Raw genomic sequence first — 115,343 nt, 5'->3', positions numbered from 1 at the left:
AGAAAATCAGCTATCAAAACTTTAGTAAATTGTTCACTTTCATAATGCCCAATATCAGCAATTATAAATTGCTCATTGGCTTCAAAAAACTCATGATATTTAATGTCCCCACTGATATATATATCGGCATGTGAAGCCTTTGCCGCACCAATTAAAAAGCTCCCTGAACCACCACATAGCGCCACTTTCTTAATTGGTTTTTGCCTTAAAGAAGTATGCCTAACACAACCAACATCCATTTTTTCTTTTAATAAAGATAAAAATACCCCCTCTTCCATTTCTTCTGGTAATTCACCAATAATCCCTGCACCTATACTATCATTTTTATTTTCTAATTGATAAATATCATAAGCTACTTCTTCGTATGGATGGCTTTTCAATAGTGCCGAAATCACTTCCCCTTGTATATGTGCCGGAAAAATGGTTTCAAATTTCACCTCTGCTTCATCATGTAACTGACCTACTTTTCCAACAAAAGGATTACTGTTTTTATTTCCTTTGAAAGTTCCTGTTCCTTCTGTACCAAAACTACAATTCTCATAATTACCAATATGGCCAGCTCCAGCTTGAAAAATAGCTTGTCTTACCTCTTCTAAATGTAACTTAGGAATATACACAGCTAGCTTTTTCAGTGATCCTTTTTGAGAAAGTAATATCTTGAAATTCTGAATCCCTAATTTTTCGGCAATCTTTGCATTTACTCCATGCATAACATTATCAAGATTGGTATGAATCGCCATAATAGCAATATCGTGTTTAATAGCCTTCATCACCACTCGTTCTTCTGGAGTTTTACCTGTCAAACTTTTTAAACCCTTAAATATTACAGGGTGATGACTAATAATTAAGTCAAAATCTCCTTGAATAGCCTCCTCAATGATTTCTTCTGTTATATCTAAACTTATCAAGATCTTTTCAATTTCTTGGCTTGGATCTCCAACTAACAAGCCGGAATTATCATAGGATTCTTGCAATGTAAAAGGGGCCCACCTATTGAGAGCTCCAAGTAACTGGTTTAATTTCATCATATTTATCTATAAAAAACGCGAAGACTTTAACATCACAAAGGTATGGTTTTGAATCTTTTTTATGTCTTAATTTTTATAAAAAATATAAGAAGAACTTTTCTTATAAAATCACGTATAAAAAACTTGAGATCCGTAATACTTAAACTTAAATTTGTGATGTGTTTATCTTAAGAATCTTGCTTTTACCACTATCCCTAATTTATGGGACAATCACCTTCATTCGAAATTTACTTTTCGATTGGGGTGTATTTCGTGTGACAAAACATCAGGTTCCTATTATCTCGGTTGGAAATTTAAGTATGGGAGGAACTGGAAAAACTCCACATGTTGAGTTTCTCATTTCTCAACTTAATGACAAATATCAATTAGCAACACTTTCAAGAGGCTATGGCAGAAAAACAAAAGGTTATGTCATTGCCAATTCCGAATCAGATGCCAATACCATAGGGGACGAACCTTTGCAATATTATCATAAATTTGAAAATATCAAAGTGGCAGTAGATGGGAATAGAAACAGAGGAGCTAAAAAACTTTTGCAAACCCATCCGGAAACAGAACTTTTGATTTTGGATGATGCTTATCAGCACAGATTTATCCACCGCGATCTCAATATCATGCTCTCTGATTTTCATAATGTTTATAAGATAGACCATGTAGTTCCTAGCGGTCAATTGAGAGAATTTAGAAGAGGTGCAAAAAGAGCAGATATTATTGTAATCACTAAAACCCCTGTTGTTTTATCACCAATTACCCGCAGAAGATTCGAAGATGAACTCAAACTTAAAGACCATCAAAAACTCCTATTCTCCAAAATAGAATATGATGGTTTCATAAGTTTTAATCAAGGTAATAAACTCAAGAAGGAGCCAACAGTATCTACTATTCTATTATTTGAAGGAATTGCAAACTCCTACCCGCTTCAAGATTACTTAAAAAGGTTTTGTAACGAACTCATTGTTTTAAGTTTTGCCGATCATCATAATTATACTAAAAAAGATATTGAACTCATTCACAAAACATACACCGATGTTTTTAGTAAAAACAAACTCATTGTAACAACCGAAAAAGATGCTCAAAGACTATCCACTTCGGAACATAAAGATGTACTAAAATCATGTCCCCTTTTCTATATCCCTATCCATGTGGTCTTCCATAATGGGGATGAAAAAGTGCTAATGGATAGCATACAGAATATTTTTTAATCTTTTTACTACTCCTTTAATTTTTGTTTTTCAATACCTTACACAACATCTAGTGCGTCATATCCAAATATTTTAGTACTTTGTATTGCATAGTACTGTGTTTTTATACTATCTTTGCATCGCATAGTATTATAATTTTACCCATGAAAACAAAAGTATAATGAACATTGAGAAAACAAAAGCACAGATGCGAAAAGGTGTTTTAGAGCTATGCACACTTGCTATTATAGCCGAAAAAGACGCCTATGCATCTGACATTATTGACAAACTAAAAAGCTCTGACCTGATTGTGGTAGAGGGAACGCTCTACCCATTACTTACTCGCTTAAAAAACGACGGACTCCTCCAATATAGATGGGAAGAGTCTACCTCGGGCCCACCACGAAAATATTATCAGCTAACTGAATTGGGCGAATCCTCGCTCATCATGCTGAAAAGCAGTTGGGATGAACTCACCACTGCAGTCGACAAAATCATATCTGTAAAACATTAAACGATATCAAGATGGAAAAGACATTAACAATAAATATAAGCGGGTGGGTTTTTAATATTAATGAAAACGCTTACGAAAAATTAACCCAGTATTTTAAGAAACTAAATGCTCACTTTAAAAAAGAGGATGGTGGCGATGAAATTGTGGCCGACATAGAAGCCAGAATCGCGGAGCTATTTAAGGAAAGAACCCCAGAGCAGATTTCAGTGATCACCATGGAAGACGTGGATGATATCATGAAAATCATGGGACAGCCCTACGAAATGGAAGAAGATAGTTCTGATGAGCCTTTTGAGCCAAACAGTCATTTCAACAAATTCAAGAAACATTTATTTCGCGATCCCATTAATGCACATGTAGCTGGAGTTGCATCGGGTTTAGGAAAATATTTCAATCTAGATCCTGTTATTATCAGAATTATCTTTGTGATTTTAGTAACCACTGGTGGTATAGGCATTTTAATTTATTTAGGCCTTTGGCTACTTATGCCTGAAGCTGCGAGTACAAGTGACCGCATCCGCATGGAAGGCAAAAAAGTGAATGTGAAAAACATTGAAAGCAAAGTAAAAGAAGAAACAGAATATTTAAAAGATCGTCTTTCTGATTTTTCAGAAGAAGCCATGGGAGTCTATCATAAAACAGGCCCGGCTCGCAAAATTGGACTTCAAAAAATAGAAACCTTTGTTAAAGCCTTCGGACGAATCATTCTCAGAATATTAAAATTCATTTTGGGACTAATTCTATTCATTTATGGTGCTGGATTATTAGTTGGTTTTGGAATTCTATATCTTAATCTAGTTCCTGAACTAGAATTCGAGGGTTTCTTTATCCAAGGAATGTCTTTCCCTGCTTTTATGAGCAAATTCATTATTGCTAATGAATATGCTTCCATCACTCTAACAGCACTAACAGTTTTAGTCCTCATTCCAATTATTATGATGGTATTTCATGGAATTAGATTCCTATTTAACTTAAAAAGAAACAAAATGGTTGGAACCATAGCATGGCAGGCCTGGGTTGTGGCACTCATTGTTTCTTTAGGGATGAGTTATACTACCATTAGAGCTTATCATAAAGATGCTATAAAAATCACAAAATACGATTTTGAAGAAGTACAATCCGACACACTAAATATCAGATTAAATACCAATTCTTACTATCAAAATATACTATCTAGTGATAACAAAACTGTGGTTTCACAAGATAATAACCATCCCATCCTTCATGATGATGAAATTTATGGAGAACCCAGATTAGAAATTATTGAAAATGATAAAAATAGTTTCGCCCTGAAGCTATACAAAAGCTCAAATGGGAAAAATGAAGAACAGGCTAATATCAATATAGAAAATACTTACTATCATTTTACTATTGATTCAACAGGTTTATTACTGGACCCGTATTTCAAATTAGGCGAAAGTTCTAAATGGAGAAGCCAAGAAATCACATTAAAACTATATGTGCCTGAAGGGAAATCTATTATGATAGATAATAATATCAGAAGGCATTTTAAAATGGATTACCAATGGCAAAGAAACCTCTATAATCATAGAACTAAAGATTCCTATTGGATATTAAATTCTGGGAATTTTGAGGAGGCTAAAGTAGAAGAAGAATCCATTGAAAAGGAAGTCGAGCCAGCACTACCGGTGGCCAATAAAAAAGAAGCACAAGAAGAAATAGAGTAAGAAGCTAGGAGAAAATAAAACAATATAAAGATCATCAATTTACTATAAAAAGCCGACTTTCATACCGAGTCGGTTTTTTCATTTTCAGCCGCAAACAACAACTCTATTTAGAACCATAAGATATTTTCATCAAAATCTGATACTTCCATACTCAATTCAGGAATATTTGTACTTTTGGCGATTGAATCAGCTTTAAAAAGATGTACGAATATATACAAGGTAAATTAGTTGAGAAGAATCCCGCCTATGCCGTCATAGATTGCTCAGGTGTAGGATATTACGTAAACATTTCTTTAAACACATTTTCCCGTATAGGAAAAGAGGAAAGCGTAAAGCTTTTTATTCACTTTATAGTTAGAGAGGATGCCCAAACCTTATTTGGCTTTTTTGATACTTACGAAAGAGAAGTTTTTAGGAAATTAATTAGCGTTTCTGGTGTTGGTCCGAGCACAGGAAGAATGATTTTGTCTTCGATGACTTCTGATGAAGTTTATGAAGCTATAGATACCGGAAACGTGGCCGCATTAAAAGCCGTAAAGGGAATTGGAGCGAAAGGTGCACAAAGAATCATTGTCGATTTAAAAGACAAACTAGATAAATTGGTAACCGATGGCGATAATTTACCATTCCAACACAATACCTTTAAAGAAGAAGCGTTATCTGCATTGATAGCCCTAGGTTTCTCTAAGCAAATGGCTGAAAAAGGTTTAAAGAAAGTCTTTACTTCAAATCCTGAGATTGATAAGGTGGAAGATTTGATTAAGGCGAGCCTTAAGGTTTTATAGAAAATAAAGTGTTAATGATGAACTAAAGGTAGCAATACCATTTAGCAAAAGATATAATATTTAATGAGGTTTTTTACAAGGGTACTGCTTTTACTATTGTTTACTCTGATGTTGCTCATCCCCAATTTTTTAATCCAAAAAATATGGGCTGCACCCATCGGGTCTACCTTATTTTTAAATCCACCAGATAGTACCACTACCGATACTACAAAAAAGGTTGATTTAAAATTTCCTTTTCAAGGAGATGATAACTTGTTTTACACCGGAGGAACCCAACACTCTAATCTTTTCCTTCAAGACCCCAAAAACATACAACAAAATGTAGTTTTCGATCCTAAAACCAACCAATATGTGGTAACCAATAAAATGGGTGAACTGGATTATCGCCCACCCCAAAGGATGGACATGCAGGAGTACAGACAGTTTGAAGAAGAACAGTCTCTAGAAAATTACTGGGCAGAACGTTCTAATGCCAATAATGCAGGAGCCAATGGAGGTATCATTCCATCTATTCATATTGGGGGTAAAGTTTTTGACAGAATATTTGGTGGAAACACCATCGACATTCGTCCTCAGGGTTCGGCAGAATTAATGTTTGGCGTGGTTAATAACAAACGAGAAGACCCTGCTCTAAACGTTCGACAGCAAAGTGTAACCAACTTTGACTTTCAACAGAAAATCCAGTTGAATGTATTGGCAAAAATTGGAGATAAAATTGAGTTTAAAGTCAACTATAATACCGAAGCCACTTTCGATTTCGAAAACAAGCTGAAATTAAAATACGAAGGCGACGAAGATGAAATCATCAAATTAATTGAAGCAGGGGATGTAACTCTTCCTTTAACCTCTACATTAATTCAAGGTAGCCAAAGTCTCTTTGGTATTAAAACCAAATTACAATTTGGGAAATTAACCGTAACTTCTGTCTTTTCGCAACAAAAGAGTGAGTCTTCATCTCTAACAGTACAAGGAGGAGCACAAACCAATGAGTTCGAGCTTAGAGTTGACCAGTATGAAGAGAACAAACACTTCTTATTGGCTGAATATTTCAAGGAAAACTATGAGCCTTCTTTAAAAGAATTGCCTATTGTTAATTCTAATATCAATATTACCAAAACTGAAGTTTGGGTGACAAACATTGGTTCGCCAACTACTGACAATAGAAACATTGTAGCCTTTCAAGATTTAGGGGAATATAACCCTTATTTCCAAGATTTGTATCCTGTAGCTGGCAACTCTTATCCTGATGACAACTCCAATACCTTAAGAACTTTTGTTGACACCAATGTGGTCAGAAATATCAGCAGTGTCACTAACCACTTACAAGGAAAAGGAATGACATCGGGTATTGATTATGAGAAAGTAGAATTGGCTCGTAAATTAAAAACCTCAGAATACTCGGTAAATACCAAATTAGGTTTTATCTCCTTAAATACCAGACTAAACCCCGACCAAGTTTTAGCTATCGCCTACCAATATACGATTATTGGGGACCCAGAACAAAAGGTATATCAAGTGGGAGAATTCTCCGATGAGGGAATTATTGCTCCAAATACGCTTATTGTAAAACTTTTAAAGAGCACCTCTGTTAATACCTCCATCCCACTTTGGGATTTAATGATGAAGAACATTTATAATATTGGAGCTTACCAAGTTAATAGTGAAGACTTCATTATGAACATCCTCTACACAGGTGGCGAGGATGGTGTTTCAAAAGGATATTTACCACAAGGAGGAGAAGATATTAAAGGAGTGCCTTTGATTGAGGTGATGAATTTTGATAATTTGGACCAACAAAGCAACCCTTATCCTGATGGAGTTTTTGACTTCATCAATAATGCTGCTACTAATGGAGGAACAATTCAGGCTTCTAATGGGCGGATATTCTTTACCATGCTCGAACCATTCGGAGACTATTTAAGAACCAAATTGAATGATGATGCCTTGGCAGATCTATATTGCTACGATAGTTTATATAGTTTAACCAAAAGTGAAGCCCAACAATATCCTGCAAAAAATAAATATCTATTAGAAGGATATTATAAATCTTCCTCTGGGTCAGAAATTTCATTAAATGCACTTAATGTTCCTGCAGGTTCAGTACGCGTGACAGCAGGTGGAATTCCTTTAACAGAAAATGTAGATTATACCGTAGATTATACTTTGGGTAGAGTAAGAATTATTAATGAAGGTATTCTGAATTCAGGAACACCTATTAATATCTCTATGGAAAGCAATTCTGCTTTTGCCATTCAACAAAAGAGAATGATGGGAGCCCATTTCGATTATGAAATGAACCCCAATTTACATTTAGGTGGTACTATTTTAAACCTAAGTGAAAAGCCAATCACTCAAAAAACCAATATTGGTGACGACCCTATTAATAATACCATTTGGGGACTAGATATGAGTTACCAAAAAGAATCGCGGTGGATTACAAAAATGGTGGATAAATTACCATTAATTGAAACCGATGCCCGTTCATTAGTAACCTTAAACGGAGAATTTGCTCACTTTTTACCTGGTCATAGCCGTGCCATAGGAAACAGTGGTACATCATATATTGATGATTTTGAAGGAACAAAATCTACTATAGATTTAAAAATGGTTTCCCGATGGGTATTAGCCAGTACTCCTCAAGGCCAAATAGATCAGTTCCCTGAAGCAGCACTTAATACTGGACTGAATTACGGTAAAAACAGAGCAAAACTAGCTTGGTATATCATCGACCCATTATTCTACGATCAAGGAAATCTGCGTCCACCAAACATCACTGCCGATGAGCTATCAAAAGACGAAGTTAGACAAGTATTAGAAAAAGAGGTTTTCCCCAATAAGGAAACCCCCAATGGATATCCAACCAACATTCCGGTATTTAACTTGGCCTATTATCCTACTGCAAAAGGACCATATAACTACGATGTAGAACCCGTTGCTGGAGGTACTGCTGGTATAGATGAGTTTGGAAACCTATTAGATCCTGAAAGCAGATGGGGAGGTATCATGCGCGAAATTGAAACCTCAGATTTTGAGTCTACCAATGTTGAATATCTCGAATTTTGGATTATGGATCCATTTGCTAACAATCCAAATAGTACTGGTGGAGAATTATATATTAACCTTGGAGATGTTTCGGAAGATGTTTTAAGAGACAGCAGAAAAGGATTTGAAAATGGTTTACCTGTTGATGAAATAAAAGTAGACGTGGACACTACCATTTGGGGCTTGGTTCCATCTTTACAATCTTTAGTTGATGCCTTTGATAACAGACCTGAAGCCAGACCTTTTCAAGATGTCGGATTCGACGGTTTAAGAGATGACGATGAGCGAGGATTCTTCGAAACACAATATTTAGATATAATTGCTAATAAATATGGTGCTGCATCTGCGGCCTATGCCAATGCTAATGCCGACCCATCTGGTGATAACTTCCACTATTTTAGAGGCTCGGATTATGATAACGATGTGACATATGAGAGTATCCTCGAAAGATACAAAAAGTATAATGGACCTGATGGCAACTCCCCTGCTTCAGAATTCTCCAACGAAAATTATTCTACTACTGGAACTACACGACCTGACGTAGAAGACATCAATAGAGACAATACCTTAAGTGAATCTGAAAGATATTTCCAATACGAAATCAGTTTAAATCCTGATGACATGGAAGTGGGACGAGGATACATCACCGATATGCGTGTTGCAGATAATGTGAAATACGAAAATGGTGATGAGATCACCACCAAATGGTATCAGTTTAAAATTCCGATTAAAAGACCCAATAAGGTGGTTGGCCAAATCAGTGATTTCAATTCCATCCGTTTTATGAGGATGTTCATGAAAGGATTTAAAGAGCAAACTATATTACGTTTTGCTACTTTAGAATTGGTAAGAAGCGATTGGAGAAAATATGAGTATAGTCTGCTCTCCCCTGGCGAATATATCCCGAATGACCAGCAGAGCGGTACTGTTTTTGAAACAGCTGCTATCAATATTGAAGAGAACGGACAAAGAACACCTATCCCTTATGTATTACCTCCGGGTATTGATAGAGAAGTAAATATTGGAACTACAAATTTACAGAGACAGAATGAGCAATCCATGCAAATTCTCACTTGCGGATTGGTAGATGGAGATGCACGAGCCGTTTTCAAAACCACGGACTTCGACTTCAGAAGATATAAACGCTTAAAGATGTTTGTACATGCTGAACGATCCAATATAGATGATAATTTAGAGGATGGTGAATTAACCTTATTCCTTAGAATGGGTTCTGACTTCACTGATAACTACTATGAATATGAAGTTCCATTAAACTTAACAGATTGGGGAACTTCTGATCCAAATGCCATTTGGCCTGATGCTAATAGCCTTGATATTGAGCTGGAAAAACTAGTCGATACCAAATTAAACAGAAATATAGCAGAAAGAGCCGATGCGGAGAATATCAGCCTGATATTACCCTATTCAGAAATGGATGGAAACAATATTATTACCGTCTTAGGTGCACCAAGCCTTAGCGATGTTAGAGCCATTATGATTGGTATTAGAAACCCTAAAAAACAAGGGGTAAATGATACTGAAGATGATGGACTACCAAAGTGTGCTGAAGTTTGGGTAAATGAATTACGAGTAACTGATTTCGATAATAAATCGGCTTGGGCGGCCACTGCAAGAGCTAAGGTTGACTTAGCTGACTTTGGTAATGTGATAGTTTCAGGAACCCACAGTACTGCTGGATTTGGTGGATTAGAAAGTAAAATTAATGATCGCCAACAAGAAGACAATACCAATTTTGATATCGCCACTAACCTATCTCTTGGTAAACTTTTCCCAGAAGAATGGGGAGTAAAAGTACCTATGCACTTTGATTATTCTGAATCTCGTTTAACTCCAGAATACAATCCCCTAGATCCTGATATCAAGTTTGATAAAGATCTAGATTCATATGCCAGCAAAACACAAAAAGATTCTGTAAAAGCACTGTCTCAAGACGTGACTATTCGTAAGAATATCAACTTCATCAATGTAAGAAAAGACAGAACAGGTCAGAGAATGACCAAACAGAAACCATGGGACATTGAGAACTTTGATGTTAGTTATAGTTACTCTGAGATATTCCATAGAAGTATTGATGTGGAATACCATCTTCAGAAAACATACAGAGGAGGTTTAGGATATAATCTAGCTCTTAATCCAAAACCTGTAGAGCCTTTTAAAAAGATGAAAATCTTTAGAGGAAAATCTCTAAAAATTATTCGTGATTTCAATTTCTACTACATACCCAAGCTCTTCTCTTTCCGTATGGATGTGAACAGAGAATATGCTGACAAGCGAATGAGGAATAAGAGTAAAGGCGATGTACCCATGCGCTGGACATGGACCAAACGCTTTGATTGGAATAGAAATTACAATCTAAAATTTGACTTGACCAGAGGTTTAAAATTGGAATACTCTGCCCAAGCCAAAGCTAGTATAGATGAGCCCGCTGGTAGAATTGACCGTGGAGACGCCAATTATATGGACTTCTATCGAGATAGTGTCTGGTCGAGTATCGTAAGTGGAGGAAGAATGAATCAATTTGACCAATCTATATCCTTGAATTACTCTATTCCAATCAATAAGATTCCTATTTTCGATTGGATAACGGCAAATGCCCGATATCAAGGGGATTATCATTGGACTGCAAGTCCACAAAGTCTTCAAGTGAGGCTAGGAAATACTATTGAGAATTCTAACACCCTCTCCTTAAATGGTAATATCAGAATGGAGAAGCTTTATAACAAAGTCCCATACCTGAAAAAGTTAAACCAAAAAAGTAGAGGAAGGAATAAGAAACAAAGCTCAGCCAGACGGGGTGCTACAGGAAGAGGAGGCAATGAGCAAGCTCAGGATACCACCAAGAAGAAATCTGAAGTATTTAAAGTCATTGCTGACAACTCATTAAAATTCCTTATGATGTGGAAAGATGCTTCTGTAACTTGGTCGCAAAGTAAAGGTAATCTTATGCCAGGCTTCTATCCAGAGCCAGGAGCCATAGGTAATAATTGGTCACAAATGGCACCAGGCATAGGATATGTATTCGGTTGGGAGAACGACATTACCAAGTATTCCGATCACATCTATTGGCTATCTCAAGACAGCAGTTTAAACACCCTGAACTTCGATAAATACAGTACGAATTTAAATGCTCGAGCTACCTTTGAACCTATTAGAGATTTGAGGATAGAATTAACGGCTACCAGAACTTATAGCTATACCAGACAGAGTTATTATAAATACGATAGTGACTTTGAGATATTCCAAGAATATACTCCAATGGAAAGAGGAAGCTTTAGTATGTCTTTCTTAACCATTGGTACTTCTTTTGATAAAGTAGCCGATGATAATAGCACTAAATCTTATTCTAAAATGAAGGAATATCGCCTTCAAATGGCCAAAAGATTAGCTGGCGAAAACCCATATTATAATGGAGGAACCATCGATTCTACGGGATTCCCTTCAGGATATAGTGCTTCTTCACAGGATGTGCTTCATGGTGCTTTTGTAGCTGCATATACCAACCGCTCTCCCGATGCTATTCCTATGAATTATTTCCCTAAAATCCCATTCCCTAACTGGAGAGTGACCTATAAGGGATTAAGTAAGATTCCAGCATTGAGAAAACTATTCAAAAACGTAACCGTTACTCATAGTTATAGATCAGCTTATAGTATTGGTTCATATGTTAGTAATGTAAATTACGACGACGTGAACGATATTGGTCATCCAAGCGCCTTAAATACCAATGGTGATTTCATAAATCAGTACGACATGACCTTATTGAGTATCTCTGAGCAGTTTAGTCCATTGATTAAGCTGGATATGACCTGGAATAATAGCTTATTAACCAATTTAGAATTTAAGAAATCGAGGAATCTATCATTGAGTTTTGTAGGTAATCAGTTGACAGAGGTTACGAGCAATGAATACATTATTGGACTAGGATATAGAATTAAGAATGTGAAATTTGCCATTAAAACCCTTGGAAGTAAAGGAAGTAAAAAGCAGCTTAATTCTGACTTGAACTTAAAAATTGACTTCTCTGTTCGTGATAATATGACCATCCTCAGGAGGCTAGATCAAGATATTGACCAGATTAGTTCCGGACAAAGAATCACTTCTCTGAACTTCTCGGCCGACTATATGGTAAGTCAGAAGTTTACGGTAAGATTATACTTCGATAGGATTATGAATAAGCCTCATGTAGCCAATCAGTATCCTAATTCCACTACTAGTGGTGGGCTGAGCTTGCGCTTTACTTTGACGCAATAAAATATTCTCCGATACTATTAAATATGGACTCCTCCGAAAAGGCTAAATTGGGAACCTGCTATTTTCATCCGCCTTCAAAAGCATTAAACGAGGTTATTTATCATGGCTATTATACCGATGCTCCTCATGTTAAATCCTATAGAGGAATTATTGGTCTATCAGTAGCTAATTTCGACCTGATAGAAGAAGAAATATTTATTCCTAGAGGACTTTTGTCTACTATCATCCATATTTCTACCTCAGTGCTTAAAGTTGCTGTATTCCTTCTGATTCTGATGAAAGTAGATTTACATTTGTTCTGGGCTTCAGTAATAGCTTTTAGCATTAGCATGATTTCCTCACAAATTATTCACCTGATATTTAGAGTGAAGCCAAGAAACTTATACTTATTCAACCTTTCCTCTCTGGCCGACTTCGCCATTTTCCTGATCCCACCCACACTTGTCCAGCTTTTATTACCCGAATACTTAGTTTGGTCTATTGCCTTCTCATTCTTTATTCTTTTTTTTGTAAATAATTTTACTTGGAAGCTTAAAAAGTATAGCTACTACACTTACCCTGAAAACCTATTTAACCTGTACAAAGAAGGCTTTAAACATGGCTACCATCCTCAGTTTGATAATTACCTAGGCTATTTAATTAAGCCTTTACGTTGGTTTTATTAATCCGTCATACTCACGCTATAAAAATAAAAACCCCATAGCTGAAGCTATGAGGCTCTTATCATCAACTATAAAAAATTCCTAATTATTGATCATGATCTTTTTTGTGAACTTCTCTCCCTCTAGTATAAATTCTATGGTATACATTCCAAAATCTAAACCTGAAACATTTATTCTATCGAAATCACCATTTATTCTTTGACTTAATACTTGTTGTCCTTGTAGGTTATAAATGTTGATATCCGCATCACCACAATTGCTGATACTGATAAAATCAGAAGCAGGATTGGGATATATAGCGACCCATTTGCTCACTTCATTTATAGAAACAGCCATCAGATCTATTTTATTACCATTATAAATTTCTCTGCTCTCCAAGTTTTGTACGAATACTACCAATTCACTATTATCAACCACCCAGCTTGGGTCTAGATTAATATTGATTTGCTTTTCTTCCACTTGATCGGATAAATCTAATTGCACGCCCATAGCACCATTATAAATACTTCTTTCCACAAAATCTAACTCGTCAAAGCCCTGCCAACTTTCTGGAATGTGTGACTCAGCCAAAACCGCTATTAATGCTATCTGATCTCCTTCAAGTGGAGAACCTGATTCCATAGAGATATTAGCAATTAAAACATCCCCTGAAAAAATAATATCTTCGATTTCCACCGAAACTGCTGCAGGGATAGATAGTCTATCTTGAACTATAGGAAGATAATTATCGTACATACTTTGCGAAGCACTACCTCCCACAAATTGTTCAACACCATCAAATACAACAGTTGGATATCCACTTACTTCATAATAATCTAATCGCTCCCTTCCTTGAGTAGTTTCGTATTCATCACCACTATGGTAAGCTATCACAGCTACTGGCCATGCATTCTCCACTAACTCATCTAAACCCATGGCTGCTCCAGGACAATATCCACACCAAGTTCCTGTGGCTTCCTCGCAAACTACTAGTGTTCGTTCTGCATTGAGGTAGACCACATCGAAGGATTGAGTGATGGTATTATCATCTGGATTTTCATCTCCTTCTGCGGTAATAATAAGCTCTGCTAGATAAGCACCTTCTTGTGCTGTCCAGTCCTCAAAATTTAATTCCTGATTTGCACCTCCCTCAATATTTGAATTAATCTCTGAAACATAAGCCGCATCAGACCCTTGATAGAAAGTAAGAACAGCAGTAAAATCAGTACTTAAATACCCCCAATTTTCCATATAGGCAAGCGGTGAAACAATATCGTTAGGCTGAATGATAGCAGGAAGCTGCAATTCACTTGCTACTAAATTAATTTCGTTAGATGGATAAAGTCGCACTTCATCAAAAGCAAAAAACTCTAAACTGCTTGAGTTGCCTTCAAATACAAAAGAGAATTGGAAACTTGAAGAACCCACATGATCATTATCAATAACTATTAACTCAGTTTCTCCAGATTGTGAACCTGTAATCTCCTTTACCCAAGCATCTTCCCAATCGGTTCCATTTATCGAGGTCTGAACCTTGAAGTCATAGGAACCAGAAGTCCAGTTATGAAAGTGTTTAAATTTCAGCGTTAATGAAGCTTGGTCTTCACTATTTATTACTGGAGAAACGGCTCTAGCGACACCAGTAAAAGGGTTGGAAGTATTAGGATAGAAAATAGATTCCCAAAAATCCCCTCCAGTATAATCTGTTGGCCAATGGTACCAATCATCTAATCCTTCACCATCTAAAACCCATTCTAAGGCGGGAACCGACACCCAGAAATCTTCTGCTAAAAGGTATCCATCAAAATAATAGGCTGCAGCATTTGATACTGCGGCTATGCCTTCACCAGATGTATTAATACCCCTCACAAAATAAACATAAGTTCCAGGGATTTCTACTTCTTCAGTAAAAGTGAACTCTGTTCCTTCTACAGTATGTTCCCAACCGTCTACTCTTATTATTTTATAGGCACCAACTTCACCATCAAAATACGCTCCATGAGCCCCAACAGAAGGCGCAGACCAAGTAAGGGTAGTGGTATTATTATTGGTTACAGTTAAAACAACATTTTCAGCCTCACCAGGAGTATCTAAACCAACCCAAATTGGAGGATCGTTATAAATAGAAACACTTGACCCCTCACTATTATGAGCCGTTAATGAATAAACATACAAGCCTGGTTCTGGTATATCAATTTGAGCAGATGCTACTTCTCCTATAACTGGGTCAATAATAGTATATGCCCACATATCGTTCATAAATACTGAAATAGAATCTAATTCGGTAAGTGGATCACCATCTGCTTGCTCACTAGGATTCGTCCAAGAAACAATAGCATGATTAGCCCCCATTTCCCCTGGAGTTATTTCTAAATTTGTGATATATGCTGGCCAGTCTGATTGAACATCATCGGCAACAATCACAACATCATCAATCCCGAGCATGGTATATGCAGGACAAGAAGCAGGAGCATTAAAAGCAATATGCATGTTGCCTTCTACTCCACCTAAAGCGGTTAAGGTACCTTCGGTAGTCCATTCTCCTGAGTTGATATCTACAATATTTAACAATGTGAATGTGGCAGGATCAGTAGGGTCAGTCATGGTTCCTACTTCTATTTTCATTCCTTCAACACTAGAAATCATCTTATGACTAAATGTTAGGCTCGATGCTGTTGTTAAATCTATTTCTGGAGTGATCAGAAGCATATAATCAGAGGGGTCTTGTTTAAAATAAGTAATCGCATCCGCTTCAGGATAAATATAATTCCAATCAGTTCCACTAAAAGTAAACCAGCCTTCTGCTTCAATATCTGTCCAACCATTAAAGTCTTCCTCAAATACGACTTCCTGAACGCTTTTTTGGTTACTTTGAGCAAATACCCCCAGTTGAATAATAAATCCTATTAAAATTAAAAGTGTAAATTTTCTCATCATTTATTGTTTTTTATTTCTGAGAAACCCAATTCTGGCTTCTCCATTAATTTCTTTAATACATCGTTCTGGATTTTTTTCTTCTTAAGAAATTGTCTGATTTCATCTAAGTCATCATCCAACTCCTTATCCGGATTTTTTACCTCTGGCTTTTTAATTGACATCATTTTTAGTTTTAAAGCACAAACATATGATCTCAAATACTCACTATCAAAAAAACTGCCCCTACAAAAATGCATGAGAATGTATTATCTACCCCTACATTAACTGTACAAGATTTATACACCACTGATTATGTATACCTTGTATATTTTTCGGGAAACTGTAATTTAGTGGATTCCACTTGATATCACAACAAGTCTACCCCAAATATTGAATGAATGCATACTGGATTTTAACTTAAATCTGGCTAAGGAAAGTAATTAGATTCACTTGAGAATTAACTAAATCTAATTTTTTGCGAAGGCGGTACCTAGCCGTTTCTAGGGTATTTATACTTTGCCCGGTGAGCTCAGATATATCCTTGGTGGTCATGTTTAGTCTCAGGAAAGCACATAATTTCTGTTCACTTGGCGATAGGTTTGGGTATTTTTCGAGCAGACGAGCATAAAAACCACTATGAACTTGGGAGAATCGTAATTCAAATTCATCCCAAATTTCATCATCAGTACTGTTTTGAAGTTCCTCCACTATTTTTTTTATGGCATACTTCGTTTCTTCCTTAACTGCTTCTTCAGCCACATGAAGAAGTTTATCTGTCATATTGCTAAGAATCTCGTTTTTCTTCATAAGCGACATCACATGAAGGGTGAACTCTTTATTCTTATGTTCTAACTTTTCTTCCAATGCAGACTTCTCTAACTCGGTATTCTTAGCTTTAACTCGTTGACGAGCCCATAATAAAACAATAATAACCAGAGCAAATACTAGACTTAATATAATAATGATTTTAATAAAATCGCTTTTTTGCTGCTTAATGCGGTCCTCTTGTTCTTTCTTCTCGAAATTATATTGCATTTCTAATTTTGAAAGAAGGGCTTTATTTTTCTCCACATTTAAGCTATCTCTGGCCTCTATAATCTTAAGTGTATATCCATAAGCAGATACGGTATCCCCTTTTGCTAAATATATATCACGATATAATTCATAGGCATCAAAAGCAATCTTTTTCATTTGATGCGAATCGGCTTTTTGAAGAGCTAGTTTAGCATAATCAAAAGCCAAATCAAATCTTTGCTCATGTATATAAAAAGCTCCAATATTCAAATGACATTTCGCTTGCCAAATGGTATTGTCTAGTTCTTGAAAGATGATAAGTGCTTTATTGAAATACATTAAAGCTTCCTCAGATTGATTAAACTCCTGACTTGTCAAACCCAAATTCATATAATTAATACCTACCCATTGTTTATTTCCTAAATCCAGGTTTATTTCAATGGCCTGTTTAATATAAGATTGAGCTTTTTCAAATTCTCCTTTATTACCATAAACAGCTGCAATATTATTTAGCCCTCTGGAAATGCCAACCTTATCGTTTATTTCTTTGGCCAGATTTAATGAATTAAAATAATACTCCAATGCTTTATCATAGTTTTCTTGATCAAAATACACATAACCAATACTGCTGGTAGCCATGGCCATTCCTTCTTTATCTTGTATGTTTTCGAATGTTTTAAGTGAATTAAAAAAATGCTCAGAAGCTTTTTTATAATCTCCTAAATCAACATAATTCAAACCCAATAAGCGATATGACATAGCCAACTCAGCATGCATTCCATTTTTCTCTGCCCATAACTTTGCCTCAGTAGCCAATTCCAAAGCAGATTTAAAATCTGTCATACCCCAATAAATCTCAGACATAATAATCAAAGCCTGCACCTCAGCGCTTTTGTCATTTCTATTTTGAGAAATAGACAGCGCATCATCTACATACTTTAAAGATTGCTCCGGATTATTATTCATAAGTTCTTCAGCTAATTCCAATAGAAGGATGAGTTTTTCAGGCTCCGATTTACTATAGTTTAATGATAAACTTAAACTATCTACTCTATTTGAGTTTTGGGCAATAACAGGAGGGATAGCCATAATCATGGCTATAAGAACAAGAACAAATTGAAGGTGAATAACATTCCTTTTCATATCCAAAATAATTTGAAGAACTCAAACAATCATCAAATTTAATAAGTATTTAGAAATATTGAACTTCAATATGAATTTAGTTTAATAAACTTCCTTTTCTAATCTAGAGTTTCTGTACCAATGATAGATACGAGAAGAAACCAACACATCCATAAGAAAATAGATAAGTATATTTGTCAGTATTAAAGTATTTGAGAAAATCCAAAAAAGACAGATTAAGGAAATTGAAATATACTTTTCATTTAATTATTAATTGAAAAGATAGATACAGAATGTCAATAAAGAAAAGAAATACAATTTATAAGACAGGGCAAACTCACACTTTATCTTTACGATCAAGAATCGATATCTATTTTAATAAAGAGAAAATCTATCCGCTAATTCCGCTAATTTTCACAGATTTAATTTTTAAACAATGTTCAGCAAAGCTGATCTTTGTTTATAATCCGTGTTAATTTGCGATAATCCGCGGACAAAATAAAAGTAAGCCCTGATTTATAAGACTACTACAGCATTCTCTTCGGCCCCTAATCCACTATTGACATACTTATCAGCACTATCATCAGCTATCCATTTTTCACCATCTAGCAAATATTTGTATTGAAATTCAGAACCAGTTGGCAAATCAACAGTCACTTTAAAGGTCCCATTTTTTAATTTTTTCATGCTGATAGCATCAGCCATATTCCAACTATTAAACTCTCCTAATAAATCAACTTGGCTAGCACCCGCAACAGCTTCTTTATCCATAGAGAAAGTTACTTTACATATAGGCTTACTTTTTAAATATTGCTTTTTTAAACTCATAATATTAGTATTTAAATTTACATCACAAAGTTAATCATCATTGATTCAACAACATACAACTCTATTTACTTATTTATATACTATATTAACTGCAAGGTAAATTAAATTGTCACCGAAATACTTTATAAAGAATCCATAAAACATAGTCTCAAAAAGCCTAAGTGCAGCCATATTTATTGAATATATTTTTAATCAGGAACAAAAGAGCTTATAGCAAAACTCACAAGTAGAAAATAGGTAGTATAAGCAAAATACAAAATAGGCATTATAAAAATCAGCCTATTATTTCCTCAAAAAAACAAATTGGATACACCTAAGCAACTCTAAAACAACAGATTTGATATTGCCTTAACACTAAGTCCACTTATCTGAAACAAATCATATTTCAAACCTTATTATCATATAGCTTTTTTAACTATATTTGGATTTGAATTAATCCTGTGCATTAAACAAATCAATTATGAAAAATTTATTATTCCTTATCATTTTGCTATTCTCATTAAACAGCTATTCACAATCACCTGTTTTGTACTTCGATGGGAATGATAATTATGTGGACATTGGTCCCTTAGCTGCTACTAATGCAAGAACCATTGAATTTTGGTTCAATCTTGAATATAGTGTGGATGAATACCTCCAAAATGAAATTATATTAATTGGCACAGAAATACCCGATCCAAATGTTATGGAATGGCATTTATCTTTAACACAAGCCGGAACCACTAATCCACCGGGAACACTGAGATTTGTATATGTAGAGGCGGTTGGCCAAGTTGCTCAAGTATATAGCGATAAAAATGAATGGAATGCCAACCAGTGGTATCACGTGGCCATTGTGATCGATCAAGATCTTGGCATGTGCCTCTTTGTAGATGGAGAACTACAATATGAGAAAGTAGCCGCATTTAATAATCCAATAAATTTTAATGGTGCCAATATAGAAATAGGAAGGCAATTTGGATTTAACCGCTATTTTAATGGAAGGATAGATGACCTCCGCATCTCTAATGAGGCCATCTATTTAGAGAACTTCACTCCTCCTTGTCCAGATTTAATGGCTGATAACAGTACCATAGGATTATGGAATTTCAATAAAAATGATGGATATATTGCAAATGACTCTGGACCAAATAACTTTGATGGGATAATACATGGAGCCACTTGGGATACAGCTATGATATGTCTTAGCACAAACGATAACGAAAATCAGAATATAAAAAAGACTTTGAAGGTTTATCCAAATCCATCTGACCAAATATTTAATCTGACAGATTTTAACTTTGAATTAGAGGATTTAAAAATTTCGATATATAACTCTTATGGTCAACTTATTTTGAAAGATGATATTGAAACAGAGTTGTATCAACTTGATTTAAAAAACAGAGCCCCTGGTATCTATTATTATAGAATACTTAATAATGATAGTATTATTCTATACTCAGGTAAATTAGTCAAGCAATAGAGTAATAATCTATCCCCTTACTCCACAGCCCAAATCCTCAAGTTCAAGTTCATTTCTGTAATAATAGTTTGTATGAGTTCCAGAAGGTTATAGAAATATTCCACATCTGAAAGCTTTAAACCCTTGCCCCAAATGACGGGCTCAAATAGATTTTTATTAAACTTAATAGCACAGTTTACTCTTTGATCTACAAAACTGAAATGAAAATCTAGAGGATGTTTTTCACGAATATTCACCATGGCTTCCATCATTTTGGGAGTTAAAATATAACGAGCCTCCGTTTGGTCGGAGGAATGAACCACGTACATCTTTTCGAAATCGGAGTTTTCGAGCTTTATGAGTTCACCCTTGGAGCTTATCGTCTGCAATTTCTGACCCATCTTACCAAATAACTTCTCGGCCTTATCGGGACCTACAAAAGTCTCCCCAGTTAATTTCTTATTGAAATCTGCATAAAAAAACAATCCTCTAAAGAAATAGCTTTGCTTACTCTGCTGTGCATTCTGAGTCCCCTGTCCGACTTTTATTTCGCTAAATTCAAATCTGGTTTTATCTATATTCCCTTTTACTAAATCGTCTCCTATTGCTCGTTCTCCTTTAGCAAACATTTTGGCTTTATTAAACTCTAACACATTGATATGATCATAGGGATCGTAGTTAAAATCAGGATTGATTAATTTCACCAATTCCTTAACCACAATTTCCTTAAACTGGTGTCTATATTTAAAATACAGAGTCAAGGCCCAAGCCAAAATAATCATAATCACCAGAAAACTAGATACCATTAATGCCCAAACACCAATCTGGTTTCTAACAAAAAAAGGTATCATAAAAAACGGAATGGCTAATACTGTAGCAATGACTAGCTTCTTTTGAATGGCATGTCGGTCCTTTTCCAATTTGGCAAGCTTTGGCTTAAGCTGCTCATTATATAGGGTTTCTATTTTTTGATTTGATGACATAGGCTATTATCTTCAAGTAGATATTATAATTTGAATCAAATTAACAACAAATGACTATCCCAGCATAATCCTGGATAGTCATTGTTCTCTTATTGAATAAACATGTAAATTACATCATTAATTAATCTTTAGTCCAAATACGGGTATTTAAATCCATTTCCTCAATAATGGTTTTGTTGAGATTTAATAGTTGATAGAGTTTATTGAGTTCTTTCATATTCAGTCCCGATTTCCAAATGGAAGGTTCAAAAAGCTCTTTCGAAAACATAATGGCTAAATAGACTTTCTCTCCTATGAAACTTAAATGCATTGGTAATTTGAATACCTCATTAACATGGAGCAAGGATTCCATCAATTTGGGAGTAAGAATATAGCGGGCTTCAATTTGGCTAGTGGAATGCACCAAAAAAGTTTTAGCGAACTCTTTGTTTTCCAATGCTACCATACTACCTTTCCTCCTAGCCTTTTTATTGGAGGAAGTTGGTCTCAAGGTATCAGCCACAGCTTCTAAATCACCTTTTATCACATAGGTTTCTCCTTGGAGCTGTTTATTGAAATCCGCGTGAAAGAAATAGCCTTGAAAAACCCCATTCCATTCGCTTTTGGAGTTTCCATCACCATCGGTATAATTATAAAGGCTTCCGGTCTTTAATTCGGAACTCTCGAACTCAACCTTGCCAACCTTCCCACTAACTTTATCATCTCCATAAAACTCTTCGTAGCTTCTATTAAATAACCCACTATCAATATAAACCTCCTCTGCAACATGTGCTTGGGAATCATATACCCATTTGGAATTAATGGAATGAGCAATTTTCTCGACGATGTCTTTTTTGTACACTACTTTGTAAGTTGGAATCTTCTTATTACCAAAACCAATAATATAAATCCCTAAAAAAACTAGTCCTACAAAAGATAAGATGAGCTTTCCTCCATGTTCTTTGGCTTCTGCTCCTTGGTAGTTTGCGAAGAAATAAACAACCATGATAATAGCACTAAGGAAAAGAAGAATAGCAATGACATAGAAAATCAAAATCGACTTCCTATTAGTTTCGAGATGCTGAAGTTGTTCTCTTAAACCATTTTTCAATAATGCCTCTATACTCATGATTTTAGTCTTTGGTCCAAATACGAGTATTCAGATTCATTTCATGAATAAGAGTTTGAATGAGGTTGAATTGTTCGTTCATTTGTTCCATATCTTCAAAACGTACACCCGATTTGATAATACGAGGCTCAAACAAGTCTTTATTAAAACTCATGGCCACAAAAACTCTGGAACCAATAAAGGAAAAATGAACTCTTTTCTTATACTTATTGTAGATATTCACCATGGCTTCCATCATGGTTGGGGTAAGTACATATCGGGATTCAATTTGGTCAGTACCAAATACTTTAAATATTTTTTCAAACACAGGATTTTCGAGTTTCACCAATTTTGTTTCTCCGCCATCTTTTTCACTAAGGTTATATTTAGTAAAATCTTTTTTGGCATGTTCTGGTAATACAAAAGTTCGTCCTTTTATTTCTTTATTAAAATCGGCGTGGGCAAATAATCCTTTGAATATAGTATGCCATTCTTCTTCGGTTTTTCCATCTTTGGTAGTATAGGTCTTGTATTGGGTATGCAATTCTGAAAATTGAAAATCAGTTTTCTCAATAACTCCAGTCACCAAATCATCACCTTCGTATTTATCGCATGTTGTATTAAATAATTGACTTTTTCTATAATCAGTTTCACTAATTCTACCTTCCGATTCGTATCGCCAATCTGGATTTATCAGTTCTACGATCGCTTTTACAACATCTTGTTTATAAATGATACGATATGCTTTCTTTTGTTTTCCAACAACAAAGAACATATAAAATCCCAAGCCCAATATGGCAGCAATAGCTAAATAAAATACAATAATATAGGTTTCGGCTAATAAGAATGCGGCAGCAAATGAACCAAGCGCTCCAACAATACAGATGATATATTTATATAAAATACTTTTCCGCTGTCCTTCAATAGATTCTAAAGCAGGTTTCAGCTTAGTTTCGTAAAGATTTTGTAATTCTTCAGTAGTTTTCATAATATTGATTTTCTTTAAATGTGTTATTTTTTTGTCTAAATACGGCTCTTATTTTTTAACTATTCTTGTCAAACTTTTTTAACTCGTCCAACAATTTTTCGATTTGTTCCTTATCTTTTCCTTGATAATCTTCGGGTACTTTTTGGTCAAAGGTATCCTCTATTCTGTCTTTCGCATTTTTTATCTGATAAGATAAATCACCAATCCCATCCTTTATCCTTTTGAACACGACGAAATAAAAAAGCAGCGCAAAGCCAATAATAATCCCTCCAACTAGGATATATCCTACCATTGGAGGAAGATTAACGGATTTATTGGAGGAGCTTCCTTCAAGAGAATGGCCTCTTAAGGCATCGAGATCTTCAGTAGTAAGCTGATCTTTATCTGGTGATTTTTGTTTCTTGAGACTGGACGAGTCAGACAAGGTTTGCAAATGCTGAACCAGATCGTCATCAGGTGCCAAAGGAGAGCTTTGACATCCAAAACCAAGAAATAGTATTATCATGGCAAAGCTCAAGCAAAAGACTCTGAGATACTTTATCGATTTCATATTTATATGCATTTAGAAACAAAGCATGGAATTCAGTTTCTGAAATCCATGCTTTACCCTTCATTTCTTAGCTAGCAAATAAATCCTTAGCATTTACGTTTTCACGTTCTACTTCTGGTATTTCGAATACCTTTTTGGTTTGTAATTTCATCATTCCCGCAATGATACTACTTGGGAACATTTGAACACCATTATTGAAATCTGTTACAGATGCATTATAAGCTCTACGTGCTGCAGAAATCTGAGATTCTACTTCATTAAAAGTACGTTGAAGATTGAGGAAATTCTCATTAGATTTCAAATCAGGATAACTTTCAACAGCTACCATAATACCCTTCATGGCTCCAGTAATTTGATTGTCAAAATCTACTTTTTGCTCCGTACTCACATCAGACTTCATAGCTTGGGCACGAAGTTCAGTCACTTTGGTTAATAGTTCCTTTTCATGATTCATAAACTGCTTGACAGTAGCCACCAAGTTCGGAATAAGATCGTATCGCTTTTTCAATTGAACATCCATACCACCAAAAGCATTTTCTACTTCGTTTTTCTTCCTGATTAATCCATTATACATGGACATGACAATCAGTCCTAATAAAACGACAACAACGATAATCACAATAGTCATAGTACTCATAATTCTATATTTTAAAAGATTATATTAAAAATCAAGTTCATCGGCCATATCTAATAAAGCTTCTTTACTTTTACCTGGTGCAGATAAAAGAAGGATATACATATCGTGCTCTTCATAAGGGATAATTAAAGCCTTACCAACGGTTCCATCTGTAGTTAAATCACCAAAGCGCATGGTTTTGCCATCATGTCTAAAGCTCTCAAATTGGGCAAAATCTTCTTGCTCGTCTACCAAATTTTCATCAGAAGTTGCCATCACAGATATGATATTTCCAAAGCCTTGCATATATATGGCTACATGTTGGCCATCTTGTTGCATAACCATCGCCCTAACATAACCCTCTGGATTAAAACCATTTATCACTTTCTGAAATTTATCAAAAGGATAAGTAACAGCAACTATATCATCGTCTTCATACTCTTCCTCTTCCATGCTCATTGACATATCCATACCGCCAAATGCAGCTTGTTGTAACTCATCTAGGTTCTCAAATTCCTTACCTTCTGGAGCTTCAAAAATCTCATCAGAAAGACTTGGGTTCTTTTCAAATTCGATAGCCACTTCATTGGAAATAATTCCCATTATATTAGCTTCAGACTTTAGAGTAATTCCCTTATAAACCCAAATTTCAGAACCCATTACACTCATTTTCTCACAATCATATCCTAAAACCTCCTCAGTTCCTAATTTTTGTCCACCCATGGCTTTCAATAAATCATCAGCCATTTTCTTTTGCTCAGCTTCCGACATGTTTTCTACCATTTGATGACTCGATTTATAATATGGTAAGTTTCCTTCCATATTATCACCCTCAATGTTATCGATAGTCCAAAATCTCTCACCATTCATAATGGTAATTTTATCCACATTGGTTCGGTCTGTTATTCCAAACATTTTCACCTCTGTAACTGATTTCTCATGCTCGTGATATTTATCACCATAATTATCAAAAAATATGGTCTTCGTACCAGTAGTACTACCAGATAACTCAAGAATAATTCTTCCCGATTTAATAGCGAACCTTTTTGCCTGATTCTGAGCTTTTACTTGAAAAGCAAAACATAGAATGATACTTAGTAGAATAAATTTTCTCATTTTTATTTGTTTAAATTTTGTCAAGATATTTGATTAGATCTAATATAATGTTTTGGTGTTTTGTGTTCATGCTTTCCTTCAATAAGGAAAAAATCTTTTGCTCTCTAATGGCCAAGTAGATTCCATCTTTATGAAACGATAATTCTAAGGCATTTAGAGGTTTATCAAATTTTGGCTTAAAAATACGGTTTTTATTTTTTGAACTTTGCTTTTCAACAATTTGTTTCAAATTATTGTAAAAACTTAATATATCCTTCATCTTACCTTCTGATAGGAACGAAGTTGTTTCTTTTGCATTTAAAGTGTAGATATCGAATAATTGATCGAAATCAGAATATCCTGTTACTATTTGATCTGCATTTGGGTTGAAATATGGATTCATCAAATGATTCAGAACCTTTGGAATAGTAACATCAGGGCCAATAATTTTTGGCTTTATGATAATAGGTTCTTGGATAGCTAAAGATTTTTTAAAACTAAAAAAACACCCTTTGAAAACTTTATTTTCTTTATTGGTATTTCTTGTTCTACATTTCACTTTCAAGTTAGAAACTTCCCAGTTTTCTGATTTGAGTAAATCGCTACCCTTATAAAAAAAATCTACCTCATCATATAATAAACTATCAGAGAAAGCATAAACTGAAACATACTGATTCCCAATATACTTTAATAGAGGTTGATTTTTTAGAATCAAATCAAAGTAATACTTCTTCTGATGAAGTTGATTTAAGTCAATAGACAAATACACGAGGAGGCTAATAGAGATACTCAGCGACAATGAAAGCAGAACTACTGCAATTAATAATTGCTTGCTATTGTCTAGTGCCACAACTAAAGCAATGAGTAGAAAGAAAACAAGAATAACCAAACCCAGTATTCCTTTCAGAATACGGGCTTGGTCTGAAGCCAATGTGTTAGTCACATTCGACTCAATATGTGTATTTAAGGGGGATTTCAATTATTATATGATTATATGCGTTAAAACGAATAATTGATTATTTCTTAAGGATTGGTTTTTCCAACTACAACTGTTCCTGAAATTGTATAACTAGAACCAGTACCAGTATATTCAGCTACTACAACATCTATTTCATATTCATTTGTAGAGTTTCTCTTAATAGTTCCACTTTGAGCGTAATAACCTGCTCCATCCATAAAACTACCTGTAATCAATAAGGCAAGGCCATCTTCAGCTTCATAATCTATTGTTCCGGTAACACCTACCGCAGGAACTTCTCCAAAAGTTATGATAAAACTGTCTTCCGAATCATTATCATATGCCCAAAAAACAACCATTTTGTCAGATTCTGAATAGGTAACACTAGAAAAAAGTCTATCAAAAGTAGTTCCATCTACATCTAGATTAATACTGCCATGAATGTCTAAAATTTGGTCGATGATTTCTTCTGCTGTCTCTTCTTCTGTTTTTTTACAAGAAGTACTAATAATGCTTAATCCAATAAATAGGATAAATAAGAGTTTAATGTTTTTCATGATTTTTAATTTTTGATAAAATATTTAAAATTGATATCGACTTTAATTTCATTGTTTCGAATTGTTGATGCAAATGAAAGGGAGAAATTTGAGAAATCACTCATCACAAAGTATGAAACTGAATAAAATCCTTCTTTTTTTTTATTCATACTTTAGTATTAGACAAATCATTTAGTATTGGTTTTCTGATACTTGCGATATTTTCAGATTTGAATTTATTTATTCTCCCAGAAACAGAATGGAGTATCCTTTAAAAACCAAAACATAACCTCATTTGTATGACCTCCAATTTAAATGGCTCACAATCATCATTGGCTGTATCAATATATACCCATATTCCAGTTATAAAAATTATTCAGAACTTAGACTTGGCGTGAGTCGAAATAAATAAAATTATTTCCAGAAAAGAACAAACATGTATCCTTCCAATATTATTTCTTAAAAGCAGACAAATCCAACTTAAGAAACATCAGGACATAAGACACCAGCATATATTATTATAAATTAAGCTAAAAGCCGTGTAAAAAAGGGCAGGATAAAGAATGTATTAAATTATTACTTACTTTTGAGGGAACAAACCCAAACCAATAAAAATCAGCCTAATGAAAGTATTAAGACTAATTAATATTGCTGTACTTCTATTTTTGGGAATTCATTTTTTGGCCGCCCAAAATTTAAAAACCCAAAGAGATGTGGTTTATGGTTTATCCCCTATTTTGTTTAATGGTAAAGTGTATTCCGATTTCTATAACAACCAAGTAAATAATCATCAGTTTCTAGTCGGCAAAACCATGACTACAGGAGACATAAGGATTCAAAATCAATTATTTAGAAACCATAAATTAAACTTAGACATTTACAAACAAAAGGTATTATTAGAGTTTCAAGACCAAAACAAAGCTATCAAACTCATTGAGGTTCCCCTGGAACACCTTAGTGAATTCAGTCTTGAACATAAGCATTTTATAATCAGTAAAATCGATAGTGCAAGCTATAAGATCTATCAAATTATCGGAAACGGAAATCATCAATTCCAGATTTATTGGTTTAAAAAATTAGAAACCACCTCCACAGCCAGTGTATATGACTACCAATTTACCGATGCAAAAAAAGAAATAGTTCTCATTTGTCAAGGAGATATTTCACAAATTGTGAAGAATAAATCACTTATAAAAAATATTAAAGACATCCATCAAAAGAAATTTAAACGATGGTTAAAGGCCAATAGAATTAAAATCCATAAAGCCACAGATTCTGAATTGTATTTAGTCACTCAATATTTGGACCAATTATGAAAAAGCTCATTATACTCATCGGACTGTGGGCTTATTTTCTCCCAATCATCGCCCAAAATAATGAAAAAGTACTGCTGAATATCAAATTGACAGACTCCTCATTCCCTAATTTTATTGAAGAAGTAGAGCAACAAAGCCATTATAAGGTTTTATATCAAGAAGAATGGACTAAAAATATCAAAGTAAACATCACAAATTCTCAGATATCTGTTTTAGATGCTTTCGAAAGTATTTTAAATTCTACCGAATATAAAGCATCTATTTATGAGTCATTTATAGTTATACTTCCTCAACAAGAATTGCTAAGCCAACTTCCTGATTATAATCCTCCTCCCAAGGAAAACATAAGCGAGGAGGTTCAAAAACCAACATCCGCCTTTATGAAAGGTAGAAAAGCTGATAATATTAAAATCACAGTTGGCACATCAAAATATCCTATAGTGGGTAGAAAAGTAAAAATGAGTGGACGAGTAAGGGATGCCCAAACCGATAAAGGAGTAGAAGGAGCAACCATTTATTTTGAAGAACTAAAAAAAGGTGGGATTACAGATGCTCTAGGTTTTTTTGAGATGCAATTACCATCTGGTAAGTATAATGCTAGAATAGAGTGCTTAGGAATGGAGAAAATCAATTGCCAGATACAAGTCATATCCGATGGAAGCTTTCAACTACCTATGCAAAAAGCTAATTACGACATGAAAGAGGTGGTGATTTATGGAGATAGGCAAATGAGTATTCGTGATAAGGACCCTGGATTGGAAAAAGTAAGCGTTAAAAACATCAAAGAACTTCCCATGATGATGGGTGAAAGCGATATCATAAAGGTATCAGAAATGTTACCCGGAATTGTAAGTGTAGGAGAAGGTGCAGCAGGACTGAATGTAAGAGGAGGAAGTTTCGATCAAAATGCCTTTTATTATAATAATATCCCTGTTTATAATACATCTCACATGTTTGGATTCTTCCCAGCATTTAATGCCGATGTGATTAAAGATTTCAGCATTTACAAGGGTTATATTCCCGCTCAATATGGAGGAAAAATCTCTTCCATATTTGATATCAATGCGCGATCCGGAAATAAAAAAAGGTATACTGCTCATGGCGGTATCAGTCCTATCGCAGGTAATTTAACCATAGAAGGCCCTATCAAGAAAGATACGGCCTCATTCCTCATTAGTGGCCGTTCTTCATATTCCGATTGGATTTTGAAACAGGTAAAGGACTATACCATCAGAAATAGCAAAGCTTCATTTTATGATATAACCGCTTCCTTTAACTACGATTTACCCAAAACACAAATCAATGTATTTGGCTATATCAGTCAAGACTATTTTAAGCTTCACGATATCAACACTTATTGGTATTCCAACAAAGGATTATCGGCCAATTTTGGTCATCAGTTTAATTCTAGTCTTAGAGGAGACTTCTCTCTTAGTGGAGCTGAATATCAATTTAAAACCATCGACAATCAGCTAGAAAGCGCTGCTTATGAGCATGAATTCAAAGTGGGGCAATATGATATAAAAGCCGATTTCCATCAAATATTTACCGAGAAAAACAGTCTTGATTTTGGAATAAATGGAGTTTGGTATGGGTTGGAAAGAGGTGATGTATTACCATCAGGTAATCAATCATTACAATCACCTATCCATTTGGGTAATGAGCAAGGCCTTGAAACTGCTTTATATTTATCAGATAAATACCAAATCACTCCTTTATTGGAACTCAATGCTGGATTCAGGTTTTCCGCATACAGTGCTTTTGGTCCTAAAAAAGTATATACCTATTTTGAAAATGGACCAAGAGATGAGAGAAATATTTCGGATTCATTAACTTTCGATAGTGGTAAGGCCATCAAATGGTATTATTTCCCAGAATTCAGAGCTTCTTTAAACTATCAAACCGATGAGTTTGGAAGCATCAAGCTAGGCTTCAACCAAATGCATCAGAATATTTTTATGCTAAATAATACCATTACGGTAGCTCCAAATTCTCAGTGGAAGTTGGCTGATTATCATTTACAACCCAGTCGCTCCTATCAAGTTTCCCTTGGCGTTTTTAGAAACTTTCCTAAAGGAGGATGGGAAGCCAGTGCCGAAGTGTATTATAAAAGCACTAAAAACTATACCGAATTTAAAGATGGAGCCGATTTCCTAAGTAGCCCTTTGGTTGAAACTACTGTTTTACAAGGTGACCAAACCAGTTATGGAATCGAGTTATTAGTGAAAAGAACAGGCAAGAAACTTGGAGGATGGTTGGCATATACCTATTCGCGTTCCATGATACAAGTAGATGGCGGGGAAAAGTGGAACCAAATTAATCAAGGCGACCCTTACCCTAGTAATTTTGATATTCCTCATGTTTTTAATGCCATTATCAATTACCGAATTAGTAAACGAGTAATATTTAGTACTTCCTTAACCTATCAAACTGGTAAGCCTGCTACTTTCCCAACTAGTTATTATTATATAGAAGGCCAACCCTATCTCGACTATTCCAAACGAAACGAATATAGAATTCCAGATTACTTTCGGACCGACATCTCTTTAACTGTAGAAGGAAACTTAAGAAAGAAAAAGCTACTTCACAGCTCATTTATCTTCAGTGTTTATAATCTTACCTCCAGAGAAAATCCCTATTCTGTATATTTCACCAAAGAACAGGGCAGAATCTCAAGCTATCAATATGCTGTGATTGGCGTACCTATCTTTACTGCAACTTGGATATTTAAATTGGGGAACTTCGATGCGGATTAATCAACTTATATATCTAATCTTGTTCATAATTTTGACCTCATGTATCAAAAAATACGATCCCAATTTCAAGGATAATGCCTTACAAAAATATGTGGTACAAGGTACGGTGAACAACCAAGAAGGGTGGCAAGAAATAGATATCTCCATTTCATCAGCATTAACACAACCCGCTTATATTCCTGTTGGAGGTTGCCAAGTAGAAATTATTGATGATGAAAACCAAAAATTTGACATGGAAGAATATGAAAAGGGCAAATATAGAGTTTGGATGAGTCAAGAATACTTGGTTGTGGGTAGAGCTTATAAAACTAGAATTGTTTTACCCAATGAGGATATTTTGGAATCATCATTTGACCAGATGCCTTCTGGACCAGAAATAGAGGGTGTGTTTTTCCAATTAAAAGACTTGCCCACTAGCGAACCCGATGAATGGATAAAAGGAATTCAATATTATACCCATTTAAAAGCAAGCAGCCAACAAAGCCGATTTTATAGATGGCAAATCACCGAGACTTGGGAGTTTCACTCTGCTTACCCCAAAGAGTTTTACTATGATGGGGTGGTCAACCATATCTTTCCACCAGATTATTCCGAATTTTATTGCTGGACCACTAGAGTTGTTGATGAAATATTTACACTTTCTACCCAAAGTTTAAGCGAGAATGAATATTCCAACCTCCCATTACACTATGTAAGTAATACCTCAGAACGATTATCGGTTCTTTATAGTTTTATGCTTAAACAAATTGCGTTGAGTGAGGCTGCCTATCAATACTGGGACCAATTGAGAATCAACAATACCATTGGAGAAGGTCTCTATGCTTCTCAACCCCTAGCTATTAAAGGGAATATCGTAAATACAACAAATCCTCACTTGGAAGTATTAGGATTTTTCCAAGCTAGTTCCGAAACCAGTAAAAGAATATTTACTGAACCTTTAAACGATTTAGAACTGGATTATTCTAATAAATGCTCTCCTGCCTTGATGAGAAAAGGATTGATCGAAATAACACCTAATATGTATCCTGCTTGGCTAATGGAAGATAGAGGGGTTTGGATTCCAGTATTAATGAATGATGAATGCGTAGATTGCACTCTACGAGGTGGTAAAACTGAAAAACCAATTTTCTGGCCATGAAATTGAAATTAATGAAACATATTACTCTTTTATTTTCATCCCGAAAAATGATGAACATTATCCTTTCATTAATTATTCTATTGGGTTTATGGACCTGCATAAAGCCTTATAATCCAGCATTAAAAGCGTCCTCAATAGAAAAATATGTAGTCCAAGGGATGGTGAGTAACCAGGAAGGTTGGCAAGAGGTAAATGTTAGTATCACCTCTTCAGTTAAGGAGCCTCATTTTATTCCTGTCGATTTTTGTGAAGTAAAAATCATTGACGATGAAAACAATATTTTCGATTTAATTAACACTGGGGATGGGACTTACAAAGTCTGGATGACAAGCGATGAATTGGTCATTGGAAGGGGTTATAAAATAAAAGTAACTATCGTAGGTGGTATAGTCTTGGAGTCCGACTACGACTATATTCCAAAAGGTCCAGCTATTGGGGAAGTATATTATGAAGTGGAACAACACCATATTGATTACCCAGAAGGCTGGTTAATGGGAGTCCAGTTTTACACCAATATGACAGGCGAAAATTCTGATAGCAGATACTACCGCTGGAAACTCACAGAAACCTATGAATATCACTCTGTTTATCCTCTTGAGTTTTATTATAATGGAGAAATTCAGCAAGTAAGCCCTCCAGATTCTTCGGAAATGATTTGTTATAGAACAGATTTGGTAGATGAGATTTTCACCTTAAGCACCGAAAGCTTTAGTTCTAACAGTATCAATAAATTCCCTCTTCATTATATTGAAAATACAAGACCCAAATTAGGAATTCTATATAGCCTTCTTATAGAACAAATGGCACTAAGCAGAGCAGCCTACTTTTACTGGGATCAACTCAGGCAAAACAACGAAGAACAAGGTGGCCTTTACGCTACACAACCACTTGCTGTAAAAGGAAATATAAGAAATACAAGTTCACCTGACTTTGAGGTTTTAGGATTTTTTCAAGCCAGTAATATTAGCAAAAAAAGGATATTTGTAGAACCGAAACCTGAATTCGAATTAAACTACTCAGATCGCTGTTATCCAGAGCCATTAAGATTCGGATTTATTGAAATTTCACCCCGCGATTATCCCGCATATTTGCTATCTGAGGATGGATTTCCTTCCACTACTATATTAAATGACGAATGTATTTTTTGCACCATGCGTGGTGGTGTCACACAAAAACCCGAATTTTGGCCAAACTAATGATGATGAAAAACAAAATAACATATCTCCTTGTCGTGATTTCAGGACTACTACTCGCTAATGTGAATGCACAAGGTTTATTGCCAGCCGAAAAAGCAGAAACCTGGACTGATAGAGCTATATATATATCTGGAGAAGAAATCTGTTTCTCTGGTATCCTCAGTATTTCAGATGAAGATGAGTTATTAAGCACAGTTGTTTATGTGGAATTAATCAGCCCAGAAAATCAGAAGATAAACCAAACAAAACTCCCAGTTATCGATCAATCTTATTCCGGAAAATTAATTATTCCTGAGGATGTGTTAAGCGGTTATTATTTCCTAAGAACTTATACAAAATGGATGCGGAATGGAAGTCCTTATGATTACCATTACAATCTTTTAAAGGTAATTAACCCTTTCCAAAAGGAGGTTTTGGACATTAAAGACTCGCTGATAGTTCATGAAACCATATCAAAATTAAAACCCAATGCAGACCTTTTGGTTAGTAAATCTAAATATACAGTCGGTGATCCATTAGTCATTCATTTAGATAAATCGGTGGCTGAATTTAAAAACCCAAGTGTGAGCATGATTCCTGCAGGAAGTCAAGCCTTCAAACTTAACAAAACAAAACCAAAAGTTGAGTATTATTATCAAATGAAATACGAAGCTGAAACAAGAGGATTAAGCTTAAGTGGAAAAATACTCGTGAATGGCCATGTTTCGCCATTTCATCAATTAAATGTTCATATTCTTGGTGAAAAAGATTTTATCTCGGTTTTATGTGATGCCGATGGGCATTTTAACGTAGCATTGGTAGAAGATTTTAATGAAAAGGAGCTTTTTCTTATTGCGGGTTCTAGCGAAGAAGGAAAAGTAGAAATTCAAATCGATCAAGATTTCTGCACTAAAAAAATAAACTTGAATACCCCAAAATTCACAGTTGAAAAAGCAGAAAAGGAAATCCTACTAAAAATGGCTAAACGACAACAAATAGCAAGTATCTATGAAAGCAAACCCATTGTAAAAAATAAAACCAGAAAGAAAAAAGCCTTTTATGGCTCTGTTTTTAAAACCATCGATTTTGATTTTTATGTGCCATTGGATAGCATGTCACAATATTTTACAGACTTGCCAAGTTGGGTGACTATTAAAAAGAAAAAAGGTAAGAGGAGCTTACATTTAATTGGAACTCAAGCAGAATTAAACATTTATCCTTCACTAGTGATGGTGGATTGGGTGCCAGTGGACGAGGCAGATAGAGTCCTAGCCATGAATCCTAAGTTGGTGAAAGAAATTGAAGTTATCAATCAGGCATATGTTCATGGTAACCAAATATATGGTGGGGTAATTCATATTAAAACACGAAAAGGAGATTTTGGCAATATGAGATTTCCTGAGTCGGGTCAATACTTAAACTACTTATTTTACTCCTTTAACATGTCCAACTTACAAACACAACAATCCTTCTCCAATACCATTTATTGGAAAACAGATCTGAAAGATTTCTCGGATATTCATTTGCAGACTCCTTTATTTTCAGGGAAATATCTGATTATGATTCAGGGAATAGATGAAAACGGAGAATACGCTTGGCAAGCACAAGAAATTCAAGTAGGAAATTAAACACAATTAAGGTCTAGATCAAAAAACACCTTGTTTGAACCTAAATAAAACTTAATTCTTTATCACTTTCACTCTAAATATGAACCCATTTGGAGAAATTAACCTTATTATGTAAGCTCCAGTTTGAAAACCTTCCATATCAATAGTTAGATTTTTATTCTGAGTTCTTAGGGCATTAGATATCAATACTTGTCCCGACAATGATACCACTTCGTATTCATTGATTTGCATATTGGGCAGATTAATATTCACCAAATTAGTTATGGGTATTGGGAAGGCTTTTAAATCATTAATAGATTCCATATTTGATATTCCTAATAATTCAGTACAGCCTACCAATGAAAACTCAGCAGCCGAAGCCCACTCATTTCCATTAACTTCAGAATGTGCTACGAGTTTAAAAAACCTTCCATTAATAGATTCCTCAAAGACTACTGTTTGAGGAGCCGCAGAATTTTCAAAACTAGAATTACTCATTTCATGCCATTCATAACCATTATCGCTGATATATAGGGTGTAATCTTTAATTCTACCATTTTCCCCATCCTGTCTCGGTAAATAAGTGAAATTAAAGAGTTGATATGCACTACCAAAATCCACTATCATTTCATGAGGATAAGGGTCCGATCCGCTGCTCCACTCGGTATGCCAAATAGTAGATGGATCGCCATCAATGGACATAGATGCCAACCCAGGATAGTTCTCTTCCTCACTATCCACATAAAAAACCTCCCAATCACCTTTTGGTAATTCTGCTGGATTATCGCAATTTTCAATGGATGAACAAGCCCCAGCCCAAACCATATCAGTTATTGTTTTATTATATTCTTGTCCATCTTTTATTACACTAAGGCTTACGGAATAATATCCTGTATCCCCTAATATCACTTTTGGATTTCTTAAATTTGCATCCTCAATAAATAAAGGTTCTGGTGATATTTCCCAATGCCAGGATGCTCCATCATGATTCATGATACTATGATCATTAAAAAACAGGGTATCCAACATACAATTATAGAATTTCTTTTCTATCCAAGGATTTACCAAAATGGCCATTTCTTCCTGCTCCATTGGAGATTCCCAAACACCTCCACTACCACCAACTCTTAGTTTTGCATCTCTATAAAATGGCATGGCATAATTCACATTCATTCCTGAAGGATATCCAGTGTCGAATTCTGTCCATGTATCTTCATCTTCTCCTCGTTTGAAAACTCTAGCAGCTTGCCCGTTTTCAGCATTGGTAAACAAATAAACAATATCCTGTAGGTTCTCATCCGGCTGAATCACCAAACACTTGGTATAAGTATCCAAATCTCCTGTCCAATCCATCCAAGTATCTCCACCATCTGTTGATCGAAAAACTTGCCCAATATCTTCTGTCCATGTCCCATTACTCAAACATGCATATATCGTGTTTTCATTCATTGGAGAAATGGCAAAATGCGTTTTCCCTCTCCAATAAGAATTACCATAATCGCCACTTGTTAAACTGGGTTTTGATTCCCAAGAATATCCATCATCTGAACTTCTATATAAACCTTGCCCTACAACATCAGCATATATCACATGAGCATTTGAATAACTAATGTCTAAAAACTTTACTCTGCCCCCAAAATCATGAAGCATATCGAAAGTTATACCGCCATCAATGCTTTTCCAAAAAGCATTTCCTTCTCCTAAAAATACCGTTCCATAGTAATTGGGATGGAATACGATATTGCCTCTTCTGCCACCATATTCATCCATATTAGGATACTTACTGAAAATAAAACGCCCTTCAGGTTTTCCTTCAGCAGTTTCCGGAAGAATCCAGCCATTACCCAAATCATTAAAGGCTGCATGTCGGCTTTTACCAGGCATTATCCATCCAGTAGGAGATTCAGCACCTCCCATTCTCAATGACTTATCATTATAAAAATCGGCCATGGCTGTATTTCCATTATGGTACCTTCCTCCAACAATAAGATCCTCATTCCATCCTTGATGAAAGCCCCACATATCTGACCCTATGATTCCATTTGTTCTTGAAAAATAATTATTGGTACTGGTGAAGTTATCGGTTGTAAAAGTCATTCCTCCATCAGTAGCTAGCCATGTGTTACCATCTGACAGCAACTTCATATCCTGAATATCTGGATGTATTTGAAAAGAGCCTGTATATCCACCTATGGCATGAAACTGACCTCCAGAATTTGAAGATTTATATAAAGTTGTTGTTCCCACAAAAATCAAGGATTCATCAATTGGAGATATCTCTAATACTAAATCGAAAAAACCTTGCCCATTATTCATTGGTAATTGGCTGGTATTTCCTTCTGCTAATAAGCTCCAATCTCCAATACTCATGTCAGATTGATATAAATAAGGTGTATTATCAGTGCTTAGCAATATAGCTAATAATAAGTCTGGATTCGCTGGTGATGAAGCTAACAGTCCTCCACTAGCATCATTTATTCCACTTGGAAATTGAGAATCGTAATCAAAGCTCCCACCTGCATCAGTTGATTTTAGAATAGCAAAATTCCAATTATTCCATGATATGGCATAAATGACGTTTGAATCATCAGTCTTAATTTGTACATCATAAACATTAGGACCATAAAACACATTCTCAAAGCTTTCACCTCCATCATTGGAGATAACAATACCATTAGAAGTTCCAAGTATCAGTTTTTCAGGATTATTCGGGTCAATCTCCATATTATTAGTGTGAAAATACTCGTCTTGACCTAATAAAGGAATCCAAGTCAATCCACCATCCACTGTTTTGTGTACTTGGCTTTCAGCACATACATAAACTATCTCTTCATTTTCGGGATCTATACTTAAGGCAGATATCCCACTGCCAAAAACATAATTCAAGCCAATCTGTTCCCATGTTAATCCATTGTCTATGGACTTATTTACAAAACCGGTCTCAGTTCCACAATATAATATTTCGGGATTAGATGCCGAAACATCAAAGCAATACACATTCACTTGCCAAGGACAAGAGGAGGGTGCTGTTGAAGATCCATTCTCGTTTAACCAAAAGGTCTCCTTCGGACCTAAAAAGCTCCAGTTTGAGTTGGTTTTATATGCATGAGTAATTGATGCCACCTGAGTTTCCAAAAGATTCTCTTGATATTTCTTCAAATCAGGAATTTGAATATATCCATCCTCCAAAACAAAAGCCTCTATATTTCTTTTCCAAATTTTAAAATAGCGTAAAATGGGTGATTTCGCTACTTCATTATTTTGCAAATAGTCTGAATATGCTTTTAATACCTCATTATAATTAACAGGCTCCTGATATAACATCTTAGCCCATTCTGGATACTCATCCTGATAAGCAGGCTTATAGGTTTTTATCATTCCTGGATAATCATCATAAATGGTATAATGATCTTGGGCCTTAAGATTAAAACTAATAAGAATAATTAGAACAGCTAAAGAATAATGGATTTGTTTTTTCATATTGCAAACATAACAAAGAAGTTTTATTAGTCTTCACGCTAGATCTAATTTAATTTAAGCCCTTGTGATTTTCAATCACCTTGTTTTCTTAAGAAATCCTAATTAGCATATTATTAACTACCTATGACTAAGTGTTTATAATGTCATTCCCTACTTTTGCTTCACTAAACACATACGCATGAATTCCTATATAAAAGTACAAATTTCAATATATATAAGTATAGTCCTTTTTAGTTTCATTCTAATTACAACAAACGCTATGGCTCAGCCAACAGGGTTTCTTTATTCTAATGAAATCAGTAAAGGCTCTACCATCTATATCATTTCTAATCATGATACTACAATGATTAATAATGAGGTTTATTCCAACTATGAATTAAGTAAGGACAGCATCCCCTATTTCTTCAAGGGAGAGTTTATCACTGCCGATTCTATTCATTATACCTTAATGGATTCTAGCCAATTTATCAACGAGATATCGGCTATAGAAGATGATTGGTTGCTTTTTATTCATGGCGCTGGAAAGACCTTTAATAATGCAGTACATAGAGGTTATGATGTTCAACATTATCAAAAAGTGAATGTAATAGTATTCAGTTGGCCCAGCAGAAATCCTAATATCAGTCCAGGGGAAAACTTAAAAACTATGAGACCCAATGTTTCAAAATCTATGGTTCATTATAAATATATTTTGAGCCTGATGCGAACTTTTAGAAAAGAGAACAAAGGTTTCGAAACGCACTCTTTATCTGCAATTTATCATAGCATTGGCAATCAATACCCTAAGAATTTGGCACTAGAGGATTCTGCATTTGCAAATCAGGAGCCCATTTTTAAGTATAGTATCATCAATGCTGCTGCGGTGGAAGAAAAAAACCATACTCAATGGGTAGAAAATTTCAATCTTCAAGAAAGAATCATCATCAACTCAAATATCAATGATGTAAACCTGAATGGCATTCGTATCTTCACCAAAGAATCTTATCAACTTGGAGAAACAGCATTCTATCCATTGGCAAAAAATGCCACTTATATTAATTTTTCAGATATCGTGAAATTCACACTTCCTCCTGGCGCTGCTCATACTTATTTTATTGGCAAATCTCCAGCTAAATACCCAAGTGTTTATGATTTCTATTATGATATATTCCATGGAATCTCCTCCAATTTTACTCAAATACCTTATATTAAGAAGAGAGCGGATGGTGATGTTTATGATTTTTTAAAAGACCAGTAGCGTAGCTCTCTGAGCTGCGTTAATTAAAGCTTCAAACGAAAGAATACCTGAACTACGATTAAAGATTATAAAGCAACAATTCAGGAGAATAGTGCTCCCCTTTTCCAATAAACCATCCCCAATTCGTTAAATCATATCCAATTTTAACAATTTAGATTCCCATTGTATTTTTCCCATTATCTTTGCAAACTATGTATCAAGAACCTAAGATTACAGATTGGTTACCCATCACCAAAAAAGAAATGTTGCAGCGCGGCTGGGAAGAATTAGATGTTATCCTCATCACCGGAGATGCCTATGTGGATCATCCCAGTTTTGGAGCAGCTGTTATTGGACGACTTATTGAAGCCGAGGGATTTCGTATAGGAATCGTTCCTCAACCCAATTGGCAAGACGATTTACGCGACTTTCAAAAGTTTGGAGCACCTAGACTTTTCTTTGGCGTAACTGATGGCAATATGGATTCTATGGTAAATCATTACACCGCAAACAAAAGACTCAGAAGTAATGATGCTTTTACACCAGGTGGTGCCCATAGCTTTCGTCCGGATTATGCCTCGGTAACCTATACCAAAGCTTTGAAAAAATTGTATCCTGATGTTCCTGTAGTTCTTGGAGGAGTAGGTTCTTCTCTTCGCCGTGTTACCCATTACGATTATTGGAGTGATAAGCTTCAACCATCTATATTGGTTGAAACAGGTGCCGATTTATTGGTTTATGGTATGGGCGAAATGCCACTCATGGAGTTAATCAGACTTTTAGATAGAGGGGTTCCATTTTCATCCATTAAAACCATTCCTCAGACTTCAGTTTTGATTGCTGAGAACGAGAAGATTCCGGTGAATAAAAAGTGGGAAGATTTTGAGCTCACCTCGCATGAAGAGTGTTTGAAAGACAAGTTGAAATTTGCTGCCAATTTTAAACATATTGAGCAGGAATCCAATAAAATGAAGGCCAAAAGATTGCTACAAAAAGTAGGTAATCAAATGGTTTTAGTGAATCCTCCTTTTCCTACCATGAGCGAAAAGGAAATAGATCGTTCTTTCGACCTTCCTTATACTCGACTGCCTCATCCTAAATATAAAAAGCGTGGTGATATTCCTGCTTTTGAAATGATTAAATTCTCTATTAATATGCATAGAGGATGTTTTGGAGGATGTAGTTTTTGTACCATTTCTGCACATCAAGGAAAGTTTATTGCCAGCCGTTCTAAAAAATCCATTTTAGAGGAGGTTGAACAGGTAACTCAGATGCCAGATTTTAAAGGTTATTTGAGTGATTTGGGTGGACCAAGTGCCAATATGTATCGTATGAAAGGTATTGACCAAAGCATTTGTGGAAAATGCGTTCGCCCGAGCTGTATCCATCCAAATGTTTGTAAAAACTTAGATACATCACATCAACCCCTATTGGATATTTATCGTTCTGTAGATGCCAATCCTAATATTAAGAAAGCATTTATTGGCAGTGGAATTCGTTACGATTTATTGGTAAAAGATCGCAATAAGCAAGGCGATGAAGGAGAGTTAAATGAGTATCTAGAACAAGTTTTAACCAGACACGTCAGTGGCCGTTTAAAAGTAGCACCAGAGCATACTAGCGATGATACTTTGCATATTATGAGAAAGCCTCCTTTTGAGAATTTCAAGAAGTTCACCAGTAACTTCAATAAGATAAATGAGAAGTTAAAACTCAACTTGCAGCTTATCCCCTACTTTATTTCCTCTCACCCAGGATCTAAGCATAAGGACATGGCGAATTTAGCAGCTGAAACCAAAGATATGGGATTCCGGTTGGAGCAGGTTCAGGACTTTACTCCAACCCCTATGACCGTAGCAACAGTAATCTACTATTCTGGCTACCATCCTTATACTCTGGAGAAAACTTTTACTGCCAAATCAAAAAACGAGAAACAAGAACAACATCGTTTCTTCTTTTGGTATAAGTCGGAAAACTTTGCTTGGATGAAAAAGGTATTGAAGGATCAGCCTGCTATATTGAAGAAGTTGATGACTAAGAAATCTAAATAGTTATTATAACAACACCTCGTTATCTTCGATTAAAACCTCAATCATCTTATGTGATTTTTTGTTTGCCTCTTACTTGAAGGGAGCAAAAAATCTAATCTCCTAAATATGGTTCAGTAAGTTCTTTTGAAGACATGAATATTTCATTTTAAAGCCCTAGGAATCAGACTCTGTTTAAAGCCAGAGTAAAACGGATATGTAAACATCATTACTCTGTAAAATCAACGGTCTTTTCTGAAATAATCAAGGAACCATAAGTACTACTATAAGCAGCAAAATACCCAAACCCACTACCGCTGATATTGCCCACAACATTGGCTGGAGGTCCTCCAAATAGAGGATTTTGAAAGGAAGTGGCTTCCGACATATTAGCTAAAAAAGTATAGTGAGGCTTTGTAATTCCACCCATTTGCAGCACCACTGTATCGCCCATTTCAAAGCTTTGGTTGTCATAAGAATTGTTGAAATAGGAAATACCGATTCCATAGGTATAGTTTCCATCGAAGAGCTTATCGTCGGTAAAAGAAACTTTATTTAGCGTATCGGTCATTAACTCGTTATTCTTGTAGACATTGAAAATATAGAAGTTTTCGATTCCTCCAGGATCCAAAGCATAAAGTTTGACTATCCAAAAACCATCATTACCAAATCGACTATTAAACTCCATACGGATAGAATCCATGGCCCCTACATCTACTAACTTGGAGCTGGCTTCATATATTTTCGATCCTCCGATTTCATCTTCCAAATCAATTCTGAGTTCATAGGTTCTTCCAATCACTCCATAATAATCATCAGGTGTTTGATAGGTTCCAGCTTCTGTTTCACTCAACTCTACTGCATTTCCCAAATCATCAATAAACCTGACTTGTGCACCACTTACTTTTGGCGCTGGCTGATTATAATAATAAGAAGAAGTTTCTGATAAATAAACGGAATGAGCCATAGTATCATTAGTCAAATTTGCTTCCACTATCAATCGAGCAAAAGTTTCATCTAACTCAATATCGATACGTTCTGTACAGCTAATCATACCAAGAGCTAGCGCAACGAATAATAGGTATATATATATTGTTTTCATGGTCTTAAAATTTGAAATTAAAGGTCAATGCTGGAATAATACTAAAGAGATAAGTCTGTTCTGCATAGGTCACATTGGGATCATTTTCATCTTGAATAAAGTTGATTGACCAAGTATTATGTCGAGCATAGGCATTATAAACAGAAAGGTTAATATCCCAATCAAACTTGGAACCTTCCTTTTGCTTCTTCCTCCATGTGGCAGAAACATCTAGACGGTGATAATCTCGCATTCTATAGGCATTTCTATCAGAATAAATAGGGACTATTGTATTTCCATAATGGGCTCTTCCGGTTGGAAATGTTGCTGGTTGTCCGGTGGCATAAACCCAATTGGCTGATAAATCCAATCTCTCGTTAAGCCCATAACTCATTACAATAGAAACATCATGGGGTTTATCATAAGGAGCGGGATATACATTTCCTCTATTAATATCTTCAAATCTACGCTCAGTCTTGCTATAGGTATAACTTATCCAACCCGTTAACTTACCTACATTTTTTCTGATGAGAAATTCAATTCCATAACTCCAGGCTTTCCCAAATCTCAGTTCACCTTCCAGTTGCTCGTTTAATAAGACTTCAGCAAAGTCTTTAAAATCGATGGCATTTTTCATGTTTTTATAATAAACCTCCACGCTGGTTTCAACTGCATTTTCATTGAAATTTCTAAAATACCCCAATGCCACTTGATCAGCAATTTGAGGTTTCACATTAGGTGAAGCAGGAAACCAAATATCCAAAGGAGTTCCGGCTGTGGAATTTTGTGCCAATTGCATAGATTGACGAGTACGGGAATAATTGACTTTTATACTGGAATAATCGTTGAGCAAATAAGAAATTCCGAAGCGTGGTTCTAAACCCATATAGGTATTAAATATTTCTCCTTTAGGATAAACTGTAGAATCGATTTTATCATAATTATCATCAAAATTATAAATAGTTCCAGGACCAATATTCTGAAAAACAGAGAGTCTCAATCCATATTTCAACTGTATTCTCTCGCCAATCTTCTGTTCATTAGAGATATAGAATGCATAATCCAGCGCATAATTCTTGGGTTGAACAAATTCAGTAAACAAAGCCTCCTCACCCAATCCTTTAGCACTACCAGGTTCAAAAATATGATAGGTGCCTTCTAAGCCAAATTTTACAGTATTTTGAGGATTCAAGAAATAGGTAAAATCTCCTCTTACCCCATAATCTGTCATTCTACTTTTCCAATCGAAAGCATTGGGGTTGCCTTCTGGAGTTCCCAAATTATAATTATACACACTATTGGTGAAAGTGAAATTAAAGAAGAGTTTATCACTAAATAAATGATTCCAACGTATGGTGGAAGTTCTATTTCCGAAATATAATTTTGCAAAATCGTTGGCGAATTTATCCTGACCCATATAGAAAGAAAGATATAACCGATTCTTCTTATTGAAGGTATGATTCACCTTAGCATTTAAATCATAAAAGTTAAGGATATTGTTTTTAAGGTCTTCATTAGAGCTGAGTCTAAGAAAAAGGTCGGCATAGGTTCTTCGTCCAGAAACTAGGAAAGTAGTCTTGTCTTTCACTATAGGCCCTTCTATAGTCAATCGACTCGAAACACTACCAATTCCACCAGTGACAGATATTTTCTTACTATTACCATCTCGCATTCTCACATCTAAAAGGGATGATAGTCTCCCACCATGTGCAGCTGGAATATCGCCTTTATAGATTTTCACATCTTTAATAGCATCATTATTAAACACCGAGAAAAAGCCCATTAAGTGAGAGGCATTATAAACGGTAGCTTCATCCAATAGAATAAGGTTTTGATCAGGAGAACCTCCTCTCACACTAAATCCTGAGGATCCTTCGGATGTGCTTTGAACACCAGGAAGCAATTGTATCACTTTCACCAAATCCACTTCTCCCATAAAGGCAGGGATTTTTTTAATGGTTTTGGATTGGAGCTTCACATTGCTCATTTCGTTGCTTTTGACATTGCGATCTATTCTTTCACCTGTTACTTCCACTTCTTGCAAATCGGAAGAGGATTCTGCTAATTCAAAAGTAAAGTAATGGTCTTTATCTAAAACTACTTTCTGAAGAATGGCTTCAAAACCCAGATAATTGATTTCTATCTCGTAATCGTCTTTATCAAGACTCAAAGAAAAATAACCATATTCATTGGTCACCGTTCCTGTTTTTAGGCCTTTAATAAATATAGTGGCTCCTATTAGTTCTTCACCATTGGCAGCATCTTTCACTTTACCACTGATGGTAAATTTTTGAGCAGAAAGCTGAAATGCCATTAATAGAATACCAAGGAGGATCAAATACTTTCTCATGCGTTATTTTTTTATAAGCTTTTTATTTCCATATCCCTATGACGCGCAAAGTTATCATTTGAGACAAAAACAAATTTAAAATGTTTGTTAATTACAGGATTAATAACAGAAGAAAAACACAAGTGTTGCATTTAGGAGCAGTTTTTTGAAAAAAAATAACACTCAAGGTTGATATGATACGGAAACAAAAGAGAATCTAAGTGATTTTTCGTAGTATGGGGTTGAAAGCTTTTGAGGCTACAATTACCTTATCGCCAACTTTCATGGTAGAAATCTCATTTTCTTCGGCAACGATTTTTACGAAATTGGCACCTATAAGAACCGTGACAATATAAATGATTTCTTCTTTGGCTATTTGAACAATCTCACCAGAAAATTGGAACTTCCCGCTGATTTGTTTACTAGAGAATACATCGATAGGTTTTCCCTGTTTTGCAATTTTACCTTGCTCAAGGATAAAAATCTTATCTGCCATTTTTATCACCTCTCCCACTTCATGACTAATGAGGAGGGTTGTTAAATGATACTTTCGATGAACTTTAAGGATATAATCTTGCAATTTAGTTCGCATTTTAGCGTCGAGAGCTGAGAGGGGTTCATCGAGAAGGAGTATTTCGGGTTTTCTGACCAAAGCTCTGGCTAAGGCTACTCTTTGCTTCTGACCTCCAGAAAGCTTATCAGGATGACGAAGTTGTAAATCACCCAACTCCATAAAATCAATAAGCTCCTCAACAATATTCTTATCCTGACCTTTTTCCAATGCAAAGCTTAAGTTATCTTTAACTGTCATATTAGGAAACAGGGCATAGTCTTGAAAAACAAAACCAATTCTTCTTTGTTGTGGCTTCAAACAAAGTCCCTTATCTTCATTTAACCAAATAGCATCATTAACTTTGATCAAACCACTATCAGCTTCCATCAACCCCGCCAACATCCTAAGAATAGATGTTTTTCCAGCTCCAGATTCCCCATATATGGTTACTAGTTGACCTTTCTCTATTTCCATATCCACATTTATTTGGAGAAAGCCATTAGCTGCATTGAGCTGTTTTTGCAGGTTTATTTTTATCATTTCTCTTTCTTTGCAACTATTATTGGATAAATCTCTTTAGGTAACCGCCATTCACCAAATAAACCATCAGGAGAATACAAAAAGTGATAGCAAATAATATCAAGGAATAGGAATTGGCCGCGACATAATTTAAGGCTTCTACCTCATCGTAAATGGCAATAGACGCTACTTTAGTCTTCCCTGGGATATTTCCTCCAATCATTAACACTACACCAAATTCTCCAATAGTATGGGCAAATGCCAAAACAATTCCTGTTAGTAATGAGGTTTTAATATTAGGTAATAATACTTTAAAAAGGGTTGTCATTTTCGATTTCCCAAGCACATAACTAGCCTCTGAAATTGAGGAGGGTAAACTTGAAAATCCTGCCTGAATAGGATGAATCATAAACGGCAAACTATAGATAATGGAAGCAATTACCAAGCCTTGGAATGAGAAAATCAATCGCAAACCTAAATATTCATCTAGCCAAGAACCAAAAGAATTTGAAGGGCTAAAAGCCACTAACAAATAAAAACCCAAAACCGTAGGGGGTAATACCAATGGCATACTAACAAGTGTTTCAATAACCGGCTTGATACGCGACTTGGTATAAGCCAACCAATAGGACAGCGGTATGGATATCACCAATAGTAATAATGTGGTGACCAAGGCCAGTTCAAATGTCAATATTAAAGGTTGCCAATCTATCATTCTGATAACATGATTTCGGTGGTTTGTATCATGGCACAAATGGAAGTACCTTTTACTAATTGGAGTTTCTCAGCGGAGTCAGTGGTTAAAAATGAAGAGATATTTCCTATAGCGGTTTTAATAACGACCTTAGATAAAATCACACCTTTCTCAAAATCCAAAACTACTCCATCCACTTTGTTTTGAATGCTATTATCCTCCTGATTCCCTTTGCCAATAATAACTTCAGTTTCTTTAAAAACCACTTGAATGGGATTTCCTATCTTTAAGTAAGAAGCTGTTTCTGGAGTTTCAATAATCACCGTACAAAAGCAAACCTCTCCTAAATCAACTTTGACCTGAGAGATATTTCCATGGGTTTTTATTTTTGATATTTTTCCTCTTAAATTATTCATTTTCAATGAGGGAATGATTTAATACGTGAATGATTTAATAGTTTGAATCTCATTTATCATAAGTTAATCCTTTGCTTTCAACACTATTTTTGTTAATTCTGTAGCCTCCTCTAATAATACAGCGAGCTTGTCTTTCTCACTTGACAATTTTGATTCTTGAATTATTCCTAACCAATCCTGAGCTACACTCACCTGATAACCAAACCCTTCCAATATCAAAGCTGCTCTATCTGAGAAAAGAAATTCATAAAATTCCTTAGCCTCTGCATGCATTTCATTTTGCTTAATGATAACCGCTCCTTGTGTAATAGGTGAATATAGTGAGTCCTCCACATCTATCCATTGACCTTGATCCTTACCATGCATTGACAACACCACAGATTTTGCAGTGAAACCCATTTCTGCAGATTTAGACAGAATAAACTGATTGCATTGGGCAACACTTTCTCCATAAACTAGCTTAGATTCTAAATCTTTGTATAAATTCAAATTCATTAAAACCTCTTTGGCAGCCGTTCCATATGGTGCCGTTTTGGGATTTGCTATTGCAATATGATTTATTTGCACCTTTTGTAACAACTCAATTGAGGGTAAAACACCTTCTTTCATCGACCATAATACTAATTTGCCATATGCATAAATCTCGGGGTTAGAGGTGGTGAATCCTGCATCAAATAAATCTTGAGGATATTTCATATTGGCCGAGACAAATATATGATAGGGAGCTCCCTCTTTTATCTGTGCGTTGAGTTTTCCGGAAGAACTGGTCATCATTTGACATTCTATACCCGTCTGCTCTTTAAACTCCTTGATGATCTCTTTCATGGCAAACTGCATATTGGCAGCAACCGCAATATTTAATTTCGACTCCTCCGATTTTTGACAGGAAGTAAAAAACAAAATACTAATGAATAATAGGAGTCTGAATTTCTTCATTAGATATTAAATTCTTGAGTTTGTGTAGCGATAAAAGCTTCAATCTTCTTTTGCAGCTCGTAATACTTTCTGATGGCTTCTTTTCCGGTTTCTGTAACAACTGCTCCTCCACCTTTTTTTCCTCCTAACCGCTTTTCCACTAAAGGATGTTCCGATAGTTTATTCATATCTTCTACCAATTGCCAAGCCTTACGATAGGACATTTCTATGGCTGCTGCACCTTTGGTGATAGAACCATGCTCTAAAATATTTTCTAATAATAGGACACGGCCTAAACCCAAATATGGCTTTTCCCCTTTATCAATCCAATATCTAAAACGTGTATTTATCATTTTGCTCACATCACTATGTTTTTGAATGCATAGTGCAAATATAGCTTTTTTTGGAAATGATAAATAATAATATTTTTCTATGAAGCTTATTATACAAACTGATAAAATGATCTTAGCGTTAAAATCAATAAAAATGCACATTTCCTATTGGCATTAATCATTGCATCATGAAGGAACATATGGAATATTGAAATAAAAAGTAGATCCTTTGTTTTTCTCACTCTCTAACCAAATTTCACCACCTAATAATTCTACATAGGCTTTTGTAATGGCTAAACCTAAGCCAGCACCTTGCTGATTATTAGTATCAGATAGATCGGCTTGGATAAATCTTTCAAAAACAGCTTTAATCCGATCCTGAGGAATTCCAATACCTGTATCTTTAACATAGAACTCAATAAATGCACCTTTTTTCTGACAACCAAATTCAATCTTCCCTGAATCGGTATATTTTACAGCATTCTTAACAAGGTTTGTTAAAATGGCAAACACTTTTTCCCTATCTGTTATTATTATGGTTTCTTCTGTTGCAAGGCTCAGGGAATAGGACAGTTTTATATTTTTTTTACTGGCCTCTGGAGTAAAGAATGTATATATGTACTCCATTTGTTTTTTAATACTTGAAGGAGCCAAATTTAACTCCATTAGACCAGATTCTAATTTTGAAATATCAACAATATCATTGATGATATTCAACATCCTGGCTCCACTTCTCTCTATAACCCGAATATACTCTTGTTGTTCTTCCCCTGTGAGATCTGGCTCTTTCAGCAAACCTGCGAACCCAAGGATACCATTCATAGGCGTTCTAATTTCATGACTCATATTGGCCAAAAATGCTGATTTCAGATGGTCGCTCTTCTCGGCATCTTCTTTTGCAATTCGCAATTGATTTTCTATATTTTTCTGCTCCGTGATATCTCTAAACTCAACAACACGAACAGTTCTACCCTTATAAGGAATCATCCTAGCCTCTAGGCGCAGGGGATAAATATCTCCATTTTTTCTTAAACCATTAACTTCATATGATGTTTCAATCTCAGCCAGAATATTCGACATGACCTTTCCCCTATCCTCCTCTGCAATCAAGAGAAGTCCATCCATCCCTATTAATTCTTCTATGGGGAAACCTGAGATAGTAGAAAGTCCATTATTACATTCCAATATGACTCCCTTATCATGAATAGTAATACCTCCAAAAGATGCATTATGTAGAGCTTTAAAACGTATTTCACTTTCCTCTAGATTATTAAAAGCTTGAAGGAGACTTTTATTTTGAGCTCTATATTCTTTATTTAATGATGCATATTCCTCATATTGTTTTTTCAATCGCCTTTCATCCTCTACTTTATCTGAAATATCTTCAACGGTGGACCATATATATTTTCGCCCTTCTTTCTCAATAATCCTTCCACTCAAGCGGACAGGAATGAGAGCGCCTGATTTATGAATATACTCTTTCTCGTATGGCCCATAAACTCCTTTCTTATCTAAACGCTCTAATTGTTCTTGTTCATTTGCTTCATATTTCTTAGGAGTGATATCCCAGTAGGACAGCTTTAAAGTCTCCTCAATTGAATATCCAATAATTTGAGCATAAGCAGCGTTAATTTCTTTTAACGAACCATCTAGAGAGGTAAGAGCTAGGCCTACAGGGACGGAACTAAATAACATATTGATATAGGCTCTATCTTCCTCCGCTTTCTGCTTAGCATTTCTTAAATTCTCATTTTGAGATTTATTTTTTTCATATAAAGTAGCGTATTCTTGGTTTTGATTCTTTAGGTATATCTCATTCTTTTCAAGAATTTTCTGAGCTTGATTTCGTAATTTATTCTCCCTAGAAACCTTGTATAAACTATGAGTAAGGCCTATGGCCATAATAATGATTAAAGCAAACAAGAGTATCATCAACCAACTATATTCTGAAGGATTAATCATTTCAATTCTTAAACTCATTCCATTTGGAATAGATTTCAATCTAATATCATGAGAGTCGCCTAATCCTTCGAAATCTGCATCTTGAACAAATGCTAGGATATGATCATTCTCATCTAAAATACTTACACGTATTTTTTTTGATAGATTTTCTGGAATACTATTTTCTAATATTTTATCACAAGAATAAACCCCCGCTAATAAACCGAGAAACCGATCATTACTAAAAACAGGAGTCCAAACCTGAATAGTACGAGGAGATAAAATAGACTCAAAAGGTAAAGTATAAACTGCTCGCCTTTCTTCCTTGGCTAATCGAGAGGCTCTCATTGGTTCAGAAATATTAACCGGCATTCCAATAATATGGTCTTTTCCTTCTAATGGTGCTATGTCCTCGATAACAAAATTACTATCTGCTTTAACGATAATTATAAACTCAGGATGCACCTTAATATACTCTACAATACTTTGATGGAATTCGTCTTTCGAAAGTTCATGGCTAGCACTTCTCTCAGCCAAAAGATTGATATAATCTAGATTTCCTTTGAGCATGATATCTACAGATTGAGCTATCATCTCAGCAATCTCAATAGTATTTTGCTTTTGTTTTTGCTCTTCATTTTCAAAGGCAACATAAAGAATCAGGCTGAATACAATAGAAAAAGCCAATACAAATAGTAATGGTGTATATATATGATTTGAAAATCGGTTCTTCAAATTTGTGCCCTTCATCAACTTAGTGTTTTTAGCCTCCCCAAATTCAACTAAATACAAATGTATTTTATGCTCCCTAAAAGTGAAAAAGCTCTCCTATTACAACAAATATACATGTTATTCACAAAGAAAACAAACCCATTTAGAGCATACTTAATTTCGTAAAAGCTGAAATTTAATTATGGATTTCTAATAACCAATCACCGGGATCAGTAATTTCAAACTCTAAGATAACTTGATATTCTTCTGACTTTAATTTATTCATAGTCATATAATTAACGAGTATCCTCACTGGAAATTCTATAAAATCATATCCTATAGAATGACCCAGGTTCGATTCGATGCCATTTGATGTGCTCATGGAAAAGTTCGTAATAGTTGTATTTCTCATCCCATTCTGCATAAAATTGATCAAGACCCTATTTTTTGTTCCACCAGTCTTCTTAAATGAATAACGATCGATACTTACCTTATGAATCACTTTTGGTGGAATGGGTTTTGCCCCCATATATTTATCATCATCCCATAGGCCGTCAATAATACTATCTGTTGCCCCTAACTTCAGAGTAAGTTTACCGGCTCCGCTTCGTTTACCTTCCTTCCAGTTTCCAGTATAAATATCCCCATTGGCCCAATTATAGGTGCCACGGCCATGAGGATAACCTTTTGAGAATTTTCCAGTATAACTATCTATTCCTATAGCTGTACCTTTACCATTTGCCAATCCTTTTTTACATTTTCCGGTGTATATGCTATCAATTTCGGATACTAGAACTTTGCAATTCTTTTGTGCTGATAAAAAAAAAGGTGAGGTAATAAAAATCGAAATAATGATAGAATAAAGAACATGTTTCATGATATGAGTTTTATATTACTGTCTGATAATGAATCCTGTAAAGATAGTATATTTCAGTATTTAGGCCTATCAAATTTAGAAATATTTATCTCTATATATCCTAAACCAAAATAGATAGATTAAAACACTTCTCTAGCTCCATCACTAAGATGAACTTCGTAAAAATCTGGTTTTTTTGAAAACTGTTTTTCATAAGCCATGTCTACTATTTCCTTAAACTCCGAAACAAAAGATTTTTTAATGAGGTTGAGGGTACAGCCCCCAAATCCACCGCCCATCATTCGGCTACCGAGAATTTGGTTTAATGGCCGTGTTAGGTCAACGAGAAAATCGAGCTCTGGGCAACTTACTTCGTATAATTTAGAAAGTCCATCGTGAGTTTGATAGAGTAATTGACCAAGGGTTTTGAGATCATGATTAGCCAAGGCTTGGGTGGCTTGTCCAACTCTAGCGATCTCCTCCACCATATACTTAGAACGCTTATAACTTACAGGGTCTGGTTTGTCTTCATGCGCTTCTATCATTTCTAAACTCACCTTGCGAAGGGCAGTAATATTGGAGTCGAAAGTTTTAAAATACTGGACTCCTCTTTCGCATTCTTCTCGTCGGAGATTATACTCGGAGGAGGCCAAACTATGCTTCACATTGGTATTGATTAAAAGCAGCTCATAGTCATGAAGTTCAAGTGGAAAGTATTGGTGAGTATTATCGCGACAATCGAGTTTAAAAACCTGGTTTTTCTTGCCAAAAACACTGGCATATTGATCCATGATTCCACACATCACTCCTGCATATTCATGCTCTGCTTTTTGTGCCAACTTCACTAAATCGATATCGCTTAATTGCAAATTGGATAAAACATTCACAGCCTTAGCCAAGCCACATTCCAAAGCTGCTGAAGAAGAAAGGCCTGCACCTACCGGAATATTACCCCCAAAAACCATATCGAAGCCAGAATCAAGCTTTCCTATTTTTTCAAATTGCGCCAAAACACCTATTAAATATTGAGCCCATAGTTTTATGTCTTGACCCAATTCCAAACAATTGACCTCCTCCAATTCATGAAAATCCATGGAATAGAAACGAAAGCAATTCAAATCGTTCTTGGCCACTGCAAAAGCAATATGTTTATCTATAGCTGCTGGTAGTACAAAACCATCATTATAATCGGTATGTTCTCCTATAATATTTATTCTCCCAGGAGCTAGAAATAGTCTTGGGGTATTTTGATAAAGCGCTTCAAATTTTGCTTCGATATGCTTTAATAATGAGCTTTCTTGTTTCATATGATACTGCTTATTCTTTGTATTCTAAGTAAAGGGACTCTTGCAATTCAATTTGCACCATTTTAAAATCTACACTTTCCAAAATATATGGACGCTGATCAACATTCCAAATATAGACAACAATTTTAGAAATACCCTTGGGCAATTGATGTAAATACAAACTCCCAGTCATTTCATTTTTATCTTTTTTCCAGTTTCCTCTATTCCAGTCTAATGCTATTGATTCATATTCTAATAATTTATTATCCAAATCTCTAAGCTCTGCCACAATGCGCCCTATAAAAGGGGATTCCTCAGTAGTTAATTTTACTTTTAAATTAATTTTCAAACTGCTTTCATCGATATTCTCAAAGCTTCCTCGATAAATATTATAAAAGGCATTCTCTATTTGTCCTTTATTAGATATACTTTTCTCTGCAATTAAACTAGCTTCAAGCTTAGCTTTCCTTTTGAGTAGTGATAAATTAGATATAGGCTCTGTACCTAATAGATCATAATACGTGAGCCACTCCTCATGCTTGCTCAAATCTACAATCTGAAAATCAGAAATTAATTCGGGATAATGAGAGGACTGTATTTGATTTAGCAGCCCACCATGACTATAATTCTGATAGGCAAAGCATAGGGTTCTTATCTGATAAGCCCCAATACTTGGGTTTTCACCAATTATATTTTTGCCTTCAAGAATTGCATCATAGAAACGTTGAGGAATAAGCTCCTTTCTCCAAAAAGAAGAATGGCTGATATTTAAACTCATCAAAAAATGAATTGGGAAAAACAAAAAAGGCAACATCAGCAAAAACCTCACATAATGATTCATTCTTTCCCATACTGAATCCCATAGAAAAATCAAACTTCCCATAAAAAATGGAAAGAAATACAAACCCGTTCTATCTTCTGGGAAATTCACTTGCAATAAATAGGACATGATCATCACTGCTGCAAAATTCCCAACGAGGAGATATAAAAAGATAAACTCTACTTTCCAGAGCTCTTTCAAACTCGGACTTTTGAAAATTCGATATAAAAATAAGATTATAATAGCTAAACTAAAGAAAGCGATAATCACTTCAGCCATCCAACTTTCTTGGCCAAGGATTAGCTTCACCAATGAACGAACCGTAAGCTCCCAAAAACCATCTAAAGTACCATAATACAAAAGCCCTTTTGCTTTGAACTGGAGTAATAGTTTTCCAGCCAATATTAATGGGATAATCCCTGAAACTAATATGATAATAATCGCTTTTATGGAATGATGGAGTTGGTTTTCTTTATAATTTAAAATAATATGAAACCCCAAAATACTTGAGATGAGGATACCTGTGTTTACAAGGGTTAGATTAGCGGAAATGGCAAGACTGATAAATAAAGTACTAAAAATATAATACTTAAGTTCACCTTTTTTAAATACCTGAAAAACATAATAAATAGAGGCAAAAAGCAAAGCCATGGACATTCCATACCCTCTGGATAAAGCAAAATATTCTATAAAATTATGAGCAAATATAAAAGTGATGAAAAAGGTCCATTTCAAAACAGGATTCCTTAATAGATTGGAGATTCTGTATACAAAGAAGAAAAAAACGGGGAAAAATATAAGATTAGAAAGCCGCAAGGAAAACTCTGAGGAACCAAAAAAGGAATAGCTAAAATAGCTTAATAGTGAATTCAGCAGATGATTATTGGCATCCCAATGAGCATGAGGAGGAAGAAACACACCTTTCTGAACATAATAAAAAAAGGTGGCCACTTCATCATGAACCAATGGAACCATAAAGGCTCGAATAGCAAGGTATAAAGATACCAATAAGAAAATGGAAATAGAGGTTAATTCCGTTTTCTTGAGACTCCCAAAACCTTTGAACCCTTTATCCATTCTATCTTTTTTTGCTGAAAAATTCTGTCATCAATTGTCCACACTCCAATTCCATCACACCTCCTATCACTTCTGTTTTGGGATGAAGAATGGATTCTTGATACTTAGAAAAACCTTTCTTTTGGTCATAGGCGCCAAAAACCACTTTCCCCATTTGTGCCCAAGCGGAACCTCCAGCACACATCACACATGGTTCCAAGGTTACATAGAGGCTACACTCATTTAAATACTTCCCACCCAAAGTATTTGCCGCAGCAGTGATGGCTTGCATCTCGGCATGGGCAGTGACATCGTTTAGAGTTTCGGTAAGGTTATGGGCTTTTGCAATCACTCGGTCTCTGAAGACAATGATAGCACCAACAGGCACTTCATCCTTATCAAAAGCCAATTGGGCTTGTTGAAAAGCCATTTTCATATAATATTCATCGGTGAACATAAAATCGGAATTTTTACAAATGTCGGAAAAAGCATGAGAAGATAAAATTATAAAAGATAAAAAGCCTAGTTAGAGTTTAATTCCTATTAGCAATAGGAATTATAATACACTAAAAAAGGCCAAGAAAAAATTCCAGGCCTTACTTCATCGCATTTCGAAATAAATAATGTATGTCATTCTCTCGATAATTCTGAGGATTAAATCTTGGTAGATTTAATTATAATATGGTTTATTGCTCGTTTAATAATTATGGTTGGCATGAAGTGTTTGGTATTAAATAATGCCGTAGTTTCTGGAGAGAAGTAAAGCCATTGTTCCTACCATACTTGCTCCAACTATCCATAATTTCGCTATTACCACTGTGCTTATTATAGCCCAAACTCGATTACTAATTGCTAACGTTTTCATATCACCTCCTTTGTTTGTTTGTACTGCAAATATCTGAATTACTATCCTTTAAAAAACTGGAGGTCTCACCATTACTATGGCATATTAGACTTAGGTGTAATTACTGATAAACTTCATAGGCAGAGATAGAGGGGTTATAAAAATCACAAAACAGGATAAAACGGATTAATATCACACACAAACAATACTAAAGTCATTAAAAAAAGCCCGAAATTTTCATTCCGAGCTTTTAAGAGGTACCAAACTAATGATTCACCACATATTTGGTATTATATATTGAGTTTACAGAACTCCAAAGTAGTTAAATGTTAATAAAATGAGTGTAACGAATACAGTATAAATTGCGAACCAGAATTTTTCGTTTTCTAAAATTAAATTTTTCATAATATCCTCCTATTTATATTATTAATTACTGATACAAAGATAAGATTGGATTTAGTATGATAGACTAGGTCATCTCACCAGTTCCATCATTAAAGAACCTAGGTATAATTACTTATGATAAGAAACCAAAGATTAAGCTATTTCAACCAAAGTGATTTCCGGCTTGATTCCAACACGGCCTGGGAAGCCGATGGCACCAATTCCTCGGTTTACATTTAGATAGATTTCTGATTCCTTATTCTGATAAATTCCTGCCCAATGCTTATAAACATATTGTGCCGGACTCCATCTAAAAAGGCTCGATTCTATTCCAAATTGAAAGCCATGGGTATGTCCACTGAAAGTAATATCTATAGGCGTTTCTGAATGAATTACTATCTCGCTCCAATGGGTAGGATCGTGACTAAGGAGTAAATTGAGCTCCGCATTAGGGTTACTTTTAATGGCTTCATCCAAATCTCCTATGCGAGGAAATCGAGGATTCTTACTCCAATTCTCCACACCTATCACATTAAGAACACTACCTTGAATCTCCAAAGTTTCACTTTCATTTCTCAAAAGCTTCCAATCCATATTCTCGTAAAACTCCAATAAATCTGACCAGTTTTTTTCTTCTTCCGCTTGATCAGCCCATTTATGATAATGACCGTAATCATGATTTCCTAAAGAAGCATAAACACCTAATTTTGCTTTCATTTTGCTCAATTCCTCTTGAAATGGAAAAGCTTCAGCAGTTTGAGAATTCACCAAATCTCCTGTGAAGAAAATCAAATCTGCTTGTAAGCCATTAATATATTTAACAGCCTCCTCTAAAGGCGTTTTACTCACCCAAGTTCCCAAATGGAAATCAGAAATCTGCACAATTCTTAATCCTTTTAAGGCTTGTGAAGCTCTAGAGACTTTCAGTTGATGACGCCATATCTTGAAATTATAATTCCCATGAATCATACCAAATCCCATGGTTCCAAGAGCAATACCACCAAGTGATAATCCTGTATTAACTATGAACTTTCTTCTTGTAACTTCATTCCCTTTTATATTATCTGTTCTGTTTACATTCTGCTTTTTAAAAAGCATCTCTATCCACTTCACTATATCAGAAATAAACAGGAAAACAATGGGCAAAAGAAGGGAAACTATATAGGTAAATAATCCACCAATGAAGTATACCTTCAAAAAAGGAGGCCAATCGTCTAAACTATACTTGAGGAGGGCAATACTAGAAATACCCACCAATGCCATTGGCAACCAAAATAAAAAAACAAAAATGGTTTTCAAAATAGGAACTTGTTTTCTTACCCTCACATTAATCGCAGACCAAACATAGATACTTAATAATAGTAATATTGAAAAGTTAAGGAAAGGCTCCGCTAAAGCAGGCAGAAAAAACCAGAGCAAGGCAAAGATGATGATGATCCCTAAAATAAATAAGAGTGTGTTTCTTAGTTTCAAATGAGTTTATTTTGTGTTTTTGGCAAAAATAGTAAAAGCAATAAAGCCTAGAGTGGATTAAAGGTTTTTTAACCTATTTTGAAATACCTATTCTTTTATATGAGAGGAGCATATAACCGAGCGAAAGATTCAAAGACTTTGTTCTTCATCGGTCTTCTTTTCCATGCTCTGAGGTTAAGTTTTTCAGAATCGGACTTGTCTTTCTCAAATTGTTCAATGAGCTCCAGAGTAGAAGCCTGATCATAAATAAGGGCGCTGATTTCGAAATTTTGATAGAAGCTTCTGTAATCGAAATTGGCGGTTCCAATGATGCTTAGCAAGTCGTCAATCAAAAGAATCTTTGCATGAACAAAGCCTTTTTCATAGAAATAAACATGAATATCATGATATAATAATTGCTGCACATAGGAACGAGCAGAGTATTGCACAAAATAGGAATCCACAATTCCGGGGAGGATGATTTCTACTTTGACTCCACCGGAAGCAGCCGTCTTTAAAGCCATCAACAAAGATTCATCAGGAATAAAATAGGGACTCACCAAACGTATGGATTTCTTAGCGGTATTAATGGCCGTAAAGAAAGCGTGATGAATATTAGCACTTCCACTCTCTGGACTGCTACTGGCAATTTGTATATGACTTCCTGGAGGAGTTCCCACCGCAGGGAAATAGGGTTCTAAATCATCGTAAACATGTTTGGTTAAAGAAAACCTATCCACTAAGAATATGGCTTCCAACATCTTTACCGAATCCCCATGAATTCGAAGATGCGTATCTCTCCAAAAACCTTCCTCACCATAATCTACCAAGTATTTATCTGCCAAATTTATTCCACCTGTATAGCCAATATCACCATCAATCACCACAATTTTTCTATGGTTTCTATTATTGATTTTATTGGCCAAATTAGGAAATCGAACTGGGCGAAACAACAAAACCTCCACCCCATTCTCTTTCATTCTATTGAGATAGCTATCGCTAAGCTTACGGCTTCCAAGTCCATCGAGAAGCAAAACTACTTCTAGTCCTTGTTTGCTCTTTTCAACTAATATCTTGGTCACTTTCTCTGCGACTTCACCATCCTCTAAAATGTAATATTGTACATGTATGAATTTTTTTGCCGCTTTTAAGTCTTGATAAATGGAGCGATATACGTCTTTTCCATTATGATATAACTGAATATGGTTATTGGAGGAAAGAAAAGAGCTGTTGTTTTTGAGGAGCATGGACATGAGCTTATGAAACTCATTTAAATACCTATCTTCTACCAAATCGATATTTTCTAAAGCTTTGAGCTGGGTTTCACTAATCTCACTCATCTGAATAATTTCCTTGTTTCGCATACGTTTGAAAACCCATCTTTTAGTGGCTTTCTGCCCAAACAAAAAATAGAGGATGAGTCCCAAGAAAGGAATCATGACCAAGACCATAATCCAACTTAAGGTAGAAACTGGATTCCTATTTTGTAATAATGTTTTTGCTACCAAATAGATCACAAAAACATAAGCAATTACCACTGCAATAATGGAAATCCAGTCCCAAGCTACCGATTCAAAGAAAACAAATAGCACCATTTTTGTTTACAATTTTATTGTTTAGACCTTAACCAAGCAAATAATTTTTCTTTTTGAGCATCACTTAATTTAGCATTAGAATGCGTGATTAAATAACCTGGAATAGGCATTTCTCCTTCTTCCATCTCTTCTATCATCTCTTCAATAACATAAGCTCTATCTTCTAGGTCTATCTCTCCCCAGAAGTTCAGATTTATATTGTCACGACCATCCTCTACATGTTCTTCTAACATCCAACTCACTGGTGCAATATTCGAATACCAAGGCCAAATCGTTTCATTGGAATGACAGTCGTAACAAGACGAGCGAAGCATTTGTGCCACATCTTCTGGAGGATTCTCCATCACGATAAAATCGGAAGAGGAATCGAATTCGGGATTTGTTTTTTCGATCCCAACAAATTGTATGACCACAAATGCAGTAATTAATAGGATAAATAAGATTCGTAAAAATTTCATAACAAATGCTTTTTGGGTGAATAGCTAAATTAGTCATTTTTGGGGAAAGGGAGAGAAAGAAATTAAAATTACACTTTACAGAGGATTTATAGCAATTATTGTCATCAAATGAAATACAAGTTTTTAGATTATTTAATGAATGAATGTTAGAATGATAGAATAAATAAAACAGAGTTAACTATTAAATCATTCAAACATGTATTTTTACTCGTTAAAAGAAACGATCAAGTATTTAAAACAGGGCAAACGCATACTTTGTTAAAAAGCTATATTTAGAAGAAAATAGTTTAATCTATAGGTATAATGCTAGCGCGGAAATGTTTTCCGTGCGAAAATATTAACATTAAGGGATGTGTTTAAATCACACAGATTGCAAATCCGTGTTAGCTTTGGTATTTAAAATAAGTATTTGTCCCACAAACTATGGAGTACTCACACTAACTGGCAAAACTTTTCCATTATAGAATTTGGCTTTGGTGAGTGCGAAATCAGCAAGGTATTCTCCCATTTCAGTAGCGTTGAGTGGTGCCTGATAATCAGGGAAAGCAGAACGCAACATATCGGTATCTACCGCACCAAAAGCCAAAGCATTTACTGAAATCCCTTGTTCTACTAATTCTGCTGCTAGACTTTCTGTTAAAATACTCACCGCTCCTTTACTAGCAGAGTACAAACTCAAACCTGGAAACTTCATACTTCCTTGGAATCCTCCCATACTACTAATATTAACAATATGGCTCCCTTTGGGCATTAATGGAATACAAATTTTTGATAAATGAAAAACGCTTTTGGCATTGATCTGAAATTGAAGATCGAAGTCATCCTCCGTCATCTCCATAAAAGGCTTCACGACTAAACTTCCGGCATTATTAATGAGGAGGTCTACCGAATTAAAGTTCTCACCAATAAATTGCTTTAGTTTTTCATACTCACCATTGTTCAAGTCGAATGGGTAGATGAGTAATTCAGCACCAGCAGGAACTTCATCTTTCAGCTCCTCTAGTTTCTCAGCTGAACGAGCAATTACTAAAATCCTTATATTTTCCTCTTGAGCAAGTTTTAATGCTGCAGCTTTTCCAATACCTCTACTGGCTCCTGTTATGATGATGTTTTTCATGATGTTTTTGAGTTTTAAGTACTCTTCAAACTAAGTGATATATTTAAATTTAGAGTGAGATGAATTAATCGTAATGAAATCTGCATTTTAAAATCCTGATTTCTTCATCCTTTACTTGATAAATCAATCGGTGTTCTCCATCAATTCTTCTTGACCAATACCCCTTATACTTATGTTTTAAAGGTTCTGGTTTTCCCTTGCCAGAAAATGGGTGACGAGCGATTGCCTTTATAAGTTCATTTATTTTTTTGAGGTTCTTTTTGTCATACTTCTGCCAATATAAATAATCTTCCCATGACTCATCAACAAATATATACTTCATAGTTTATAAATGTTGGAAATCAAGGTTCAAGAATTTCTTTTTCAAAAGAATCGCCAACTTTCATTTTCTGAATGGCAGCGTCTAATCTTTTCTCATTACTTGCAGAAGACATTTCATGTTGAGTCGTTGTTAAAGCATTATACTCATCCAAAGACAAAACTACAACTCCGCTATCTTTTCCTCTATTAATAATTAGGGTTTCAAAATTCTGAGTGACTCGATCAAGATATTTCTTAATGTCTTTCCGGAAATCCGATATAGTTGCTGTTAACATATTACAATATTTTGTACAAATATATGTACGTAATATTGTAATATCAAGTTTAAAAATAATTTTAACAATAATTATTAGGAATGAGGAATATTACAAATAAATAGAATTATCCCTATCCTCTTTGGTGAAAGGCAGAATAGCCCTATGATAAATGCCTTGCACAAAAGCTATGGCCATTCCATAATTAGTTACTGGAACTCCTGCTTCAATGGCTGGCATTAATCTATTATGAACTTGTTTTTTAGTGATGACACAACCTCCACATTGTATGACAATGGCATAATCTGTAATTTCTCCTGGCACCTGATCTAAACCAGAAACCACGGTATACTCTAATTTCTTGCCACTAAACTGATCGAGCCAGCGAGGGATTTTCACTCGACCAATATCATCACAGGATACGTGATGGGTGCAAGATTCTAAAAGAAGAATCTTATCTCCATCTTTTAATTCACCGAGCTGATAAGTTCCTTTTAAATAATGCTCAAAGTTTCCTTTTTGCCTCGCTAAAACAATACTAAAGCTGGTCATGGGAATATCATTTGGCACCGAACCATCCACTTTCAAGAACACCTGACTATCTGTTACCACTAGTGCTGGCTTCGGACTCATTTTACTGATGTGCTCGTCTAGCTCTCGCTCTTTTAATACTACTGCCACAGCATCATTATCCAAAATATCTCTAATCAACTGAACTTGAGGAAGAATCAAACGCCCTTCTGGAGCTTCATCATCAATAGGTGTGACCAATAATACAGTATCACCAGCCGAAATTAAATCTCCAATTAAGGTATTCGATTGATAAGCGGATTCTGGAATATTCTTCCGCATTTCTTCTATCAATCGTTCCAAATTATCGGCCTTTAAGCAGCTAAATGGGATTAGGTTTCCACCTACTCGTGCTTCTGTTTCTTTTAAAAATGCATCAGAAATGGGATATTGATCCGTTTTATTATGAACCACTATAAAATTAACATCCTTCTTCTGAAATTTATTGACTAAATCCTCCTCAAAAGCATCCCAAGCATTATTGGTAATCACAAGCACAGCCAAATCCATATTGGGAATGGTCTGCATACTTTTCTTTATTCTTTGCTTCCCTAAATCTCCAGTATCATCAATTCCAGCAGTATCTACCAAAACCACTGGGCCAATGCCATCAATTTCCATGGATTTCTTAACTGGATCTGTAGTCGTTCCGGCTACATCGCTAACTATGGCAATATCTTGATCTGCTAAGCAATTAATAAGCGAACTCTTACCATTATTTCTTCTTCCGAAAATACCTATATGTGGTTTTTGATCTTTTCCTTTTGACATCTTATATTATTGTATGATAAATCTTTTTAGCTTTTTTTGATTGCCCCTTACCCTAAAGGCTACCTGGCTAAAGCAGTTAGACAGGGGAGCAGAAAAAGCCAACACTCTTTATTCTTTAAGAAATTACATTAAATCTTTTATGGAGAATCCTAAAGCGGTTAAACTTTCCGGTTTCATCATCTCTTTCAGCTTTTCTTCGCCAAGTAAGTTCAATTCTTGATTGGCTTGAAAAATACTGGTCTGCTTTTGCTTCATCAATTTTGCCATTTCAGCGGCTTTATGATAGCCGATTAAGGGACTTAAAACCGTAGTTAAGGAAGCGCTTTTATAAAAATCCTCCTCCGAGTTTTGCGTATCAATTTTTATACCGTGAAGCAAGTTTTGCTCTAAACTCTGATTAGCAGCAATTAATAATTTCAGGTTCTCTAATAAAGCATTACCAATCGACGGTAAATAGGCATTGAGCTCAAAGTCACTTTTTGCAGATAGATTACTTATCAACATATCATTACAATAAACTTGATGCATGCTAGAAATGATAAACTCAGGAATTACAGGATTCACTTTTCCGGGCATTATAGAGCTGCCAACCTGTCGTTGTGGAATACTAAAATTAGGCTTAGTGATATCTGAAGCTAGGAGGCGCATATCGTTTGCCATCTTCTCTAAATTCACAGCATGAGCTTTAAGAATAGCACTCACCTCCACATATGAATCAAGATTAGAGGTGGCATCTCCGAGGTTTTCACCTCGGCTGATGGGAAGCTTGGTTAAATCTTTTAATTGCTGGACGACTTCCATAATAAAATATCGAGGAACAGATACCCCAGTACCAATAGCCCCACCACCTAAATTTACAACTTTAATTCTTTCCCATGATTTGCTAACCCTCCACCAATCACGACTCAATGCATCGCTATAAGAAGAGAAAAGACGACCATAGGTGGAAGGGACAGCCTCTTGAAGCTGAGTATAACCCAAGCGAGGAATACTTCTAAACTCGTTCTCTACTCCTTCCATTGCTTTCCTACTTTTATTGATGGCCTCCTCTAATTTTTTCAACAATTTCATGAGACTTACCTTTAATGCTGTTGGAATGACATCGTTGGTAGATTGATATATATTAGCTTGTTCAATAGGATCAATTGTCGAATAATCACCTGTTTGATGATTCATTATTTGTAAAGCCCTATTGGCAATAATTTCATTTACATTTAAATTAATACTAGTGCCAGCACCACCTTGAACAGCAGGAATAATAAAGTGATCGAAATGTTTGCCCAGAGCAACTTCTTCAGCTGCTTTTTGCAGAGATTCAATGGAGGAATCTCCCATAAAATGAATAGGTAAATCAGTAGTGGGAATTCCTTTTAAAACTAATTTTTTAAAGTTTTTATAAGTTTGATAGCAGGCCCGTTTTACTTCACCAACTGCCTGGTACCATTCCTGATGGAAAGCGCTTTGATTCGGGAAGTTCTGACGAGCTCTAACCGAGTGAATTCCATATAGATATTTGTCTTCAATTTCTACTTCACCTAAAAAATCTTTTTCTTTTCTCATATTCCTTATTATGAAACAAAATTACAAATAATCCATGGGGAAAAACCCATGCCAACATTTAAAAAAATCCCTAGCTGAATTCACAACTAAGGATTTTTAATATCAAATCGATATATTGAGGTGTTTAGATAAGTACTTATTCTAAACTAGAAAATAAATACCTAACATCATGATATGTAATCTTTTTCCGTTTTCCCCAGCCCCAAGGGGAGCGAAAAAAGAATGCTCAAAAACAATTAGCTCTACAATTTATTAGAAAACAAACTTATAACGTATCGAACTAAATACCATTAAGTTAAGTAAATAATTGAACACCTCAATCGATTTATTATTTCTCAATTATAATTTTCTTAAACATATTAAAGTCACCTGAAGTCACATTGATTAGGTATAAACCATTATCGAGATCAGATAAATTGAGTTGATAAGTCCCTGGAGATTGACTATTAATATTAGTCTCATACACCAAAGCACCTGCCGGGGAATAAATATGAACCTGATAATCACCAGGATTGGTCATCAATTCAATATTGAATAATCCATCCGATGGATTTGGATAGATATTGAAAGTTAGTTTTTCTCTGTCATCAATTCTTACAGGATAAGCAGTATTTACAAATTCATGAGAAATAAACTCACCAAACCAACTTTCGAGATTGGCGACCAATGAACCATCCATGGTTCTTAATTTAATATGCCCAGTTCCGTGATTCGAAGGCCAATTATACATTCCATCCCCACCAGTATCATAAGCAATGTATTTATAACAACCCAGGTCAAGGTTTAAAGTATCATAATGAATAGTACTGGCTTCGAACTGCGTTCTATAATAAACAATATTGCCATCCATGTCATGAACTTCGTAGCTGTTTTCGAATGGGCGAGTATTGGTTTTGAACTCAATGATAATTTGTTGAGCATATTCATCAACCACTTCAAAAGTTGAGGTATTGATATTATTATGTTCGTATTCATCCACTTCGCTTGAAATAGTTACATTGAATCTTTTATTTGATGCTCCAAAGAATTCATCTCTGTCAACTGTTGGCAGTTCTACAATTTCTTCTTGCAAGAACTCTAAGCTTCCTTCCCAAGTATAGTTGTACTCAGTCATTCCTTCAATTCCATATGTAATGTTTAGAGTAGTTAAATTCTCTGCTCCTGTATTTTTAATACGGATGATTGGATTTCCACAAATAGGATTGAAACGACCATTTTCTTTGAACTTATTAGGTGCTATGATTTCTTCGATGCTGGCATCGTTGGCAAAATTTGGTTCATCATAGCTCACAAAGAAAATTTCTGTCACATAGTTTCCATAAGGGTCTTCTTCAATATTATAATCTACATTTACTTCCGTATCAACTCCTACATTTACAAATGGAGTAATATCAAAGTTTTGTTGTTTGCCGGCCATTCCAGGACACCAACCCGCTCTATCATAGAACCATGTTCCACCTTGTGGATATAAAGCATTTTCACCACATTCTTGAATGATATCCCAACTGTATTCTTCATTTCCATTTACATGAACGGAGTGAACATTTGAACAAAACTCACCACAGTTGGCACCGCTGCCAAAACCATGACCTGTAACCGTGGTTTTAAAAGTAAACATTTTGGCTTCCGGAAGTAACTCTACAGCAGTATCGATAATTACATTATCAAAATTGCTTAAAGAAACATTCTTAGAATACAATTTCTTGGTTTCTAAAACATCTCTTGGTGGTGTTCCTTCAACAAAATAAAATTTCATGTCCAATAATTCTTGGAAATTCCCTGCACTGATATGTACATTATCTCCTTGTAATAAATGCTGAAAATCGGTTACGTCATAAACCCAAGTCCACCCATCGGCACCTAATGATAGGTTATTTCCATAAGGAGTAATAAACCTGCCAATTTCCCAAGGAATTAATATCTCAACACCTGGTTCGCTTGTGTTATATTCAATCATTTCTAATGTTAATTCAACATCTGGCTCTACCATTGAAGAATCTGTTGCTATACCATTCTCATCATATTGATAATGATTATAATAGGCTGGATAAACAAATAATTCTTCGTCAACTACAGGTGTTGCACCTGCTGATTCTTGAATATAAGTAGTTAATTGTGTTTGTCCTTGAGGGAATGAATCAATTACTAAATTAGTAGTGATGGTATAATCCGAAGAGTTACGATTAAACTTCACTTGAGGTCGTTCTTGTGAGCTGGTAAAATCCTTTACTCGTTGACCATTATAATCTACTACATCAGGAACTCCTTGCACCGTTGCAGCTTCACTATTCATCACATCAGAAGTTTGTAATCCATCTAACTCATCAAACTGATAATAAATTTTTAAGAATTCATAATCAGGATGTGAAGCATCAATATCTTTATACATCCAAGCAGCAATGGTTTCCTCCTCTAGAGACTTAGACCAAACCTGAACTTCATCTATTTTTCCATCATAATAACTCCCTCCAATATTCTTTCCAATTAAAAGGGTATCAATTGCGCCAATAGTCATGAATTTACCAGTACTAGAATGCCAGAGCTCGCCATTCAAAAAGATTTTCATTTGGCCTAGAGCGGCTTTTTTAGTGAAAGCCCAATGGTTCCATTTACCTCTATATTGCTCAGCATTATCTGCTGTTTTATCAATTCTATCATAATGTGCAGCAGTTCCAGCATCCCAATAAACACGACCATCACTCCAAGGAAGATGTATATTTAAAATTCGTGCTCCATTTGCATCTTTGGCTTCAAAAATACCATCACTTTGAGGCTGTTCTGGGCCACCAAACTGCCAAAAAGAAATGGTAACCTCTTCTTCTAAATCAGTTAGATTATCAACCGGAGCACTTACTAAATCGGGGCCATTAAAATTAAAACAATAGTCATCGTGAGAGGATAGTAGTGTACAATTCCATGCCAAAGTGGAACCCTTAACCGTAGTTGCTGTATTCCCATTTGGAGAAGCAAAATTGATATCCACTATCATATTAGAACTACCATCCCACGTGAAAAAATCAGTGAAATCAAAATTCACCCAACCCGTTTCTGTAATTTCTGAATTCTTAGCATAAACCGTCGTAAAATCAGTATCCTCTACATATCCACTGAGTTCATTATCAGAAGTCGCTTTGATTCTAATATTCACTCTTTGCATGGCATCTCCAAGGCTATTCACATTAAATTGTATGCCTGTAATTTCTCCAACAGTTAATCCAGACGCACTTAATTCATCGGCTCTAAACAGGTAAAAAGCTCTGGAATCGGATTCTGCAGCGTTAAACGGATGAGATAAATTTGAAGAGCCTGTACCTAGTTCATATTCCGATTGACTAGAACTATTAAAAACGATTTCATTTTCAAATCTGGATTGATATTTCCAAGAGACTTCATTCATATAATCAAAGGTAGCAGGAGTTAATCCGCCTTGCCCTCCAACGATATAACTAGGATGATAGCCTATTCCAGTATGTTCCATCACTTTGAGATAAGACAAATAATCCCACTCCCCACAAGCTGGATTTTGCGAATCATCACATTTCAAATTATAATGGACAAATACTTTAGAAAATTCTTTATCATCAACAGCAGAAAAATCAAAATATCCTTCTCGAGGTGCCAACCAACCAGAACCCGGTGGAAAGCCTTCATATTCGATGGTTTGTATCATGATAGTATCGCCAGGTCCTGCCATGGATTGAAATCCCAGCAAAACTGAAAAAACGAATAATAAAATAGAGTTAGTGTGTTTCATTATAGTGATTTGATTGTGACTTGAATATTAAATAGAGAATTCAAAGATAGTGGAAATATTCTTCTTTTTATTGCCCAGGAATTCAAAATTCCGGTACTTTGTAACCAATTTGAATATTTTAACTCTAAAGGATAAAACAATAAATATGAACTTTCTTGGAAACCTTATTTGGCTAATTTTTGGTGGATTGCTTGTTGCCATTCAATATTTTGTTTCATCTTTATTAATGATGATTACTATTATTGGCATTCCATTTGGCATACAAACCATGAAACTTGGAATATTGGCACTTTGGCCTTTTGGAAGCGAGGTTAGAAGTACTCCTTCATCTGGAGGCTGTTTATATACTCTTTTTAATATTATTTGGATTTTTATTGGAGGTATTTGGATTGCTCTCACTCATTTATGTTTCGGAATATTATTGGCCATTACTATCATTGGAATTCCATTTGCTCGTCAGCATTTTAAGATGGCTGGTTTGGCCCTAACGCCATTTGGAAAAGAAATCGTATAGTCTTTTCAAGAAATCTCCGATAACTTCGTTATGCTCATCTTATTTGCCAATCATTTACGAAAGTAAACACTTGACAACTAAGACTCACAAGCCTTGTTCTCGAAGATTTCTTATCCAAGCCATCGTATAATTGTAGTTTTCTTGCAAGCACAATATAGATTCTGAACCATTAGCGTCCTAATTATTATTAAAGATTCCTCGCTACGCATCGGAATGACAGGTGTTTTGGCAACTCATAAGGAAGAAGGGCTTTGCATTTTTCAATGCCAAAAGCAAAGCCCTTCTTCCTTCCTGTCAAATTCTAACACCCTGTCATCTGAGCGTAATGAAATGAAGTGAAGAATCTTTTTTAATACAGAACTTCTTTTGGACAGTATTGATTCTGAACTAATAAGAAACCTATAAATCGGTATACTTCCATTTTGAACCAGTCATCTTAATGATATCAACCGGAGCTTCAGATTTAAAATAGTTCGCAAGCCTTTTGTCACACGACAGACTCAACCTTTATTTTTCTGACTAAGTACAACAACATAAAATTTTCATCCAGAGACCAATTAACAGCAATCCTTTTCAATTTCAAACTCCGCTAGACAAATTTGTCTACAATCCTTATCAAATAAAGAAATAATTACAAATGTCGGGTGAATGTCGGGTGAAATAGCTAACTTGGTCGGGTGATTTGGGGATACATTTGTCCTCAAAAAACGATATGGAAATGATAGGACAAAAAATCAAAGAATTAAGATTATTAAAAGGCTATACTCAAGAAGATTTAGCTGAGAAAACGAAATTGAGTGTTCGTACCATTCAGAGGATTGAAAATGGTGAAGTAGATCCTAGGACTTATACATTAAATCTATTGGCAGAAGCATTAGATGTAGCTTTGGAAGAGTTCACGAGTGAAATCGTAGAAAAAGAAAAGCAGAATGCTTCACCTGTAGACCATACTCAGTGGTTGGCACTTCTACATTTGAGCGGTCTGTTTGTTATGATTTTCCCTCCTCTTATTCTATTTATCTGGAAAAAACCTGAAATTCCAGAAATGCAGAGTCACTTTAGAGATGTCATGAATTTTCAATTGAGTTTGCTCATATATTTATTAGGTTCTTTGGTTCTAGTCATGGCTGTGATTGGAGTAGTTTTATTACCACTCATAGGCTTGTTTAGTACTGCAATTATCATACTTAATACTATAAAAGTGATGAATGGGGATCCATATAAATATCCACTAACTATAAAGTTTTTAAAATAGAGAATCACTATAAAATAGATTCCAAATTCCTAAATCATGGTGCAAAGCAAATAATATCCGATATTTGCCGCAAAATCATATTTAATGAATATTCTTGTGATCAATCATTATGCTGGAACTCCAGATTTAGGAATGGAATTTAGACCATATTTCATGGCTAAAGAATGGATTGCTATGGGGCATGACGTAACTATTCTAGCATCTAACCAATCTCATATTAGAGCACATCAACCAGAAGTAAAAAAAGATTTTGAGGAAGTTATTTTAGATGGGATAAGGTATGTTTGGGTAAAGACAAGACCTTATGAAGGAAATGGAGTTAAACGTGTTTTAAATATTTTTGATTTTGTAAGAAAAATATACTCTCGCTCTAAACAAATTTCAAAACAATATCAACCCGATATAGTAATTGCCAGCTCCACTTACACTTCTGATAATTATGCCGCCAGAAGAATAGCCAAATTAGCCAAAGCCAAATATGCTTATGAGGTTCACGACTTATGGCCTTTATCCCCCATAGAACTAGGAGGAATGTCAAGAAAACATCCTTTCATTATGGCCATGCAACATGCTGAAGACTTTGCATATAGACATTCCGACATCATCATCTCCATGCTTCCCAAAACTCAAGATTATATGAAATCGAGAGGATTGGATTTAAAGAAATGGCATTACGTTCCCAATGGTTTTTCAGTTGAAAACTGGAATAAGAGACAGAAGTTAAATCCTAAAACCCGAAAGAGTATTACCGAAATTAAAACAAAATTTTCCAAAATACTGGCTTACACCGGAACTTTGGGTTTAGCAAATGCTTTGGATACTTTGTTAGATGCTTGCCATAAAATAGACTCTTCTGTAGCTGTTGTTATTGTAGGAAAAGGGCCTGAGAAAGAAGTTTTAGAGCGCAGAATTGAAAAAGAAAATCTTTCAAATTGCTTCATTCTTGACAGCGTCACTAAGAATGAGATTCCAGAGCTATTATCGTTATTCGATTTCTTATTTATCGGGTTAAAATATCAACCCTTATTCCGTTTTGGAATTAGTCCTAATAAGATGATTGATTATATGATGGCTGCCAAACCTGTAATTCAGTCTATTGACGCTGGTAACAATATGGTTGAAGATGCCCAATGTGGCATTAGTATTCAACCAGAAGATTCAGCTGCTATAGTGAAGGCAGTAGCCCATCTTATTCAGCTCCCAGAAACAGACTTATTAAAATTGGGAAAGAATGGTAGACGCTTTGCAGAACAGCATCACGATTATCGTTTCCTCGCAAAGAAGTTTATAGATATTATTTCTGAATAATTGCTTACCTTTCTTTTGTTCTCATGAGAACAAAGAAAATAAAACTATTAAAGAAAGTAAAAAACATTACCCCAGCTTGCCGCTCCAACATACTCTCTACCAAAATATTGAATGCCACGGTTACAGCTAAACCCATATAAAGAAGATTCCGTTCCTTAAACCCTATTACAAAAGGGAATATAACATTGGCTAGCAATACCAACAAACCAAAAATGCCAAGAGCAATAGCTGTTTGCAAATACTGAGAATGCGAATTATAAGTCATTTCACCATCTTTCAGAAAACCCTCTTTCTTTAATTCCTCATTATATACTGTTTCTACATCTCCCGTTCCAACACCTAATAAGGGTTGTTTTATGATTGTTTTAAAGGCTATTTTCCATAGGCTTAATCTAGCAGCAGTTGATTCTTTGGTATTATCAACCTCCCCCCTTTGTTCTATAGTTTGAGTAGCAGAATCAAAACGATCAGAGCTTTTAGGGATAATAACAATAGCTACTAAATATATGAGGACAAAACTGAGAAATATACTTATGCCTTTTTTAATGTTCTTCCGAAATACCACAACATCAAACACCGCTAATATTGCTAAAAACCCAGCTGTTAAAATAGCAGCTTTCGATTGAACGAGAAACAAAATAATAAGAAACCAAGGAAGCAAAGCCAATTGCAATATTCTACTCTTCTGCCCCATGGAGTCTTTATCTCTAATCCATTGATTTAGTATGATTAGAACCCCCATATTAACATATAAACCATAATAAGAAGGATGCTGAAAAAACACGAATTTGGTATAATAAAACACACTGGGATCAGAATGACTTTGGTAGCTTAATATTGCATTTACAAAACAAAATAGTGTACTACCAAACAAGATAAAAACATAGGAATTTAGAATCTTTCGAAGGTCTTTTCCTTTAAATAAATCGTTTGGAAATATTCCATAGGTCAAAGGGAAAAGCAAAAATGAAGATTTCAACATTACATCGAGCCAACCGTCATTTTTATTTGTGGTATAAGCCATCCCCAGCAGATAACTAAAAAACAAGGAGCTAAACAACAAAACATGCCATTTATTCTTATTCAAATTCACCAAACTTTGCTTAGCACCATTATAGGACAAAATGGTAAGAAAGCTAAGAATAGCCACTGATGGCAATAGGTGCCAAAAAGGAGAGATACTAAGTAATAAGAAACCTAATATCAAGAAGATGATGAGGTTTTTATAAATAGTTATTCTTTGTAAATCTTTCATTAATTCATTTGTTATTTCAAAGTCCTTTTCAAAATATTAATATCAATCCATGCTTTTAAAAACCCCAAGCCATAGCTTATATGGATTATAGGAAATAGGAAGATTAAAACGGTAGTCAATCGTGCTTTATCTTTAGCAATACCAATTCCAAAAGACTCCCAAATATCAGCAAATAGATATACCATTCCAGCAAATAGGAATAATAAAAGCATCAATGGGTTGATAGAAGAAGCTGTTCCTGTAATTAAAAAGAATAACAATCCAATGGATGGAGAAAGCTGTCTAAGACTTGCGGAAACGCCAAGCTTTGCATTCACATAAGGCTTAAAATAAGCTTGATTTTGAAAGAAATGAATAATCTGAGTCAAAGTAGTAGGACAATTATATTCTATTTCTAATGAAGGAATCAAATACATCTTCGCACCTTTTGCTGCTATTCTCCCATTTAACTCATCTTCAGCTAGGTTTTGAAGTTTCTCATCAAATAAACCCCAATTATCAAAAACAGATTTTCTATAAACACCTGTAGGCAAGGCAGAATATTCTCTGTTTTTTTCAGCAATTAAACGATACTGCGTATTTCCAACCACAAAAAAACTCATTAATGAAGCGGCAATCGATTCCGATATCAAATTGGTATTTGTTGCCTTAGGAACGAGAACCCCACCCAATTTATCAGCAGCTAATTCATCAGTGTAAGTTAACATATCAACTAAATATTTTGCTGGATAGAGAGCTTGCTCTTCTAGTATAAAAATTAAATCCCCTGAGGATTCTTTTATAGCTTGATTATAATCAGAAACAATCTTATTCTCCAAACTCTTTAGCTCTTTTATTGCCTGAAACCTGTTTTTCAACTTGGAAACAATCTCTGATTTATCATTGCTTCCAGAAGGAAAGAATAATAGGAGCTCCTCCTCTATTGTTGGTCTCTCCAAATCCATTAAATATTGGATAAAATCGTGTGATTCTTCCAAAGAAGATTTTAAAGAAATAATGAGACTTATTTTTTTTATCATGTTTCTATTTTATGATTTCCACAAAATCGTTCATTAACTTAGGAAAGATTCCTCTTTCTTCAATTTGCTTTCTATTAAACCTGATAATAGACATCCTATTATTACGCAATTTATTAATCAGCTTTAAATCAATATCTTTTTCTATTAAAATCCCATTTTCCGCATTCTTCACCCATTCCCTATTGGCAGGAATATCAGACAAAATAGGAATACAACCATAAGCTAAAGCCTCTAACAAACTCACACTAGTGGAATCGGATGAGGGCAAAGAGAAATAAAAACTACTTTTAGAATAAACCTTCGCTTGCTCTTCCGCACTTAAAAACCCTACAAATTCAACTCGCTCCGTCAAACCCAGTTCTACAACCTGCCATACTAAATTTTCCTTATCAGCTCCTTCATTAGATACTACCAACCTCGCTTCCAAATCCTCCTCTGCAATGGATTGAAAAGCTCGAATCACTTCTCCAATATTATAGTTCTCGGAAAGCGCTCTATTTGAAAAATACAGACTGGCTTCCTTTTCATATTCATTGAAATCTGGCATCTCGTCCAAACCAAATGTAAAGGTAATTACAGGTTTATTTTTAATCTGCTGAATCACCTTACTCATATGATTAGAATCCGAAGTTATATAATCTGCTTTAGAAAGCACAAACTTCATTATCCTAAAAAACACCTTATTCCGAAAAGGAAAAACTAAAACATCGGTTCCCCAGGCTGATGCTACAAATTTAAACTTTGAATAGCCAAACTGCTTTACCAAGGCAATTAAAAAACCATGACTACTGATATAATGGGCATTTACTATTTCAGGTTGAATTCTCTTTATAATACTATTTAATTTGAATATCTTTTTAAAATAACCAAGTGTATTTCCTTCTGCTTGCACTTCAACCCCAAGAGCTTCTCTTTTTTCCGCAGGTATAACTTTCTTCAAAGACTCAGAAACCTGAGAAGAAGACACCACAAAAACATCATAATGCAAAATGAGTTCTTTAACCCATTTCAATGTATGAGGACTATTACCATCTCCAAAAAGAAGATATCTTTGCTGTTTTCCCATTTGATTAATCATTTGCCCAAGCTTCATAAAAAGGTTTCAGTTCGGCGTGCTGCTCCAGTATTCTTTGATCCATTTTTTTGGTACTCCCAATCACGGTAGCTGGATTTCCAGCTATTATTGAAAAGTCTGGAAACTCTCCTTGCACATAACTATATGCGCTCACCAAGCTTCCTTTTCCAATCCTTGTTTTTGGCATAATCACAGAATGTGGTCCAACAAAAGTATATTTTCCAATAAACACACTACCCTTTATATAGCCCACCAAATTTGCAAAATCTTTATATTTTTCTCCATAGAGTCTAATAGAATTATGGGAAGAATGAGTCGTTATACTACAATAATTCGTAATTTGAACACCTTCTTCAATTTCAATTCCATTACTGGCTTCTATAAAATTAAAATGACCAATAAATACCTCCTTATCAATCTTCAGCCTCTCTTTATAATCTAAAAAGGTAGAACTGCTAATTCTTATATTTTCCTTTTTTTCCTTTTGGAAATTACGCTTATAATACACCATAATAGGCCGAGCCTGCGAAGCAAAAAAACGCAGATAAACTCTCTTAATAGCACTAAAAACATTTCTCATGGCTATATATTATCTAGTTTTGTGTCACATTTCTTAATCAATGAATAAACCCAAAGAATAAAAAAGCTCAAAACAATTATTTGTAATACCGTTAATAGCTTGAAGGTTCCAGTAACACTCCAATCGTAGCTTCCCCCAATAACAATAGCACATACTAATAACAAATTGGATAAACTTCCAAAAAGGAAAGAAGCATTTAACTTATCAAAAACCACTGGAACCATAGCTAATGGACCAGTGATAAACTTCATCCAAATCCAAGGAGCTAATATGGCGGCATAAGTTCCTGCGGTAATAAAATTCTTACCCAGATATAATTCAAATATCTCAGGTCCAAAAAGCATAATAATTACAAAAATAGGTAATCCAATTAAAAATAATAGCAGAATTATTTTTTGAAAGAAAACCATCATGCTTTCATCATTTGATTTCATAATAGATATTTTCCTGAAGAAAATCTGACCAACTACTCCTCCAATGAGTATAGACGGGGCCAATAATATTTTATAAGTTCTACCATAATATCCCGTTATATCATCACCAAAATAGTGGCTAATTAAGAATACCAAAACACTTAGAAAAAACATATCCATAAAAGCATGAAGCGAATTGGTAGTAGGAAACTTCTTATATTTTTTAGCCAAAGATTTCATTTCCGACTTCTTCACTTCTTTTACTAAAGCTTTATCCTTTTTAAAAAAAGGGATGAGCACTGCTATTGTGGAAATCAATTGCCCACTCAAATATGCAATAATTAACCCAGCATTCCCTAACTTCATATAACCGAATAATACATTCAAACCTGATGTAGTCCCACTCTCCGAAACCTTTGAAGCTGCCATATAATTATGATAAGCATTCCTATTGGCCCACTGATTGAAGCTATTAAAAACCCCCACAGCCAATACTGATATAGGAACATACCAAAGGAAGCGACCTAACTCATCACTCTTTTGAACTTTACAAACCCAATCATTGAGCAACCAAGTGACAAAAAAAGAAACAATAGCAATAATTACTGTAATGAAGAGAGCTAAAAATAGAACATTTATACTTTTCTCCTTTTCCTTAGGAAGCATTATTGCAAACTCATATCTACCAGTTGCTATAATCGAAAACATAACCGCCACCGAAGTAAATAAAGTAATAATACCGAGCTCCGCTGCTGTATATAATCGAGTGATGAAATATTCAGCAATAAAAGGCAGCACTTGTGCCAATAGGCTTCCTGTTAATAGCGTTGCTACTTGCTTGGCGAATTCCGATTGCCTGATTTCTTTAAACATAAGTCCTACTCTTTGAAGAAACTACTACAAAACCAAACTCCAATGCAAAAAGCGAAAAATACTTATGCTTGAACATAGAGAAGCATATCCTTCTCTCAATCAAGATACATATCCCAAACAATGCTTGAAGAAAAAAAACAAAACGATTTAATTTATTGCTCATGAGTACAGCTATATCTTGAATGCCAAAAATAGGAAAATTATCCATTGTCTCCCGACAATCATACACTCAGAAAACACAAGCTCCATTGCGATTTATTTTGTGAAAAAAAGGCATGAAAAAACATATTTCTTGAGCTTTGATTTTCAGCTTAAAAGAAAAATACAAGTCATTTGTTTAAAACTCCAAGACAAAACATTTGAATTATTGAATAACTTTGACCCAAAATTTGCGAATGAAACTTTGTGTAGCCGAAAAACCGAGTGTGGCCAAAGAAATAGCCAAAATAGTGGGTGCTAAAACCCGCCACGATGGATATTTTGAAGGTAATGGTTATTGGGTAAGTTGGACTTTTGGGCATTTATGCACCTTAAAAACTCCCGATGACTACGACCCACGGCTAAAATGGTGGAAGCTTCATAATTTACCTATCATTCCTCAAAAGTTCAGCATTAAACTCATTGATAATCCTGGAAGTCAGAAGCAATTTCATATTTTAGAATCTCTTATTCAAAACGAGAAATGCACTGAAATCATTAACTGTGGTGATGCCGCCCAAGAAGGAGAATTGATCCAACGCTGGGTATATCATAAAGCTGGAAATAAAAATCCTGTGAAGCGATTATGGATTTCTTCATTAACGGAGGAGGCCATTAGAGAAGGATTTCAACATCTACAAGAAGAAGACAAGTATCAACATTTATACGAAGCTGGGAGCGCACGAGCTATTGGAGATTGGTTACTAGGCATCAATGCCAGTAGGCTTTATACCTTAAAGTATGGTACTGGCAAAAATGTATTGAGTATTGGAAGAGTTCAAACACCTACCCTCGCGATGATCGTTCAGCGTCATCTCGAAATTGTCAATTTCATTCCCAAAGATTTCTGGGAAGTAAAAACAAAATACCGTGAGGTCATGTTCTCTTATGAAAAGGGAAGGTTTTTTGCTCCAGAAAAAGCCGAGGAGATGATGGAAAAAATCAAAGAGGATTTATTCACCATTGTCAGTTTCGAAAAAAAGAAAGGCAAAGAATTTGCTCCCAGACTTTTTGATTTAACTAGCTTACAGGTAGAAGGAAATAAGAGATTTAACCTCACTGCGGACGAAACACTAAAAACAGTGCAGCAATTATATGAGAAAAAATTGGTGAGTTATCCTCGTGTGGACACCACCTATCTTCCAGATGATCAGTATCCTAAAATTGCTGGTATTCTGAAAGGACTCAACGATTATTCTTCTTTAACACAAAGTGTTTTAGAGAAAAAGATACCAAAGACCAAAAGAGTATTTGACAATTCAAAAGTTACCGATCACCATGCTATTATTCCAACAGGAATAAGAGCTAATAATATGACTGGAGTGGAGCGTGATGTATACGATGCCATTACCCGCCGATTTATCGCCAATTTCTATCCTGATTGTATTATTTCAAATACCAAAGTTGTTGGAGAAACTGCTGGCTATCCTTTTAAAGCTACAGGAAAAGAAATACTCACTCCTGGATGGAGAATCGTTTTTGGTAAAGAAGAAAATGAGGATGACAAAGGACAGCTAATGCCAACTTTTGAAAAAGGAGAGCAAGGTCCTCATGAACCAGCCATGGAAAAAAAGCAAACACAACCACCCAAATATTTTACAGAGGCCACCTTGTTAAGAGCCATGGAAACCGCAGGTAAACAAGTAGACGATGAGAAGCTCAGGGAGGTCATGAAATCCAATGGAATTGGTCGTCCTTCTACACGAGCCAACATCATAGAAACCTTGTTTCGCAGACGATACATGACCCGAAAACGAAAGGCCTTACACCCTACCGAGACAGGAATTGAGCTCATTGGCTCTATACAAAACGAACTGCTTAAATCCGCTGAATTAACTGGCCAATGGGAATTGAAGCTCAGCCAGATTGAAAGAGGGAAATATGATGTAAAGCTCTTCTTGAGTGAGATGAAAGAAATGGTGAGTCAAATAGTAGATGAGGTGAAAAAAGAATCCGCCAAGAAAATCACTTATCAGGAGGAAGAGGAAACTAAAAAGACTAAAAAAGCCAACCCTCCTCCTAAAACTAAAAAGGCTAAACCTATAAATAAGCCCGAAGACATAAGCAAACTAGTTTGTCCAAAATGTAATTCTGGAAAGATCCTCAAAGGGAAAGCTGCCTTTGGATGCAGCAATTGGAAAACTGGATGTGACTTCAAAATCACCTTTGAAGAACTTAAAAGTAAATATAAAAGTGAGTATATAAGCTCTTCAGTTCTTAAGAAATGGAAAGCTTAAGTATTCCATAACAAAAGACTTTCACAATTCATGTTCGGTAAATCAAGTATTATTCTATATTTGAATTTGAAAAAACTAAAAACAAATATTACAATCAAAATGAAACGCTTTTTAACAATCATGCTATTATTAGCACTGGTTATTCCTGCCAGTTATGCACAAAAAGGACTTAATGTAGGTGGTAACTTTATGTACCTTTCTTCTTTCATGGTGAATCAAAATACTTGGGGTAATGGTCACGAATATGACTTTGCTGCAACTTCAAACACCTCTTTTGGTTTAGACCTTGGATATAATTTCAATGACAACATTGGCATATATTCTGGATATTGGATGATGAATCTAGGTCAGAACTATACCGATGAGTATAAAGACTTTGAAGAAACTACTTCATCATCTTTTGAAAGAAATCTACTATTCAAGTATAATGTGATTCCAGTCATGTTAAAATTCACTGGTACTGAAACTAGAGTTAATTTCATGGGTGGGTTTGGGATTTTATTTGCTATGATGAAAGACGCAGAGCAAACTTGGACGAAAAACGGAAGTCCATATACTCAATACCATGAAGAGGATGAATTCGAAATTACAGCCAAAGATGTAACCGATCGTTATGAGAAAAACGACATCATTTTAAACTTAGAGCTTGGTGCTAGAATTGTCATTATTGAGAATTTATATGTTGATGCGACTTTAAACTTTGGTTATGGTCTTAAAGACATTAATGCAGCAGATTGGCAAATACCAAATAACGATGGTGTTTATTCTGCTTCTCACAATGCCTATGCTGGTTTTAAGGTGGGTGTAGCTTATGTTCTTTTCGGAGACTAACACTCCCTGTTTATAAATACAAATGCCGTTTCTTGTTATAGAAATGGCATTTTTTGTGTCATTAGATTTTGATATCTTTGAACTCAAATCTATACCCATGAAGCCTATAATTTACATTCTTTTTATTTCCACCATGCTGAGCACATCAATTTTTGCATCAGATACTCCAGAAAAAGCCCTTGCTCAACTTCAAATCAGCCAACTTTCCTATTCAAAGCTCTCACCAAATCCCACTAAAAATGATTCTTCCATAAAAGCTGAGGATAGTTATTCATATTATGAAGAGGAATATTTCAGCGCAAAAAAAAGGAGAAACGGAGGCCTCTTTTTAACAGCATTTGGTTTAAGTGGATTTATTGCAGGTAGTTTAGTAGCTATGGAGAATAAAAACGACAAGGAAAAAGAGAGTTTAGGTGGAGTGGGAACAGGTATTTTTATTACCGCAACGGTGATGACAGGAATAGGAATCCCTTTATGGATTTCGGGCTCCTCAAAAATGAAAAAGAATAGAGCTGTTCTTGAAAAAATGGAAGAAAAGTCCATAAGCCTCCAACTATCTTCCTCAAAAAATGGGATTGGCATCAGCTTAAGATTTTAAGCAGCATATATTTACAAAGACCTCCTCAAAATCTTGGCTTATCTAAAATCTTTCTAAATTCAATTAACCTTATAAGAAGCTTAGAATTATTTCTATTTTTGATTTGTATTCTAAACGCCAATTATGAAGTCTATCTATTTTATCATTATCTTTCTACTATCCAGTTTATTTTCCTTTAGTCAAGATAAATACAAAGACATTATTTATCCTGTATCAGGAGGAGATTCTATTACTGAATGTCAAATTCTCAAAATAAAAAACTGGAATACCATCATCTATGAAAAAGATGACTTTCAAGATACTGTTCTAGCCATTGCTGCTATAAAAAATGGTCGATTTATCGATTTCCGAACTCGTGAAGAGATAAAAGCCAATGCCTACCCACTTATATTTTCTTCCACAAATGAAAAAGAGAGAATAAAAGGAGAAGCGTTTTTTCAAGCTGAATATCAGAAAGCATTAAAACAAAAAAAGGGTGGTGCAAAGTTTAGTCTTTTAGGGGGAGCTATTGGTGCAATAACTTATGGGGTTATGTATAGAAACAATAAAAACAATGAGTCTACCAGATACTTCATTCCTGCTTTATTTATTGGTGGTGGCGTCCTCTTTAATCTAGGCACTCCTCTCTGGATTTCGGGTAGTATCAAAGCCAAAAAAAGTGAAGATGCCATGCTAAAACACAAGCAAAAAGACATCAGCCTGAATATGGGGATGACCAACAGCGGGATAGGCCTTATCATTAAATTCTAATCTCAAAACATATAATCATGCGACACCTTATCAGCATTCTCTTTTTTCTATTAACAATATCTTCCTATTCTCAAGAAAGCAATACCGACACCATCTTTCTAAATGACGGAACCATTATCCATGCAAAAGTCCTCAAGCAGAAACTAGGGAAGTCTATCACCTATAAAAGTGAAAACGGCTCTATAACAGTTATCAGCTGGAAAGATATTCAGAAGTATTATATAGATAACAAATTGACAATTACTAAAGACACTGATCCTAAAACCATTAAAAAGAAATCCTATTTGGACAAAGGATATAATGAATATGCCGCTTTTGGCCTGGGAATAGGAAATGCCTATGGCGGCTTAGGGGCACATCTTCAAATTAGAGGAGGAAAAACACTAGGCTTTGGTGGTCATTTTGGGGCAGGCTATCTCCCAGGTATCAATGGAGGGAATAATAGCTTTGGATGGAATATTGGAGCGAAATTCTATTATTTCAAATATCTATTCATAGATCTTACCTATGGGGTAGTTGGGTTTTCTGACTGGGGGCACACAGTTCTTGGTCCTTCCGTATTAATTGGAGGAGATTTTATTTTTTCAGAACACATTGGGCTCAACGTTGCTGTTGGAGCCTCTAAATACAATAAATATCAAGGAGCTACTCTAGATCTAGGCCTCTTAATTAAACTATCATCTCCAAAGAAAAAATCTGAAACTCCAAAAGAAATTTAACAATGAAGATTGATTTAAATACTATTTGTTTAATGTTTGGAATTCTATTTTCAACTGCAATTTACGCTCAAGATAACAATAAAGATTTGGTCTATTTGAATAGTGGAGAGATTGTTTCTGGTACTTTGGTGGAAATCGCATACCCTCGTCATGTCAGACTAATGGTAGAGGATCAATATCTTGAACCTTTTTTATTTAAAGACATAGATAAAATCATACAAAACCAAATGTATGACGATCCATTTGATGTGCTTTATATGGTTTCTGGCGAACGCACCATAGGTATTATACTCCAAATAAATCCCAATGATTTCATCACTTTTATACCAGACCATTTAGGAGATACGGTTTGTATTTCCCATGAAAAAGTAAAACGCATTTTTCACAAAAAAGAGAATATTGAAAGAAAGCTAAACGCTGTATATAAGGGAGACCACCATTATTTTAGCATTAGTCCAGGAATTGAATTTGCCCATGGAAGGATTGGACTTAGCTTTCAATATAGAGTAGGGGGTGATTTTGGAGTGGGGATGTATGTGAGAGGAGGTTTTAATTTAGCCTTTTTATTCGGACCAGAGCCCTATTATAATGTGGGCTTAAAACTGTATTTTCTCAATTCTTTCTACATAAATGGAGGCTATGGAATCATTGGCCATTATGAAGAAAGAATTCCTCCATATACGTCTATTGAAGACCGTAGAACAGCGTCCGTTGAAGGTTTCACTGCAAGAATAGGAGCCGACCATTTCTTTAATAAATCATTTGGGCTAAACATAGCTATGGGTAGAGAAATCCCCATTGAAAAAGAAACAATCGACCCCAAATTCCTGTTTGATATGGGTGTTATTTTTAAATTCCCAATTAGAAAGCATAGAAATCAATCAAAAAAGAAATGAAAAAACTTTTAGCTCTCAGCATCTTTATGATTCTCACACTCACTGGGTTCTCACAAAAGAGCTATCCTGATCTTATATATTTAAAGAATGGTAATATTATTAAAGCGAAGATAACTGACCAAAAACCAGGAGCTTCGATAAGCTATAAAAGCGAAAATGAAATCACTACCACCATTCAATGGTATGAAATTGAAAAGTATTATATTGATAACAAAATGACTTTAGTTAAGACTAAAGATTCTAAAATCACTTCTAAAGACTTGTCAAAAGACTCTATTGTTAATCATGAAGAACTACAAAAGCTCAAAAAACAAGACTATATATATTTTAGGAATATTGATATCTTAAGGGGAGAAATCATTGAAGACCATCCTCATGATTATCTAATACTGAAGAATCATAGCTTTAATCACTTAAGGATTCCTTATGATTACATCAGAAGAATTAGGTATTCTCCTAATAAGGGAATCAAATCTAAAAGATTCAAAAAGAAAGAGACAATATATGAGGGTTATTCTAAATCTACGGGTTATGACTTCCTTATTTTAAAAAATGGAGACACCATTAGTGGAATTGTCTTTCAATTGAACTACCCCAATAATACCCGAATACTTAGGGATAGGAAATACCGAGAAACCTATTCTCTTTCAGAAACTTCTTTTATAAAGATTAATCAAAACCCTAAAAAATATAAAGCAACCATATACTTTGGAAATAATGAAAAGCTATCGGGAGATATTTTAGAAATTTGGCCTGATTCAATAAGCAAACTAAAACCCCTTGTAGTAATTGATACATTGAGTTTTGAAAGTGAGAATGTAAAAACAATAAAATTCACAAAATCTCGACAAACCATGCAACAAAGGTTATATTTCAATGGGGATTATCATTATTTGAGCATCGCAGGAGGATTTGGAAATAGTTACGGTTATTTAGGCCTTAGGGTTCAATACAGAGTGGGTAGTGTGTTCGGGATTGCACCACATGCTGGAATCGGAGTATATCCAGATCCAATGTTTCAAGATTTAGGTCCTTGGTATAACGTAGGTATTAAAGTGGTTGGTTTTAACTGGCTATACTTTGATTTGAGCTATGGTGTAGTGAATAGATCTTATAATGGAAGTTCAGAAAACAGACATGATAATCCAATAGACCAAACAGCTACCTCCTTTCTTGTTGGAGCCGATTTTTTCTTCACTGAGCATATTGGAATGAATTTAGCTTTTGGAAAAGTGATACATTCATCAAAAGCTAGCCTAATGGATAAAATAGTATATGATACTGGATTTATCTTGAAGATTCCAATATGGAAAAGGAACACACCTTCCCAGCACAATGCTTTGCCTTTTTAGTTTTAGTAGCATAGGAGGAGTATTATACCGATTATATATTGAAATTATAATGCTAATTTCATTAAACATTAGTTTTATTTCTAAACTTTCAAAATTATAATTCCCCAGCAGTGATTGAACAATTTGAATCCGTAATTCTCGTTACAAAAAAATGAATTTATATGGAATATATATGTAGACCTATTCTAGCTAAGAGAGCCTTTATATTTGTGAAAAATCAATAAGAAATTCGGTGTTATTATCTAAACAATTATAGTGCTTATCTGCTAATTCTAAATAAGCAATCAAAAGCACTGAATTATAGCCTATTTTATTTGGAATGAACTGTGATATTTTCATAAGTCAAAAATTAGAGACCAAGCATCAACTCTACAATACAGCTTTTTTTCCATCGGGACAAGGCATATTCTATAGCCTTCAAATCTGCATGTTTATTCAATAATCTCTTTTCGTAAGTTCCCATAAGGGTTTCCCTGAAAAAGATAAGCATTGTACGTAAATTAGTTCTGGGTAGGGGTTTCGGACGGTTTTTTCTTCGTAAACTTGGCATGAAATTGAAATTAAAACCTTATAAAAAACAATTGATATGGCTAATGTAATGGAACAAAAAGTTCAAGATTTTATGGCAAAAGTTATTGCTTCTAACCCAGGTGAAGTTGAATTCCACCAGGCAGTTCATGAAGTAGTAGAATCTTTAATTCCTTTCGTAGAAGAGAATCCTCAGTATAAAGATGCTAAGATTCTTGAAAGAATGGTTGAGCCAGAAAGAGTAATTCTTTTCCGTGTGCCTTGGTTAAATGACAAAGGTGGTGTTGAAATCAACAAAGGATATAGAATTGAGATGAATTCCGCTATCGGACCTTACAAAGGTGGTCTTCGTTTCCATCCAACTGTAAATCTTGGTATCTTAAAATTCTTAGCTTTTGAGCAAGTACTTAAAAATAGTTTAACTACTCTTCCAATGGGTGGTGGTAAAGGTGGATCTGATTTTGATCCTAAAGGAAAATCTGATAATGAAGTGATGCGTTTCGCTCAAAGCTTCATGACAGAATTACAACGTCATATTGGTCCTAACACTGATGTACCTGCTGGTGATATCGGAGTTGGTGGTCGTGAGATTGGATATATGTATGGCCAATATAAGAGAATTCGTAACGAATTTACTGGTGTTTTAACTGGTAAAGGCCTAGGTTGGGGTGGTTCTTTAATCCGTCCTGAAGCTACTGGTTACGGTGCTGTTTATTTTGCAAGAGAAATGCTCGCCACAAGAAAAGAAACTTTCACTGGTAAAGTAGTTTGTATTTCTGGTTCTGGTAACGTTGCTCAATATGCTACTGAAAAAGTTACTGAATTAGGTGGAAAAGTAGTTACACTTTCTGATTCTGCAGGTTTCATTTATGATCCAGCTGGTATCGATGCTGAGAAATTAGCCTTCGTTATGGAATTGAAGAATGTGAAGCGTGGCCGTATCAAAGAATATGCTGAAAAGTATGGTTGTGAGTATCACGAAGGACAACGTCCTTGGATTATCAAGTGTGATGTAGCTCTTCCTTGTGCTACACAAAACGAAATTAATGGTGAAGAAGCTCAAACTTTAGTTGATAATGGTTGTTACTGTATCTCTGAAGGAGCAAACATGCCTTCTACTCCAGATGCTATCACCGTTTATATTGACTCTAAGATTCTTTACGGTCCTGGTAAAGCTGCTAATGCAGGTGGTGTTGCTGTTTCTGGTTTAGAAATGACACAAAACTCTCAGCGTTTAGCTTGGACAAGAGAAGAAGTTGATGCAAAATTAGACTCTATTATGATTGACATTCACGAGAACTGCGTTAAGTGGGGAACTGAAGGTGAATTCATCAATTATGTAAATGGTGCAAACATTGCTGGTTTCGTTAAAGTTGCCGATGCTATGTTAGCTCAAGGAGTTGTATAATTCAGGTTATTTAGTTGTTAAACTGATTATAGATTACAAATCCCTACCAATTTTGGTGGGGATTTTTTTGTCTCAGCTTTTTTGAGGAGGGTATTTTAGAGAACCTATCTAACATAAAAAAACTAGTTCGTACCAATACACTTTTGTCTAAGTATATTTGAGAAAACCAGTTTAAGAAGTTTAATAAGAAGTATATTAGTCTTAAAAAACATACTGCTTCACATCAGCAGCCTCAATCTTCTCGTCAGACAATATCACGAGCCTTTCTACCACATTACGCAACTCTCTTATATTACCAGACCAATCGAGCTCTTTGAGCGCCTTAATAGCCTCCTCAGAAATTTCTGGAGCTTTCTTTCCTTGGGACTCACTACTCTGCTGTAAAAAGTGCGCTACCAGATGAGGAATATCTTCTTTCCTATCTTTTAAAGAAGCAACTTCTAATAAGATTACACTCAATCTATGGTATAAATCCTCACGGAAATTTCCTTTTGCTATTTCCTCTTTCAGGTTTTTATTGGTGGCCGCAATAATTCTAACATCCACAGAAATCTCTTTCTCCCCTCCTACTCTAGTAATCTTATTTTCTTGCAGTGCCCGCAAAACTTTAGCTTGTGCTGACAAACTCATATCACCAATCTCATCGAGGAATAATGTTCCGCCATGGGCCAATTCAAAATCACCTTTACGCTGCTTAATTGCAGACGTAAAACTCCCTTTTTCGTGTCCAAATAACTGACTCTCGATCAACTCAGATGGTATGGCTGCACAATTGACTTCAATAAATGGCTTTTTGGTTCTATCACTACCTTCAAATAAGGCTCGTGCTACCAATTCTTTTCCCGTTCCATTTTCTCCGGTAATTAGAACACGAGCATTGGTTGGTGCCACTTTATCTATCATTTCTTTTAAATGCAGCATGGGTTTAGACTCCCCAATCATGGTATATTTTTTAGCTACTTTTCTTCTTAGCGTTTTGGTTTCAGCGACTAAGGTTTTCTTGTCCATGGCATTTCTAATGGTCACCAAAAGGCGGTTTAAATCCAAAGGCTTAGCAATATAATCGAATGCTCCCATTTTAATAGCCTCCACCGCAATATCGATATTTCCATGACCAGAAATCATAATAATTGGACTATCAGTAATCTTCATGGCTTTTTCCAATACTTCCATGCCATCCATTTCGGGCATTTTAATATCGCAGAGTACCACATCGAAAGCGGTCTGTTCCATCAAACTCAAACCTTCGCTCCCATCTACAGCCAAAAGCACTTGGTGCTTTTCATACTCTAGAATTTCCTTGATGGTGTTTCTGATGCTTCTCTCGTCGTCTATTACTAATATCTTTGCCATAAATTCTCTATATTTAAGCTTATATAAATGCAAGCTACAGCGTTGCTTTATAAATTCAAAATCCTCATTTACTTCAGTAAACTGCGGTTTTAAATTTACTTGCGCCTTGAATCTTACTATTTATATAAACTTTTAATTCTTAATGTTTTAGGAATGAATAATGAAATTCAAATTGAGCTTCATTACATTACCTTTTGTTGTTTCATTATCTAATATAATATAGAATACTGAAATCTTTACTTTTTTTGCTATTTGATTTTTACAATTTCTCTAAACTTTGGATTATTATATTTTGTTTTTAATGAGTGAATGTTTTAATGGTGTAATGATTGAATAGTTTGACCAATTCTAACATTCTATCATTAACTCCTTTATTCATTCTATCATTGATTCATTCCATTCAAAAAGCGTTCCACAATCTCAATGGCATTCTGAAAACGCTGTTCGCCCTGTCCATTAATCATATGATATTTAATTCCTCTTTCATCAAATGATTTCTGATATAGTTTCATTAATCGCTCTCTATCATTCGGGTTTTCTCTTTGTGGATCGTAGGTCCATTCTAGATCGATATCTGGAACCAAGTATAAATCGTAAGTTCTGGATCTCACTTCTTGCAATACCCAATCACTCGTCCTGCCAAATTTCTCTTCACTCCAAATATGCATGACCGTAAGATCGGTATCAATAAATAAAAGAGAATCTCTTTCTAAATTGGCATCCTCTAATTGTATCTGCCCCTTAGCAATTTCAAGCAAATCATTTTCGTTATATGGTCGGTCTAGCTTTTCGAGATATTCACGAGCATATTCAGAAACATATTGGGCTTTAAAGTATTCAGCTAATGCCTGAACCAGCGTTGATTTCCCTGTACTTTCAGGCCCAGTAATAAGGATTTTCTTTACCATATTATCTTTTTGCTACAGCTTGTTGAATACTCTTTTTCCATGTGAAATAAGCCATAATAGCCAAAACTAAGAATACCGTATATTGAATGGCCGTAAACCCATATCCTTTTACCAAATACAAAGGAATAGAAACCACATCCCCAACAATCCAAAGCGTCCAGTTTTCAATTTTCTTATTGGCCATGAGCCACATTCCTGCAAAGAAAATACCAGTGGTAAATGTATCTAAATAGGGAGTGGCCAATCTAAATTCCTCAACATTTCCAGAGCCTAATTTATCAATAGCAAAATCTATACTTTCAAAAAAGCCCAAGTGATTTGGCATCACATTATAATAGCGATAAACCACAATCACAAAAACACTTGTGAAAGCGAAGATTCCGAAAGCTTTAAACTTATCCATAGTATTGGTTCGGGATATGGGAATATGATTTTCATCGCCATCCACTCTACTCCACATATACCAACCATAAATACTCATGATGGTATAATAAATATTAATGATTAAATCGCCATAAAGCGTCCATTGGGAAAGCAAGTAAACATAAATAACCGTACTGATGATTCCTGTAGGGAATACCAAAATACTTTCCTTACGCGCATAGAAAACACTAGCAATTCCAAATATAGCTGCTAGAACTTCGAGAAGAATATGAAATATACTAGCCGTTTGATAAGGCTCCAATAAGAATTCGAACAAACTAGACATTTGCACCTGGATGTATTTGCAAATCAGCGTTGATGACTTTCATCACAAAAATGGAATAGGGTAATTCCATGGCTGCTTTCATTTCTTTGGTCACAATAGCCATTACATCATCATACTCACCAAATATTTGGGTACTCATACCATTGGTTTCCACATTGATTTCACTGTAGGTATTTAGTCTGTCAATAAATGATTGAATAGGCGGAATAAACTCTTCCTTTAAAGGATAATAACTTATTTCTATAGATGTTCTCATTCTGCAAAAGTAAAACAAAGGACTTAGAAATCCTTTATTAAAAGTCAATAGCGTCCTAATAATTACAATAGACTCCTCGCTACGCATCGGAGTGACAAGTGTTTTGGTAAGGAAACTGGAAGAATGGGTTTGATTTTGCCATTGAAAAAATAAAGCCCATTCTTCCATGGAGTCATATTCTAATACATTGTCTTTCTGAACGAAATGCAATGAAGTAAAGAATCTTTTTATAATATGAAACGTATTTTGGACAGTATTGATTAATAGTAATTAATTGACGCATATAACTCTTTATTCTTTATAGTTTTTTGTAGAAATATATTTGCATTTTCGCTTTTAGTTAGGGGATAAACCAGTCATTTTTCAATTACACAGAAGTGATTAACAATAATTCATAATAGAGTCCATAAAAAAAAGGAGCTCCAAATAGGAACTCCTTTTCTCTCATCAAAGATGAATATTTTATTTCAAGGATTTACCTTCTTTATGGTTTTTCAAACCTGTCTTTAAAAACTCAACGTAATTTGCCACATTTAAATCATAAGCTTTTGGCTGGGTCAACATTTCACCATTAGGATTAAGTAATACATAATAGGGTTGTGCATTTACATTATGTTTAGCTATTTGCATATCAGCAAACTTAGCACCTATGGTCTTTTTTACTTTACCATCATATACAGAAGTCACCCATTCGCTTTCTGGAAGTTTAGACTTATCATCCACATATAATGCAGTAACTATATAATCGTTTCTTAACATATCTAACACTGTAGGGTCAGACCAAACATTGGCTTCCATTTCGCGACAATTCACACAGGCATGACCAGTAAAATCGATAAACACAGGTTTGTTTTGCTCTTTAGCACAAGCTAAGGCTTGATCGTAATCAAAATAACCATCTAAACCATGAGGAAGATGTAAGAACTCAGAAAACTTTGGTGTTTCACATAATTCTTTCTTAGCCACTCCCCCGCCACTTCCGGCATTTTCTCTAGCAATTTTATTGACATCAAAATCCTGAGAAGTCATTGGAGGCATATATCCTGAAAGTGCTTTTAAAGGTGCCCCCCACATACCTGGAATCATATAAACCACGAAAGAGAAGGTTGCAATGGCCAAAAATAAACGAGGCACTCCAAGTACTTTCAATTCACTATCGTGGGCAAATCTTAATTTACCTAATAAGTAGAGTCCCATTAAGAAGAAAATCACTATCCAAAGTGCTAAATACACTTCTCTGTCTAATAATCCCCAATGGTAAGTTTGGTCGGCCATACTTAGGAATTTTAAACCTAAAGCCAATTCTAAGAAACCTAAAACTACTTTTACTGAATTTAACCATCCACCAGATTTTGGCAACTTGTTTAACCACTGAGGGAAGAAAGCAAATAAAGTAAATGGTAATGCAAATGCCAAAGAAAATCCCAACATACCTATAATGGGCTTGAGAAAAGCGCCACCAGCAGCTTCAACCAAAATAGTACCAACAATAGGACCAGTACAGCTAAAAGAAACCAACACTAGAGTTAGGGCCATAAATACAGGGCCTAAGAAACCACCTTTATCTTCGTTGGCGGTAGATTTATTTACCAACCAGTGTGGCATAACTATTTCGAACATTCCGAAGAAGGAAGCCGCAAAAATAACGAAGATAACAAAGAATAGAATATTAGGAAGCCAGTGAGTAGACAAGAAATTTGCAATTCCAGGGCCAGCAACAACAGCTAATACAGAACCAATAAATACATAGATAGCAACAATAGAAATACCATAAACTGAAGCTTCCATTCTACCTTTGGCTTTATTTTCTCCACCTTTCATAAAGAAAGACACGGTCATAGGAATCATAGGAAATACACATGGTGTTAAAATAGCCGCTAAACCAAATAAGAAACTCACAATAAAAAAGCCCATTAAGCTATTTTCTCCTTCACCTGTAAGATTATTTGTAGAAGCAGCTTCAATCACAGCCTCTTCAACTTCTGGCGCGTTAAATACAAACTCGAACTCCTCATCCGTGGGAGGGAGACAACGAGTATCATCACAAACCATATAGTTCACATAGCCTTTAATCACTACCTTTTCTTCTGTCAGCAACTTAAATTTGGCTGTAAAAGTAGCTTCATGAGCAAAATACTTCAATATCATATCGAAGTTCTTGTCAAACTCCTCAATACTTTCAGTTTCTTCTATTTCTCCCACCAATTCGTAATCTGCATTTTCCTCAAAGCCAAATGTTGTAGCTGGAGGAGCCATATCAATATGCTGACTATACAAATGCCAATGCTCATCAATACTAGCATCGAAGGTAATCACAACCTCATCTTTTGATGTTTGCTCAGATGAAATATTCCACTTTACAGGAATTAAAACTTGTGCTTGTAATTGTATTCCTAATGAAGCTACAAGAAAAACAAGTAGTAAAAAAAACTTTTTCATGTGTTTATTATTATAAGTTTCTAATTTTTTTAAAAAGTCACAGGTACTTTGTAAATTTTTTTCAAAAGGCAAATTTAATTAAAAATTCACATTAGCCTATTGATTTTTACGATTAGTGCAAAATAATTAAAAATTCTTACAGGAAATACAAGAAACATTTATTGTCTTAAGATTATTTAACACTGGCAAACAAATCTCAAGTAAAACTAAAGCCATCAATATATTGTGGTTCTCAATTAAAATGGCTTAATTTGTTGAGTTAATTTAAAACCACATTCATGTTAATAATTGGGATAGCTGGCGGTTCTGGGTCCGGCAAAACAACTGTTGTAAAAAAGATGGTCAATTCGCTTCCTGAAGGTTCGGTAACCGTCATTCCTCAGGACGCATACTATAGGGACAATAGTCACCTTACACCAGAAGAAAGAACTAAAATCAACTTTGATCATCCTGGTTCCATTGAATTTGCATTATTAAACAAACAAGTAGATCAATTACTAGCCAATGAGACCATACAAATGCCAACCTATAATTATGTAACATGTTCTCGGGGCAAAGAAACCATTGAGGTAAAACCATCTCGTGTGATGATTATTGAAGGTATTTTGGTGATGACCAACCGAAAACTTCGAGACAAAATGGATGTGAAGGTTTTCGTGGATGCCGATGCTGATGATAGACTGATGAGGAATATCAGAAGAGATATGGAAGAACGAGGAAGATCCTATATCGAAACTTTAGAGCATTATCAAACTTGGGTTAAGCCCATGCATCAAACATTTATTGAACCTACCAAGAAATATGCCGATGTGATTGTACCCCAAGGAGGAAAAAATCATGTGGCTATTGATATTTTAGCCACTAAAATCAACCAAAGCCTACACGAAGTGGATTAGAGGATTCTAACAATAAATAGTTGAAAGAAATTTATGCCTAGCCAGATTATTCTTAGCTAGGCTTTTTATATTTGTGCAAAATCGGAATCCATGAAAGTGATTAAAATACTAAAAAACAGATTCATCATTGCTACTCTTATCTTTTTGGGTTATCTGTTGATATTTGATCAGTATAATTTCAGAGCCCAGTATAAACTAATGAGCGAGCTTTCCGATTTAAAAGAAGAAAAAGAGTTTTACAAAAACGAGCTTCACCAAGATAGCCTCACCTATCATACCTTATTTAATAATAAAGAAAACATCGAAAAGTTCGCCAGAGAACGCTTTATGATGAAAAAGCCTCATGAGGATATCTTTATTATTGTTAGGGAGGATTAAATAGGATTCAAATTTGATTCCATGTTCACTTTTCTTATTTTCACAAAAATCAAAGCATCCATAATATTGAATAATGAAGTTTGAAAAACTTTATATAATGCTCTCCTTAGCAAGATAACTGTCCTCCTCGCTCCAACCTCCAGACCTCACAAAACGAACATCCTCATTCAGTTATCTAGAAATAGATTTTAACTTAATCATAGATTTTTCAAAACAAAATAAATGTTTTTCAATACTAATATCCCGACGAATTAAAGATTGTCAAGCCCATATTAAACACACTTATATTTCTGATTCAATGCAACTTAAATAATTTCATTACCATTTACAACAAATTTGTCAATACCCACATTTTACGAATCACATTCCTCTTTCCTGTCCAGTATCCTTTAATTTGCTATTCAAAATAAAGCAAAGATGAAAGAAGTTGTTATCGTATCAGCTGTTCGCACAGCCATAGGAAATTTCGGAGGAAGTTTATCAAAACTATCCGCCACAGAATTAGGAACCATAGCTGCCAAAGAAGCTATTAAGAGAGCTGGAATAAAAGCTGAACAAGTTGACGAGGCCATCATTGGCAATATACTATCAGCAGGTTTGGGCCAGAATATTGCTCGACAAATCAGCATAAACGCAGGCATTCCTTATACCAGTCCTTCCATGACTATTAATAAATTATGTGGCTCAGGATTAAAGGCAGTAAATTTAGCTGCACAGATGATTATGCTCGATGATGCTGATATTATACTGGCCGGAGGAACGGAAAGCATGTCAAACGCTCCTTACCTTTTACCTAAAGCTCGATTTGGCCAAAAAATGGGTCACGGTGAAATTGTTGACAGCATGATTAAAGATGGATTAACAGATGCCACTAATAATTATCACATGGGCATTACCGCTGAAAACATTGCTGAACAATGGAATATCAGTCGTGAGGAACAAGATCAATTTGCGGTCTCTAGTCAAAACAAGACTGAAAAGGCACAAATTGATGGGAAATTTAAAGACGAAATCATCCCCATCGAAATTCCACAACGAAAAGGAGATCCAATCATCATTGATACGGATGAATTTCCAAAAGCTGGAGTTAAACTAGAAAAGCTTGCAAAGCTACGACCCGCATTTAAAAAAGACGGGACGGTAACCGCTGCAACATCTTCAGGTATAAATGATGGTGCTTCTATGTTAATTATCATGTCAGCAGACAAAGCCAAAGAACTAGGATTAAAACCCATGGCAAAAATCCTTTCCTATGCCAGTGCTGCTCTCGATCCTACCATTATGGGCTACGGGCCAGTTCCTGCAACTATGAAAGCTTTGAAAAAAATAAACATGGACATCAATGAAATAGATCTCATTGAAGCCAATGAAGCTTTCGCAGCACAGTCAATTGCTGTAGCACGAGATTTAAAATGTGATGTCAATAAAATCAATGTGAATGGTGGTGCCATCTCATTAGGTCATCCCATAGGAGCTTCTGGTGCAAGAATACTAACTACCCTTCTTTATGAAATGAGAAGAAGTCACGCAAAAAAAGGTTTAGCTACCTTATGCATTGGAGGAGGCCAAGGCACAGCCCTTATCATTGAAAACATGAATTAGTATTCCAAAGTTTATTGTAATAGTCAAGGGAATAAAAAAAATATAATTATATGAAAAAATTAGAAAATAAAGTCGCCATCATCACAGGTGCAGCAGGTGGAATTGGAAAAGCTGGAGCTGAAATATTTGCAGCAGAAGGCGCCACGGTCATCGTTTGGGATTTAAACGAAGACAAAGCAAAAGAAACCATTGAGGAAATCACAACAAAAGGAGGCCAGGCTTTCTTTATGAAGGTTAATACCGCCAATTTCGAAGAAGTAGAAAACAGTGTGAAAGAGGTGATTTCAAAATATCAAAAAATTGACATCCTAATCAATAATGCTGGGATTACTCGCGACTCTACCCTCCTCAAAATGACCAGAGAGCAATGGGATCAAGTAATTGATGTAAACCTTACTGGCGTTTTCAATTGCACAAAATGCGTTATCCCTCATATGCTCGCTGTTAAATCAGGCCGTATCATCAACACCTCATCAGTAGTGGCCTTATATGGAAATTTTGGGCAAACCAATTATGTAGCCACAAAGGCTGGATTGATAGGAATGACTAAAACATGGGCTCGAGAATTAGGAAGAAAAGGCATCAATGTAAATGCTGTAGCTCCTGGTTTTATTGCCACAGAAATGGTGATGAAAATGCCAGAAAATGTTCTTGATGCTATGAAAGCTAAAGTACCATTACAAAGGCTAGGAGCTCCTGAAGAAATTGCAAAAGCTTATCTTTTCTTGGCATCCGAAGACTCCTCCTACGTAAACGGAACTGTGATTAGCGTAGATGGAGGCATGACTGTTTAAGCCCTACAATGAGCTGTTCAAAAGGAGTGATTTTATCAATGAATTTTCCTCTTTTTTTGGACCGCTCATCTGTTTATAAAATCTAGAATTCAAGTTTCAGAATAAAAAGATAAAAAGTAATTTTAAAAGGTAATTATCCACAAGTCAATAAAAATTTAAAAACTATAAATGGCAACCTCTCTTCAAGTTACAGGAACATGGATTTTGATTTCGATATATGCCATTATGGTCTTATACTTCGTTATCAAAGGAGCCCTATCCATCAAGAATATTTCAGATTACGCGGTGGGAAACGTCACTTTTTCTCCTATTGCTGTAGGCCTTTCATTGGCCGCCAGTATTACCAGCGCAGCCACCTTTGTCATTAATCCTGGACTTATTGCTATTTATGGCTTTAGTGGAGTGCTTTCATTTGGTATATTTTTCCCCATTGCATCCATGGTGTCTTTGGTCATACTCTCCAAAGCATTTAGAAAATATGGACAATCAGTAAACGCACTCACCCTAGCACAATGGATAGGAATCAGATATAAAAGCAAAAACTACGCTTTGATGATGGCCTTCTTGTCTACTTTTTTACTCACCTTTATTGTATTAATACTGGTTGCGATTACAAAAGTCCTGTCCAAATCCTTGAATATTGAGGAAGTATATATTTTAATAGGCTTAATTGTTTTTGTATTTGGCTATATGATGTTCGGAGGGGCAAATTCCATGGTTTATACCAACACCATTCAAGCTATTATCATGATTGTAGTGGCTTTTATCCTCCTTGGTTCTGGTTACGAACATTTCAGAGGAGGAATTGATGCCTTCTTTCAAAAAATATCAACAATAGATCCTAGCTTAGCCACAAGTCCAAACCCCGGAAGTATTTTATTTCGTGATTATTATGAGATTATTTTCGCTCAAATCATTGTTGGAATCGCAGTGGTCTGTCAACCCCATATCATCACCAAATCACTGCTTCTAAAAGAGGAAAAAGATGTCAATAAATTCCTCACTACTGCTGTAATAGCTCAAACTATTTTCTACGCTGTTATTATTGTTGGACTGTATGCTCGTCTCACTTTCCCAGACATGACCATAGAAGGACAAGCACTTAAAACAGACGGCATTATACCTGCTTATGTACTTCAGGTTTTCTCAAACGGACTCTTCTCCGTTATCATTGGATTAATAGTTATTCTGGGGCTCATTTCTGCAGGAATGTCAACACTAGAAGGTTTGATACAATCCGTTTCTACAAGTATCACTAATGATATTATCGAAGTGCTTTTTGGAAAACATATTAAGTCGGACAAAGCCATGATCACGATTAATCGTCTCGTAATAATAGCCTTAGGATTCACTGCATTTTTTATTACTTACGACCAAATTCTTCATCCTAAATTAAGCGTGGCCATTTTAGCTCAGAATGGGGTTTATGCTTATTTCTCAGTAGCCTTTTTTCCTATTTTATATGGGATTTTCTCCAAAAAAAACAATATAAAGCCTGCTCTTTTTGCCTCAATAATCGCTTTCGCCACTCATTTTACAGTATATTATTTACTCCCTATACTAGTGAGTAAATATCAAATAGATTTCGGATGGTATACCAAATACTTAGAAGGAAGCATCAGAAATCCAGCTATTGCTTCTTCTACAGCCATTATTATTTCAGTAAGTTCTGGGCTTATCATCATGGCTTATCAAAATAAATTCTCAAATAAATCAGCACAGATATGAAAGACTATCAAAAAATATATAACAACAAGTTGATCTCCACCAAAGAGGTCGCCAATCTAATAAAATCCGATTCTGATATCATAGTTGCTCAGTGTGCCAGCGAACCACAAGGCTGCATGGAGCAATTTCACTTGGCAAAAGAAAGAGTGGAAAATGTAAAGGTTTATTCTGTATTGACCTTGAAAGCCTATGAGTTCTATATGAATCCAGAGATGAAAGGGCATTTTGAACTTTGCAGCTGGTTTCATGCCCCTGGCTCCAGAAAAGCCTTAAAAGAAAAAACAGGAACAGTAACTTATGTTCCCAATATGCTTCACCGAGCTGGGCTCGACAGACTCTTCAATAGACGCCCTCATCTATTTATTGGAACATGTACACCTCCTGATAAAAATGGTTTTGTTTCCCTATCCTTAGGAATCACCTACGAAAAAGACATTCTGGAATCCGCTGATATCGTTGTGCTGGAAGTTAATGAAGAACTCCCTAGAACCTTAGGCGACACACATATTCACATTAGTGATGTGAACTATTTTGTAGAAAATACTCAAGCAGCCCCTTCCTTACCCTCCCCAGAACCTGATGAAACAGCTATGGAGATTGGCAACCATATTGCATCGTTAGTGGAGGATGGCTCTACCATACAATTAGGAATTGGCGACATTCCAAATGCAGCTGCTCTTTCCTTAAAAGGGAAGAAGGATTTAGGAGTACATACCGAAATGCTGGTAGACAGCATGATGGAATTATATGAAGCTGGAGTCATCACCAATAAAAAGAAATCCTATTATAAAGACAAATTCGTTTGCACTTTTGCCATGGGCTCACCTAAACTATATGAATGGCTTGACAATAATCCCTCTGTTGAATTTATCAGAGGGAAATTCGCCAACGATCCTGCACTCATCAAACTCAATTCGAAAATGGTCTCTATTAACACCTGTATCATGGTCGATTTAATGGGACAGGTAGCTAGTGAATCTATAGGTACTAGCCAATATTCAGGAACTGGTGGACAAGCAGACACTGCCGTTGGAGCTGTGGAAGGCACAGACGGGAAAGGCAAATCCATCATCGCCTGTCGCTCCACAGCAAAAGGAGGAAGCGTCTCCACCATCGTCACTGTATTACCTGCCGGAACTGCTGTTACCTTACATCGTAGCAATACAGACTATATTGTTACAGAATTTGGTATCGCCAGCCTCCGGGGCAAATCTATAAAAGAAAGAACAGAGGAATTGATCAAAATCGCACATCCTGATTTTAGAGCGCAATTGAGAAGCGATGCTGAAAAAGTCGGATTTATTTAAACACAAAACCATGAATAAAACAAAAATAATAGGCACTGGAATGTATGTTCCTGGAGAAGCCATCTCCAATAAAGAGCTTATGGAGCTCACCTCCATCACATTTGATGAAGAAAAGATGGAACATAAGCTAGGCATCAAACATAGACATATTGCTAAATTAAGAGGCATAGAGGAAAGCACTGCAGATTTTGCGACCAAAGCAGGATTAGATGCCATTAAAAACAGTGGAATAAAAGCAGAAGATATCGGCCTTATCATTGTAGGTACAGACACTCCAGAATTCATAACTCCTGCGACTTCCATTCTAGTTCAGGGCAGAATTCAAGGAGCAGAGAAATGGACCAGCACTTTTGATGTTTCCGCTTCTTGTGCCAGCTTTACTATTGCCTATGATAATGCGGTAAGAATATTAAAAACAGATCCTAGTATCAAATATGCCTTAGTGATAGGCGTCTATAACATGCCAGCTTTTATTCGTGAAGATGACGTTTTTTCTTATCCCATATTCTCTGATGGTGCAGGTGCTATTATCATAGAAAATCAAAGCCAAGACTCCTCAGATTATATCAATAGCCAACTATTGAGCGATGGAACACAATGGGATTTCATTGGTATTTATTCTGGCGCGGCCAAAAACCCCATAACTCTCGAGAAATTAAAAAACAATGAGTTTGGATTGATGAGTTTAAAACCCATGCCAAGCAATAGAAATGTGAGGCTATGGCCAATGGTTGCTAAAAAGCTCTTAGAAAAATCAAAAACAGAATTAGAGGAGGTTGACCATTTTATTTTCACGCAAATTAATAAATCTGTCATCTTAAAAGTGATGGATGAGTTAAATCTCCCCTACTCAAAAACCACTTGCATTATGGATAAATACGCCTATACGGGCTCTGCCTGTATTCCTATTGCTTTTCATCATGCCATAAAGGATGGGAATATTAAAAGAGGCGACAAAGTTATGTTCATCGCTTCAGGAGCTGGACTTGCGGTAGGTAGCAATCTTTTCACTTATTAAAACCGGGTTTTAAATTCACATTGCATATGAATACAACAAATAATATAGGGATACTTGGAACTGGAATTTATCTTCCAGAAAATAAAATGACTGCCAAGGAAATTGCTGATGCTACCCAAGGCACTTGGACGGAGGAGGCCATTATTGAGAAATTAGGCATTATTGAAAAACCCATCCCAGGTGAGAATGATGGAACTCAAGAAATGGGAGTTTGGGCCACATTTGATGCTTTAAAGAACACTGGAGTCGACCCTTTGGATATCGACCTCATCATTAGCATTGGCGAAGAGTGGAAAGAATATCCACTCACAACTACAGCCATCTATATTCAAGAAAAAATTGGCGCAGAGAAAGCTTGGGCCTTCGATTTACAGCAAAGATGCTGCAGCACCGTTTCTGCCATGAAAGTGGCGAAAGACATGATGAACTCAGATCCAGACATCAATACGGTACTTATTGCTGGAGGATACCGAAATGGTGATTTTGTAGATTATACAGACACCAGCTTATCGATGATGTTTAACCTTGGCGCCGGAGGCGGAGCTATCATTTTACATAAGGGAATGAATAAAAACCTATTGCATAGTTCTCACATCATTACCGATGGCAGTCTCGCACGAGATGTTGGAGTTCTGTATGGAGGAACTTGCCATCCCATCACCAAAGAAAATGTAGACAAGGCTTATCAATCACTTCAAGTTTTTGATGTAGAACACATGAAAACAAGACTCAATGAAGTCTCCATGAAAAACTGGCTAGAATGTATTGAGAAAGCGTTTATGAAATCAGGAATAGAACAAAACCAGTTAGATTACCTTGCTGTACTTCACTTCAAACGATCTATGCACAGCTATATCCTCGATGAACTTGGTTTAAAAGAAAAGGACAGCATATATCTTGAAAACTATGGTCATCTTGGACAAATAGATCAAATTTTATCATTACACCTGGCTTTACAATCAGGACAGGTTAAAGAAGGAAGTATAATATCCATGATATCGGCCGGGATAGGATATGCTTGGGCTGCGAATGTGATTAGCTGGGGTAAAATTACTTAATTTGTCAGGGCTATTTTATTTCAATTTAACCACCTGATTACATGATATTTAAAATATTTATAACCATATTTAGTAAAATAATCCTAGGCTAACAATTATTACGATTAAGCCCAGTTAAATTCACAATTAATTAATTTTGAAAATTATCAATAAATCAATTATAAAACTTACAATAAAATGAAAAACAATCTATTAGTTTCTTTACTCGCATTATTGGTTATATCTTTTGCATCTTGTACAAAAGATACTGAAAACCCTGCACCAACAATGAACGGCCTTAATGCTGCCGGAAATTTAGTTACTCTTACCTTTTCAGAAGGCGTTTATGCAACTTCTAGCGCATCTGGTGATTTAACCGATGCCAATATCGAAGTCACTATTCCTGGTGTGGATTTTACATACGCCATAGCACATACAGCGGGAAGTGCGTCTGTAAATATTACCTTAGATTATACCTCTATTATTCCTGAAAACACCAAGGTAACTGTAGCTACAAAAACCTCTGTTTATGATGATAAAGGAGAATCTTTAGCATCTGGGGCCTCAAAAAGCGCCGACCTAGCCGCTGAATTAGGTATTATTGGAAAATGGTATTCCACAGGTGAAAATGTTGCTCCTCTTTTGGTGACTTATTTCTTAGTGGATTCTATTTATGCTGAATTTAATGACGATTTCACTTACTTAGTTCATCAATACAGCAATGGTAATACCAGCACTACTCCTGACATTATTTTCAATGGTACCTTTACTATTGAAAGATCAGAAGTTGAGGATATTTGGGATATCATTATTACACAAGTTGAGCCTTATGCTGCTGATGTATCAGGTATTTTCCAAGTAAAGCAAGACCCAGAGAAATTGTGGTATGAGGTGGTTCAAACATCAGGAACACAAAACATTCCTCCTACCGCAGCTCAAGGATTTGGAAGCACTAATGGTGGTGCATTTGGAGAAACCAACATCCAAAAGTATGTCAGATATTAATTCTTATAGTATTTAATCAAAAGGACCGCTCTTTTAATATATAGAAGCGGTCCTTTATCATCTAAATCCTTAGAAATGAAACGGAAAATACTGTTGATAATAGGAGTGCTATTTACAAGCTTTTACGGCTTTAGTCAGGTAGCTAATTATACAGAGAATCAATTACAAAATACCTCCTCCTCCTCTACCCTTTTTGAACAAGACCTTCCCTATGAAGCTGGATTAAACAAAGAACTGACCTTCTATGCCTTTTTCATTACACAAGGAGTTTCTACGAACATGTATCCGGAGAGCAGCTTATTTAATGGTCAATTAGTGGGTCGATTATTTGGTCAAAACTCTTCAACTACTTCTTCTAGCAAGACCTCTTATTATGGGGAACAACGATTAATACCCTTTTTTATCTATGAACCCAAATTATTTAAAGGTAAAGCCCTCCTCAGAGCTTCTTTTGAAATTGATTGGACTTGGGGAGATCAAGCCTATGGCGTTGGTGGAAACAAAGGAGGCGCCCTTTCTGGGGACCAAGTAAACATACAAACTCAAAATGTAGAAATAGAATTTATTCCTGCAAAGGGATGGGCCATCAATGTGGGTTTACAAAGGCTCTATGACACCCCATTCAATCCTTACAGGACCTTTTTCGACAAAATGACCTATACCGGATATCGATTAGCCTATTGGGGTTCGGATGCAGTTGGTATTTCAGTGAGAAGAAATACAGATTTATCTAAGCTTAAACTCGGTTATTACAAATTATATGAAAACAGTACTGAATTAAGCGATGACGTGACTCTTTTAGAATTCTTCTATCGTAGAAAACTTCCTAAATACTGGAATGTTGGAGCTTCTGTTTATGGCATTCTCGACCGAGGAAAAAATACCGGAGGAGTCTCTGTTTTTGGACAAGGACTAACCAGTGTATTAACTGCCTATAATGGAGCTTATCTATTTAATTTTGGTACCAATGATTATACCGCTGATATTTATTGGCTAGGTACTTTCTTTAGTAGAAATCCAGATTTTATCATGGATAGATATCAGCTTTCCGGTTTTTTCAGCTATAATCTTGGGCATGTTAACGTAAACCAAGAAGGTTGGGAAGATGGAGTAGACGTCAGTGGCTTTGCCTTAAATGCAAGAGGCGCTTACCGCTACGGACAAACACTAAACGATTATGTATCTGTAGACTACGTATACTCCTCTGGAGATCCAAATGGAATTAGCGATGGAAAATATACTGGTGTTATTACTGGAAATACATGGGGATTACCTGCTTCCATATTCATCAGTTCTGGGGCATATCTATTGTTTCCACATATTAACGTAGTAAACAGATTCACTCCTGTAGTCTCAGATTTATCAAATATGGGATATGGTTTAAATGCCTTTACTTTAAATGCACATCACGACATCATTCCTCACAAATTGAATATAAAAATAGGAATGGCACAAGGATTTAGTAATGTAGTTCCTCAAAATGGCGGAAGCAATATTGGAACTGAGCTTAATGCAGCTATCAAATACAAACTAGGCGCATTTATGAGCGTTGAACTTCACGGAGCCAATATGTGGCTCGGAGAATTCTTCGACAGCAATGACAGCAACTACAGCTCCGATATTAACGGTAGTTACGATGTTCGACCTCCAAATCCCTGGACCGTATTTATCGTTTATAAATGGTTATTATTTTAAATTTAGAGATATGAAAATGATAAAATATAGCATCCTATTATTCGCCATTATTAGTATGACAGCTTGCGCTCCCTATAAAAACATCCCAAAACTGAAGAGCTTTCAAGACTTAAATTATAGAGTTCCTGTAAAAACGATTCAGCTCGACAATGAAATTGAAGTGGCCTATACTGACGAAGGCAGTGGCACCGAAACCATTATTTTTATTCATGGTTTAGGTTCTTATATTCCTGCTTATGACAAACTCATTCCCGAACTCAGCAAAAAATACCGCTGTATCGCTATTGACTTACCTGGTTATGGAAAATCAAGCAAAGCTCCACATAGTGGTATGATGAGCTTCTATGCCGACATCATTCATGAAATAACAGGGAAGCTTGGAATAGATAAATTCTCGCTAGCAGGACATTCCATGGGCGGACAAATCAGCGTAGTTTATGGCTTAAGCTGGCCAGAACAGCTGAATAATCTGATTTTATTTGCACCTGCAGGATTTGAACGCTTTACTCCTGGTCAAAAAGAATGGTTTGAAGATATTATGACTCCGATTTTAGTTCACAATACAACTTACGAAGGAATAGAAACCAATTTGGCTTTCAATTTTTATAATATGCCAAAAGATGCAGAATTTATGATGACTGATAGAATGGCCATGAGAGAAGCTTCTGATTTTGGAGGATATTGTTATGCCGTCAGTAAATCGGTTGCCGGAATGATAAACGAACCGATTATTGACAAATTAGACCAGCTAGAAATACCTACATTAATATTTTTTGGAGAGAATGACAATCTCATACCCAACAGATACCTTAACCCAGGCACTACAAGCAAAATAGCTGAATATGGTCATGAACACATTTCCGATAGTAAATTGATTATGATACCCAAATGTGGCCATTTCCTAATGTTTGAAAAGCCAGAAATTGTCATTGAGGAAATGAAATTATTTATCAATTAGTCTATTTATATTTCTCAAACTTCAACCGCTTTCTCATATGAGGAAGCGGTTTTTTCAAATTGAAAAGATGATATCTCAGCAAATTACTTTAATTTTGAAAGACCATAAAAGGGATTAAAAATCATGCAACTAAATAAATTCTCAACATTCGCAAACCTTCTATATCCACACGAACTGGCTTATATTGATTCCATTCAGAAATTTGAGAATCAGGATGTTTTAAGGATTTTAGAATTTATCAGATACAATGTAAGTCATCCCAATAGTACCAAAGATTTCCCTCTAAATATTGACAAGAGGAGGTATTCCAATTTAATGAAATGGATTAGCGAAAAGCTAAGCAGTGTAGATGTGGATGTTTTTTTTGAGTGGATTATGGAGATGGAGATGAAAATCAACATGGACAACTTACTTCCTGAAGATGAAAAAAATCTATTGAAGTATACCAAGACCATCAACCCCTCTTCTTTCAATTTCATCCGTTTTTACGAAATGCTCAATTCCTATAGGGATTTTTTACTGATTCGTACTCGGATATTCTATTACAAATCAGTACAAGAATACCTTCAAAAATACGAGACAGCACACCTAGAAGCATTAGAACTAAACAGAGAAATGAATATATCTGCTGTAGATATCATCAATCAACATACCACTTCACTTGGTGATTCTAAACAATGGGAAGAATTTTTATTGAGTACTTTTCAGAATAAAATAGTTGATGGTTTTACTCGTTACAAAGCATTTATCCGAATCACTTACATCCATTATAATTATCGACAATTTGACAAACTCAGAGGGATTTATGACGAGCTTGATAAGGAAATTCAAACCAGTAAATTTTATTCAAAACGAATATTAGCCAATTATTATTCCAACAGAGCCATGATGCATTCCATGCTAAGAGAAATGGATCTGGCAGAGAAATACGCCTACCTAAGTGTCAGACAAAAAAACTCAGACTTTCTATTTTACTTAATCAAGCTGTGCAATATCCTCATCATTAACAATAAAAACACCGAGGCTTTAAACTTAATGCAGGAGAGCATTCCTCAATTAAAAAGAACCAATAGCATGTATACCCGAATTGGCTTTGTATCAGTATATTTAAGAGTTCTGAACAAATGTTATAAGTATTCATGCGCAGAAAGCTATGGGGAAACTTTTCTTGGAGCCTATAAAAAAGAAATATTTAAAGTCAGGTGGCATATTTTCTTTTGTCCTTATTTTATGTCTCTCCTCAAACAAGAAAAATATCAACAAGTCATCCAATTAGAAAAGAGATATAATTTAGCTTTTAAGGAAAAAGAATATTTGGGCAAAGCTCGATATGTCCCTACCATACTCTGGTATGTAAGTTTAGCGAAATATATGGAAGGAAAGATTAGCGAGACACAGCTCAAAGATATTATCATTCAGTCTTCCAAAGAAGTGCCGAAAAATAAATACATCAACATGAAATTAAAGGAATTACATTCCGAATTAAGCGGATTTCTCCCAGATTTATTTTCAAAATCGGAACTAAAAGAATTGGTTTAATTTTTAGATTACATCAACTTCTGATAAGCCTGTAGCCATCTTTCGGGGATGTCGTCGGATAATGCTTTCTCGTAGTCTTGATAACTACAAGGCACTAAATAATGACGCTCATATTTTGCTTTTACGGTAGCCGTGCAATCTACTTCCATCCACCAACGATCGGTTTTATTACTCTTGAAGAAAACTAGTTCGTCCTGTTGATTGGTTAATTTCACCATGAACTTTTTATAATCTAAGCTCTTCTTATCAATGGGATAGTCTTGCATTCTACTATAAAAGCCATCTACAAAATACCAAATCATTTGAGCAATGAGATGAGCGGTTTGTCCATTAAAATCCATATCCGGATTATACTCATAAAAGCCAATAGAGCTCAACTTATCACTTAATCCGGCATAACGAGTAATCATACACATTTCTTCGCCCAAAAAGCCATTTGGAGTGGTATTCATATTACCCGGAGCATCGGTTTGTCTGATGGCCGAAATATCAATACTAATCATATCGGCATTTCTCACCATGGGCTCTACTTCTTTCATATCCGAACGAACATTACCTAAACGATAAGTATCGAAGAAGAGGTTATCCATTAAACGAATAGCGTCTTGATCAACAAAGTAAGTTTGATAACCTAAATTAGTATAGTTGAACAAGAAATTGGGTTGATGGAGTATGATTTTAGAAAGATAGGAACGAGAATTAAGTTCCTCATCATTTTCACCCAAATCAAATTGATTATCGATGGCCGCGATATTTATAATCTGACCCAAATTTTCATAAGCTCTATAATTGGCATAAGTTAAATCTTGGCTTCCACCTATGATAATAGGAACAATATGATTATTCAATAATTCGGAGCAAACAGCTGTTAAAGCATAATAAGTATCTTGTATGCTGTGACCTAATTTTAGATTTCCTAAATCCGCAATTCTAGCTTGGTAATTTCCAGGAAATAAATCGTAAAAATAATCTCTAATGATATCCGTACCTGATCCACAACCAGGATTACCTACCTGAGAACGCTCCTCTGGCACGCCAATAAGGGCAATTTGCACCTCCTCTAGATCGGGAAAATAGGAGCCTTCCATATTCTTCAGTATCATATCACCAAAGGATTTGCGGCTGCGTCTCCTTATAAACTTAAAATCCTCAATATTAATTGGGTCAAAATAAATCGACAAATCCATCACAATAGTTTTGATTCTTATACTTTATTTTTTCGAAAAGGTTATGATAAATTTGCAATTGTAGATTTTATCGATCCTTTTGTAGGAATCCTGATACATATTGATAGAATAAATCGGGAGCCTCAGCATGTACCCAATGAGTTGCTCCATCGATAGTAAATAGCTGATTATCTGGAAAAGCCTCGTTAATAGGAGCAATATCTGCATCAATAATATAATCTGAAGCACCACCTCTAATAAACAAACTGGGCTTAGTAAATGGCTCCGGAATATCAATCCCATCAAACATCTGATCCAGATTATCACAAATACCATCTAGGTTCAATCGCCATTCAAATTTGGTTTGACTGATTCGATGAAGATTTTTCATCACAAATAACCTGATTTTTGTATCTGAAATATTTTCCGCCAAAATCTCTTCAACTTGCTTCCTCGAGGTCACCATTGAGAAATCGACTTTCTTCATGGCGCGGATGATGTTTTTATGATGAGGTCGTGCCTCGTAGGCTCGTAAACTAATATCCACTACAATCAACTTAGACAAAAAGTGAGGATTCTCCAATGCATATCGCATGGCTACTTTTCCTCCCATGCTGTGACCTAAAATAATGGCATCCTCTAATTCATGTTCATCCACAAACTCGAACAAATCGTCAACAAGAGCTAAATAATTAAAGGCAGGGCTATGAGGAGATTGTCCATGGTTTCTTTGGTCTGGAATATAAACTTCATAACCCAGTTCTACTATTTTCTTTGCGAAACTGACCCAATTATCGGAAATCCCAAATAATCCGTGCAGTATAATGAGTGGCTTTCCTTGGCCAAATTTTCTGTAAAATAATTGCATAATAATGAGTACTTAAAGTGCCTAAAGTACTTGGAGTACTTAAAGTTGACTATAATAAATTAAATATTCCTGAGTTGGTTGAGATACATCTGAATGGTATTTTCCAAACCAAAATAAAGCGCATCGCTTATTAAAGCATGACCAATACTTACTTCTAGCAATCCAGGAACATTTTCTGCAAAATATCTCAAATTCTCTAAACTCAAATCATGACCTGCATTTAAACCTAAGCCCACTTTTTGAGCTATTTTACCAGCTTCCACAAAAGCTCTAATGGCTGCTTCTTTTCCTTTGGGATAATCAGTAGCATAACTTTCGGTATAAAGTTCCACTCTGTCGGTTCCAATTTTGGCAGCATTTTCAATCAGTTTGGCATCAGTTTCTATAAAAATAGAAGTTCTGATATTATTAGCTTGAAATTCTGCCACTACTTCCTTTAAATAACTTTCATGCTTAATGGTATCCCAACCGGCATTGCTAGTTAATACTCCAGGAGGATCGGGAACGAGAGTTACCTGAGCAGGTTTTGAATCTAATACCAATTTCATAAAGCTCTCGTTGGGATAGCCTTCAATATTAAACTCGGTTGTTAATTGAGGCTTAAGTTCAAATACATCGGCATAGCGAATATGACGCTCATCGGGACGAGGATGTACCGTGATTCCTTGGGCTCCAAATCGTTCGCAATCTAAAGCTACTTTTAAAACATTGGGCATATCACCACCTCTGGCATTTCTGAGGGTGGCAACTTTATTTATATTTACACTTAACTTGGTCTGGTTTTCCATTAAAATATTGTTTTTCAATGTGTTATTTTTACTTACACCATATTCTTTTATAAATAAACTATGATGTAAGAATTACATTCAACAGCAAATGGTTTTGCCTAGAATTGGGCTGCAAAGTTAATAAGAAAATGTTCGCAAATACAATTTTTGGAGAAGCCAGACAAAGCAAACAATTCTGGTTCTAACGACAGTTCTATTGACTATATTTTAAACTAGTTACCACTGAATTAGAATTTCCTTTCTTATAATTTAAAGATTCTCATATTTCAAGACACGTATCCTTCCAAAGCTTAACCACGAAGGAACACAAAGAATTACACCAAGATCCACAAAAGGAACAAATAAGATTGGTTTGAAAAGTTGGCTAAGTACAAAAAACAGAATTATTCTGATTTTAACGCATACTTTACTCCTAGGGAAATATTGAGGCGGTGGTATCTAAAAGAATACGAATCTAGGTCTTTATAAACTTCAGTAATCTCTCGCAAATAACTTCCAGAAACAAACAATGATAACTTATTATTCAACTGATAATTACAGCCCAATTCAAACATGACAGAAAGATTAAATCTATTCATGCTTTCTGTTACATTAGAGATTATTGGGTCATCTGAACCATGGGGGTAGGTTCTTTCAGGAGATTTTTTGTCAGCTTTTAATAAATAAGCCGGAACCAATCCTAAATAAGCATACCCAGACCATTTATTACCGATTTGATATCCTGCTTTCACTGGAATCATTAAGTAATCAAACCTCATTTTTGAATCACTAGGATTCCAGAGGGAAGCCCTATTTTCCTCGGAACCTCTACGTTCGTATATCAATCCCGAACCTAAGAGAATATTATTCTTTAATTTAAAATCATAAGTTAAACCAGTAGAGAAAGAATTTAAACTTTTATCATTCTTCACCCATTCTGTACCAAAAGAATCCGATGAACCCAACCCAAATTGCGCACCAATAAAGTGATTCTGAGCAAAAGAAGAAATGGAAAATAAAACGAGGAGAGTGATAAATATTTTTTTCATTTTTAAGGTTTTGATTTACCCCTCAAAAGTAGAAATAAATAATTAATCGTCAGAAAAATCTTTTAATAATTTTCTATAGGCGGAGAACACATTGGCACGACTTACAAAACCCCAGTACTTACCATTCTTAATGACAGGCATATTATAATAACCCGATTTATTGAATTTTTTAGCAACCTCCTCCATACTTTCCTCTGGATCGACCTTGGAAACCGGAACAAACATTAAATCCTCTACAGTATATTTATCGTATAATTCTGGCTTAAACATGATATGTTTGATCTCATCGAGGGTTATAGCTCCATGGAACTCATTGGTTTCATCTACGACTGGATAAACATGGCGTTTAGAATCAGCTACCACATCAATTAATTCGCCTAGAGTAGCTGAAGGCTCAATAGTTTTGAAATCTTTTTCTATTAAATCCTTCACCGAAAGCATTTGCATAACCGCCTTATCTTTATCGTGGGTTACTAATTCCCCTCGTTTAGCCAACTGATGGGTATATACTGAATTGGTAACAAATAATTTGGTCGTTGCGTAGGAAGAAGCAGAAGTGAGCATTAAGGGAACAAATAGCGTATACCCAGTCGTTAACTCAGCAATAAGGAAGATAGCGGTTAAAGGAGCATGTAGATTTCCCGAAATAATACCAGCCATACCCACCAAGGCAAAATTCTTTTCAGATAAATTTTCGAAACCAAAATAATTAACTGTCTTTGAGAATAGTAAGCCAGCATAGGTTCCTAAGAATAAAGAAGGTGCAAAAATACCTCCAATACCTCCTGCGCCAAAAGTAACAGAAGTAGCAATCACCTTAGTGATTAAGATTATAGCCATCATGGCAAATACCACCCAAACATCATCTCTAAAATCGAAGAAAACCGAGTTGGCAAATAGATTAGAAGTTTCGCCATGCAATGCGGTGTTAATGGCATCATAACCTTCTCCATATAAAGATGGGAACAAAAATATTAAGCCCCCTAAAACAGTTCCTCCTACTAAAAGCTTGGTATACCATTTCTTCATGGAAGAAAAAATAGATTCTATTTTAATATAAGCCTTGGTAAAATAGGTACTTACTAAACCTGTAAAAACGCCTAGAAGGATAAACCAAATCACATCTTTCAAAAGAAAAGGATCTACTTGTTCAATATGATAAACAGCACCCTGACCCATAAACATATAACTAACCATTACCGCAGTAACAGAAGACAATAAAAGAGGAAGCAATGCCGCCATAGTAAGATCAAGCATGATCACCTCTAAGGCAAATACAATTCCTGCAACTGGCGCTTTGAAGATTGCCGCCATGGCCGCAGCACTGGCAAAACCTAAATAGAATATTGTTTGACGATAATTGGTTTTTAAAATCTGGCCAAAATAACTTCCTATGGCTGCTCCAGTATATACCGTTGGTCCCTCCAACCCTACTGAACCACCAAAACCTACGGTAAAACTCGCCGTGAAGATGGAGGAGAACATATTATGTTTAGGGATAATTCCATTTTGTTTTGATATGGCATAAAGCACAGCTGGAATACCATGTCCCACTTTTTTCTTAATGATAAAGTTCATATACAATACAGCCAGAAAAATACCTATTGTGGGATATATAAAAAACAGGTAATGTTCCATGTCTGCACTAAAACTATGGGTCAAGAGCCATTGTGTTAGATGCACAGCTTTTTTAATAATCACCGCTGCTAACCCTACAAAAAACCCAATCACAATACTAATAATATAGGTTACCTGCTTGGTACTCAAACTTTTTAAACTGTATTTTCTAAGGAAACTTATCATGCTCATGGGCTGATTTATAGAATTAAAACTCCTCTTTTTTTAAGGGGTGCAAAATTACATAATATTTTGAATGGAAAGGAGTAAAAAGAAAGTTTTAAGCAGCTTAGAACCATTCAACATAAGCTAGTTATATGTTTTTCATTATGAAATATAAACTACACTAGCACAGCGCTATCAGGATTTACAAGAATTTTATATCTTTAGCTTTCCTAAATTTAAAACAAATAAAATGGCCAATATTATCCCTTCTGTAAATCTAAATGACTTTACTTCTGATGATGCGAAACGCAAAAACGACTTTGTACAAGCCATTGGAAAAGCTTATCAGGAAATAGGATTTGTGGCTTTAAAAGGCCATTTCCTAGAAGAGATATTAGTAAATCAACTGTATCAGGAGTGTGAAAGCTTTTTTGGACTTCCTTTAAAAACCAAAGTAAAATATGAAATAGAAGGCATTGGCGGACAAAGAGGATATACGGGTTTTGGAAAGGAATCGGCAAAAGGAAGAACAGAAGGTGATTTAAAAGAATTCTGGCATTTTGGACAAAATATTTCTGAGGATTCTAAATACAAAGAGATCTACCCAAAGAATGTTATGGTGGAAGAGTTACCTGAGTTTAATAAAGTAGGACAAGAGGTGTACGAGAAGTTGGAGAAAACAGGCATCTATGTTTTAAGAGCTTTGGCTTTATTTGTTGGTTTAGAAGAATTCTATTTCGATAAATACATAAAAGAAGGCAACAGTATTTTGCGCCCCATTCATTATCCTCCTATTACTGAAGAACCAAAAGAAGCGGTAAGAGCTGCAGCCCACACCGATATTAATTTAATCACCCTCCTCATGGGCGCTCAGGGAAAAGGCTTACAAGTTCAAAATCATCATGGAGATTGGATAGACGCCATTGCTCAGCCCGATGAGCTGATGATAAACGTGGGTGATATGCTTTCTCGTCATACCAATAACAAATTAAAATCAACAGTTCATCAGGTCACCAACCCACTAAAAGAATCTTGGGGAAGTTCGCGATATTCTGTTCCTTTCTTTATGCACCCGGTTAGCGATATGAAACTAGATTGCTTAGCAGCTTGTGTTGACCAAGAAAATCCAAAACAATTTGATGATATTACAGCTGGGGAGTTCTTAACTGAACGTTTGCGAGAATTAGGATTGATTTAACGGGGCAACAAGTTTAATACTTGGTGTTCCCCTGCTATAATTGCCTTTCTATCCATCAACATTCCTCTATACTCCCCATTAACAAACATCTCAGCTTGATCTTTATAATGAGGACTTCTGAAATTTCCAGATTGTCCCGTCGGAGAAATATTCAAGCCTCCACCTACATTTTCAAAATCAATCAGTATCCGAAGTGCTGGACCAGAAGTTACCTGATGAATAACATCACCTGTAAGTGCATATTCCATTTTATTGAGAACTTGATTTCCGCCGGCCACTGGGTATGGACCAACATTATAACTTTTATCTAATGGCTTTCTCGATCCCATGGGATGTTCATGAGTAAGCGTATGCACTTTGCTCCACTTCCAATCTTTCACTTTTGGACCCAATTCACTATTCAACTCGTCTACAGTCATCATAAATGCGATTGTTAACACCTGAGCTCTAGTACTAGACTCCTCAGAACCTTTTTTCAGCCACCATGGTGAAGTTCCATTCTTAATCAGCGAGGGTAAAGTCTTCTTCAATAAGTATGTTTTACAAGCTTTACTGAAAAGGGCGGGGCCTAATTCATCAGCCATAGCTTGCTGGGCAATATTGAAATAAAGTCGAGAAAAAATAGCAGGTTCTACACCATGCAGATTATAATTCCCATCCCATTTTGATAGTTTATCGGCAACTTCTCTGTATAACCCTTGTTTTGGCAAATCGATTAACTGAGTACTGATAAAATAGGCTAAATCTCTTTTCACCATAGATTGATGATCAAGCTGGAGGGCTCGACAAGCGTCTAAATCCCAATCATCTTTTTCTATTAAGGCATTAGTAATCAAATCAATTCTATCTGATGGCAAATAATTACCGGGCACAAAACTACCCCCACTCAAAACTGGATTATTATTAGCCGTAGCTATAAATCCTGACATGGGATTCTCCACCTTAGGGTTCTCATCAAAACTCAAAAAACCCATTTGCTTATCTTTTCCATCGGCAGAATTTAGAAACTTAAAACTCTGACTCAAACTATCTCTTCTAGGTATTTTTCCACATCCCCACCATGCAATATTATTCTTTGCATCGGCATACATCACATTTAGACCCACTATATCTATCAACGAAATAGCTTCTTTAAAATCATGCATGTTTTGAGCCTGATTCATTTTATATAAGGCTTGAACAGAAGTATTCTCCAGATGATAAATAGACCAATTGAGTGTAATATCTGAAGTATAAAGGGAATCAATCAGAGGTTCTATGTGATTGATAACTGGGCCCAGTTTCGAGGTTTTAAGTGTAAACCTTTCGTTTTCACCATCTTTCACCACTATCTCATAATCAACAAATTCGAAATCCACTGTATCTTGAAAATAAATATAGCTAGCTGGATTTCCAATGGATTCTAATTGCACATAATCCATATTATCAAATGGGAAAATAGTCAAACCCCAAGCCAAATGATCGTTATGGCCAATAATACCAAAAGGAACAGTTGGCAAGAAATGTCCATAAAACTCATAACCCGGATATTCAAGATAGGCTTCATACCATATAGCTGGCTGACTGAACCCTACATGAGTATCATTGGACAATATGGCTTTTCCAGATTTTGTTTTACGACCTGATAATACCCATGCATTACTTCCTTCCCAAAGTGGCAATCCCATTTCATTCATCGAATGCTCTAGCTGCTCCGTCATTAATTGATTCACATAGGCTTGCTTTTTATCTAAATTTGGGATAAAATCCTCAGAAAAATCAACTAAATACTCTGGCCCAAGATCAGTATTAATAAAATTCAAAAGTAAATCTTCATTCTGTGCGAAAGAAAACCCAAGAGCAGTCAAGTACAAACTGCCATACATATCTTCAACGGCAAAAGGTTCTGGCTTAAAACCTATCAATTGAAATTCTACCGGCAACCTATCTTCAGCAATAAAAGCATTTATTCCTTCCAAATATGAATAAGTGGCCGCATGATACTCGGCATTTCGATTTTGATAATAATGTTTTTCAGCAGCTTCTTTTGCTAATTCATTTAATCCTAAAGTGAGAAAGTATTTATCTGTGGAAATTAAAGAGGAGCCAAATATTTCAGAGGCTCTTCCTTGAACCAATCTCCTATAAAGCTCCATTTGAAACAGTCGCTCCTGCACCTGAACATATCCCAAGGTGAAATAAGCATCTCTCTGATTTTGGGCATAGATATGTGGGATTCCATATTCATCAAATACCACTTCTGCTTTTTCTTCCAGTTCTTGCAATACTATTTCTCCGCTATACTTAGGGCTTTGATAATCCAGATAAAACCAGAGGGCTCCAAATAACAAAATTAGAATAATAACTGAAGTTTCGCACCGTTATATACTGAGCATTTTAGAGAAAAAATGCAGCATGAAACCTTGGGAATCCCTTGGTTTTATTGTATCTTTAGGTTACCACACAAAAAGTACAAAACATGCTACATTACGAAGATATCTCAAAAACAGAAGA

Annotated in this window: 90 protein-coding genes (1 of these 90 running past the window's edge); 38 read left to right on the top strand and 52 right to left on the bottom strand. The window is 35.4% G+C overall.

The window, feature by feature from the left end:
• Nucleotides 1-1,028 carry the 5' portion of a Nif3-like dinuclear metal center hexameric protein gene (locus tag HNS40_RS03640; RefSeq protein ID WP_253916228.1) on the bottom strand. 70 nt of this gene lie to the left of the window's left edge, so only the first 1,028 of its 1,098 coding nucleotides appear in the window; it begins with the start codon at nucleotides 1,026-1,028; its stop codon lies off the left edge, out of view.
• Between the two features lie 158 nt (nucleotides 1,029-1,186).
• Here HNS40_RS03640 and lpxK point away from each other — a divergent pair, with 158 nt between their 5' ends.
• The 6 genes from lpxK to HNS40_RS03610 all read left to right on the top strand — a co-directional run bounded on the left by lpxK (nucleotide 1,187) and on the right by HNS40_RS03610 (nucleotide 13,175).
• On the top strand, nucleotides 1,187-2,230 hold the full coding sequence (lpxK, locus tag HNS40_RS03635; protein WP_172277768.1) for a tetraacyldisaccharide 4'-kinase: 1,044 nt from the start codon (nucleotides 1,187-1,189) through the stop codon (nucleotides 2,228-2,230).
• A gap of 160 nt (nucleotides 2,231-2,390) precedes the next feature.
• Nucleotides 2,391-2,723 (top strand): PadR family transcriptional regulator, encoded by a 333-nt coding sequence (locus HNS40_RS03630; protein ID WP_172277766.1) that lies wholly within the window; start codon nucleotides 2,391-2,393, stop codon nucleotides 2,721-2,723.
• Nucleotides 2,724-2,734: 11 nt separating this feature from the next.
• Nucleotides 2,735-4,411 (top strand): PspC domain-containing protein, encoded by a 1,677-nt coding sequence (locus HNS40_RS03625; protein ID WP_172277764.1) that lies wholly within the window; start codon nucleotides 2,735-2,737, stop codon nucleotides 4,409-4,411.
• Between the two features lie 200 nt (nucleotides 4,412-4,611).
• The gene (gene ruvA / locus HNS40_RS03620; RefSeq protein ID WP_172277762.1) at nucleotides 4,612-5,196 is read left to right on the top strand and encodes a Holliday junction branch migration protein RuvA; all 585 of its coding nucleotides are present in this window, start codon (nucleotides 4,612-4,614) and stop codon (nucleotides 5,194-5,196) included.
• Between the two features lie 63 nt (nucleotides 5,197-5,259).
• Complete coding sequence (sprA, locus tag HNS40_RS03615; protein ID WP_172277760.1) at nucleotides 5,260-12,510, top strand: cell surface protein SprA; 7,251 nt, start codon at nucleotides 5,260-5,262, stop codon at nucleotides 12,508-12,510.
• A 23-nt stretch (nucleotides 12,511-12,533) separates the two neighbouring features.
• Entirely contained in the window at nucleotides 12,534-13,175 is a 642-nt protein-coding gene (locus HNS40_RS03610) for a hypothetical protein (protein ID WP_172277758.1), read from the top strand.
• A gap of 78 nt (nucleotides 13,176-13,253) precedes the next feature.
• Here HNS40_RS03610 and HNS40_RS03605 read toward each other — a convergent pair whose 3' ends face one another.
• From HNS40_RS03605 to HNS40_RS03590, 4 genes are all read right to left on the bottom strand, one after another.
• A complete protein-coding gene (locus HNS40_RS03605) occupies nucleotides 13,254-16,085 on the bottom strand; it encodes a T9SS-dependent choice-of-anchor J family protein (RefSeq protein ID WP_172277756.1) in 2,832 nt (943 codons plus the stop codon).
• On the bottom strand, nucleotides 16,085-16,249 hold the full coding sequence (locus tag HNS40_RS03600; RefSeq protein ID WP_172277754.1) for a hypothetical protein: 165 nt from the start codon (nucleotides 16,247-16,249) through the stop codon (nucleotides 16,085-16,087). The genes HNS40_RS03605 and HNS40_RS03600 overlap by 1 nt, the downstream gene beginning before the upstream one ends.
• A 235-nt stretch (nucleotides 16,250-16,484) precedes the next feature.
• Nucleotides 16,485-18,224, bottom strand: a complete 1,740-nt coding sequence (locus HNS40_RS03595; RefSeq protein WP_172277752.1) for a tetratricopeptide repeat protein — start codon at nucleotides 18,222-18,224, stop codon at nucleotides 16,485-16,487.
• Nucleotides 18,225-18,719: 495 nt separating this feature from the next.
• Entirely contained in the window at nucleotides 18,720-19,031 is a 312-nt protein-coding gene (locus HNS40_RS03590) for an isoamylase early set domain-containing protein (protein WP_172277750.1), read from the bottom strand.
• Between the two features lie 460 nt (nucleotides 19,032-19,491).
• On the opposite strand from HNS40_RS03590, the gene HNS40_RS03585 reads away from it, so the two are divergent.
• On the top strand, nucleotides 19,492-20,493 hold the full coding sequence (locus HNS40_RS03585) for a LamG-like jellyroll fold domain-containing protein (protein ID WP_172277748.1): 1,002 nt from the start codon (nucleotides 19,492-19,494) through the stop codon (nucleotides 20,491-20,493).
• A 17-nt stretch (nucleotides 20,494-20,510) separates the two neighbouring features.
• Here the strand turns inward: HNS40_RS03585 and HNS40_RS03580 are convergent, their stop codons facing one another.
• From HNS40_RS03580 to HNS40_RS03545, 8 genes are all read right to left on the bottom strand, one after another.
• Nucleotides 20,511-21,455, bottom strand: a complete 945-nt coding sequence (locus tag HNS40_RS03580; RefSeq protein ID WP_172277746.1) for a DUF3137 domain-containing protein — start codon at nucleotides 21,453-21,455, stop codon at nucleotides 20,511-20,513.
• A gap of 121 nt (nucleotides 21,456-21,576) precedes the next feature.
• The gene (locus HNS40_RS03575; RefSeq protein ID WP_172277745.1) at nucleotides 21,577-22,563 is read right to left on the bottom strand and encodes a DUF3137 domain-containing protein; all 987 of its coding nucleotides are present in this window, start codon (nucleotides 22,561-22,563) and stop codon (nucleotides 21,577-21,579) included.
• A gap of 4 nt (nucleotides 22,564-22,567) precedes the next feature.
• Nucleotides 22,568-23,530 carry a DUF3137 domain-containing protein gene (locus HNS40_RS03570; RefSeq protein ID WP_172277744.1) on the bottom strand — a complete coding sequence of 321 codons (963 nt, stop codon included), beginning with the start codon at nucleotides 23,528-23,530 and terminating at the stop codon, nucleotides 22,568-22,570.
• Nucleotides 23,531-23,585: 55 nt separating this feature from the next.
• Nucleotides 23,586-24,080, bottom strand: coding sequence for a hypothetical protein (locus HNS40_RS03565; RefSeq protein ID WP_172277743.1), 495 nt, complete (start codon nucleotides 24,078-24,080; stop codon nucleotides 23,586-23,588).
• A 67-nt stretch (nucleotides 24,081-24,147) separates the two neighbouring features.
• Entirely contained in the window at nucleotides 24,148-24,717 is a 570-nt protein-coding gene (locus tag HNS40_RS03560; protein ID WP_253916227.1) for a LemA family protein, read from the bottom strand.
• Between the two features lie 24 nt (nucleotides 24,718-24,741).
• Entirely contained in the window at nucleotides 24,742-25,812 is a 1,071-nt protein-coding gene (locus HNS40_RS03555; RefSeq protein ID WP_172277742.1) for a DUF4412 domain-containing protein, read from the bottom strand.
• Between the two features lie 10 nt (nucleotides 25,813-25,822).
• Complete coding sequence (locus tag HNS40_RS03550; protein ID WP_172277741.1) at nucleotides 25,823-26,770, bottom strand: DUF3137 domain-containing protein; 948 nt, start codon at nucleotides 26,768-26,770, stop codon at nucleotides 25,823-25,825.
• Between the two features lie 44 nt (nucleotides 26,771-26,814).
• Nucleotides 26,815-27,306, bottom strand: a complete 492-nt coding sequence (locus tag HNS40_RS03545; protein WP_172277740.1) for a hypothetical protein — start codon at nucleotides 27,304-27,306, stop codon at nucleotides 26,815-26,817.
• 602 nt (nucleotides 27,307-27,908) lie between these two features.
• Here HNS40_RS03545 and HNS40_RS03540 point away from each other — a divergent pair.
• From HNS40_RS03540 to HNS40_RS03520, 5 genes are read left to right on the top strand one after another with little or no spacing between them, the layout of a single operon-like run.
• The gene (locus HNS40_RS03540) at nucleotides 27,909-28,601 is read left to right on the top strand and encodes a hypothetical protein (RefSeq protein WP_172277739.1); all 693 of its coding nucleotides are present in this window, start codon (nucleotides 27,909-27,911) and stop codon (nucleotides 28,599-28,601) included.
• On the top strand, nucleotides 28,598-31,357 hold the full coding sequence (locus HNS40_RS03535; RefSeq protein WP_172277737.1) for a TonB-dependent receptor: 2,760 nt from the start codon (nucleotides 28,598-28,600) through the stop codon (nucleotides 31,355-31,357). The genes HNS40_RS03540 and HNS40_RS03535 overlap by 4 nt, the downstream gene beginning before the upstream one ends.
• 19 nt (nucleotides 31,358-31,376) lie before the next feature.
• Nucleotides 31,377-32,495 (top strand): DUF4249 domain-containing protein, encoded by a 1,119-nt coding sequence (locus tag HNS40_RS03530; RefSeq protein ID WP_172277735.1) that lies wholly within the window; start codon nucleotides 31,377-31,379, stop codon nucleotides 32,493-32,495.
• A 47-nt stretch (nucleotides 32,496-32,542) separates the two neighbouring features.
• Nucleotides 32,543-33,691, top strand: coding sequence for a DUF4249 domain-containing protein (locus HNS40_RS03525; protein ID WP_216664151.1), 1,149 nt, complete (start codon nucleotides 32,543-32,545; stop codon nucleotides 33,689-33,691).
• Nucleotides 33,692-33,696: 5 nt separating this feature from the next.
• A complete protein-coding gene (locus HNS40_RS03520; protein WP_172277713.1) occupies nucleotides 33,697-35,298 on the top strand; it encodes a hypothetical protein in 1,602 nt (533 codons plus the stop codon).
• A gap of 51 nt (nucleotides 35,299-35,349) precedes the next feature.
• Here HNS40_RS03520 and HNS40_RS03515 read toward each other — a convergent pair whose 3' ends face one another.
• Complete coding sequence (locus HNS40_RS03515; protein ID WP_172277711.1) at nucleotides 35,350-38,757, bottom strand: discoidin domain-containing protein; 3,408 nt, start codon at nucleotides 38,755-38,757, stop codon at nucleotides 35,350-35,352.
• A 178-nt stretch (nucleotides 38,758-38,935) separates the two neighbouring features.
• Between HNS40_RS03515 and HNS40_RS03510 the strand changes: the two genes are divergently transcribed.
• Nucleotides 38,936-39,994, top strand: a complete 1,059-nt coding sequence (locus tag HNS40_RS03510) for an alpha/beta hydrolase (protein WP_172277709.1) — start codon at nucleotides 38,936-38,938, stop codon at nucleotides 39,992-39,994.
• A gap of 191 nt (nucleotides 39,995-40,185) precedes the next feature.
• Entirely contained in the window at nucleotides 40,186-42,024 is a 1,839-nt protein-coding gene (locus HNS40_RS03505) for a YgiQ family radical SAM protein (RefSeq protein WP_172277707.1), read from the top strand.
• 205 nt (nucleotides 42,025-42,229) lie between these two features.
• Here HNS40_RS03505 and HNS40_RS03500 read toward each other — a convergent pair whose 3' ends face one another.
• From HNS40_RS03500 to HNS40_RS03400, 22 genes are all read right to left on the bottom strand, one after another.
• Nucleotides 42,230-43,102 (bottom strand): DUF4249 domain-containing protein, encoded by an 873-nt coding sequence (locus HNS40_RS03500; RefSeq protein WP_172277705.1) that lies wholly within the window; start codon nucleotides 43,100-43,102, stop codon nucleotides 42,230-42,232.
• Between the two features lie 4 nt (nucleotides 43,103-43,106).
• A complete protein-coding gene (locus HNS40_RS03495; protein WP_172277703.1) occupies nucleotides 43,107-45,431 on the bottom strand; it encodes a TonB-dependent receptor in 2,325 nt (774 codons plus the stop codon).
• A 196-nt stretch (nucleotides 45,432-45,627) separates the two neighbouring features.
• Complete coding sequence (locus HNS40_RS03490; RefSeq protein ID WP_172277701.1) at nucleotides 45,628-46,503, bottom strand: sulfate/molybdate ABC transporter ATP-binding protein; 876 nt, start codon at nucleotides 46,501-46,503, stop codon at nucleotides 45,628-45,630.
• 19 nt (nucleotides 46,504-46,522) lie between these two features.
• Entirely contained in the window at nucleotides 46,523-47,197 is a 675-nt protein-coding gene (gene modB / locus HNS40_RS03485) for a molybdate ABC transporter permease subunit (RefSeq protein ID WP_172277699.1), read from the bottom strand.
• A complete protein-coding gene (locus tag HNS40_RS03480) occupies nucleotides 47,194-47,598 on the bottom strand; it encodes a molybdopterin-binding protein (RefSeq protein WP_172277697.1) in 405 nt (134 codons plus the stop codon). Before HNS40_RS03480 ends, modB begins: the two co-directional genes overlap by 4 nt.
• Nucleotides 47,599-47,655: 57 nt before the next feature.
• The gene (modA, locus tag HNS40_RS03475) at nucleotides 47,656-48,528 is read right to left on the bottom strand and encodes a molybdate ABC transporter substrate-binding protein (protein WP_172277695.1); all 873 of its coding nucleotides are present in this window, start codon (nucleotides 48,526-48,528) and stop codon (nucleotides 47,656-47,658) included.
• On the bottom strand, nucleotides 48,528-48,869 hold the full coding sequence (locus HNS40_RS03470) for a LysR family transcriptional regulator (protein ID WP_216663608.1): 342 nt from the start codon (nucleotides 48,867-48,869) through the stop codon (nucleotides 48,528-48,530). The genes modA and HNS40_RS03470 overlap by 1 nt, the downstream gene beginning before the upstream one ends.
• A gap of 156 nt (nucleotides 48,870-49,025) precedes the next feature.
• Entirely contained in the window at nucleotides 49,026-51,530 is a 2,505-nt protein-coding gene (locus tag HNS40_RS03465; RefSeq protein WP_172277693.1) for a PAS domain S-box protein, read from the bottom strand.
• Nucleotides 51,531-51,687: 157 nt separating this feature from the next.
• Nucleotides 51,688-52,368: a hypothetical protein gene (locus tag HNS40_RS03460; RefSeq protein ID WP_172277691.1), complete on the bottom strand. Its 681-nt coding sequence runs from the start codon at nucleotides 52,366-52,368 to the stop codon at nucleotides 51,688-51,690.
• Between the two features lie 119 nt (nucleotides 52,369-52,487).
• Nucleotides 52,488-53,654, bottom strand: a complete 1,167-nt coding sequence (gene galK / locus HNS40_RS03455; protein WP_172277689.1) for a galactokinase — start codon at nucleotides 53,652-53,654, stop codon at nucleotides 52,488-52,490.
• 10 nt (nucleotides 53,655-53,664) lie between these two features.
• Entirely contained in the window at nucleotides 53,665-55,530 is a 1,866-nt protein-coding gene (locus HNS40_RS03450) for a hypothetical protein (RefSeq protein WP_172277687.1), read from the bottom strand.
• A gap of 1 nt (nucleotide 55,531) precedes the next feature.
• On the bottom strand, nucleotides 55,532-55,966 hold the full coding sequence (locus HNS40_RS03445) for a nucleoside deaminase (RefSeq protein WP_172277685.1): 435 nt from the start codon (nucleotides 55,964-55,966) through the stop codon (nucleotides 55,532-55,534).
• A 273-nt stretch (nucleotides 55,967-56,239) separates the two neighbouring features.
• A complete protein-coding gene (locus HNS40_RS23470) occupies nucleotides 56,240-56,374 on the bottom strand; it encodes a hypothetical protein (protein ID WP_256367521.1) in 135 nt (44 codons plus the stop codon).
• A gap of 516 nt (nucleotides 56,375-56,890) precedes the next feature.
• Nucleotides 56,891-58,210, bottom strand: a complete 1,320-nt coding sequence (locus tag HNS40_RS03440) for a metallophosphoesterase (protein ID WP_172277683.1) — start codon at nucleotides 58,208-58,210, stop codon at nucleotides 56,891-56,893.
• Nucleotides 58,211-58,305: 95 nt separating this feature from the next.
• On the bottom strand, nucleotides 58,306-59,784 hold the full coding sequence (gene cls, locus HNS40_RS03435; protein WP_172277681.1) for a cardiolipin synthase: 1,479 nt from the start codon (nucleotides 59,782-59,784) through the stop codon (nucleotides 58,306-58,308).
• A gap of 14 nt (nucleotides 59,785-59,798) precedes the next feature.
• On the bottom strand, nucleotides 59,799-60,242 hold the full coding sequence (locus HNS40_RS03430) for a heme-binding domain-containing protein (RefSeq protein WP_172277679.1): 444 nt from the start codon (nucleotides 60,240-60,242) through the stop codon (nucleotides 59,799-59,801).
• Between the two features lie 421 nt (nucleotides 60,243-60,663).
• Nucleotides 60,664-61,359 carry an SDR family oxidoreductase gene (locus HNS40_RS03425; RefSeq protein WP_172277677.1) on the bottom strand — a complete coding sequence of 232 codons (696 nt, stop codon included), beginning with the start codon at nucleotides 61,357-61,359 and terminating at the stop codon, nucleotides 60,664-60,666.
• A 64-nt stretch (nucleotides 61,360-61,423) separates the two neighbouring features.
• Nucleotides 61,424-61,681, bottom strand: a complete 258-nt coding sequence (locus HNS40_RS03420; RefSeq protein ID WP_172277675.1) for a Txe/YoeB family addiction module toxin — start codon at nucleotides 61,679-61,681, stop codon at nucleotides 61,424-61,426.
• 19 nt (nucleotides 61,682-61,700) lie between these two features.
• Nucleotides 61,701-61,955 carry a type II toxin-antitoxin system Phd/YefM family antitoxin gene (locus tag HNS40_RS03415; RefSeq protein WP_172277673.1) on the bottom strand — a complete coding sequence of 85 codons (255 nt, stop codon included), beginning with the start codon at nucleotides 61,953-61,955 and terminating at the stop codon, nucleotides 61,701-61,703.
• Between the two features lie 90 nt (nucleotides 61,956-62,045).
• Nucleotides 62,046-63,275, bottom strand: a complete 1,230-nt coding sequence (hydF, locus tag HNS40_RS03410; RefSeq protein WP_172277671.1) for a [FeFe] hydrogenase H-cluster maturation GTPase HydF — start codon at nucleotides 63,273-63,275, stop codon at nucleotides 62,046-62,048.
• A gap of 123 nt (nucleotides 63,276-63,398) precedes the next feature.
• On the bottom strand, nucleotides 63,399-64,835 hold the full coding sequence (locus tag HNS40_RS03405) for a lyase family protein (protein ID WP_172277669.1): 1,437 nt from the start codon (nucleotides 64,833-64,835) through the stop codon (nucleotides 63,399-63,401).
• Between the two features lie 328 nt (nucleotides 64,836-65,163).
• Nucleotides 65,164-68,589, bottom strand: coding sequence for a T9SS type A sorting domain-containing protein (locus HNS40_RS03400; RefSeq protein WP_172277667.1), 3,426 nt, complete (start codon nucleotides 68,587-68,589; stop codon nucleotides 65,164-65,166).
• Nucleotides 68,590-68,734: 145 nt separating this feature from the next.
• Between HNS40_RS03400 and HNS40_RS03395 the strand changes: the two genes are divergently transcribed.
• The 3 genes from HNS40_RS03395 to HNS40_RS03385 all read left to right on the top strand — a co-directional run bounded on the left by HNS40_RS03395 (nucleotide 68,735) and on the right by HNS40_RS03385 (nucleotide 71,666).
• Entirely contained in the window at nucleotides 68,735-69,103 is a 369-nt protein-coding gene (locus tag HNS40_RS03395; RefSeq protein ID WP_172277665.1) for a YccF domain-containing protein, read from the top strand.
• Nucleotides 69,104-69,821: 718 nt separating this feature from the next.
• Nucleotides 69,822-70,358: a helix-turn-helix domain-containing protein gene (locus tag HNS40_RS03390; protein WP_172277663.1), complete on the top strand. Its 537-nt coding sequence runs from the start codon at nucleotides 69,822-69,824 to the stop codon at nucleotides 70,356-70,358.
• A gap of 84 nt (nucleotides 70,359-70,442) precedes the next feature.
• Nucleotides 70,443-71,666, top strand: coding sequence for a glycosyltransferase family 4 protein (locus HNS40_RS03385; protein ID WP_172277661.1), 1,224 nt, complete (start codon nucleotides 70,443-70,445; stop codon nucleotides 71,664-71,666).
• Between the two features lie 4 nt (nucleotides 71,667-71,670).
• On the opposite strand, the gene HNS40_RS03380 is transcribed toward HNS40_RS03385, so the two are convergent.
• The 5 genes from HNS40_RS03380 to HNS40_RS03360 are packed head-to-tail and all read right to left on the bottom strand — an operon-like array spanning nucleotide 71,671 to nucleotide 76,881.
• Entirely contained in the window at nucleotides 71,671-72,921 is a 1,251-nt protein-coding gene (locus HNS40_RS03380) for an O-antigen ligase (protein WP_172277659.1), read from the bottom strand.
• An 11-nt stretch (nucleotides 72,922-72,932) separates the two neighbouring features.
• Nucleotides 72,933-73,940: a glycosyltransferase gene (locus HNS40_RS03375; protein WP_172277657.1), complete on the bottom strand. Its 1,008-nt coding sequence runs from the start codon at nucleotides 73,938-73,940 to the stop codon at nucleotides 72,933-72,935.
• A gap of 4 nt (nucleotides 73,941-73,944) precedes the next feature.
• The gene (locus HNS40_RS03370; RefSeq protein WP_172277655.1) at nucleotides 73,945-75,033 is read right to left on the bottom strand and encodes a glycosyltransferase; all 1,089 of its coding nucleotides are present in this window, start codon (nucleotides 75,031-75,033) and stop codon (nucleotides 73,945-73,947) included.
• Nucleotides 75,011-75,595: an acyltransferase gene (locus HNS40_RS03365; RefSeq protein ID WP_172277653.1), complete on the bottom strand. Its 585-nt coding sequence runs from the start codon at nucleotides 75,593-75,595 to the stop codon at nucleotides 75,011-75,013. Before HNS40_RS03365 ends, HNS40_RS03370 begins: the two co-directional genes overlap by 23 nt.
• A 2-nt stretch (nucleotides 75,596-75,597) precedes the next feature.
• Nucleotides 75,598-76,881, bottom strand: a complete 1,284-nt coding sequence (locus HNS40_RS03360; RefSeq protein ID WP_172277651.1) for a lipopolysaccharide biosynthesis protein — start codon at nucleotides 76,879-76,881, stop codon at nucleotides 75,598-75,600.
• Between the two features lie 395 nt (nucleotides 76,882-77,276).
• Between HNS40_RS03360 and HNS40_RS03355 the strand changes: the two genes are divergently transcribed.
• The 8 genes from HNS40_RS03355 to gdhA all read left to right on the top strand — a co-directional run bounded on the left by HNS40_RS03355 (nucleotide 77,277) and on the right by gdhA (nucleotide 86,398).
• Entirely contained in the window at nucleotides 77,277-79,316 is a 2,040-nt protein-coding gene (locus HNS40_RS03355) for a DNA topoisomerase 3 (protein WP_172277649.1), read from the top strand.
• A 99-nt stretch (nucleotides 79,317-79,415) separates the two neighbouring features.
• Complete coding sequence (locus HNS40_RS03350) at nucleotides 79,416-80,147, top strand: outer membrane beta-barrel protein (RefSeq protein ID WP_172277647.1); 732 nt, start codon at nucleotides 79,416-79,418, stop codon at nucleotides 80,145-80,147.
• Nucleotides 80,148-80,244: 97 nt separating this feature from the next.
• A complete protein-coding gene (locus HNS40_RS03345; protein WP_172277645.1) occupies nucleotides 80,245-80,745 on the top strand; it encodes a hypothetical protein in 501 nt (166 codons plus the stop codon).
• A gap of 123 nt (nucleotides 80,746-80,868) precedes the next feature.
• Entirely contained in the window at nucleotides 80,869-81,495 is a 627-nt protein-coding gene (locus HNS40_RS03340) for a hypothetical protein (RefSeq protein ID WP_172277643.1), read from the top strand.
• Nucleotides 81,496-81,512: 17 nt separating this feature from the next.
• Nucleotides 81,513-82,214, top strand: coding sequence for a hypothetical protein (locus HNS40_RS03335; RefSeq protein ID WP_172277641.1), 702 nt, complete (start codon nucleotides 81,513-81,515; stop codon nucleotides 82,212-82,214).
• Nucleotides 82,215-82,216: 2 nt separating this feature from the next.
• Nucleotides 82,217-83,110 (top strand): hypothetical protein, encoded by an 894-nt coding sequence (locus HNS40_RS03330; RefSeq protein WP_172277639.1) that lies wholly within the window; start codon nucleotides 82,217-82,219, stop codon nucleotides 83,108-83,110.
• Nucleotides 83,107-84,462, top strand: coding sequence for a hypothetical protein (locus HNS40_RS03325; RefSeq protein WP_172277637.1), 1,356 nt, complete (start codon nucleotides 83,107-83,109; stop codon nucleotides 84,460-84,462). Before HNS40_RS03330 ends, HNS40_RS03325 begins: the two co-directional genes overlap by 4 nt.
• Before the next feature lie 580 nt (nucleotides 84,463-85,042).
• Nucleotides 85,043-86,398: an NADP-specific glutamate dehydrogenase gene (gene gdhA / locus HNS40_RS03320; RefSeq protein ID WP_371742919.1), complete on the top strand. Its 1,356-nt coding sequence runs from the start codon at nucleotides 85,043-85,045 to the stop codon at nucleotides 86,396-86,398.
• A gap of 201 nt (nucleotides 86,399-86,599) precedes the next feature.
• On the opposite strand, the gene HNS40_RS03315 is transcribed toward gdhA, so the two are convergent.
• The 5 genes from HNS40_RS03315 to HNS40_RS03295 form a co-directional block, all read right to left on the bottom strand.
• Entirely contained in the window at nucleotides 86,600-87,751 is a 1,152-nt protein-coding gene (locus HNS40_RS03315; protein ID WP_172277633.1) for a sigma-54 dependent transcriptional regulator, read from the bottom strand.
• A gap of 383 nt (nucleotides 87,752-88,134) precedes the next feature.
• The gene (locus HNS40_RS03310) at nucleotides 88,135-88,659 is read right to left on the bottom strand and encodes an AAA family ATPase (RefSeq protein ID WP_172277631.1); all 525 of its coding nucleotides are present in this window, start codon (nucleotides 88,657-88,659) and stop codon (nucleotides 88,135-88,137) included.
• Nucleotide 88,660: 1 nt separating this feature from the next.
• Nucleotides 88,661-89,368 carry a nicotinamide riboside transporter PnuC gene (pnuC, locus tag HNS40_RS03305; protein ID WP_172277821.1) on the bottom strand — a complete coding sequence of 236 codons (708 nt, stop codon included), beginning with the start codon at nucleotides 89,366-89,368 and terminating at the stop codon, nucleotides 88,661-88,663.
• A complete protein-coding gene (locus tag HNS40_RS22880) occupies nucleotides 89,361-89,834 on the bottom strand; it encodes a hypothetical protein (RefSeq protein ID WP_216663605.1) in 474 nt (157 codons plus the stop codon). The genes pnuC and HNS40_RS22880 overlap by 8 nt, the downstream gene beginning before the upstream one ends.
• A 252-nt stretch (nucleotides 89,835-90,086) precedes the next feature.
• Nucleotides 90,087-92,063, bottom strand: a complete 1,977-nt coding sequence (locus HNS40_RS03295) for a thioredoxin family protein (protein ID WP_172277629.1) — start codon at nucleotides 92,061-92,063, stop codon at nucleotides 90,087-90,089.
• Between the two features lie 278 nt (nucleotides 92,064-92,341).
• Here HNS40_RS03295 and udk point away from each other — a divergent pair, with 278 nt between their 5' ends.
• From udk to HNS40_RS03235, 12 genes are all read left to right on the top strand, one after another.
• Nucleotides 92,342-92,959, top strand: coding sequence for a uridine kinase (udk, locus tag HNS40_RS03290; RefSeq protein WP_172277627.1), 618 nt, complete (start codon nucleotides 92,342-92,344; stop codon nucleotides 92,957-92,959).
• 90 nt (nucleotides 92,960-93,049) lie between these two features.
• The gene (locus HNS40_RS03285; protein ID WP_172277625.1) at nucleotides 93,050-93,337 is read left to right on the top strand and encodes a septum formation initiator family protein; all 288 of its coding nucleotides are present in this window, start codon (nucleotides 93,050-93,052) and stop codon (nucleotides 93,335-93,337) included.
• Nucleotides 93,338-93,754: 417 nt separating this feature from the next.
• The gene (locus tag HNS40_RS03280) at nucleotides 93,755-94,939 is read left to right on the top strand and encodes an acetyl-CoA C-acetyltransferase (RefSeq protein WP_172277623.1); all 1,185 of its coding nucleotides are present in this window, start codon (nucleotides 93,755-93,757) and stop codon (nucleotides 94,937-94,939) included.
• Nucleotides 94,940-94,989: 50 nt separating this feature from the next.
• On the top strand, nucleotides 94,990-95,733 hold the full coding sequence (gene fabG / locus HNS40_RS03275) for a 3-oxoacyl-[acyl-carrier-protein] reductase (protein WP_172277621.1): 744 nt from the start codon (nucleotides 94,990-94,992) through the stop codon (nucleotides 95,731-95,733).
• 168 nt (nucleotides 95,734-95,901) lie between these two features.
• The gene (locus HNS40_RS03270) at nucleotides 95,902-97,461 is read left to right on the top strand and encodes a sodium:solute symporter (RefSeq protein ID WP_172277619.1); all 1,560 of its coding nucleotides are present in this window, start codon (nucleotides 95,902-95,904) and stop codon (nucleotides 97,459-97,461) included.
• Complete coding sequence (locus tag HNS40_RS03265) at nucleotides 97,458-98,768, top strand: acetyl-CoA hydrolase/transferase family protein (RefSeq protein WP_172277617.1); 1,311 nt, start codon at nucleotides 97,458-97,460, stop codon at nucleotides 98,766-98,768. The genes HNS40_RS03270 and HNS40_RS03265 overlap by 4 nt, the downstream gene beginning before the upstream one ends.
• 10 nt (nucleotides 98,769-98,778) lie before the next feature.
• Nucleotides 98,779-99,786 carry a 3-oxoacyl-ACP synthase III family protein gene (locus tag HNS40_RS03260; RefSeq protein ID WP_172277615.1) on the top strand — a complete coding sequence of 336 codons (1,008 nt, stop codon included), beginning with the start codon at nucleotides 98,779-98,781 and terminating at the stop codon, nucleotides 99,784-99,786.
• A 26-nt stretch (nucleotides 99,787-99,812) separates the two neighbouring features.
• Complete coding sequence (locus HNS40_RS03255; RefSeq protein WP_172277613.1) at nucleotides 99,813-100,844, top strand: 3-oxoacyl-ACP synthase; 1,032 nt, start codon at nucleotides 99,813-99,815, stop codon at nucleotides 100,842-100,844.
• Between the two features lie 177 nt (nucleotides 100,845-101,021).
• Nucleotides 101,022-101,828, top strand: a complete 807-nt coding sequence (locus HNS40_RS03250) for a hypothetical protein (protein WP_172277611.1) — start codon at nucleotides 101,022-101,024, stop codon at nucleotides 101,826-101,828.
• 75 nt (nucleotides 101,829-101,903) lie between these two features.
• Nucleotides 101,904-103,523 carry a hypothetical protein gene (locus tag HNS40_RS03245; protein ID WP_172277609.1) on the top strand — a complete coding sequence of 540 codons (1,620 nt, stop codon included), beginning with the start codon at nucleotides 101,904-101,906 and terminating at the stop codon, nucleotides 103,521-103,523.
• Between the two features lie 10 nt (nucleotides 103,524-103,533).
• On the top strand, nucleotides 103,534-104,481 hold the full coding sequence (locus HNS40_RS03240; RefSeq protein WP_172277606.1) for an alpha/beta fold hydrolase: 948 nt from the start codon (nucleotides 103,534-103,536) through the stop codon (nucleotides 104,479-104,481).
• Between the two features lie 123 nt (nucleotides 104,482-104,604).
• Nucleotides 104,605-106,020 carry a hypothetical protein gene (locus tag HNS40_RS03235; RefSeq protein ID WP_172277603.1) on the top strand — a complete coding sequence of 472 codons (1,416 nt, stop codon included), beginning with the start codon at nucleotides 104,605-104,607 and terminating at the stop codon, nucleotides 106,018-106,020.
• An 8-nt stretch (nucleotides 106,021-106,028) separates the two neighbouring features.
• Here HNS40_RS03235 and HNS40_RS03230 read toward each other — a convergent pair whose 3' ends face one another.
• From HNS40_RS03230 to HNS40_RS03210, 5 genes are all read right to left on the bottom strand, one after another.
• Entirely contained in the window at nucleotides 106,029-107,207 is a 1,179-nt protein-coding gene (locus tag HNS40_RS03230; protein WP_172277600.1) for a formimidoylglutamase, read from the bottom strand.
• A 67-nt stretch (nucleotides 107,208-107,274) separates the two neighbouring features.
• Nucleotides 107,275-108,054 (bottom strand): alpha/beta fold hydrolase, encoded by a 780-nt coding sequence (locus HNS40_RS03225; RefSeq protein ID WP_172277596.1) that lies wholly within the window; start codon nucleotides 108,052-108,054, stop codon nucleotides 107,275-107,277.
• 59 nt (nucleotides 108,055-108,113) lie between these two features.
• Nucleotides 108,114-108,842, bottom strand: coding sequence for a pyridoxine 5'-phosphate synthase (locus HNS40_RS03220; protein WP_172277593.1), 729 nt, complete (start codon nucleotides 108,840-108,842; stop codon nucleotides 108,114-108,116).
• Nucleotides 108,843-109,225: 383 nt separating this feature from the next.
• Entirely contained in the window at nucleotides 109,226-109,870 is a 645-nt protein-coding gene (locus HNS40_RS03215; protein ID WP_172277590.1) for a porin family protein, read from the bottom strand.
• A 42-nt stretch (nucleotides 109,871-109,912) separates the two neighbouring features.
• The gene (locus HNS40_RS03210; protein WP_172277587.1) at nucleotides 109,913-111,679 is read right to left on the bottom strand and encodes a chloride channel protein; all 1,767 of its coding nucleotides are present in this window, start codon (nucleotides 111,677-111,679) and stop codon (nucleotides 109,913-109,915) included.
• 223 nt (nucleotides 111,680-111,902) lie between these two features.
• Here HNS40_RS03210 and HNS40_RS03205 point away from each other — a divergent pair, with 223 nt between their 5' ends.
• A complete protein-coding gene (locus tag HNS40_RS03205) occupies nucleotides 111,903-112,850 on the top strand; it encodes an isopenicillin N synthase family oxygenase (RefSeq protein ID WP_172277584.1) in 948 nt (315 codons plus the stop codon).
• Here the strand turns inward: HNS40_RS03205 and HNS40_RS03200 are convergent.
• On the bottom strand, nucleotides 112,847-115,180 hold the full coding sequence (locus HNS40_RS03200) for a penicillin acylase family protein (protein ID WP_172277581.1): 2,334 nt from the start codon (nucleotides 115,178-115,180) through the stop codon (nucleotides 112,847-112,849). The two genes, HNS40_RS03205 and HNS40_RS03200, sit on opposite strands and share 4 nt — an antisense overlap.
• Between the last annotated feature and the right edge of the window lie 163 nt (nucleotides 115,181-115,343).

Source organism: Lentimicrobium sp. S6 (assembly GCF_013166635.1).
GTDB lineage: Bacteria > Bacteroidota > Bacteroidia > Bacteroidales > UBA12170 > UBA12170.
Note: the sequence above shows the minus strand (reverse complement) of the source record. Positions and strands in the feature narration are given on the sequence as shown.

Excerpts from the sequence above, each read along its gene's own strand:
- HNS40_RS03630 (WP_172277766.1), top strand. The coding sequence starts at position 2,391 with ATGAACATTGAGAAAACAAAAGCACAGATGCGAAAAGGTGTTTTAGAG.
- HNS40_RS03625 (WP_172277764.1), top strand. The coding sequence starts at position 2,735 with ATGGAAAAGACATTAACAATAAATATAAGCGGGTGGGTTTTTAATATT.
- ruvA (WP_172277762.1), top strand. The coding sequence starts at position 4,612 with ATGTACGAATATATACAAGGTAAATTAGTTGAGAAGAATCCCGCCTAT.
- sprA (WP_172277760.1), top strand. The coding sequence starts at position 5,260 with ATGAGGTTTTTTACAAGGGTACTGCTTTTACTATTGTTTACTCTGATG.
- HNS40_RS03610 (WP_172277758.1), top strand. The coding sequence starts at position 12,534 with ATGGACTCCTCCGAAAAGGCTAAATTGGGAACCTGCTATTTTCATCCG.
- HNS40_RS03605 (WP_172277756.1), bottom strand. The coding sequence starts at position 16,085 with ATGAGAAAATTTACACTTTTAATTTTAATAGGATTTATTATTCAACTG.
- HNS40_RS03600 (WP_172277754.1), bottom strand. The coding sequence starts at position 16,249 with ATGTCAATTAAAAAGCCAGAGGTAAAAAATCCGGATAAGGAGTTGGAT.
- HNS40_RS03595 (WP_172277752.1), bottom strand. The coding sequence starts at position 18,224 with ATGAAAAGGAATGTTATTCACCTTCAATTTGTTCTTGTTCTTATAGCC.
- HNS40_RS03590 (WP_172277750.1), bottom strand. The coding sequence starts at position 19,031 with ATGAGTTTAAAAAAGCAATATTTAAAAAGTAAGCCTATATGTAAAGTA.
- HNS40_RS03585 (WP_172277748.1), top strand. The coding sequence starts at position 19,492 with ATGAAAAATTTATTATTCCTTATCATTTTGCTATTCTCATTAAACAGC.
- HNS40_RS03580 (WP_172277746.1), bottom strand. The coding sequence starts at position 21,455 with ATGTCATCAAATCAAAAAATAGAAACCCTATATAATGAGCAGCTTAAG.
- HNS40_RS03575 (WP_172277745.1), bottom strand. The coding sequence starts at position 22,563 with ATGAGTATAGAGGCATTATTGAAAAATGGTTTAAGAGAACAACTTCAG.
- HNS40_RS03570 (WP_172277744.1), bottom strand. The coding sequence starts at position 23,530 with ATGAAAACTACTGAAGAATTACAAAATCTTTACGAAACTAAGCTGAAA.
- HNS40_RS03565 (WP_172277743.1), bottom strand. The coding sequence starts at position 24,080 with ATGAAATCGATAAAGTATCTCAGAGTCTTTTGCTTGAGCTTTGCCATG.
- HNS40_RS03560 (WP_253916227.1), bottom strand. The coding sequence starts at position 24,717 with ATGAGTACTATGACTATTGTGATTATCGTTGTTGTCGTTTTATTAGGA.
- HNS40_RS03555 (WP_172277742.1), bottom strand. The coding sequence starts at position 25,812 with ATGAGAAAATTTATTCTACTAAGTATCATTCTATGTTTTGCTTTTCAA.
- HNS40_RS03545 (WP_172277740.1), bottom strand. The coding sequence starts at position 27,306 with ATGAAAAACATTAAACTCTTATTTATCCTATTTATTGGATTAAGCATT.
- HNS40_RS03540 (WP_172277739.1), top strand. The coding sequence starts at position 27,909 with ATGAAAGTATTAAGACTAATTAATATTGCTGTACTTCTATTTTTGGGA.
- HNS40_RS03535 (WP_172277737.1), top strand. The coding sequence starts at position 28,598 with ATGAAAAAGCTCATTATACTCATCGGACTGTGGGCTTATTTTCTCCCA.
- HNS40_RS03525 (WP_216664151.1), top strand. The coding sequence starts at position 32,543 with ATGATGAACATTATCCTTTCATTAATTATTCTATTGGGTTTATGGACC.
- HNS40_RS03520 (WP_172277713.1), top strand. The coding sequence starts at position 33,697 with ATGAAAAACAAAATAACATATCTCCTTGTCGTGATTTCAGGACTACTA.
- HNS40_RS03515 (WP_172277711.1), bottom strand. The coding sequence starts at position 38,757 with ATGAAAAAACAAATCCATTATTCTTTAGCTGTTCTAATTATTCTTATT.
- HNS40_RS03510 (WP_172277709.1), top strand. The coding sequence starts at position 38,936 with ATGAATTCCTATATAAAAGTACAAATTTCAATATATATAAGTATAGTC.
- HNS40_RS03505 (WP_172277707.1), top strand. The coding sequence starts at position 40,186 with ATGTATCAAGAACCTAAGATTACAGATTGGTTACCCATCACCAAAAAA.
- HNS40_RS03500 (WP_172277705.1), bottom strand. The coding sequence starts at position 43,102 with ATGAAAACAATATATATATACCTATTATTCGTTGCGCTAGCTCTTGGT.
- HNS40_RS03495 (WP_172277703.1), bottom strand. The coding sequence starts at position 45,431 with ATGAGAAAGTATTTGATCCTCCTTGGTATTCTATTAATGGCATTTCAG.
- HNS40_RS03490 (WP_172277701.1), bottom strand. The coding sequence starts at position 46,503 with ATGATAAAAATAAACCTGCAAAAACAGCTCAATGCAGCTAATGGCTTT.
- modB (WP_172277699.1), bottom strand. The coding sequence starts at position 47,197 with ATGATAGATTGGCAACCTTTAATATTGACATTTGAACTGGCCTTGGTC.
- modA (WP_172277695.1), bottom strand. The coding sequence starts at position 48,528 with ATGAAGAAATTCAGACTCCTATTATTCATTAGTATTTTGTTTTTTACT.
- HNS40_RS03465 (WP_172277693.1), bottom strand. The coding sequence starts at position 51,530 with ATGAAGGGCACAAATTTGAAGAACCGATTTTCAAATCATATATATACA.
- HNS40_RS03460 (WP_172277691.1), bottom strand. The coding sequence starts at position 52,368 with ATGAAACATGTTCTTTATTCTATCATTATTTCGATTTTTATTACCTCA.
- galK (WP_172277689.1), bottom strand. The coding sequence starts at position 53,654 with ATGAAACAAGAAAGCTCATTATTAAAGCATATCGAAGCAAAATTTGAA.
- HNS40_RS03450 (WP_172277687.1), bottom strand. The coding sequence starts at position 55,530 with ATGGATAAAGGGTTCAAAGGTTTTGGGAGTCTCAAGAAAACGGAATTA.
- HNS40_RS03445 (WP_172277685.1), bottom strand. The coding sequence starts at position 55,966 with ATGTTCACCGATGAATATTATATGAAAATGGCTTTTCAACAAGCCCAA.
- HNS40_RS23470 (WP_256367521.1), bottom strand. The coding sequence starts at position 56,374 with ATGAAAACGTTAGCAATTAGTAATCGAGTTTGGGCTATAATAAGCACA.
- cls (WP_172277681.1), bottom strand. The coding sequence starts at position 59,784 with ATGGTGCTATTTGTTTTCTTTGAATCGGTAGCTTGGGACTGGATTTCC.
- HNS40_RS03430 (WP_172277679.1), bottom strand. The coding sequence starts at position 60,242 with ATGAAATTTTTACGAATCTTATTTATCCTATTAATTACTGCATTTGTG.
- HNS40_RS03425 (WP_172277677.1), bottom strand. The coding sequence starts at position 61,359 with ATGAAAAACATCATCATAACAGGAGCCAGTAGAGGTATTGGAAAAGCT.
- HNS40_RS03420 (WP_172277675.1), bottom strand. The coding sequence starts at position 61,681 with ATGAAGTATATATTTGTTGATGAGTCATGGGAAGATTATTTATATTGG.
- HNS40_RS03415 (WP_172277673.1), bottom strand. The coding sequence starts at position 61,955 with ATGTTAACAGCAACTATATCGGATTTCCGGAAAGACATTAAGAAATAT.
- hydF (WP_172277671.1), bottom strand. The coding sequence starts at position 63,275 with ATGTCAAAAGGAAAAGATCAAAAACCACATATAGGTATTTTCGGAAGA.
- HNS40_RS03405 (WP_172277669.1), bottom strand. The coding sequence starts at position 64,835 with ATGAGAAAAGAAAAAGATTTTTTAGGTGAAGTAGAAATTGAAGACAAA.
- HNS40_RS03400 (WP_172277667.1), bottom strand. The coding sequence starts at position 68,589 with ATGAAACACACTAACTCTATTTTATTATTCGTTTTTTCAGTTTTGCTG.
- HNS40_RS03395 (WP_172277665.1), top strand. The coding sequence starts at position 68,735 with ATGAACTTTCTTGGAAACCTTATTTGGCTAATTTTTGGTGGATTGCTT.
- HNS40_RS03390 (WP_172277663.1), top strand. The coding sequence starts at position 69,822 with ATGATAGGACAAAAAATCAAAGAATTAAGATTATTAAAAGGCTATACT.
- HNS40_RS03385 (WP_172277661.1), top strand. The coding sequence starts at position 70,443 with ATGAATATTCTTGTGATCAATCATTATGCTGGAACTCCAGATTTAGGA.
- HNS40_RS03380 (WP_172277659.1), bottom strand. The coding sequence starts at position 72,921 with ATGAAAGATTTACAAAGAATAACTATTTATAAAAACCTCATCATCTTC.
- HNS40_RS03375 (WP_172277657.1), bottom strand. The coding sequence starts at position 73,940 with ATGATAAAAAAAATAAGTCTCATTATTTCTTTAAAATCTTCTTTGGAA.
- HNS40_RS03370 (WP_172277655.1), bottom strand. The coding sequence starts at position 75,033 with ATGAAGCTTGGGCAAATGATTAATCAAATGGGAAAACAGCAAAGATAT.
- HNS40_RS03365 (WP_172277653.1), bottom strand. The coding sequence starts at position 75,595 with ATGAGAAATGTTTTTAGTGCTATTAAGAGAGTTTATCTGCGTTTTTTT.
- HNS40_RS03360 (WP_172277651.1), bottom strand. The coding sequence starts at position 76,881 with ATGTTTAAAGAAATCAGGCAATCGGAATTCGCCAAGCAAGTAGCAACG.
- HNS40_RS03355 (WP_172277649.1), top strand. The coding sequence starts at position 77,277 with ATGAAACTTTGTGTAGCCGAAAAACCGAGTGTGGCCAAAGAAATAGCC.
- HNS40_RS03350 (WP_172277647.1), top strand. The coding sequence starts at position 79,416 with ATGAAACGCTTTTTAACAATCATGCTATTATTAGCACTGGTTATTCCT.
- HNS40_RS03345 (WP_172277645.1), top strand. The coding sequence starts at position 80,245 with ATGAAGCCTATAATTTACATTCTTTTTATTTCCACCATGCTGAGCACA.
- HNS40_RS03340 (WP_172277643.1), top strand. The coding sequence starts at position 80,869 with ATGAAGTCTATCTATTTTATCATTATCTTTCTACTATCCAGTTTATTT.
- HNS40_RS03335 (WP_172277641.1), top strand. The coding sequence starts at position 81,513 with ATGCGACACCTTATCAGCATTCTCTTTTTTCTATTAACAATATCTTCC.
- HNS40_RS03330 (WP_172277639.1), top strand. The coding sequence starts at position 82,217 with ATGAAGATTGATTTAAATACTATTTGTTTAATGTTTGGAATTCTATTT.
- HNS40_RS03325 (WP_172277637.1), top strand. The coding sequence starts at position 83,107 with ATGAAAAAACTTTTAGCTCTCAGCATCTTTATGATTCTCACACTCACT.
- HNS40_RS03315 (WP_172277633.1), bottom strand. The coding sequence starts at position 87,751 with ATGGCAAAGATATTAGTAATAGACGACGAGAGAAGCATCAGAAACACC.
- HNS40_RS03310 (WP_172277631.1), bottom strand. The coding sequence starts at position 88,659 with ATGGTAAAGAAAATCCTTATTACTGGGCCTGAAAGTACAGGGAAATCA.
- pnuC (WP_172277821.1), bottom strand. The coding sequence starts at position 89,368 with ATGTCTAGTTTGTTCGAATTCTTATTGGAGCCTTATCAAACGGCTAGT.
- HNS40_RS03295 (WP_172277629.1), bottom strand. The coding sequence starts at position 92,063 with ATGAAAAAGTTTTTTTTACTACTTGTTTTTCTTGTAGCTTCATTAGGA.
- udk (WP_172277627.1), top strand. The coding sequence starts at position 92,342 with ATGTTAATAATTGGGATAGCTGGCGGTTCTGGGTCCGGCAAAACAACT.
- HNS40_RS03285 (WP_172277625.1), top strand. The coding sequence starts at position 93,050 with ATGAAAGTGATTAAAATACTAAAAAACAGATTCATCATTGCTACTCTT.
- HNS40_RS03280 (WP_172277623.1), top strand. The coding sequence starts at position 93,755 with ATGAAAGAAGTTGTTATCGTATCAGCTGTTCGCACAGCCATAGGAAAT.
- fabG (WP_172277621.1), top strand. The coding sequence starts at position 94,990 with ATGAAAAAATTAGAAAATAAAGTCGCCATCATCACAGGTGCAGCAGGT.
- HNS40_RS03270 (WP_172277619.1), top strand. The coding sequence starts at position 95,902 with ATGGCAACCTCTCTTCAAGTTACAGGAACATGGATTTTGATTTCGATA.
- HNS40_RS03265 (WP_172277617.1), top strand. The coding sequence starts at position 97,458 with ATGAAAGACTATCAAAAAATATATAACAACAAGTTGATCTCCACCAAA.
- HNS40_RS03260 (WP_172277615.1), top strand. The coding sequence starts at position 98,779 with ATGAATAAAACAAAAATAATAGGCACTGGAATGTATGTTCCTGGAGAA.
- HNS40_RS03255 (WP_172277613.1), top strand. The coding sequence starts at position 99,813 with ATGAATACAACAAATAATATAGGGATACTTGGAACTGGAATTTATCTT.
- HNS40_RS03250 (WP_172277611.1), top strand. The coding sequence starts at position 101,022 with ATGAAAAACAATCTATTAGTTTCTTTACTCGCATTATTGGTTATATCT.
- HNS40_RS03245 (WP_172277609.1), top strand. The coding sequence starts at position 101,904 with ATGAAACGGAAAATACTGTTGATAATAGGAGTGCTATTTACAAGCTTT.
- HNS40_RS03240 (WP_172277606.1), top strand. The coding sequence starts at position 103,534 with ATGAAAATGATAAAATATAGCATCCTATTATTCGCCATTATTAGTATG.
- HNS40_RS03235 (WP_172277603.1), top strand. The coding sequence starts at position 104,605 with ATGCAACTAAATAAATTCTCAACATTCGCAAACCTTCTATATCCACAC.
- HNS40_RS03230 (WP_172277600.1), bottom strand. The coding sequence starts at position 107,207 with ATGGATTTGTCGATTTATTTTGACCCAATTAATATTGAGGATTTTAAG.
- HNS40_RS03225 (WP_172277596.1), bottom strand. The coding sequence starts at position 108,054 with ATGCAATTATTTTACAGAAAATTTGGCCAAGGAAAGCCACTCATTATA.
- HNS40_RS03220 (WP_172277593.1), bottom strand. The coding sequence starts at position 108,842 with ATGGAAAACCAGACCAAGTTAAGTGTAAATATAAATAAAGTTGCCACC.
- HNS40_RS03215 (WP_172277590.1), bottom strand. The coding sequence starts at position 109,870 with ATGAAAAAAATATTTATCACTCTCCTCGTTTTATTTTCCATTTCTTCT.
- HNS40_RS03210 (WP_172277587.1), bottom strand. The coding sequence starts at position 111,679 with ATGAGCATGATAAGTTTCCTTAGAAAATACAGTTTAAAAAGTTTGAGT.
- HNS40_RS03205 (WP_172277584.1), top strand. The coding sequence starts at position 111,903 with ATGGCCAATATTATCCCTTCTGTAAATCTAAATGACTTTACTTCTGAT.